Below are 115,343 nucleotides of genomic sequence, written 5' to 3'. Positions count from 1 at the left end.
CCGCCGATGATCGCATCTTCCGGATTGAAATTGATGTTTTCAACTCCGTTAGGTCCCCCACAGGCTGCCAACAACAAAACGATAAAAGAGCTTACGTACAACTTCGTTTTCATAGTTCCCCAGGCATGATTGGGAATGAAATAACAAAAGGGCCGCTATTTTGGTAGCAGCCCTTCGTGTTTTAAATTTTTTTTACTCTGAAATTTGTGAGTCTATTTGGAAATTTCTGGATTCGCTAAAGAGACAGAAAGCTTGTTCGCCATTCTGTTCAGCCATACTTTGTGAGCCAAAGCGCTGGTGTATGCAGAATACTTCGAACAGTCGTTTTCGGCATCTTCAACTCCGCGGCTTGTAACACCCCAAAGGTAGTACTTGCCTTTCACTTCGATGTAAGCCGGTCCGCCAGAGTCCCCGTGACAAGCGCCCGTACCGCCAGTTTGGTCCAATTTTACTTCGGTGAGGCTGAATTTTGGATCCGCGATTTTTACAGAAGTTACACGCAAAGTTCCTGCGCCGTCACCCGTAACACCGTCAGTGATTCCGTATCCGGCAAGCACGACTTTTGCGCCTTTTTTCAGAAGTTTTTTATTAGTTTCGCTTAAGAATGTCGCTGGTTTGTAACCGGCTGGAACTTCTCCTTGGAAGTGCATCAAAGCGATGTCACCCGTATCGAAGTCTTCGTATTGGCGAGTTTCCCACAATGAAGAAATAGCGACTTTGTCTACCTGACGACGAACAGCGAATTTATTTACCTCTGTGCCGAAGAAAACATACATCGCTTCTGGCTCCGTGCCGATGCAGTGAGCGGCTGTCAGCACCAAGTTATTCGGAAGAAGGGACCCTGTGCAAAGCTGTCCTTCCACCGCATCGTAAACAGCGACGATGCTTTCTTGAATCTTATCACCGGCTTCAACGACTTTGCCGCCAATGATTCCCTCGCCTGTCGTTTGAATTTCACCTTGATTAGAAGCTTGAGGTGAGCAAGCTGTTAAAGCCAAACTTGAAACTAGCCCCGCCAAAACAAGTTTATTCAACTTCACGTATCCCCCCGGATAGTTGCACCGTAAACCCCTACAGTGCGTGAAAGCTAATAAACCCAATTTGGAACCACTTTACAACATCATAATACTTATACGTTCTATAAGGGGCGCTAGGCCCCCTCGTTAGCTGAAATTCTTACAGGTGCCTGAAGCTGTCTGTGGCTTCAATAAGAGCTGAGCGAGTTCCGGGCTCTGCAGCTGCATGACCAGAGTCAGGAATGATTGTAAATTTTGCCTCTGGCCAAGCCTTATGAAGGTCCCACGCCGAGCGAGCCGGGCAGACCACATCATAGCGACCTTGAACAATCACTGCGGGAATTTTGCGAATGGCTTCGATGTTTTCCAAGATCCAATTGTTCGTCGAGAAGAAGGCGTTGTTCGTGAAGTAATGACACTCAATGCGCGCAAAGCTCAACGCATATTCAGGATCGTCGAATTCATCAATCGCGTTTTGATCTACGATGAGACGTGACGTCGCCGCCTCCCACTTACTCCACGCTTTCGCCGCTTGCAGGCGCACTTCTGAGCTTTCGTGAGTCAGGCGTTTGTAATAAGCCGTCACCATGTCACCACGTTCAGCGACAGGAATTGGTTTTAAGTATTCATCCCACACGTCTGGGAAAATTTCGGAAGCGCCTTCTTGATAAAACCATTTGATTTCAGAAGGGCGGCACAAGAAGATTCCGCGCAAGACCAAGGCCTTCACTCTTTCTGGATGAGAGATCGCATAAGTCAGCGCCAAAGTAGATCCCCAACTGCCACCAAAGACCACCCATTTATCAATCTTAAGCAGGGTGCGAATGGTTTCAATGTCTTTGATTAGTTCCCACGTGTTGTTTTCGCGAAGCTCGGCGCAAGGTGTGGATTTTCCTGAGCCACGTTGATCAAAAAGAATGATGCGATAAGCTTTCGGATCAAAAAAGCGACGGTGATCGGGAGCCACACCACCACCTGGTCCGCCATGCAGAAATACCACGGGTTTTCCCTGGGGATTTCCACACTCTTCCCAGTATAAAGTGTGAATATCAGATACTTTCAACATTCCGGAATTATTGGGTTCAATCGAAGGATAAAAATCACGCATAAAAAACCTCGCGGTGGTTGGAGATTGAAATTTCTCTTAGCCGCGGGTTTTTGTCAAAGTCGAAGCCTCTTCGTCATCGACTTTATGAATCTCATTGGCGATTTCTGCTCCAATGAAAATGATGATCGAGGAGTAATAGACCCACATAAGAAGAACAATCAAGGATCCTGCGGCGCCGTACAAGGAACCCACGGCGCTTTGTCCCAAGTAAAGACCGATCAGGGTTTTGCCTATTGAAAAAAGAATGGCGGTGATCAAGCCGCCAGTCAAAGTCTCGGCCGCACGCATTTTTTTTTGAGGCAGAAAGAAATAGATTGCGGCAAAAAGCAGAGTGAAAATTAAGAGCGAAATAAGGAAATTTGCGATCTGACCAATAATGGCGGCAGCCCCACTAAGTACGAGTGAAATCACCGACGAAATCACCAAGGACACCATCGAAATAAATACGAAAGCGAGCACCATTCCCATGCTGAATATTTTTTTCTTAATAAAAGCCCATGAAGTTTTTAAGAGACCTTCATCCTGCTCTTCAGGTGTTGGGTCTTTGACTTCGAAGATCACATTTAATGATTCGCGCAGCTGACCAAAAATAGCCCCTGCAGAAAAAAGCAGAGTGATGACACCGACTAAGCCGGCCCAGTCTCTGATTGTGGGAGTTTTGTCGGCGTTCATCGCAATCGCTTTGATAGCCTGACTGGCTTGCGAGCCCACAAGATTTTCGATTTCACTGATCATCTCGGTTTTAAACTCCATACCCAGAAAGGATACGAAGGTGATCATGAGTATCAGAAGAGGAGCTAAAGAAAGAGCGGTGTAATAAGAAAGAGCCGCCGCAAGATCCAGGATCTTATCGTTTCCAAGTTTGTCTAAAAAACGATCGCTGTGCAGCCGATGAATGAAAGGCATCATCTTCATTTTCATAGGAACCAGGCTATCATGGTGAGGAAATCACTCCTTCAAGAAAGCTTTGCTTCTGGATTTATACAAAGTGTTTGGCTGATAAATCCTGTTTAAATTGTAAAATAGTAACGGTGTCGTTTCACAAGGACCGCGAAGTGTGTCCCCCATCCTTCGCGGTCGAAGATTGGATTATTTCGAATACAGAACGAATCTTAACTGTATCATAAAATTTCTACCGATCTTTTTACTGGAACTTGTTCGGAGCGAGCACACTCTATGTTGTTTGCTTTGGATATTCTAAATAGGTTGTGTTAAGTCCTTTACCAAGATTCGATATTAAAAGAATGAGATCAAATTCAATAGCACGTCCGCGGGATCACCATTCATCGAATCAGGGGAAAAGTTGCATGGAGAAAACCAAGCTACTCATCGTGGACGATCATCATGAGAACATTTTATTTCTGTCTCACCTGATTTCAGGAGAAGACATTCAAGTTCTTTCAGCAAAAAGTGCTGAGGAAGCTCTGTCGCTATTGATGAATCATGACTTTGCACTGGCTTTGATGGATGTGCAAATGCCGGGAATGAACGGCTTTGAGCTGGCACGACTGGTTCGTGCTTTAAAAAAGACCCGCCATCTTCCAATGATTCTGATGACCTCGCGTCAGCAAGATCGCTCCGTTCTTTTTGAAGGATACGATACGGGCGCTGTGGATTTTTTATTTAAGCCTTTAGATCCTCACGCTGTTCGCAGCAAGGTTCGCACGTTTGTACTTCTAGATCAGCAACGTCGTCTTTTGAATAAGCAAGTTGAAGAGATGGAGTTCTTAAAGAAAAAGGCTGAAGAGGCCAACATCGCCAAAAGCCACTTCCTAGCAAATATCTCTCACGAAATTCGTACACCATTGGGTGCGGTCTTGGGATTTGCCGATATTTTGTCTCAAGATAAATTAAGTGACTCGGAAAGAAATGAGTTCTTAGCGGTCATTCGTCGCAATGGAGAGCTTTTGCTTCGTCTTATTGACGATATCTTGGATCTTACAAAGATCGAAGCGCAGCGTTTGGAATTTGAAAAGAAAGAATTTTCTTTGCAGGATCTTTTGAAGGATGTTGAAGCAAGTTTGGGATTTCGTGCGACCGAAAAAGGCATTTCTTTACATGTTCAATCCTGTGATAAAAATCTGACTTTCGTGTCAGATCCACTGCGTATTAAGCAAATTCTTTTCAACGTCATCGGCAATGCCATTAAGTTTACCTCAAAGGGGCAAGTCGATGTTCAGGTGCGCGTTCAAGATGCGGTCTCTGAACGTGAATCCTGTGAAGCTCGTCGCGTGACTTTCACCGTGCGTGACACTGGTGCAGGGCTAACCGTGGATGAAGTTCAAAAACTGTTTAAGCCTTTTGCTCAGGCGGATGTCTCAACGGCAAGAAGGTTTGGCGGAACGGGTTTGGGTTTGGTGATCTCTCAACAATTAGCGCAGAAGTTGGGCGGGGATCTGAAGCTGATTTCTTCTGAGGTTCAGGTCGGTTCTGTTTTTGAAATCACTCTTGTCTTGGATACAGTCGATGGAGCGCCTCGAGGGCGCATACCCGTGGCGTCGCGCGGGGATCTCATCCCTCACTCTTTAGAAGATAAAGTGATTTTGATTGTGGATGATGTCAGCGATAACAGACTTTTGATTGATCGCTATCTTCGTCCCCACAAAGTCCGTTTGCTTCAAGCCGGAAGCGGTGTGGAAGCTTTAGAAGTTGTTTGTGAATCTCACGTGGACTTAATTCTCATGGACATACAAATGCCGTTAATGGATGGCTATGAAGCCGTCGAACGCATTCGTAAGCTGGGTTACGAAGGGCCTATTGTCGCTCTCACAGCTCACGCAATGAGAGAAGAAACCATGAGATGTATCAAAGCCGGCTTCGACGCTGTCTTAACAAAACCGACTCGTCGCCAAGAACTGGTGGCGGTGATTCAATCTTGGCTAGCGGAAGAACCCGTGGGCCATCAATCTCGTCAACCCGAGCTTTTGCAGTAAACTCCCGGAAATACGCAGGCCTACTAATTGCTTTTAGGACTGCCGTTACGGCTTAATTCACTGGGGCTCTTTTCGTTTATGAAAGCGTGCCTTGGCGTTGCCGTTTTTTGGCTGCTGTAAACGGAGTAAACATGTCTCGCAAAGAACCTAGCTTCCGTCATTTTCTGCGATTAGCTCTCAGTCTTATTCTAACCATTCAGATCTTATTTCCCTATAAGGCCTTTTCTTATGACGAAGACCATGAAAGTGGAGATGACAGGGATCTTCCCGGTGTTCTTTGTATCGGGCGCTGCGAAGGCGAAGGTGGCTATGAAGACGGCAGGGATCGCGACGACGGTGGCAATCAAGGTGGCGGAGGCCAAGCAGATTACGATGATCAGAGCCCGGATGATCATCAGGACCACGGCGACAGTGGTGATTGGGATCGGGATGATCGAGACCGACATGACGACCGCCATACTCAAAACGGTGATCGAAACGATAGAAATAATGCAAAATACGGTGAACGCGTTTTACAACACGGAGATAGAGACCGTGGCGACGGAGTTATTTTCGTAAGAGATCATCGAGGGAACGTTTATTATCGCGGGGAACCGGCTTGGGTGGAAGAAACTGATCAAGGAGATTTTTACCATCCGGATCATCGTGATTTGTATTTTGATACAAAAAATAATGTCTTCGTAAAATCCGTTGATCAATCCCGATTGCTTCCTTTGGAAGGACTTAAAGCCTGTGTGGCGAACGATTCGTGTTCATCCCGGGGCTATAGAGCTGATTGGTGGAATTACTCACAAAGTCCTGATTTCGAAAACGGAGAGCAAGCGGGAGACTGGCTGGAAGTTTCAGCTTTCTACGAAAAACAATTCGAAATAAAAAAGCAACTTAATAAGGCGTACTCAAATCCAGCCGTTCGTTCTAGTTCTGCGAAATACGCCGTGCTTCGCGAGGCCGACTTTCTTCATGGTCAGGCACGACAAGCCTATATCCAATCACGTCGCGAGGAAGCGGAAGCTTTGCAAAGAGGTGCAAAGGAACTGGCTTTTTTTCTTACGGACGTCGGGATCAGTGTTTCCCCGTTAGGTTGGGCTAAAGATGCTTATGAACTTATAACAGGAACGCGTTTGCTTGATGGAAAAAAACTTACCGATGGAGAAAGACTTGCTGCCGGAATTGGAGTGATGATGCCGGGAGTAGCCGGATTGGCCTTTGCGGGAATGAAGATTATTGCGCGCAATCCTCTGACACGCCAGGGAATCAGTAAAGCCATCGTTGAAGTAGAAAAAATCGGGGAATTGTTGGGAGACTTGAAGCCGGTTCGGTTCAAAGAAGGCAGAAATACCGCCGAAGTCGCCATCATAGGCAGAGATATGAACTATGTTAAGGAAGCCGAGGGGCGACTGCAATCTGCCGGTTTGAAAACAAGGACGTTCACTCCTTCAACGGCGGCAAAAGATGACTTGGCTGCCGACTTTGCTAGAAACGGAAATAAATTAGTGGGATATGATGACGTCCCGGCCACACAAGTTTATAAAGAAGATATGGCGTGGACTGATAAAGTCCTGCAGGATGATATTTCCGTTGTGGATATCGGAAATCCTTCTCACAAAAAAGAAGCAAGCCGATTTTATGATGATGAGGTTAGAAAAATCTTTGGGGTTAAAAAATGAAATCCTCATATGAATTCCCAGACAAATCCGTCAGTCAATTTGTTGAGCGAATGGCTCAGCGATTCGGAATGACGGTTGTTGATTATAAAGGAAATCTGGAAGCGAAAGCGGGCGACACGAAGTGGTTGTGGACGTTGCAGGTACCGGGCTCGCCCGCTCATATGAATATCATGTTTTTATATCCCTCATATATTTCTGTGGTCAGCTTTAGTAACGAAGATAAGAGTTTTAACTTCAATCAATTCCTAACGTGGTTTCCAGGAGACCTATACAACTACAATCGCGTGGCAGAGGAAAAAAGCTGGTCAAAAAACTGGGTGATCCAGATGACGATGTTGCAAGATCATCTTGAACGAGAGTTGGGTGACGTTGTCAGAGGAACCACTTGGTATGACTTCGAGTTTCGTCTAGAGGACTATCTTTCAAGTGAGGCTATCGAAAGAATGCATAATGATGCTTTGGATAGGATCAAAAAAAGTGATGCCGAAAAAGACAGAGGATCTTGGGTTCACGTTTTAAATTTTTTAAAAGGCAAAAGAAAATAGCTGGAGGGCCACGACAGTGTCTCAAAAAATCAATCCGTTGGAAAACTCGTTCCATCCATGCAAATCCAAGTAGCTCCGTTTGCTATCCAGGGTCTGAAGCCTCCGTCGGTGTAGATCCAAGCATAGACGGCTACAGCTGTTCCCGCTGTACCGGAATAAGCTGTCAGGTTTAATGTCATATGCGTGCTGGGTCTGTATCCAACGGGAAAGGTGAAGGCAGGATTTCCCCAAGTTCCAGGAGCCATGCACCCACGCAGATAGACTCTTCCATCTTTGCCTTTCCGGTAACCTGGAGCCGCAACACCTGCGATCGGAGAATAGGCTGTCCAGGAGTTCGTAAAGGCCGCGACATCGATCCACGCATTATTCACAATTTGACCCGAGATTTTAACATCGCCGGTAACTTCTAATGAAGCCGTTGGTGACGCCGTTTTAACACCGACATTGCCGGTGCTATCGACACGAATTCCATTGGAAGTGCCGTCTCCAGAAATCCAGTGTGTACCTAAATTAATATTCTGTGTGGCTGCGTGGTTTCCAAGATTGTCGCTGCCCCCACCGCCGGGGCCCGATGGCACAAGTTCGGTTGCCATGAAATAAGTATTGTAGTTCGGAGTGACTTGGCCGGCTCCGATGTTGTCGTCACTGATGCGAACATAAACTGTTTGATCTGTTGAAGGAGTGTAAATTTCCAGCAGACTTGATTTAAATCCATAGGCACCCACAGAGTCAGGTTCGTCCGTGTAGGCCGGGGAACCAAAGGTGGTCGTGCCATTGAAGAACACGTAACCTAAATATCCATTGCCATCACTTTGATAAGTGTTCAGCGAGGCCTCAAGACGATAAGTGACGCCGGCTTTAAGATTGATCCCGTTGCTTGTTGTGGTCATGCCGTTATTCGCCAATGTAGAAGTAAATGCGACTATAGAATTCTGATCGACAGTTTGATAGCCAGACATTCCGCGTTTCATAAATTTTGGAGACCCATTCAACGAAAACCAATTTGCGCCATTATAGTAATCAACCGTATTGTCATCGGTGTTATAGATGACCAATCCTTGAGGTGCTCCTGTGATTGCATTTCGTTGTGCACGAGTCATCCGCGGTGGCAAGAAACCTTTCGCTGCGGATGAAAGATCTAGCAAAGCGGTGGTGTGTGGAGTCGCCGTTCCGATACCGACATTTCCATCGGAAGTCAGAGTCATTCTGGCTTGATTGTTGGTTTCAAGATTTAAAGCAAAGGCATCGTTTGTTCCGATTGTTGCGTTTGCTGCGAAAGAGTTTCCATCTTGAATAAAAACAGATCCCGTCGTAAATGAGGAGCACGTCATCATTCCGGTGGAATCAAAAGAAACCAGTTGCCCCACAGCGCAATTGAAAGTGGAAAGTGTCGAGCCCGTTCCATCCGATGCGATCAATCTGTTTGCCGTGAAAGTCGTCGAGCCCGTTCCACCTTTGGTCACCGGCACCGTGGAAGGAAAATTAGCAGGGTCTGCGCTGATCGTGCCTGAAGACACGGCGATACCGGCACCAACTCGCACCGCACCTTTAGCTGCGGTTGTGGCATCGCTGATTGAAATGACCGGAGCCGTTGTGCCCGAGGCGACAGAAATAGGCGCCGTTCCAGTCACGTTAGTTACGGTTCCGTATGAAGGTGTGATCCATTCAAGGCCGGAGGCGGTTGCAGAATTCGCAGAAAGTATCTGTCCATTTGCACCGACCGGAAGGCGAGCATTGTTAGTATCGTTGCGAATAAGAAGATCACCTTTCGTGGTAAGAGGAGAAAGGGCGTTGAAGGCAGAAAGTGCGGAAGTCTGTCCTGTTCCCCCATTCGCAATGGGTAATGTGCCCGTAACTTCAGTGCCAAGATTGAGAGCGGAACCACTGCTTGCTGCTGTTAAGCGACCTTGAGCATCGACCGTGATATTGGCTCGTGTGTAAGATCCCGCAGTCACAGCGGTGTCAGCTAGGGATATCGTCCCTGTTCCGGTGATGGGTCCTCCCGATAAGCCAGTCCCCGTCGCAATATTAGTGACGGTGCCTCCGCCGTTACTATCGCTCGCGGGCGCCCATTTTGTGCCATCGTATTTCAGAATTTGTCCTGAAGTTAAACCGGTCGTGTCGACATCAACGCCTTTGATTCTATTCACAGACACAGAACCAATTGTGCCACTGACGTCTCCGGCAACAGAGACGTTGATGGATTGACACTGAAATCCCAGCACGGCACTCCAGTACATAGTTTGATGAGGCAAACATCCTGCAGAGCTGACATATCCATCAAAACTTGATTTCAAAAGATAGTTGTTCAAGGTCGAGTTTAAATTTGTCACGTCACTCATGCCAATACTGGCGCCAGACCATTGAGTTCCATCAAATTTGAAAAACTGGTTGGATGTAGGCGCCGTACTTGAAATCGATATGTTTTGAATTTTTGCAACAGAAGGATTCGGATAGGTGCCGCTTAAATCTCCGCCGGCGGTTCCTTTGGGCGTGCGCGCATCACTGAAGCGGGCGTCGTCTCCGGCAGCGACTGTTCCAGTCGTTGATCCCACATTCAACGTCACAAGAGGAGTCGAAGTGTTATTTACTATCGTCACGTAGGAATTTGCCGACGTGACAGTAGTTACAGTTCCGCTACTAGCACCACTGACGGGTGCACAGACTAAAGCAGATCCATTCCATTTTAAGAATTCATTGGCCGCACAAGTGGGAACACCGGTTTTTACAACGAAATCATTTTCAGTTTTTGTTCCCAGCTTTTCGGCCGAATGGGCATAGGCCGCATAAGGCACGGTGCGAATTTCGTTGGAAGGTGAAATCACTCTCCAGCCGGAGCCGTCGTGAAACTGAACTTTTAAAAGACGAATGTCGCCGGAACTAGGAACATAAGGAGCACCACCACCATAACAGTTTTGAGGCGAAGAATTATTGAAAGAGTCTAAAAGAGTGAAAAGAGGATCCGCGGGAAAGAGCTTATTCCCTGAACCAATGGGAACGTCAAACACACCGCGAGAGTTCAGCATACTGACGCCATCTTTTTGTTCACGATAGATAACGCAGTTCCCATTAGGACTTGTGATTTCAAATAAAAAGCTGACGTTGTTGTGTTCTAAAGGTTGGCCGTTCACATTCAGGATGCGACCCTGATATGTCAACGCATTCGGCGAAGCCTGTGCGTATAAAGCAAGGGTTAGCACAAAGCCAACTATGAAAGACAAGCACGTACCGGATTTCATAAGATATGAAACTTATCGGCTACTTAAGACATATTATTGAGTTTTTTTGGTTATTACGTGTCTTAGAATGAGACACTTAGATGAGAGGAATGTATTTGGGATCTCTCAGAGGACACGAGTCTTTCCGGGCTGTAAGCTGAAGGCGACATCAGAGTGTCTACTCTGGATGTCGCCTAAAAGACTATTTGAAATTCTTTTTAAAGCTCTGCCAGCAGTCTTGGTAGTCTTCTTGGATAAAACCTTTACCCATTGCGAAGTCCGTCACCATGTAAGGAACGCGAGATTCAAACATAAAGGCCATTGTATCGACAATTTTATGTGGCTTTAAGTCCGCCTTGCTCGCTTTTTCAAACGCATCGACATCAGGTCCGTGAGCAGAATAGAAGTTGTGCAAACTTCCACCGCCAGGAACAAAACCTCCCGCCGTTTTTGCGTCGTACTCACCATAGATGAGTCCCATGTATTCACTCATGCAGTTTCTATGGAAGTAAGGGGGACGGAATGTATGTTCTGCCACCATCCAGCGTGGTGGGAAGATGGCAAAATCCACGTTCGCTGTTCCCGGTGTATCACTTGTAGAGGTAAGAACCGTGAAGATCGAAGGATCTGGATGATCGTAGCTGACTGTGTTCACAGTGTTGAATTTACGAAGGTCATATTTGAAAGGAACATAGTTCCCGTGCCATGCAACGACATCCAATGGAGAATGACCCATCTCGGCCACCCACAAGTCGTTGTTGAATTTACCGATCAATTCAAAAGAACCTTCTTTATCTTCAAAAGCTGCCACCGGAGTTAAGAAGTGACGACGATGAGCTAAGCCATTGGCACCAATCGGACCCAGCTCAGGAAGACGGAAAGGCGCGCCGAAGTTTTCGCCGATATAGCCTTTGCAGTTTCCACCTTTCAGTGGATTCACTTGAAATTTCATTCCTCGAGGGACTAAAACGATTTCACCTGGTTCTGCTTCGATGATTCCCAATTCGGTTTTGATTTGCACAGAACCTGCTTGCGGAACAAAAAGGAAATCGCCATCGGCATTCATGAAATACTTATTCCCCATGTCTTGATTGAAGGAATAAAGATGAACGTGCAGGCCGCGCTGTTCGTAAGCAGAGCCATTACCGCACACCGTGCGGATTCCTTCGACGAAGTTTCCAGCAGTGTCGCTTGTGGCATTCCAGCGCATTTGATTCGGGTTGATATGCTGAGGCTTAAAGAATGTTTTCTGTGTCAGCTCTTTTAACGGCTTAAAGGCTTTGTGCATCACCGAAGGGCGAATGCGATAAAGCCAGGTATACATATTGTGATGACGGGGAGCCGTGAATGCGGAACCACTCAGTTGCTCTGGATAAAGTCCCAAGGGAGCTACTTGCGGAGAATTTTGTTCTAAAGGAAGCGCACCGGAGCGAGCTTCTGACGAAAAGTGATTACCAAAGCCTGATAAGTATTGTGTTTCCATAGATAGAGATAATCAGGCCCAAGCTTTGTTAGTCAACTTGGAAGTAGGATGACAGCGGGCTCCTCCTCCTAGGTTAGAGACCGCCAGCCTGTTTTGCGCGTCCATTCAAGAAACTCTTGATGGCGCTTAGCAGGGTCGGGAGGATGGTATTCTCCGTCCTGAGGTGTCACGACCAAACTTTCTAAAGGTGTCAGTCCCATTTGATGTCGGCGTTGGTTTAATTGTTCTGGATCTTCCACTTCGGTGATTCGTAGAATTCCGTTTTCGTCCCAGTCGGCATTAGTCGCATAAATCTGCTTACGACCTTCGTAAAAACGAATGCGATCCACAAGAATAGCGACGTAAGATTTTGGGACTTTATTTTGTTTGGCAAGATCCACCAGCACTTGCTCTTGGGCCCGCATAAAATCAGGCAAGCTGATGGCATGAAGAACAATTCTTAAAGCAGCCACGCAAGCATCTTCACCAACTTGGTCTATGGTCGGAAAGCCCTTATTGTCTTCAATCAGTTTTTTTAGCTTATCGGCATTTCGAAGATGCACTTTCTCCATTGCGGGATGGTAGCCGTGAAAAAGTTCTCCCGTGCTTGCCAGAACTTCTCGTGTCGCTTCGTCTTCACGAATCAGATGCAAAAGCTCTTCTTTTAGTTTTTCGTTCATCCAAAAAACTCCGACATAAAACGATTCTTTTCGGCTTCAGGAAAGAAGCTCGCATCAAAGGAAACTTGATTGCAGCGTTTGAAGTCTTCTTTGCTGAAACCATGCACGCGATGAAGAACTTCATAGTCATCACTTAATTGCGTCGCAAAAACACCTGGGTCATCCGAGTTGATGGTCACAAGAATTCCTTGCTCCATCAATTTACGAATCGGATGTTCTTCGTAGGTTTTAAAACTTTGTGTCAGATAATTGCTGATCGGGCAAACTTCCAAGGGAATTTTTCGGTCACGCACGAAGTTTAACACGTCGGGATTGTTGATAATCTGAATGCCGTGCCCGATGCGTTCGGCCCCTAAGATTTCAATGCTGTCGCGAACCCAGGTCGCCGAATTCGGTGCTTCGCCCGAATGGACCGTGATATGCAGGCCGGCTTTTTTGGCTTTTTGAAAAAGTGGTGCAAAGATTTTGGGGTCAAAGCCTTCCTCGTTATCAGCGAGATCCAAAGCCAAGAAGCTGTCTTTGTGATCAATTGCAAAATCCACGACTTCCTCAGCCACTTCATAAGGTTTGATTCTTTGAATGATGCAAATAAGTCCGATAGCCATGGGATATGTTTTGCGAGCCATCTCAATGCCTTTGTGCAAAGACTTGTGAATCTTTTCATAAGTTAATGATTTGTGGCCATCGGCGATGAAGGTCGGAGCATAACGAAGTTCCAAAAGGCGAACTCCATCGTTATAGGCGTCTTCGCAGGCCTCAAAAGCAATGCGAGTCAGGATTTCCTCGCTGGCTAAAACTTTTTGTGCATTCAGGAATTTGTTTAGCACGGTGCCGAGGTCTTTCATGGGACCCGTGATCAGAAATTGGTCTTTTTGACCTTGAGTCGTCTTAGCCAGGGGAATTCCGACCTGCGGGGCCAGTTCGATGAGTGTACTCCAACGCACTGAGCAGTCTAAATGGCGGTGCAATTCCACCTTCAGGATGTCGCGAATATTATGGGAATAAAGTTTTTCCATTTAACGCTCCCGGTAAGCAGCCCCTGCGCTTTACGCCGCTAGGCCCTTAGAGTAAAACTAGATCTTATGACAGAACCCATCCAAATCAAAACAAAACTCGCGGGCAACCCTTCACAGGAGCCTCAATTTAAAACCTATGTTAAAAGCAAAGACGGACGCCAAATTCCTGTGGCGGATCCTCGCGCCACACGTGTGCTTGTGTCTTTGATGGACATGAATGCCGTCCTCGGCGGAGCGGCTTCGCATTACGGTGGACCTGCCGCTTTAGCAGAGCTGATGTCTGCGCTTCATGGACATGTCTTCGACGTTTCTTCTCGCGTAAAAAAGCAATGGTACGAGATGTTCCATTTGATCAACGATGCGGGTCACTGCGAAAACGGTTTGTATGCTTTGAAAGCCAACTACGGCATGGCCGGTTTGACTTTAGACAGTCTTAAAAAATTCCGTTCGATTGAAAGCGGTTTAACAGGTCACGGTGAGGTTCATTGCTTCCCTGAAGGTGTTTTTATCTCTAACGGACCTTTGGGTTCGGCCTTCCCGCAATCCCAAGGTGTGGCGATGGGTGAAGCCATTGCGGGCACAAACCGTGTGACGGTGACGACGATTTCGGATGGAGCTTGTATGGAAGGAGAGGCGAAAGAATCTTTCGCTGCTATTCCGGGTCTGGCGCAAAAGGGAAAGATGGGTCCTTTTGTTTTGATCATCAGTGATAATAACACGAAACTTTCTGGTCGTATTGATGCCGAGTCATTCTCTATGACTCCGACATTTGAATCTTTGAAAGCTTTGGGCTGGAATGTGATCACTTTGCAAGAAGGCAACGACTTGCAGAAATGTTACGACACGATCGTGAATGCGATTGAAACAGCTCAAGCAAATCCAAAAATGCCCGTTGTGATTCACGCGAAAACTGTCAAAGGCATCGGAACAAAGAAAACGATTGAGTCTGCGTCGGGCGGTCACGGTTTCCCTTTAAAGAGCCCCACTGAACTCGCGGCGTTCTTAGGCGAAATCTATGGCGGGGAAGCGCTTCTTCCGATTTACAATATGTGGATTGATGAACTTCACAAATGGGAAGCGGAAATCAAAGCCAGCGGCGTCAAAGATTCCGGCGAAAAAATTCAGACAGGCGTTTCTGCGGCGATGATTCGTGCGCGCAAAGCCGGTCTTCCTGTTTTGAGTGTCACATCGGATCTTCCGGGTTCCACGGGTGTTGCAGGATTCCGCAAAGAATTCCCTCACGACTCTTTTGACGTGGGTATTGCGGAAAGCAACATGGTTTCAACAGCGGCCGGTCTTTCTAAGCTTGGCTATATTCCAGTGGTTGATACTTTTGCTCAGTTTGGGGTGACCAAAGGTGCTTTGCCTTTAACGATGGGAGCTCTTTCTGAAGCTCCGATCATTGCGATCTTCTCGCACACAGGTTTTCAAGATGCGGCTGACGGAGCTTCTCACCAAGCGCTCAGCTATATGGCGATGGTGTCTTCGATTCCTCATGTGGATGTTTATTCTTTGTCTTGCAGTGAAGAAGCGGATGCTTTGGTTTCTGCAGCTATCGAGAATTTCGCGAAGGCTCGTAAGAACGGCGAGGTGCCAAATTCTTCTATCTTCTTCCTGGGTCGTGAAAACTTCCCTAAATCTTACGTGACGCCAAGTTCTTATGACTTAAGAAAAGCGCAAATTCTTGTCGACACAACATCGGGTAAGAATGGAAAGTGCGTGACGATCGCAACGACGGGCTCATTGGTTCCGCAGGCTTTGAAAGCAGCGCAAGACCTTGAAGCCAAAGGTGTAGGTGCGATTGTTGTGAATTCAGCTTGTGTGAACCACATTGACGTTGCGACGTTCAAAGCTTCTTTGGAAAAAACGCAAGGTCAGCTAATCACGGTCGAAGATCATCAGTTGATCGGTGGCTTTGGACAAATGCTGACTCATGCTTTATTGCAAGCAGATGTGGCGACGTTGAAAGTGAAAAGCCTAGGCGTGCATGGAGAGTTTGGTCAAAGTGCTTACACGGCGATGGACCTCTACCGTAAACACAAAGTGGATGCAGGTGCGATCGTTGAAGCCGCCGGCAGTTTCTTTCAAAAAAGCCAGGCTTGGTAGACCTACGAGCCCCTTCATTTCGAAATAAAAAACCCGCAGTTTCCTGCGGGTTTTTCTTTTAAATCTACTTTTAAAATATCTATTAAGCAGCTTCTGAGTGAGAGAACTGAGCCATAGTGCCCATTTGCTCTGAAGAGAAGGCAGAAACGATATCCACAAGGATAACAACTTTGTTATCAACTTTACCCATACCACGAACGAAAGACATCGCGTTTTCGTTACCTAGAACTGGTGAAGGTTCGATTTGGTTTTCCTGAAGATCTACAACCTCTTTTACAGAGTCTACGATCATGCCCACTTGTCCGATTTCAGTATCGATCACGATGATGCAAGTGTCGCGTGTAGTGTCTTGTGCAGACATACCAAATTTCACACGAAGGTTTACTACAGGAATGATTTTACCACGAAGGTTCATCACACCTTTTACATAGTCTGGAGTACGAGGAACAGGAGTGATTTCACCAAACTGATTGATCTCACGCACTGTTTCGATGGCCACGCCATATTGTTCAGCCATCAACTGGAAAGTTAGATACTGGCCTGGTTTTGCTTTCATAGATACATCGCTCATTGTAATTGCCTTTCAAGTAGTAGAAATAAAATCACATCAGACAACTCTTCGAGAAAAACGGCGACGAACTTTAAGGGAATTTGTTGCTAGACCTAATTAAGTTAAAAAGTTAACAAAGTCACATTTCAGACCTCTCGATCTGAGACAATAGTCTTGCTAAAGAGAGAAACTTCGACCCCCATTTTATTTCGTCTCATTCTGGACTAACGACGGAAATAGAAGAACTGCCTATCGTCCGATAATTCCTTGTGATTTTTATATGATAATGGAGCGCACATGAGCGGTGATAATTCCTTTTTTGAAGAACTGCAGATGGATTTTTTGAACGAATCTGCGTTCATGCTTGAGCAATACGAAGAATACATGATGAGGCTGGAAAACAGTCAAGATCCTGCAAAAGACCTTACGGATATCTTCCGCGTGGCGCACTCAGTGAAGGGTGGAGCTGCTGCAGTAGGATTGACGGATCTTTCTAAATTCGCCCATGTCATGGAAGATCTTTTGGATCTTTTGCGTTCGCGTCCTGAGCTTGTGAACTCCAATGTTATTTCTTTGCTTTTAACTTCTGGTGATGAATTGAAAAACCGCATTGCCTTTTTACAGCAAGGTAAAACGGGTGCGTGGGATCCCGCTGAATTAAAAACACAGTTGATTCAAATCACCGAAGAACTTTCTGGCAAACAATCTTCACACAGTAAAGCAGTCGCTCCGGCTCACGATGAAGTGAAAGAAGCTGCGCCAGATGATTTCTTTGCAACGTCCGCTCCAGCTGCTGAGGCAGCTCCTGAAGATGATTGTACAAATCACGAATTGTTAGCAGAACTTCTTGGACAGCTTTCACCGGAAGATCGCGCCGAATTTGAAGCTAAAGAAGCCGAACAGAAAAAAGCGGCGCCGGCTCCCGTAGCTGCGGCACCGACTCCAACACCTGTGGCAGAAAAACCGGCATTGAAAGTTGTCGCGTCTCAACCTGTGGCGGCGAAAGAGGCCAAGCCTGCAGCGAGTTCTGCTCCAGCGGCGTCTGATTCTAATGGTGGTAACAAAGGTAAATTAAACGGAACTATCAAAGTCGACACGGGTCGTGTGGACTCGGTTCTGGATGCTGTCGGCGAGCTTGTGGTTCTTAAGAATCAGCTTGTGCACGACGAGACGGTTCGCAGTGGTGTGAACTTGCGTCTTGAGGGCATTGTGGATCAATTGGATAAAGCTGTGCGCGAGTTGTACGAAAAAACTTTGAGCATTCGCATGACGCCACTGAAATCCATGTTCATTAAAATTCAACGTATCGTTCGTGACGTGTCTTTGACTTTGGATAAACCAGTTGATTTGCAATTGATTGGTGAAGAAACGGAAGTTGAAAGAACCGTCTTTGAACTTCTTGGTGATCCTCTCGTTCACTTGGTTCGTAACTCAATGGACCACGGAGTTGAAAAGAAGGAAGTGCGCCTAGAGCGTGGTAAACCGGCAACGGCGAAAGTGACAGTGTCTGCGAAACAATCGGGCGGTAACGTGACGATTGATATCACGGATGACGGTGGCGGTATCAACCGCGAAAAAGTATTAGGCAAGGCGATTGAAAAAGGTTTCGTTCCGCAAGGAGTGGATCCTGCGACGATTCCTGATGAACAAGTTTATCAATATATCTTCTATCCGGGTTTTTCGACGGCCGATAAGATCTCAGACCTTTCAGGTCGTGGTGTGGGCTTGGACGTTGTTAAATCGAACCTTGATAAGATCAATGGTAAGATCAATATCTATTCTAAAGCGGGTCAGGGAACAACATTCCGCCTGACGATTCCACTGAGCACGGCGATCACTGACGGTATCATCGTGGCTTTGGATGGGGCTCGTTACATCCTTCCGATTCATTCAATCCGTGAAATCGTGCGTGTTCTTCCAAAGGACTACACAAATATTTCTGGCGCGGGAAAAGTGGCCAGCATTCGCGGTCATTTGTTACCGGTGATTGATGTTTCAAAAACTTTGGGTTCGATCAACTGGAGTTTGAATAAAAAAGATCAGCAATTGGAAAAGCGTCGTGAGAACTCTTTGAGCGCGCGCCGTGAAGAAACAATGTTGGTGATTATTGAGTCTATGACCGGCCAAATGGCGTTCCCTGTGGACGATGTTTTAGGACAGGCTCAAGTGGTCGTGAAACCAATCACGACAGGTCAAGACATCCCAGAAGTTGCAGGGGCTGCGATTCTAGGGGACGGCCGCACGGTTCTAATTTTGGAACCAGGGGCTTTGGTGAATAACGTAGCTAAGGGTCGGGAGATGGCAGCATGACGGCTGTAAAAAAGAATGAATTAGTAGGATCTCTTTACGATTTCGAAGAGATCAAGCTTTCAGATAAAATGTTTACGAAGTTTGCTGAGCACATGTATGAGTTGGCGGGTGTGGATCTTCCACTGACGCCCAAAAATCATGCGCTGATCCGCAATCGTATTGTGAAACTTCTAAGAAGACACTCTTTGAAAAGTTATGAAGAGTATTGGGCTCTAATAGAAAAAGGCGGGCCGGATTTAACGTCAGAGTTTATTTCGGCACTAACAACGAATATGACGTCTTTTTATCGAGAATCGAATCACTTCGATTTCCTTCAGAACATTATTCCTGAGCTCGGTAAAAAGTTTGGCTCGGACATCCGCATGTGGTGTGCCGCGGCCAGTACTGGTCAAGAGCCCTATACAATCGCAATGACAGCGTGTGAAGCATTGGGTGAAAATTCATCGACGAAAGTGCGTCTTCTTGCAACGGACATTGATTTGCAAGTTTTAAAAAAAGCCTCTGTCGGCACTTACGAAGAGCGCGAAATGCAAGGTCTTCCACCAGCTCAAAGAGTGAAATACTTTGAGAAGGTGAAAGCCAACGGAGATGAATTCTTCAGAGCTAAAGACACAATTCACAAGATGATTCGTTTTGCGCCTTTCAACTTGATGAATCCCAAGTATGAATTTCAGCATAAGTTCCATGTGATCTTTTGCCGTAACGTTTTGATTTATTTTGATGAGCAGACCACGAAAAAGGTCATCGACAATTTGGTATCTTGCTTGGCACCGGGTGGCTATTTGATTTTGGGCCATTCCGAGTCTGGAAATGTTAAGCATGCTGGTTTGAAACCCCTTTCCAGAGCTGTTTACCAAAAGCTTTAACCAATAAAGGCCCCATTTATGGCGCAAAAAATTCGTGTTTTAATTGTGGATGACTCTGCGGTGATTCGTAAGCTCTTAGAAAAGATCTTCAGTTCATCGCCTGACATTGAAGTTGTAGGCACCGCTTCAGATCCCTATATTGCTCGTGACAAACTAGTGGCTTTGAAACCAGATGTGATGACTTTAGACGTCGAGATGCCTCGTATGGATGGCATCAGCTTCTTAGAAAAAGTCATGCAGCATTTTCCGACTCGTACGATTATCTTTTCAAGTTTGGCTAAAACGGGCTCCGAAACCTATCTGCGTGCTTTGGAGGCCGGTGCGATTGAGATCATGGAAAAGCCTTCCATCGACGTCAGTCAAAGCTTAGAAACGCTTTCAAACTCGATCATCGAAAAAGTAAAAGCCGTTGCGAAAGCTCGTATCAATCCCGTGAAAAAAGTGGTGACGCCGGGTGTGCCAGTTCAAAAAGTGGCGACATCTTTGGCGCGTACAACGCATCAGTTGATCGCCGTGGCTTCTTCCACAGGTGGTACAGAGGCTTTGAAAGTTTTCTTATCCGGTATGCCAGCAGATATTCCTGGGACTTTGATTGTGCAACACATGCCGCCGGGATTTACGAAATCTTTCGCAGATAATTTGAACAACATGTTTCCTTTTGAAGTCAAAGAGGCGCAAGAGGGGGATCAAGTTGTTCCCGGTCGAGTGCTGATTGCTCCGGGAAACTATCATATGGAAATTCACCGTAGTGGTGCCTTCTATCACGTGAAACTTCATCAAGGACCGGCATTGCACAGCGTGCGTCCTGCCGCAGACTATATGATGAAGTCCGTCGCCAAGTACGTAGGTAAGAATGCCTTGGGTGTAGTTTTGACGGGAATGGGTAAAGACGGAGCGGAAGGCCTTCTTGAAATGAAGAATGCCGGTGCTTACACCGTTGCTCAGAACGAAGAAACTTGCGTCGTTTATGGTATGCCAGCTGCCGCTGTCGCTTTAGGGGCTGCTGACAAAATACTTCCCTTAGATAAGATTGCCGGCGATCTCTTGAAACAAGTTCAAGTCAGAAACGCTGCTTAATGAAAAGAGCCCGCAAGGGCTCTTTTACTTTTCTTTTCTTACACCTTTAAATTTTCCACCATCTTCTTTTTGATCGGTGAACTCTCCCGTATCAGGATCGCGTTTGGTATAGCGATGTGTTTTTGGATTTGGCACTTGAGATCTTTTTTTGACGGCTCCGTAGCGGCGAGAATCGCCTGGAGGGGGATTTTTAGCCATAGGCACCTCTTTGTAAGTTGATGATTCTATGCTACCTCTTTAAACCCGCGATTTCGACGGTCGGCATGGTGTAAGGTCGCACTCGACTTTGCAAATGTTTCATCTTTTAGGGCTATTAACGGGCGATTTCCGACAGATTTCCCACAAAAGTGTCAATCAATAGCGTGGTTTCTATTCTTCAGTTCGGCTAAAAAGGCTTCATCAAAACGAATGAGGTTTTTTTATGAACAAAGCATTTCTTATTTCTCTTTCATTCTTGGCGCTCGCTGCATGTGCTCCACAGAATGATATTTCAACGATCCAATCTCCTGACACAGCTATTGTAGGTGGCGATAAGGTTGAAGCAAACACGGCTATCGGTCGCAGCACGGTAGGAATTTACGAAGCGAAATTAGGATATATTTGCTCGGGGACTCTGGTTGCTAAGAATTTAGTATTAACAGCCGCGCACTGTGTGGATCCAAAAGCCAAAGATCTTGTTGTGTTCTTCGCGCAAGAAATGAAAAAGGCTTCTCAAGATCAACTTCGCCGCGTAACTGCTGCGATTGTTCATCCTGACTATACAGAAGAGATGAAAGAAGCAGATATGGCGGATCTTGCATTAATTCGCTTCGAAGGTGAAGCGGCGCCTGGATTTGTTCCAGCCCCGATCTTATTTGAAGGCGGGCACCTTTATAACGGCACAAAAACTATTGTTGCTGGTTATGGTCTAAGCTGGACAATTGCGTTGAAGCGCGGTGCCGGAACTTTAAGAACAACCGAATTAAAAATTGATAAGGCCCAATACTCTCGCACGGAAGCGATGTTGGGTCAGTCTGTGCGTAAAGGCATTTGCAGTGGCGACTCTGGCGGGCCTGCTTACCTTGAGATCAACGGACGTTTGCATGTGTGGGGAGTTGCCAGCCGTGGAGACTCATTGCCTGGCTTCTTAACTCCGAAGTGCATGCTCTTTTCTGTATTCACTCGTGTGGATGCATATCAAACATGGATCACTGATTCTATGGCAGAGCTAAGCCGATAGTTGTAGACCGACGGACCGCTTCCTTTTAGTATCAAGACTCTCGGAAACAAGGGAGTCTTGATATGACATTTTCGAAATCCATTCTGCTATTGCCCTTTCTGCTAGTGGCTTGTAAAACCAATACCATGCAAAAAGAAATGGCGAAGCCTTACGAAGCGGAAGACAAATATCTTTGGTTAGAAGAAGTCGAAAGCCCGAAAGCTTTGCAGTTCGCCAAAGATGAAAATAAAAAAACTCTCGAGCACTTCAAAAAGAATCCTCTGTTCAAATCTTTGGAAGCCGATATTCGCAAAATTCTATTGGCGAAGGATCGTGTTCCGGGCGTCAGCCTCAAAAATGGAGATCTGTATAATTTCTGGCAAGACGAAAAACACGTGCGTGGACTTTGGAGAAAAACAGCTCTTGAAAGTTATAAAACCGCACAGCCCCAGTGGGACGTGATTATCGACGTCGATGCTCTAGCCAAGAAAGACGGGGAAAACTGGGTTTGGAAGGGCGCTTCCACTTTACCGCCACATCATGAAAGAGCTTTGGTGTATTTATCTCGCGGAGGTAAAGACGCCGTTGTTGTTCGTGAGTTCGATATGAAGACGAAGCAATTCATCAAAGGGGGCTTCGAGCTTCCTGAAGAAAAAAGCAACGTTTCGTGGAAAGATGAAAACACCGTTTTAGTCGGAACTAATTTTGGTCCCGACTCCATGACGGATTCTGGGTATCCTCGTATTGTCAAAGAATGGAAGCGCGGCACGCCACTTAGCGAAGCTAAAACTAAGATCGAAGGCGTGAAGGAAGACATGTCGGTCTATGGTTATACACAGTTCACTCCTGAAGGAACTTACACTTTCTTTACGAAACGTGTTGGTTTTTACGAAGGTGTGGATTGGTACGAACTTCCGGATGGAAGCCGTGTTGAAATCCCTATGCCTCACGATGCGGAATTCAATGGCGTCTTTAAAAATCAGTTCTTATATCTTTTGCGTTCCGACCTAGGTGGCTTTAAGCAAGGAAGTCTTGTGGCTTTACCTGTGGATAAAGTCTCTTTAGGAAAAAATGCGCACAAGTTCTTGCAGCTGATATTTGCGCCGACAGACACACGATTCCTTCAAGGCGTGTCTTCTTCGAAGAATTATCTTTTCCTTTACACGATTGATAATGTTCTTTCTAAAATCGTGAAGGCTTCTTATGAAGGCGAGAAGTGGAAGCTTGAAAATGTCGAATTGGGCGGAAATGGTATGGCTTATGTCACTTCGACCGAGGATGAAAGTGACACCTACCTTGCTCAATACGTGGATTTCTTAACACCGTTTTCTACTTTCGTTGGAGATGCTGCCGATCCACAAAATAAATTAGAGCTTATTAAAAAATCTCCAGAAAGATTTAATCCGCAAGGATTGAAAATCACCCGTCACTTGGCGACAAGCAAAGACGGAACGAAAATCCCTTACTTCATGGTCGCAAAAGAAAATATCAAGTTGGATGGAAAAAATCCGACGCTTCAGTACGGCTATGGAGGTTTTGAAGCCGCGATGCAGCCGAGCTACTTGGGTTCGATAGGAAAAGTCTGGTTAGAACGAGGCGGAGTTTATGTTTTGACAAATCTTCGCGGCGGCGGAGAGTTTGGTCCGGCTTGGCATAAGGCGGTCTTAAAAGAAAATCGCTATAAAGTATACGAAGACAATATTGCGATTTCCGAAGATCTTATTGCTCGTGGCGTGACTTCGCCTGAGCACTTAGGAATTTCCGGGCGCTCTAACGGAGGGCTTCTTACCGGGGCGACCTTCACACAACGCCCCGACCTTTACAATGCGGTTATTGTGGGCGTCCCGCTTTTGGATATGCTTCGCTACCATAAACTCTTAGCGGGGGCGAGCTGGATGGATGAATATGGAAATCCTGACGATCCAAAAATGCGTGAAGCGATTTTAAAATATTCTCCTTATCAAAAAGTGAATGCGCAAACGAAGTATCCCGAAGTCTTTTTTATGACCAGCACAAAAGATGATCGCGTTCATCCCGGTCACGCTAGAAAAATGGTGGCTAAGATGCGCGAACAAGGTCATCCGCTTTTCTATTATGAAAACATGGAAGGCGGGCACGCCGGCAATGCCAACATCGAACAAAGTATTCTGTGGAATACCTTAGAATATACTTATCTTTGGGAAAAACTGAAGTAAGCAAAGGCACCGCAAGGTGCCTTTTTTATTAGAAGACGTGACTGCAGTTAACGATCTGGTTTTTTCCACCTAGAAGATTTCTGAAATACGAAAGCACGTTGGTTTTCACCATCGCTAATGCGGGAAGCGTCGCCTTCAAACCTTCACTGCGGAAAAGATAAAAACGTGTCGCTTCATTCTGGAAAACTAAGATTGCACCGATGCCCGGAGGAAAAGACATTCCGGTTGAAGCCGCCCAACCAAACTGGTTTGGACCTTGGCGAAAAACACCAGTCACGCCACCATAAGTGACGCTGTTTTTCTGAGTAGCAAATTTATCAGGGCGTTGTTCGAAGACCAGTCCGTAAGTCCCCGCCGCGGAAACTTCGGCCACTCCCGTGAGTGTTGATTTCAATCTTTCAACGTCCATGAAAAGTTCAAAGACGAATTTACCTTTTCCCGTGCTATCAACTTTTCTTCCGAAGGAAGCACCAAAACCCAAAAGATAGACGAAGCCACCTGATTTGGGAACATAGCCGCCCAGGCCACGATTGTTCATAGCTTCCACCATCTTTTTAGGTAAAGCCAATCCACCAGAAAGGGAGAACATAACAGTCCCCATTTTCGTGTTACTGCGGGAAACCGTGTGAGAGCTTTCATAAAAGCGATTGTTCAGCTCTAACAAAGCTTTGTTGATCTTGCCGGGTGAAAGACGGAAGAAAGCTAAAGACTTCGCAAATTTATTCAAGAACGCATTTTTCTTAGCTAAGAACGAAGCGATCTCAGAGTCATTCAACTGCAATACTTTGACGAGGTCATTTTCGTTACGAGGACCATTCCAGATTTCAATCTGTTCTTTGGAAGGCTCTCGATTCATATTGTCGCGGGCTTCGCGAATGAAAGCTTCACGGTCAAAATCCTTCACGGATTCTTTCACCTCAGAGGGATCAAGTTTGATTTCCAGATTTTCGGTTTCAACGACGGCTTCACGAGCGGGTTTATCTTCAAAAACCAAAAGATTCGTGTCTTCGTCCATAGCTTCGGCCGAAGAAATAAACGACAAAAGTAAAACGAAGGTCACATAAAAAATTTTGTGGTCCCGGAAAGCCATAATCCACCTCAATAAAGAATCTTAAAGCAAACCATGGACCTGCTCACCTGGCGTATAAGCGGTCGCAAGTGTCTAGACATTGCGAAAACACTTTGAAAGCAACAGAAATTGGCACACACGCGAAGCTTGAACAGGCGAAGCATAAGTAAAACTCCGAAGCGAATGCGCGCGGAATTTGCATCATTAAATGTATATCTATGGGAGTATCGTTTTGAGACACTTGCGCTCGTCATTCATGATCTTTGTCTTCGCCATCATCGCGGCACCTGCGTGGGGCAATGTCACGTGCTCATCCGTCTTTGAAGAGGCCACCTGGGTCATCACCACACGAGTTGAAAAGAATAAATTTGCTACCAGTCGTGACCTTTGGGAATACAAGTACATGCTTCATAAAGACTTCTCAGAGAGTCTTAGTCGTCTGACACCCAGTCAGCATTGGGTGGATTTAGGTGCGGGAAAAGCCAACGCGCAAATTGATTATATCAAATCATTTTCTAATTCTTCGTCCGCCGCTTCGGCGACAGCCGTGGCCTTTAAACTCGATCGCTGGTTTTCTCCGCCAAAGTTTGATGGAAAGCTTCAGATCCGTGAGGGGGCTTTTGAATCTCAGAACACTTCTCAATGGAAAAAAGCGGATTTAGTAACCGATGTTTTTGGCGTCGTTTCTTACACGCATGACCTTCACACGTCCCTGCAAAAAACTTTCGATCTGATGAATGTGGGCGGGGAGTTTTATATTCACGCCACAAACTTCGCGACCAGCATTCGTACGCCAGAAAAAAATTTAACCATAACAGACTTTTTAGAAAGTATTGAAGGTCTGAAAGTCGAAGGGCGTTTTGGTACTATCAAAGTAACAAAACTAAAAGAAAATGTGCAGATTCCGCGGCTGCGCTTAATTAAATTCAAAGACGATGCTCCGCCGTCGCGAAGTTTTGAATTGATCCCGTGATTAACCTGTTAAAGCTTTATTGGCTTTCTTAAGACGCTGAGAAAGTGTTTTTACCAACGCCTTAGCCCATGAAGGCCGCGTGAATATCACATTTTCAATGGCGCTATTTGGAATAGCAATAAGCTCTACTTCAGTGATGGCTTCGACTGTGGCAGAGCGTGGATCTTGATTGAAGTGACCCATTTCTCCGACAAATTCTCCGGCCATGATTTCACCTAGCATGATGCGATCGCCTTCGTTATCCAGGCAATAAGCGCGCAAGCTACCTTTTTTCACGATGTAAGCCAGTTCGGTGCGATCGCCTTCTTTGAAAAGCACCTCGCCCGGTTGCAACTGCTTCAATTCATATTGCTGTTGCGGATCTTCTTGTTTTTTCGGAGACACTATTTTTGAAATGCAATCAATAACGGCTTGTTCACGATCCGGTTCCGTTAAGAACTGAATACGGCCCGAGGTCACTTCTTGATGAAAGATATCGTGATCGGCAACATAAGACATAATGACGATAGAAATGTCGTCATTATTTTTTTCTTTCAGAATTTTACTGACGATATCAAAGCCGGAACCCTTCGGCAGATATTCATCTACCAGAATGGCTTTCGGGTGAACGTTGTCCAGTTTGTACTTGGTCTCAAACCACTCAGATCCGTGAAAGACTGTGCAGTTTGGAAAATTGCGGGTGAGAATATCGGTGCAACGCTGGATGCGTGTTTTATCTCCGCTGACGATCAAGAACGTGTTCTTTTTTTCCTGCCCCATCGCTAAAACCTTCCCTAATTAAACTAAAGTCTCTGTTTGAGACTCAGTCAATGGCGAGACACTTCCATTATCATATGGGAGTTTACGCTCAGCAAGTTTCAGAGCTAAAAACCAAACAATACGTTTTACTTTGAGAAATTAATGATGGGATTCCTCGGAAGAAGCCTTCACCGGCATTCCTCCACGGTACTTTTCCACTTGCTGCAACCAATAGTGCATTTGCGAAGCAGACAAAGAGTAATCCATAAACGCCAGCTTCATCGCCAGACCGAAACCTTCATTGTGAACGAAAGCCATCTGTCTTCTTTCACCTTTGCGCGAATAGTTTTCGATGCGGTGAAGACCTTGCATGATGTGTAAAGCTTTAAAGAAAATGGCGCCCTCTTGTTTGAAGATGCCCATTTCCTCTCGCATGAAGTAAGCAAGTTTTGGATCATTCAAGATTTCATCGTGGTTCCAAGGCTCTTCACCGTACTTCGCTTTCATAAATGCCATCATGAAAGCCGCGAACAATTCGGTGGAATCATCTTTGTTAATGCCCGCTGAATTCATGCGCGCTAAATGGATCTCAAAGATTTCCATTTGGTGCGGATCCATGAAGACGGAATTCAGGCCTGGAAGAATTTGCTCTAGGATGTGCAAATCAAAAAGTTCCATGAAGGCCAAGTGCGGCTCTTTAAGGCGCAAGAACTTCAACCACTCTTCACGACGGCGAGGCAGAACGGATTTTTTTAATTCCGGACTGCATTCGGCGATCGCAGCACGCATCGAAGACTCAATAGAAAAATGCAATTTATGAGAAAGACGGATCGCGCGCAAAATACGAATCGGATCTTCAATCAAGCGACCTTTCGGATCGCCGATCATGCGCAGAACGCGATCTTGGATATCTTGAAGCCCGCCGCAATGATCGATCAGTTTGTGTTGAACGGGATCATAAAAAACGGCGTTGCAGGTAAAGTCGCGGCGTTGCGCATCTTCTTCGGAAGTTCCGAAGTAGTTATCGCCTTCAACCGAGTCATCTCCAGTGGAAATTTCCTCGGCCGTGACATTGCGACGGAAAGTAGCGACTTCGAATTGATGATCTCCACGTTTTACCAGAACAAGTTTGAAGCGGCGGCCAATGACATAAGCATTAGGAACTTTTTTACGAACTTGATTGGGAAGAGCGCTGGTTGCGATATCGAAGTCTTTTGGATGAATGCCCACAAGCAAATCACGCACGCAGCCGCCGACCAGGTAAGTCTCAAAGCCAGCATCCTGCAGGTTGCGCACAATTCTTAAAGCATACGAATCAATCCAGTCCTCATGGAGCTGGGGTCTATTTTGGGACATCATTGACGCTGAATCTATACCCCTTCGCATCAAAATTCAAATTGGAATAACAAAAACTCGCAACAAAGGCTGTAGAACTTAAGTCCTTGAAATAATTAAGGGAGGCTTGAATGCCCAAGGGGCTCGGGGTATAGGAAAAGGATGTCTTATCTCAACAATTTTTATCATCACATTTACGGCCCTGAAAACGGAAGACGCTGGGTTTTCGTGCACGGCCTGATGGGCTACGGGCAAAACTGGCGCAAGATCATTTCCGGCATCGAGGGCACTGAGCGTTGCTTAGCCTACGATCAGCGAGGCCACGGCCGCTCTTTTCAGCCTGAATCTGGTTATGCGCCCGAAGACTATGCGGACGACTTGAAAATGATTGTCGACGAGCTAGGGTGGGAAAAGTTCATCCTGGTCGGGCACTCCATGGGTGGTCGCAATGTTTTAAACTTTGCAACCCGCTTTCCAGATTACGTGGAACGTCTGGTGATTGAAGATATCGGACCTGAAGGGAACCCGAAGGCCCACGAGTATTACGAATATTTATTGAATTTAGTCCCAGCTCCTTTCGCGAACCGCGAACAAGCCAAAGAGTATTTCTTTGGAGAGTTCATTAAAACCGCAAAGACCCGCGAAAACGTGCAGGTCATGGCCAACTATTTTTACGCCAACATGGAAGAAAAGCCGAATGGTCTTGTCGACTGGCGCTTCTCGAAACAAGGGATCATCGATTCGGTCCGCTTGGGGCGAGGTGAGGGCCGTTGGAACGAGATTGAGGCCTTGGAGGTCCCCACTCTTTTGGTTCGCGGGGCCCAATCCCAAGAGCTCAGCCATGAAAACTATCAGAAGATGTTGGCTAGCAACCGCTTGATTAAGGGCGTCGAAATCCCGAATGCGGGCCACTGGGTCCACTCAGATCAACCTCAGGCTTTTAGCGAGGCTTTGCGCCTGTTTGTGGGCGGCTTTTAAGCCGCCTCTTTGACTTTTCCCTTTGCTGTCAGTACTTTGGGGTTTCAGATCGGAGTAGTAAAATTTGAAATTCTCAGAATTGAATTTAGATTCTCAATTGTATTCGGCAATCCATAGTATGAACTATGAGGATTGCACTCCCGTCCAGTCGCAAGCTATCCCCGTGATCTTAGAAGGCAAAGACGTTGCTGGTCTTGCTCAAACAGGTACAGGTAAAACGGCCGCTTTTGTTATTCCTCTTATGGAGCGCATTTTAAGAGCGCGCCCTGCTGCAGGTGATGTCACAGAAGAACAAAAAGCTGTGATCGAAAAGCGCGCTTTCAAAGACTGGAAACCTCAGAACTTTATTTTAGTTTTGGTACCGACGCGCGAGTTGGCTGAACAGGTTCAGGATAACATCCTAAAACTGGGCGAGCACTCCGGCCTTAAGGGCTTTGCGATTTACGGTGGGACAGGTTACGACAAACAAAAAGATGCTTTGAAAAACGGCGTAGAATTTATCGTCGCAACGCCAGGTCGTTTGATCGATCTTTACAAAGAACACTTGGTGGACTTGAAACAAGTTCGCGCGATCGTGTTCGATGAAGCTGATCGTATGTTCGACATGGGTTTTAAAGACGACATGAAGTACATCTTGCAACGTGTACCTCGTGAGCGTCAGTTCCTAGTCTTCAGTGCGACTTTGAACTTTGATGTTTTAAATACGGCTTACCAGTTCGGTTCAGAGCCTGTTGAAATCAACATCAGCCGTGATCAAGCCAAAGCTGAAAACGTGAAAGATCAGATCTTCCATGTGGGCAGTGATGAAAAGCCCCAGCATCTTTTATCTTTGTTAAAAGTGAACAATCCAAAACAAGCGATCATCTTCACGAACTTTAAGTTGAGTGTTGAAAAGATTGCGAAGTTCTTGGTGGATAATGGTGTTCCTGCGATGGCGATTTCAAGCCTTCTGACTCAAGCGCAGCGCAACCGCGTGATTGAGCAGTTTAAAGCAGAAAACAACATGAACATCCTAGTGGCTACGGATGTGGCGGCTCGTGGTTTGGATATCAAAGGTGTCGACCTTGTGATCAACTACGAACTTCCCATGGACAGTGAATCTTACGTTCACCGTATCGGTCGTACAGGCCGTGCGGGAACAACAGGTCACGCGTATTCCTTGGTTGGCGATAAAGACATCGAGTCTTTGGCGCGTATCGAAGAATATTTGAAACATAAAATTGAAGTTGGTTATCTTGAAAACGATCAATTGATTCAAGATTTCAAACCAATGCCAAGACATCACGAAGGTCACTATCCAAAATCATTGGATCGTGCTCGTGCGCCTCGCGGAGAGCGTGGTGATCGACAAGGCGGCGGCGAACGTCGCAGTGGTGGCGGACCAAATCGTCCACGCCGTGATGGTGAACAACGCCGTCATGACAAAGGACCTCGTCCAGAGCGCGGTGAACGTGATCAACACAAGTCAGCTCAAGGCGGTCAAAACCGCGGACCTCGTCCTGAACATAAAAAACACGACGGACCACGCAAGCCACAACACGGTAAGCGTCCAGAGCACAAAAAGCATGAGCACCGCAAAGGTCCTCATCAACACCACCAAGGCAAGAAAACGCCGGCCGTGGTCGCTCAAAAATCCTTGGGACAAAAGATCTCAGGATTCTTCAAACGACTTTTCTCATAAAGAAAACAAGGGGCTTCACGGCCCCTTTTCTTTTAGTGGCGCCCGTGTTTGCGGATCAGATCTTCGTGACGATCGACGTGCAGGCGGTTTGAAATGTCCTTCACTCCGAATACTTTTTCTACGGAATCTTCGGCAAGATACTTCATGTGACGGTCAGGGACGGTGCCGCGAAGGATGACTTCGCCATCCACGACATCGACATCAATATTGTAAGCATCGACATATTGATCGCGTGTCAGCATTTCGCAGACTTCTTCGCGAATGCGTTCGTCACTGCGTTTGTAGTTTTTAGGACCTCGGCCCGTGTAAGAACGACGGGGAGTTTGTGAACTCTCATAGATCGCGCTGAACGTGGATTTCGGATTGAAGTCCCCTGGTTGACTTTCTTGTTCTTCAACACGAGGAGAATCTTTGGCTTCATCTTCAGCCAATTGATCGGGCTGACGGCGACGAGATTTTTGCCCTAGGCGACTCATAAGCTTCTCCTTTCCAGCGTTCACTTTTAAAGTTTATCAATTCAAAGCGAAGCCTCAAAGTCACGTCCTTCAAATTTTTAAGAATCATGCTTTCACTAGAGAATTTGTTAATTAGCGCGCGACCTTTTCTCACACCATTGTCCGTGTTCCAATATTTGAATCGAATCAAGGAGGTCGTTTGTGAGAAGCATGATCTTTTTTCTCTTCATACTTGGACTAACAGGTGGAGTAAAAGCGCAGGAATCCAAAGGTCCTGCAGGAAAACCTGCACATGACAAACCTATGCCTCCAGTTTCAGTCATCTTGAAAGATGCTCAAGGAAAACAAGTGGGCGACGTGAACTTCACTCAAGAAGCCGAAGGTGTAAAAACGGTCGTGAATCTAACCGGTATGCCAGATGGCACCTATGCGTTTCACATTCATGAAAAAGGAAGCTGTCTGCCGCCGGAGTTCAAATCTGCGGGTGATCACTTCAACCCCGATAAGAAAAAACACGGCCAAGTAAAGGGGGGACCGCACGCTGGGGACTTTAAGAATGTCGAAGTGAAAAGCGGTCGCGGTCACTTGGAAGAAATTAATAAAAACATCTCTCTATTATCGGGCCCGAACTCACTGCTAAGAGCTGAAGGCACTTCGGTCGTCGTGCATGAAAAAGGCGACGACTACAAAAGCCAACCTGCAGGAGCTTCAGGAAAGCGAATCGCTTGCGGAGTCGTAAAAACTCCGGACCGCGCAAATTAATTTAGATTGCACGGGCGCTCAGGGACGAGCGCCTATTTTGTCTCCGGGCGGGGCTTTGGGAAGGTAAGGATTTTTGGTATTCTTACCTTTCGGAGGCACGCCATCCGGGCTCAGTTGCCGCCGCACTTCGTGCGGTTCGCGCCATCGTGGCGCCGGCAAAGGCCTCCTTCAGATAAGAATACCAAAAATCCTTACCTTCCCAAAGTTGCCAGGCGCAAAAAAGAAGCGACATCCTTTCGGATATCGTCTTCTTATTCAATTATGTTTTGTGATTTATTTTTTTGCGGAAAGTAGAGTGACGGCTTTTTGGTTTTGCGCTTTTGTTGCGATATCTAAAGCTGTTTTTCCAGATGAATTTTTGGCTTTTTTATCAGCGCCGGCGTCTAACAAAATCTTGATCGTTTCAGCGTTTCCGTGGCGGGCAGCTTCCATCAAAGGAGTTTTGCCTTCGGAGTTTCCTTTATTCACTAAAGAGGCATCTTTAGCTAAAAGCACTTTCATTGTGGCGTGGTCGTTCAATGACGAAGCGAGAGTCAGGGCGTTGTCGCCTAGCTCATTCAAATCATTCAAAGGAGCATTGGCTTCAATCAAGGCTTTTGAAACTTCAGGCTGCTCGTTGGTGAGCGCATAGTACAAAGCGGTCTTTTGATCTTTGTCTTTGATAGTGACGTCGGCTTTTTTAGAAAGCAGGAATTTTACGACGTCGATCTGGCCGCTAGACGCTGCGGTCATAAGAAGAGTTTCGCCTTTTTCGTTGGGCTTATTGATGTTGATTCCCGCATCTACGGATTTCTGAAGCTCTTTGGTTTTTCCGGCGTAAGCCAATTCAAAAGCTTTGTCGTCGACAAGTTTCTTGCTGCCTGCAGCGGGACTCACGGAGCCCGCGAAAACCATACATGCGATTAAGGCCAATCTAAAAAGGTTCATAACAAATCACCTTATTTCATCTTCAAGGAAAGATTGTTTGATTCCGCCACCAGTGTTGATGCTGAATCGATAGGATTCATCAAGCCCACTTGAGTGTAGTCAAACTTCTTCAATCTTACACGCTCTGCCAAGATAGAGACAAGATCACGGATATAAGTGCGTGGCTTGTTAAGGTTTCTTTGATCATAGATATCTGGTTCTGTTAAGACCGCGAAGTACAAGTTCCCGTCGGTCGTTGAAAGAGCTCCACCGAAAGTGATGGCTTTATCTGCGGAACCTGTCTTGCCTGTCAGTGTGTTTTCGAAAGTATCTGAACCGTACAAGGACTTAAATGTAGAGTAGTGTTCGCCGTCTCCACCGACAGCCATGACGTCTGCCAATTGGAATGCTTTAGAGCCTTTATAAGCCTTCAGCATATGATCCAAGTCTTGGATGATGCGTACGATAGATTCGCATGTTACTTCGTTATAAATTTTTTCATCGTTGATCATGACTGGATAACCAGAACCATTCTTCATTACGACGGTGCTTTCATCCATACCCAAACGATTTTTGATGAAGGCTTTATAACCGTTCACACCGCCCAAACGCTCAAACAAAATATTCGGTGGAACGTTGGAAGAGTAAGCATTGAATTCACGCATCATCATATAAAGAGGACGAGATTGGAAAGAATAGCCCGTGACTTTTACCTCTTCAGTGTACTTTTTAAACTCAGAAGAGATTGAAGGTTTGATAGTTTTCACACGGATTTGACTGTAGTTTCTTACGAAATGAGTCAGCGCTTTTTGTGTCGTCAATGGACCATAGAACAAATCCGGATCGGCGCCACGGAAAGTGCTATCGTCGCGATGTTGAACGATATAAGCACTGCCCGGTCCCATTGGCACTACGAATTTTTCATCATAAGAAAGCTGGCTGATGGAAGTACAACCACGGCTCGTAAGAATAGGTTTCAACTGCTTAAACACCGTCGACAACATCTCTTTACCCATGAAGATATCGCCGTCACCAGCTAGGTGAACATAACAAGTTTTATCTGGATTTGTCGGAGTAATATAAAGACGGGTTTTAAAGCGGTATTCAGGGCCCAAGGTGGCCGTCGCCCAATGTGTAACTAGGATTTTTGAAAGAGAAGCGACACGGAATTTCGTTTTAATATCTGTTTCCGTCACGTTTGTGGGAGTCGACCGCACGTAACTGCTGCCACTGTCTTTGATTTCTTGTGCGGTGGGGTTGAAAGCTTCGGCTTTATTCGTCGAATCCTTCATAAAGCACATGGCATTCATTTTATAAGAGAACGCAGATGCGGTACTTGCAACGGCGGTAGAAACGATAATGCTAGCAGCAATATTTTTTAGTAGAGAAGCCTGAGCCATCTAACGTACTCCTTTAACAACGTGTAACCCAGATACAAGATCTGTGCGCTTCGTGAACTGCCTGTATTGGATCTGAAGTGTCTCAATTTTTGACATTGACGCATTTTGAGACCGGTTTGGAAAAAGGTACCTGGTTGGTCCCTCTTCTAAGCCGGTTTATTGATATAGGGCGGTTTTGGGTCTCTATAAAGTGAAATGGCCCCGCTATGTGAAAGGACAAGAAACCTTCGGGAAGCTCGTTGCCTCCAACCCCGGGGCCCGTTACAGTCTTTAACCATGATATTGGCACTTTTGATTCTGCTGACATTCCAGTTCTTAGGAGAGGGCACGGTGGCTCTCTTGAATCTCTTTATTCCGGGACCGGTTTTGGGGATGGTGTACTTTTTTATTGCGCTGGTGTTATGGCCGCCCTTGAAAGAAAAAGTGGAAGCACTCAGCCGTTTTATGAATGCGCACTTGGCTTTGTTCTTTGTGCCTGCGGGTGTAGGCATCATCGATTACTTTGATTTATTTGGTCGTTATGGCTGGGCTATGGCCATCACGCTTATCATCAGTACACTGATTACCTTGGCTGTGACCGCATGGTTCTTTAACTTCCTTTTAAAAATGAATCCTGAGGAGCCAAAGTCATGATCGAGCTTTTCTCTTTAATCATGACTCTGGGATTTTATCTGATCGCGCGACGTTTAAGTACCTGGGGGAAAGAACATCCTTTCTTAAGTCCGCCGGTCATCACGATGTTTGCGATTGTTTTCGTGCTTATGGCTTTCAATATTCCTTACAAAGAGTACTTTGCAGGAGTCCGTCCCATTCACTTTATGTTGGGACCCGCGACGGTGGGCTTTGCTTTGCCATTGTTCAATCAAATGTCGCGACTGAAACGAGTTTTAAAACCGTTGATCTTAGCTTTGGCGGTGGGATCTTTTGTAGGAATCTTCAGTGCGGTTTTGATTGGGGCCGCACTGGGTTTGCCTCACGATATTTTACTATCGCTCTCTCCTAAATCCGTCACGACTCCGATAGCGATGGGAATTGCTGAAAAAATCGGTGGGGCGCCGGCTTTATCGACGGTCTTTGTGATGATCACCGGAATTGTCGGGGCGATTGCCGCAGGCACGGTGATGAAGCTCATGAGGATACATGATCCTTTGGTTAAAGGATTTTCGATGGGACTTTCGGCGCATGGGTTAGGGACATTCAGAGCGTTTCAAGTAAATGAAATGGCCGGAGCTTTTGCGGGCTTAGCGATGGCGCTCAATGGACTAATGACCGCCATCTTAATTCCACTTCTCTTATTTTTGATTCCTTAAGAGGCTAGCAAAACCTTCGATCCATTCACGGTCGTCGTTCACACAAGGGACCAATTGATAGTCTGTGCCGCCGTTGTGTTCAAAGATTTCTTGTCCACCGATGCCGATCTCTTCCAAAGTTTCGATGCAATCTGCAACGAAAGAAGGGCAGACGACAGCGACAGATTTTTTACCCTTTTGCGCAAGCACTTCTAATGTGTGATCCGTGGCGGGCTTAATCCACTCGGCTCGACCGAGTCTTGATTGAAAAGAGACACTCCAATGACTGTCGGGAAGATTCAAGCTTTCGGCCATCTTCGTGGCCGTGGCATAGCATTGGGCGCGGTAACAATTTTTTGCGCACGCCTCCTGATCAAAACAGCAGTCTTCCGTACGAAGGCAGCCATGTACTTTGCGCACTTGGCTTTCAGGCAATCCGTGGAAAGAAAACAGATAGTGATCAAAGTTTTTTCCTGCCGTGGATTCTTTAACTAATCTTACGGAAGGCTTGATGAAAGAATCATCCGCATAAAATGGCGGCAGAACGTTCGTCGGAATATCCAGACCCAGCTTTTTTAACCAGCGGTTTACTTCTTTGACGGAAGAACCCGTCGTCGCCTCGGCATATTGAGGATACAGAGGCACAATCAGAAGAGATGAAACTCCCTCGTTAGCAAATTCTTCCAGGGCTTTGCCAATAAGTGGATCAGAATAGCGCATTCCGACTTTCACGCTATAGCTAGAGCCTAAGGACTCTTGCAAAGCCTTTGCGAAACGATTTGTATAGACCGTGAGCGGAGAACCTTCGTTTTCCATCCAGATCTTCTTATAGTTTTCTGCCGAAAAAGGAGCTCGCCGAGGAACGATGATTCCGTGAACCAAAGGCCAACGCACGAAGAAGGGGATATTGATGATATCTTCATCCATCAAGAAGGTTTTAAGATAGGCCTTCACGTCTTCAACCTGATAAGTGCGCGGACTGCCGATATTTAAAAGCAAAACACCTTTTTTAGACATAACGACTCGCGATTTCTTCGGCAAGTTTATCACCGCGTTCTAAGATTTTGCTTAAACCAATTCCGCCTAGATAGTTCCCGTGTAAGAAAAGACCCTCAGGAAGTTTCTGAGCACTTAAATCTTTCAAAGTCTTTTCAAGTTCAATGTTGTAAAAGGGAAGAGCATTGCGCCAGCGGAAGATACGGTAATCAAGAAGAGCTTCTTTATTTCCTAAAATACGGAATCGCTCTGTGGCAATCGTCTTCAGAACTTCGGCATCAGACATATCCAAAATAGAAGTGTCGTGAGCACCACCAAAAATCCATGTCTCTGAATAAGTTTTGTCTCTTCCGGCAAAGATGTAAGAGTTCATCAAAATACCAAGAGCTTTCAAACCATAGTATCTAGGTATTAAACATCCGAATCCAGGATACGTGTTCTGCGATTTGCTAAAGTAAACCGTCACACTCATCAAAGAAGTCATCTGAATACGAGAAAGCCGGGCCGCGATTTCGGCATGCGATGACTTCAAAATTTCACTTGCCGACTGCGCGGAAGTGGCAACAACAACCGGTCCCTTTAATTCACTGACTTTAATATTCGAATTCAAGTGAATGCGAACGCCCAGGTCTTTCAGTTTGGCTTCAAGACGATCAATCACATCCTGCATGCCTTCAGGTCCGGTCATAATGCCTTTGTACTGAGGCTGTGATTTGTCTTTTTTCTTACGATTAATAAGAGGTCCCAGAATAAGGCTTGCGCTGAGTTCGTCGGTGGCATTTCCATAAATGCCTTGCATTCCGGGGCTTAAAATAAACTGCGTCGCCGGCGCGCCGATAATACGGTAACCCCAGCTTTGCAAAGTTTCGTTTTCACGCGGGGACAAGTTTTTCTTTCCACGCAGAAGATTAAAAACAAGCTTTCCGATAAATTGAACAGTTTCCGAAAAATACAACGGCCAAGGGCGCGGTTTTTCACGGAAGATAAATCTTTTTTTAGAGGACTCTAAAGCGCTCAGTGGAGTGAGCCCAATATCTTTGAAGAGTGCTTCGGCGTTAGCCGTGCGAATCATTGAATTCGCCGCTTGCTCAGCCAGGCCGTACTGATTTTTGTCGGTCCCGATAAGGCCGCCCACGCGGGCGCCTTTTTCGTAGATATCAACTTCAAAGCCTTTTTGAGCCAGTCGCAGGGAGAGGCTTAAGCCTGCAAACCCCGCACCGATCACGCTGATTTTTTTCATATAGATTGAGAGAAAATCTTCGTCTGTGGTTGTTTTGATTTTAAGCGTTCATCGAAGAACACGCAGGCGTTGCGCAGGAAAGGGCGACCCTCTTCTTTGACAAGCAGCTTATGATCTTTGATTTCAACTAAGTGATCTTTCAGCATTTCGCTTAAGAACTCTTTGGACTTTGCTTCTTGATCTGCATCTGTGAATTCCACCTCGAACTCCGTCATCAGCTTTAAGATTTGCTGACGGCGAACACGGTCTTCCTCGGTCAGGACGTGACCGCGTAAAGTGGGAATACGGCCCTCATTTAAAGCCGCTTCATACAAAGGCAGAACTTTTTCGTTTTGATGGAAGCTATAAGGAGTTTCAGAGATCGAAGAAACTCCCAATCCCAAAAGCACGTCTGTGCGCTGATCCGTGTAACCCATGAAGTTGCGATGCAAGCGTTTTTCATTCATGGCTAAAGACAGGTTGTCTGTCTTAAGTGCAAAGTGATCCATGCCCACTTCGACGTAGTCATTTGCTAAAAGAATATCGCGGGCGATTTCATAAAGCTCACGCTTTTCTGCCGACTTCGGAAGATCCTCATCTTTGAAAAGTCTTTGGGCCGGCTTAATCCATGGAACTAAGGCAAAGCTGTAAAGAGCGATGCGGTCCGGACGAAGTTGAACCGTCGCCTTTGCGGTTTCACGAATCGTTTCTGGAGTCTGCTTTGCTAAGCCATAGATCAAATCGAAATTCACGGAAGTATAACCCAGGTCTCGCGCTGCTTGAGTCAGATTTTGCGTGATCTCTAAAGGCTGAATACGATTCACCAGACGTTGCACTTCTGGATGGAAATCTTGAACGCCCATGCTGACACGGTTAAAGCCTAAGTCACGCAGGGCTTTGAGTTGCTCAACGTTTGTACGACGAGGATCCACTTCAATAGAGCCTTCGAAATCGTTTTTATCCACTTTCACGCGATTCATAATCGGACGAAGTAGTTTCAACAACGATTCGGCAGACAGAAATGTCGGTGTGCCGCCGCCGATATGAATGTGCTTCAAAGGTTTTTCTAAAAGTTCAGGAACTTGCTGAATATAAAGTTCCCATTCTTTAACAACCATATCCACGTAAGGCTGTTCGCGTTTATGATCTTTTGTGATGATGTTATTGCAACCACAGAAAGTACAAAGCGACTCGCAGTAGGGGACGTGCAGGTAAAGTGACCATGCACCATCTTGCTCATTTAATGTCGCACGCAAATGCTGAATCCATTGGTCCTTCGTGGGGTTTGTTTCCCAGTAAGGTACGGTTGGATAAGACGTGTAGCGAGGAGCGGGAACGTCGTATTTGGCTAATAGATCTTTAATCATGAGAGCTCCTTACGGACAGTGTCCACGAAGAGTTTCACATTCTTTTCCGGAGTTTTTGGCAAAACCCCGTGGCCCAAACCGCAAACCCATCCCGCACGTTCTACAGGGCTCATGGCTTTCATTGGAGCTAAGAAGTGAGTTAATGCTTTTTTGAAATCAGCGTCTTCCATGAAAAGAAGACTTTGATCAAAGTTTCCTTGAACGAAACCTTTGTTTTGAATTTTAAATGAATCAGGCAAATAGCAACGGTGATCAAAGCCTTGACCGGCCCAAGGCAAATCAGTGAAGGCTTTATTAAAGAACACGGGTTGAGTTCCTTTAGAGTAATAGCCGATCTTGCCTGGATAATCTTGAGATAAACGCGTCAATACCGGTTGAATCCATTCTTGGAAGAACAGAGGTGACACTTCACCCGCTGCCGTATCAAAGACCATCACTATCTCCGCGCCACCTTCAAACTGCAGGCGGATGTTTTCTTTAAGAAGTGGATACATCTTTTCTAGGAATTGCGGGAACATATTGATCAATGTTTTAGATTGAATCAAAGAACCCGCGTGAGATCCTTCCACCGCATACACGAACAAAGTCCAAGGACCACCGACAAAACCGATCAAGCTTTTACTTGAAGGTAACACTTCGCGAGTCGCTTTCACGGCGGCTTTTTGGAACTTCATAAATTCGATAGCTTCATCCACCGGACCTAGCTTTGCCATCGTCTGCGGATTTAATTTAAATCCCAATTGGGGACCGTGATCCGTGTAATCAAGGCCCATACCCAAAGCTTCTAGCGGGAATAAGATATCGCTAAAAAGAATGGAAACGTCGAAATCAAATTCGGCAACGGGACCCAAGGCCACTTGCGCCGCCAATTCCGGCTGTTTACAAAGCTCCATGAAAGAATGTTTCGCACGCAAGCCTTGATAGTGCTGATGATAACGACCTGCTTGACGCATAAACCAGATCGGAGGAACAGCCTGTGGAGTTCTTTGAAGAGAGTTTTTAAAAAGTGTATTCATGCATTTTCCTCCACGGACCATTGGTAACCCACACCACGCACAGAGCGGATGTGCTTTTCACCGTCGTCGCCCAAAAGCTGGCGAAGGCGGACAATAATATTATCGATCGTGCGATGACTTGGATTTTTATCCACGCCCCAGATTTCGTTCATAATTTCATCGCGGCTTAGAACGCGGGGGGATTTTTCGATTAATAGCTGCAAAATTTTAAGGTCCGTGACCGGTGGATACTCAATCTGACCTGATTTCTTTTGAACCGTCATATTCGTGAAGTTCACGGTGCAAGTTTCTAATTCCACTTCGCGTGCCGGAGCATGCGCATCTAAAACGTGTTTCACCCGGATCAAAAGCTCTTTAAGGTGGAAAGGCTTGGGAATGTATTCTTGTGCTCCCAATTCAAAACCTTTCAGACGAGATTCGGCGTCGGCCTGCGCTGTTAAGAACAAGAATAATACATTTGAGATTTGACGAATTTTCGCCGCCAACTCAAATCCAGTTCCATCCGGTAAACCCACGTCTAAAAGAATCAGATCAAAATCTTTATTCTGGTTAAACGTCGTCCAACCTTCAGATAAAGATTTAGCCCAACTGACATCATATTCTTTTTTTAGACGGTCAGTCAGCGTTTCACCTAAGCTTGTGTCATCTTCAACTAAAAGGATCTTTCTCATTTTAGTTGTCCTTCCAGTTCAATGTAGGATTTAAAGCCTTCATTTTCACGAGAGTCATAGCGAATATGACCATTCATACGCTTTAAGAGACGGCTGGTGATCAAAAGCCCCAGGCCGTTGCTTCGGGAGTCTTGAGATTTCAATATTTCCGAACCTAATTTATGAACCGGCCCTTTAAAACCCAATCCATCATCTTGCATTTGCAGCTCAATACGATTGTCAGAAACAGATTTGATTTTAATTCGAACCGTCGTGGCTTTTCCGTGCAAGACCGAGTTTTGCAAAAGATTTTTAAAGACACTCAATAAAGCACGGTGATCACCGCGAATGGTCGCTTCGCGCTCTAGTTCAATAGAAAGCTCGGGAAATTCATTGCGCAGGCTTGAAAAGATAGATCTTAAAGAGACGTCTTCATGCAAAAGTTCCCCGTCTTCTAGGTTCGCTAGAAGCAAAGAGTTTTCTAACTGCAAATCCAAACGCTGGATATCGGCAATCAAACGTTTCAGGATAGGGCTGCTAGCGCTTGTAATATCCTCTTCCAAGACTTCGGCCTGCAGACGCAAACGCGCAATGGAAGTTTTAATATCGTGACTGAACGTCGAAAAGAAAAAGCGCAGACGTTGATGGCGCTTTTGATCGCGATAAGTGAAAACCACTAACGAGATACCGCCCAAAAGAATGGCAGCAAGCAATATAGAACCTTCCCACACAAACATACGGTGAGACATCTTCATTTGTTCTAAGGTTGTCGTGTTCGGATTAAGACGCAATAAGAAGAAGACCCACCACCAAGCCACAAGCGAAAACGTGAACACAAACCACACAATGGCCAATGCTGTTTTCACTTGAGGTTTGAGGAGCTTCTGCAACATCACGATTCCTATTCTGCAGCGTCGATAATGGCTTGTGCGGCCTGCTCTAGAATCTCATCCGTATGAGCCATAGAAACAAAACCCACTTCGTAAGCGTTCGGCGCTAGATAAATACCTTTTTCCAAAGATTTTAAGAAAAGACCTTTGAAGGTAGCTCCTTGGTTTCCAGGAATTTGTTCAATCGTACGAATTGGAGTTTTTGAAGGACCATGAATCCAGAACAAAGAAGCCGAGTGGCTGACTTCCAAAGGCACGCCTTTTTTCGCAAATCCAGCGCGGATGGCATCTGTGAACTTTTGAGTTCTTTTTTCTAGAACATTCCATCCATCCAAGCGCTGCATTTTCTTAAGCGTTGTAAGACCGGCGCGCATGCCGATAGGATTCGCGCTTAAAGTACCCGCTTGGTAAACGTCTCCGCTTGGAGCGACCATGTTCATCAGTTCTTTTTTTCCACCGTAGCAACCGACTGGGAAACCACCACCGATGATCTTACCGTAAGTGACCAAGTCAGGACGGATGCCGGTTTTTTCAACCATGCCTTGCAGGCCCACGCGGAAACCAGAGATCACTTCGTCGAAGATCAAAAGGCTTCCGTTCTTTTCGCAAAGCTCAGCCACTTTCTTTAAGAACTCTTGTGTTTGAATCAAAAGACCATAGTTTGCGGGAAGTGGTTCGATGATAACAGCCGCAATGTCTTTACCGAAATTGTGGAAGACCTCTTGAAGTTTTTGTTCGTCGTCAAGAGGAGTCACTACTGTTTGCGCTGCTACTTCCGCAGGGATACCGGCACTCGAAGAAGCCGCAGCTCCCGCAAGTCCGCTTCCGGCTTTTACCAGAAGATTGTCAACGTGACCGTGATAGCAGCCTTCGAATTTTAAAATTTTATTACGACCTGTTGCCGCGCGAGCGACGCGCAAAGCACTCATCACCGCTTCTGTTCCAGAAGAAACGAAACGTAATTTTTCCATGAAAGGAAGTGTGCTAGTGATCCACTCTGCAAGTTCTAAAGAGTAGATTTCTGTCGCCCCGAAAGTCCAAGCGGTGTCGACCATGCGATGAACTTCTTCTTTCACTTCGGGATCTAAGTGACCCAAGATCAATGGACCAAAGCTTTGACAGAAGTCGATGTACTTTTTGTCTTCAACCGAAGTTAAATAAGCACCTTCCGCTTTTTTGAAGAAAACAGGCGCGCGATCCAAGCCTTTAAAAGAACGAACAGGAGAGTGAACTCCACCCGGAGCCACATTCAAGGCGCGTTGGAATAATTCTTCAGAGGTTACTTTGTGCATTGTTTTCTCCAGTCATCTTGATCCAAAAAGATTCTTAAGCGGGAAGGATCAAAAGCATTTTTATTTTCCATGTAAGCACGGATCACTTTGTAAGTGTTGCCCGGGCCACAGGCGTGGTTTTTATTCAAAATTTCAGGCGCCTCTTGCACAGCTTGCAAGAATTGGCTGCCGCTACTCCAGAAAAAGCTTTCTTTATCAGCGAGGCCTTCTAAGCTGCCTGTTGGTTTCAACGTGTAAGTCGCTACCAAAGGAAGTTCCGCGGAGTTCGCGGCAAAGCCTTCGTCGTGCGAAAGTTTCGCCCACTGCAAAGACGTTCCCGCAAGAATATCAATGCGTGCGTTTTCTTGCTCGCCCAGGCTTTCCGAAGAGCCGTGAACCCATATACCTTTTTGGGCCAAGTTTTTCCATGTTTTAAGCCCTGCAGTCCAAACAAATCCTGGGAATTGAAGTTCGGAAGGCCAAGCTTCGCTGCGAGCCACGAAAACCGCGTTCGTATTTGCCGGTAAGCCGGAAAAGTGCAAATTGTTGCGGTCGGCTTTCACTTCACTTGACCACATTTGGTTTTCATTAAATTGAGGAGCTTTCTCCTTCAATTGAAGCTCGCGGGCATCCAAAACTTGCCCCTGATCCGTCAGACCTTTGAGCAATGTAATATCGCCGTAGGGACGAGTCATCACCGCAACACCGATCTTCTGATGACAGCCGCCACCGAAACTTGAAAGAATCTCGCGCTCTTTTTGAGCGCAGCGGTACGTGTCTTCATCATGAATGGATTTAAGAAGGTCATTGAGGTCGCGACGAGTTGTCAGAATCTCAACGGCCAAGGCCCCTTGAGCGGCGGCATTGGGATTAATACTTAAAGGCAATACGGCCCACGTCAGCTGTTGCATATAACCACGCAACAATTCTTGAACTTCTTTAAATTCAGCTTGGGGTGCCGTGAGCAAACGATCCAACGCCGCTTTCGCCACGATCAGACCATCTGTTTCCGAACTTTCTAAAAGTTTACGAACACGCGTGGGAATATTTCCGCGCACGCTTTCAAACTTCACCGAGTTCAAATTAAAAGGCAGGTGCGATTTAAAAAAGTCCGTCAGATTGTATTCACGACGAGGAGAAGAGCTGAATACTTTCAGTGCGCCACTCGCTTTGATTTTTTCAAAGTGCGAAGTTTTTAAAAGCAAAAGATCTCGTTGATCCGCTCGTGGCAAGGTCGCAGCGATCAGAGTATCGACTTTGCCTTCTGTCGGAAGATCCTTCCAAGAGTGCACGACCATATCTGTTTCGTCGCGCAAAAGCTCGCCATAGAAATCTTCAGTGAAGACACCTTTTTCTGGAATTTTCCATAAAGGATCCGTCAGATTGATATCACCCAAAGATTCTTTGAAACGATATTCTACTTCTAAAGCAGGGTGTTTTTTTTGAAGTGCTTCGCCGACGGTATAAGCCTGAAGGCGAGCCAAGTCGCTCTTGCGAGCGGAAATTTTTATGCGCATAGATCGTCCCAACCAAGTGGGCGAAGCTCCGTTCTTTGCATAAAGGCTACGGCTTTTTCAAGAAGATGTGCTTTCAAAGCCTGAATCTTGTTGTGAGTATCCTTTTTTGTTTCTTCAATCTCTGCAAAGAATTGATGAAGCCCCATGAAAACCACGTGGGGGAACTTTTCTGCGATCAAAGAAGCCAATTCGTTTTCTTCTCCGCGCAAATCAAAAACAGCTGTCGGACGGGTGTCCTGTTTGCTCATCAGTTCCAAGATACGTGCGTCGCTCAACGGAGCCGCAATCACCATCGCCTCGCCATGAATGTATGATTCATTGTAAGTCGTGATAGTCAGATTGTTGTATTTCTCTGAAAAATTTTGCAATTTTGCAGGATCACGGCAGATCGCTTGAAGAGCTTTCTTGTGAGCCAGCCAAGGAAGAATTTCTTGCGCCAATTGACCCGAACCGCACATTGTGACGGTCTCAAGATCTTTTGTGTATCTGCGCAAAAGGCTTCCGTAGCTTTGCGAGCCAATACCGACAAGATGTTCTGCGCGCGTTTTCTTTACTTCTGCCATGATGAAGTTCAACCATTTTTGGTGATCTCCAAAAAGCGTGTCACCCAATTGTTTACGTGACTCAACAAAGTTTTTAAATTGTCCGAAGACTTCGGTCTCACCAACAATCGGTGAGTGCAGGCCGCAAAGAATTTCTAACAACAAGCTCAGGGCTTGTTCGCCGCGAAGGATGTGATCTTCTTTTTCCAGAACATCCGCGTAACCAGCCAACTCGCCTTCCGTGCAAAAAAGAATTTTGCGAAGGCAGGTTTTCCAGATCGCTGCATCTTGGAGAGACTCCGAGAAGTTTCTATTGGATTTTCTGTGAACGAGAAGTATATCTTCCATGTACAGAAAGGTTTATCACTAAACTTTCAATTAAGTGTCATCCAATTGTCATCCGACGAATGAAAATTGCTGTAATGCCTGGGAAATAGGCAGGGGATGGAGATTATATGAAGCTCACTCAAAGACCACGTCGTAATCGCAAAACTGAAGCCCTGCGCCAAATGGTGGCAGAGACCGATTTGAGACCTTCTCAGCTCGTATTACCTCTTTTTGTTGTCGACGGTAAGGGTGAAAAGCAAGCCATTCAATCTATGCCGGGTATTTACCGCATGAGCCCGGATATGTTGCTACAGGAAGTGCAAAAAGCGGTCGAATTGGGCGTGAAGTCCTTCGATCTTTTTCCGGCTATTTCCGAGACACTCAAGGATTCTTACGGAAAAGAATCTTTAAACCCAAACGGCCTTTTACCGACCACTTTGAGAATGATTCGCGATAAGTTCCCCGATGTGACATTGATTTCGGATGTGGCCCTGGACCCCTATTCTTCTGATGGTCACGATGGCGTCGTAAAAAACGGCAAAATTCTGAATGACGAAACCGTCGAAATTCTAGCGAAGATGTCCATCGTCCACGCTCAAAATGGTGCGGACATCGTGTCGCCATCGGATATGATGGACGGTCGCGTGGGGGCTATTCGTGAGGCCTTGGATGACGAGGGGTTCACAGATGTCGGCATCCTTTCTTATTCGGCAAAATACGCCTCCAGTTTTTATGGGCCTTTCCGTGAAGCCTTGGATTCGGCACCTAAATTCGGTGATAAAAAAACTTATCAGATGGATTTCCGTAACGCCCGCGAGGCTTTGCGCGAGATCGAACTCGATGAGCTTGAAGGTGCCGACATGGTGATGGTAAAGCCCGCGTTAAGTTACTTGGACATCATCAGCCTGGTGAAGTCGCACACGCATTTGCCAGTTGCAGCTTACAACGTGAGTGGTGAATACGGGATCATCAAGGCGGGCGCAAAAGCCGGTTTCCTTGACGAGACTCGCGCGATGGTTGAGACCTTGTATTCCATCCGCCGTGCCGGGGCTGACGTGATCTTTACATATTTCGCACTGCCAATGGCGGAGTGGCTGCGCAAGAACGTCAACTAGTCTTATCCTGAACCTTTTTGACAGCACCTGCTTCCGTTATTACAATTTTCCTTTAACAAGGACGTTGTTATGAAGTTAGGTGTTGAGGTTCTTTTATCCAGTGCTCCGCTATTAAAATCTCTGAAAGGCAAGCGCGTTGGTCTTGTTTGCCATCCCGCCAGTGTCGATGAAAATCTTCAACACAGTCTGGATTTGCTTTCTAAAAAAATAAAACTGTCTTGTGCTTTTGGTCCTCAGCACGGTGTGCGTGGTGACAAGCAAGACAACATGATTGAAAGCCCGGACTTTATTGATCCCATTCATAAAATTCCTGTCTTCAGTCTTTATGGCGAAGTTCGTCGTCCTACGGCGAAGATGATGGACAGCTTTGATGTCGTCCTTTTTGATCTTCAGGATTTGGGTTGCCGTATTTATACTTTCATCACGACCTTGCTTTACGTGATGGAAGAGTGCGCGAAACTAGGTAAAGGAGTGATCGTTTTAGATCGTCCGAATCCTGCGGGCCGACCCATTGAGGGTTTTAAAATGCTTCCGGGTTGGGAATCTTTTGTTGGTGCGGCTCCGATTCCGATGCGTCACGGCCTGACTGTCGGTGAACTCGCGCTTTATTTCAAAGACTTTTACAAAATGAACTTGGATTTAAAAGTCGTGAAGATGAAAGGCTATGCGCCCGATAAGAAGCCGGGTTTCGGGTGGGATCTTTCTCGTCCGTGGGTGAATCCTTCGCCGAATGCGGCGTCACTCAATATGGCACGCGCTTATTCTGGAACAGTTTTAATTGAAGGAACGACTTTGTCTGAAGCACGTGGCACGACACGAGCTTTAGAAATCATTGGAGCTTCGGATATTGATTTCAGCGAAGTCTTAAAACGCATGAAGAAAAAAGCGCCGCAATGGTTTAAAGGTGTGGTGCTTCGCGAATGCTATTTTGAACCGACTTTCCACAAGCACGTCGGAAAACTTTGTCACGGATTCCAGTTCCATACAGATAGCAAAGCTTACAAACACGATCAGTTTAAGCCTTTCCGCCTGACGGCTTTGATGTTGAAAGTGATTCGTGAAATGCATCCCGATTATCCGATCTACCGTGATTTCGCCTATGAGTATGTGAAAGATCGTTTGGCCTTTGATGTGATCAATGGCGGTCCGGCTTTGAGAGAGTGGATCGAAGATAGCAAAGCCACTCCGAAAGATCTGGATAAAGCCTTGGCGGTGGATGAAAAATCCTGGGCTAAGGAAAGAAAAAAATATCTTTTGTACTAAAGAAAAAGAGATCTGGAAACCCAGATCTCTTTTTTATTTTTGCATTAGTGTTGCAGCGGTTGAGTCACTGTCTCTGGTGGAGGCGGTGGTTGATTTGAAGAACCTTGATGGAATTGTTCTTCGGTAGAGCCCTTCAACGCACCTGTAGAACCTTGGCCCTCGGTGATCACTTGAAGAACTTCGTCGAAGTATCCTGTTCCCACTTCGGCTTGGTGTTTCACTGCGGTATAACCTTTTTCCGCCGCTTCGAATTCTTGCTCTTGCAATTCCACGTAAGCTGTCATGCCGTCGGTCGAGTAGCGATGAGCCAGATCGAAAGTGTGATAGTTCACTAAATGCCAGCCTGCCAATGTGATGAACTGAAACTTATAACCAAGTTTGCCAAGATGATCTTGGAATTCCGCAATCTCTCCATCACTAAGGTGCATTTTCCAATTGAAAGAAGGCGAGCAGTTGTAAGCCAGAATTTTTTCTGGGTACTTCTTATGAACTTCTTTAGCAAAAGTTTCAGCTTCTTTCATATCGGGTTTGGATGTTTCAAACCAAAGCACATCCGCCCAAGGAGCGTAAGCGATCGCGCGTGCGATGGCGTACTCTAGACCCCCGCGAATTACATGATAACCTTCGGGAGTTCTTTCGCCCGTCAGGAATGGGTGATCGGCAGGATCAATATCCGAAGTCATCAACGTCGCGCTTAGGGCATCGGTTCTTGCGATGATCACTGTTGGAACACCTAGAACATCCGTTGCCAAGCGAGCCGCTTGCAAAGTACGAATGAAATTACTTGTCGGAATAAGGACTTTCCCCGCCATGTGTCCGCATTTTTTTTCAGCGGCTAACTGATCTTCAAAGTGCACGCCGGCCGCTCCGGCCTCGATCATTGATTTCATCAATTCAAAGGCATGCAACGGCCCCCCGAAGCCGGCTTCAGCATCGGCGACGATGGGTGCATACCAGTCTTCGCCGCGCATGTCTTTCCCAGTTTGATTCGCGATCTGGTCCGCGCGCATGAAAGAGTTGTTAATGCGTCTGACAAGATTCGGAACGCTGTTAGAAGGATAAAGGCTTTGATCGGGATAAGTTTGACCAGAAAGATTTGCGTCCGCTGCCACCTGCCAACCACTGACGTAAATCGCTTGCAGTCCGGCTTTCACCATTTGCGCCGCTTGACCGCCTGTCATTGCGCCAAAAGTATTTACATAAGGGGAGTTCTTTAAAAGGCCCCACAGTTTTTTTGCGCCCATTTCAGCGAGCGTGTATTGAACAGGAATGGACGTGCGAAGTTTTGCCACTTCGGCTGAACCGTAGTTGCGCTTCACGCCCTTCCATCTTTCATCTGTGGCCCATTGAGCATCCACTGACTTTTTATGAGCTTCCATGCCGTTGACCATTTCAATCTCCTTTGATTCCGCTTTAGTTAGTTGTTCATAAGCCATCGTGGTTAGGAAATTTGGGAAGTCCTCAGTAAGAACCATGTAATTTAAAAGCGAAACTGCCTTTTTCAAATGCGGTACGTCCTGAGATTCCAAATTAAAAATTTCTTCCTGCAAAAGCAGTTTGTATCGACCGTAAGTTAATGGGGAGCCATCCGTTAAAACAACGTGATGATGCAGCCACTGCCATAATTGACTGCGCGAAATCTCGGCGGTGGCGGCGTCTTCCATCAGGTTGTCTAAAGCGGCAGCGCCAATACCGGAAAGCCACTTATCCAGATAACGAAGGGTGATAGAGATATTTGTGCGCACGCCTTCTTCAGAGACATGAATATCTTTAGGCACTTTTAAAAGATCTTCCGCAAAAACGGGTCCGCGAGGTGAAACATGTTTTTGGTGAGGACGATCGGCCAACACACGAGTGAATTCCGCAAAGGCCACCGGAACTAAATCAGGATGAGCCACCCATGTACCATCAAATCCCAGACGCACTTCGCGGGATTTGTCTTCCGCGACTTTGTGAATGGCATTTTTTGTAAGATCGGGGTCTTGACGGTTCGGAATAAAGGCAGCCATTCCGCCCATAGCGTGAGCGCCACGCTTGTGACAAGTTTGCACTAAGAGCTTGCAGTAAGCTTCCATAAAGGGCGTTGTCATCGTCACACGAGCGCGTTCAGAAAGAACGAACTCAGGACAAGCATGAAACTTTTTAATAAGACTGAAGATATAATCCCAGCGACCGGCATTAAGGCCCGCCGCATAGTCTTTAAGGGCAAACAGAATTTCATCCATTTCAAAAGCGGCCGTGATGGTTTCAATTAAAACCGTCGCGCGAATGGTCCCGCTGGGAATTTCTAATTTTTCTTCCGTAAATTTGAAAACATCAGCCCACCAGGTTGCTTCTTCATGATTTTCTAATTTAGCCAGATAGAAATAAGGCCCGGTGCCGCGCTTAATCAGTTCTTTGGCGTTATGAAACATGTAAAGGCCGAAATCGAAAAGGGCCCCTGAGATAGGCTCTCCGCGAATCATAAAGTGCTGCTCGTCTAAGTGAAGACCACGAGGGCGTACGACAAGGGTCGCGATATTTTTATTCAGCTTGTATTCTTTGCCATTTTCGTTGCGATGAGTGAGTGTGCGACGAACGGCTTTTTGCAAAGCCTCTTGTCCGTTAAGAAGATTGAACCATGTTGGACTGAGGGAGTCTTCAAAGTCCGCCATGAAAACTTGGGCGCCGGAGTTCAGCGCATTGATAATCATCTTAGGTTCCGCGGGGCCTGTGATCTCGACCCTACGATCCTGCAGATCTTTGGGAGCTTCTGCAATCTTCCAGTCGGATTCACGAATGCTGCGAGTTTTTTCCAGGAACTGAGGGCGAGCCCCTTCACAGAATTCATTCACCAAAGTTTTTCTTTTCATCAGCATGTGACGACGAAGGCCATCGAATTTTTCGTGAAGAGAAATTAAAAAATTGGCGGCGTCGGGGGTGATTAACTCGGCTTGAAGATCATTAACGTTCATTGGAAGACTCCTCTCCTGATCTAAAAATCCTGAGGCCTCGTGAAGATCTAAACAAGTGAATAAGAATCCATTCATATTTGTATTTTTCCGGATGAAGAACTGACTCACATTCCCCTGAACTTAGCTCCAGAAGTGCCTTTCAAAGGGTGGATTAAAACTTCGTAAGGCGTGTAGCCTAGCAACTCATTACGAAGAATTAACCCGAGCAAGGAGAATGGATGAAGTTTAAAATGACGACGCTATCGTTGATGTTTGCATTAGGTCTAGGCCAAATTGGATGTCAACCAGCGAGCTCAGGAGATGCTCTTAACGAAGAAACCTCTGCTGCTATTGAAGACGGCGCTTCCGAAGACATCGCAGACCACATTCATAATGACAGCGAAGAAGCCATCGATCCCGAAATTGAATCTTTGGGTTGTGTCAGAGCTTCTTCAAGCCAGAAAGCACAAGTAAATTTAGGAAACACGAAAGAAGAAGAATTCCTTCAACGTTGTTCTAAAGAGACAAACAATTCATCTTGGTGCAGCCAGCTTGTTAGACCTAACAAGAATTCGGCTTCGACATTCCGTTGTACTTACGGATCAAGCCAAGAACATCAGTTGATTCATCCCGATGAAAAGACCTGGCAGTATCCGATCGCGGGCGTAAAAATCCTTCAGGATCTTTCCGCAAAAGGAATCAAAATCAGCCATATCTATAACTGGTGGAGACCCGAGCCTTACAATAAAAACGTAGGCGGAGCAAAAGGTCGTCATCCTTACGGAACTTCTATTGACGTGCGCTTTGCAAGTAATAGCGAGGCGGACCGTGCTTTCCGTGAGCTTTGTAAAATGAGAGCAAAGAAAAGATTGCGCGCGATCGGTCACTACGGAAGTGCTTCTTTACACATTGGTGTAGGTGATAAAACGGCCAACACGTGGGGTAAAAGCTGTAACTAGTTTCCGCTATAAATTGTTATTTCCTTTAAAGAGCCAAGTTGTCTTGGCTCTTTTTTTTGTCAGTGGAAGCACATAAAGCTACCGCTTCGCGGGCATCGTCTCAGGGGGCGTCCACGCAAAAGTTTTCATGATTTGATTGCAGCTTTGCAGAGCTTTTGTGAAGCGAGCCTTATCATCAAGACAAGTCATGATCGCGACGCGGTCTTCGTTCTTTAAAACGACTTGGCGAATTTGTTTATTCTTAGATCTTGAAAGCATATCCACAACCAAAGCAGGACTGCCATTCAAAGTGAAGTTCTTCGCTGAAATCACCTCAAAGCCATAGTTCGGGTAATCACGCATCCATTTGCGTGTATAAAGCTCTAGCGAGGCATTTTTTGCGACTTTATCAGTACGAATACTAAGACTGCCTTCTGTCTGATTGTCGCGCGGAGCAAAACGAACGGTGTCTAAAAGACTTTCCTCACTGTTTGCTACCGGAACCCAGTTCGTTCCTTCCGTTTTTAAAGTGAAACCTTTGTGCAGAAAATAGAGGCCTTTTTCGGGGGCGGTGAACGCAGACGAACTCGTCGCCGGATGCGGCGCTGCCAACGTTACTGAGGAACAGAATGTAATAAAGGCGACTAAGGATTTCACTTCTTAAGAGTAGCTTGGGCGGCCGGTTCAAGGCAAGGGCCTAAATCAACTGGAAGATTCACAATGTAAATTTGTTTCTTATCCTGGAATAGGCGCGAGAAGGCGACGCGTTCAGTTTCTTCATTCGAAATAGCCGGTGAAGACAACGAGTCATTGCCTTTAAAAACCACCTGCGTGCACTGCTTGTCGATGTCATAGACCTCGATTTGGTAACGCTTTTCGCCTTTACGTAAAATGCTATAAAAAAGACGTTGGGGATTGCGAGGCGAGAAGAACAGATCGCGGTAATTTCCTTCGTTGGATTTCAACATAAAAGGAATTTTTGTTTTCAGATTATAAAGGACCAAGCTTTCTTCGCCCGTTTTCAAATTCTTTTCCGCCCACGCCACTTGCGAACGGTCGGGAGTGATTGCGGGGAACCGCTTTTCCTTTTCTTTTTCTGCAGAGATCAAACTGACCGGAACTTTCTTTAAGTCCAAGCGATAAATCCCTGAGAGCTCTCCACGTCGCGAAGTAAAAAATATAGAGGGTCTTGTCGCGTGAGAAACAAAAAATGGCTGAGCATCGAAGCCCGGCTGTTGAGTCACGCGCAGAATGTTTGTCCCATACAGATCACTCATGTAAAGGTCTGAAGGGGGAAACTCTTTGTCGAAGTTTTTATTTAGCAACGGACTTTCTTTAATTTCATCTGTTGTCGACGCATAAAGAATTTCAGATTTAGAGATATAGATGGCATCGAAGGCATCGCCATCAGAGAAGGTCACCCGACGTTCCTTGTTGTTTTCAAGGTCCATCTCGTACACTTGCCAACCTTTGTGAGATGCGCGGGAACGACTGCTATAGATCAAACGCTTTCCATCTTCGGAAAAGCGGGGATGATCGTTATCACCCAGGAAGGTGATTTGTTTTGTGTTTTTAGTAAGTAAAAAGTCAGAAGTTAATACGTCCTTGGTGACGCTCAAGTGTGTGCAGGCCGAAAGAAGAAAAAATACACCTGCAACTTTCCACTGGATCCACTTCATATATCAACCTTATGCAGCACTTTCTGTAACAGAGAAGAAGGATTGACCTTCTTCAATTCTTTAAGCTCTACCCATTCGACGTTCTTACCACTAACGGATTTTTTCGAATGAATCTGAATAAAGATATCATGATGTGTGATGTTGTGTTTGACATCATAGTCCTTGGGCTTGTTTTTTTCCATGGCGATTTCTCCAGGAAAAATCATCTGACCTTTCAAGAACGGAGCATAATCATTTTTCACCAAGGCGACCTTCCGGTCTTTGATCGCGACAAACGGCTTCCAGACCCAGACTTCGCTTTCTTTGCGTGGTTTTTTTAGAGGTAATTTCTCAACCAGATTTTTTTCACGCGACACACACGTATTCACCCACGGACATAACATGCAAGTTACTTTTTGCGGTGTACAGACGGTCGCACCGAGTTCCATAAGACCTTGGTTTACCACATCGGCATTTCCCAACAACGAGAGCTCGTCTGAGATCTTCTGTAAAATCTCGCGGCCTTTGTTATTCCACCATTCTAACTTCAATCCATAACGACGTGAAAGGACGCGGATGACGTTTCCATCCAGGACACCGACTTTTTCTCCAAAGGCGATGCTAGCCACGGCGCGGGAGGTATAGGAACCAAAACCGGGAAGTTCTAAAAGCTCTGCGGCTGTTTTGGGAAAACCTTTTTCGGCCAAAGCTTTAGCGGCTTTGTGGAGATTGCGGGCACGAGAGTAATAACCTAAACCGGCCCAAGCTTCTAGCACTTCATTTTCCGGAGCATTCGCCAAGTCCTGCACGGTGGGAAATTTTTTAAGAAATTTTTCGAAATAAGGAATGACCGCAACAACGGTTGTTTGTTGCAACATAACTTCTGAAAGCCAAATACGATAAGGGTCTTTGTTCTCTCTCCAGGGAAGGGCGCGCAGGTTCTTTTTGTACCATTGCGTAAGTTGCTTGTGGTCGAGTTTATAGTCGTAATTTGAGCTCATCCGCGGTAATGTAGTCGTACGGTATTTGAGGAGTCAATATGGAATACAAACCGTTAAGCGGACGTGAGTTTCCCCGTTTTTCTGCGATCAAGACCTTCTTCCGGTTGCCCTACGTTTCATTAGACGCCGACTATGAAGTCGGAATCTTTGGCATACCTTACGACGGTGGCGTTTCTTATCGACCGGGAGCACGCTTTGCGCCAACAAAATTGCGCGAAGTTTCAGCCCTGGGACGTGGTTTCCATATGACCCGTGCGGAAAACTTTTTTGAGAATTTAAAAGTTGCTGATATTGGCGATTGCCCGACAGTGCCTATTGACCAAGGTCAGACATATGAGCGCATCGAAAAATTTGTGACTGAAATTTTAAATCACGGTAAGCGCTTTTTAGCTGTCGGTGGTGACCACTCAACCACGCTTCCGGTCTTACGGGCCCTGCGAAAAAAATATGGCAAGCCTTTGGCTTTCGTTCACTTCGATGCTCATTTGGATACTTATCCTGCGGCTTGGGGTTGTGAATACCATCATGGGGCTTTTGCTCGCCATGCTGTCGAAGAAGGACTGGTAGATCCTAAGAAAATGGTGCAAATCGGAATTCGCGGACCCTTGGCCGGCGGAGATGATTTGAATTTTGTGCGCGCCCACGGCATTCGCGTGGTCACGGTTGACGATGTTCGCAATCAACCTTTAAACGAATTCCTGCGCACGCTTCCGGTATTTGATGATACACCGACTTATATCAGCTATGACATCGACAACTTGGATCCTAGCTGCGCCCCAGGAACTGGAACTCCAGTCCCTGGTGGTTTGACGACTTATGAAGTACAACGCATTTTCCGCGCCTTAAAGATTCCGAACCTTGTGGGCGGGGATGTTGTTGAGATTTCTCCTCCGTTTGATCACAGTGATATTACGGCTTTGGCAGGAATGGATGCCTTGTTTGAGATGCTGCATCTTTTCCCGAAGAAGAAATAATTAACTAGTTTCTTTCGCCGTGAGAAATCACGGCGATCACGTGCCGGCGGGGATCCACCGCAATAAAACTCATCGCATTCACGCTGGGATACCAGTAAGTATGTGGATCCCACATAAAACTTTCTAAATCTTTTTTGACCTTCAAAAGCTCCCAGTGATTTTTTGTTTTTAAGCGGCGCAAAGTTTCTCGGTGTTCGATTCTTTGATAGCGATAAATTTGCGCATCCATGGAACTCATTAAAGTAGCTAGCATTTTCGATGAACTTGTTCTTTGCAGGTTGTATTCATTAGTTTCAATCAATTCCTGAAGATCCAGTTGAAGACGTTCGGGACTGCTTTGGAAGAACTCGAATTTCAAACAGGCAAAATCAGGAAAGTCTTCCTCGGTTCGGGCGCATTCCATTTTCAAGTTTTGCAGCGAGAGCGGAAGTTCTAACGGAACCGATGCAAAAGAATTTCCCACATTAAAAAAGAACAGAACAAAAATGAGTTTTTTCATAAAGATCTCCTCGTGCTAAAGCCTTCTGCAAAGGCCCAGGTCTTTTGAAAACAATCACAATAGAACATGAGAATTGGCGCTGTCCGAATCGGGGCCAGATCCTTTTTCTTTTCCACGCTGAAATGATTCGCTCTTTCGCCAAGTGGCAGCCCACAAGTTTTGCTGATTTTTTGTGTAATGCGCGACAGGGGTTTACAATGAAGTTGTTAAAAGAAGAACAACGAGGAGGATCTAATGAAAACGCAACTTGTGACATTATTAGCTCTGACTGTTTTAGGTGGCACTTCGTTCGCGGACACTTCCGATGATAAGGCGAAACATTCTTATGACCGTGATTCAATGTATGAATCGGCGCCAACAGGAGTTGATAGTGAAGCAACAAGCACTGCGACATCCATGCCTGCTGGTGACACGGCGATGAACGCACCTGCCAAATCAGATTCTGAAATTCAAGCGATGGCTCGTCGTAGCTTGCAACGCGATACTTCATTATCATCCGAAGCTCGCAATGTGAACATTCGTGTTCAAAATGGACGGGCGACGTTGCAGGGGCAGGCGGCTTCACCTGAAGAAAAAGAATCTATTCGTCAAAAAGTGATGGCTGTCGAAGGAATTAACTCTGTGAATAATAAAGTTTTAATTAAAGAATAAAGTTTCAATCGTAGTGAGGGACGCAGTTCAGCCCAAACAAGAAAGCCCGCTGTTGGCGGGCTTTCTTCTTAAATTATGTCGGTGTGATTTCGTTGGGAGGAATAAGACCTTTCTTTTTGATCTTCTCCACCAAAGTCGTTCGATTCAGTCTTAAAAGAGCGGCCGCCTGGTTTCGGTTCCAGCCTGTCTTTTCCAAAGCTTTTAGGATCAAAGCATTTTCGTAAGCATCCACCGCAGAGTTGAAATCCATTCCTGCGTCAGGGATTTCCAAACCGCCGACTTCCGCAGAAGCGGTTTTGCCGGACTTATACTTGATCGGAAGATCTGAAATATCGACCTGCCCTTGGCCTTTTAGAATCGTCATGCGCTCGACAAGATTCTCAAGTTCACGAATGTTTCCAGGCCAAGCATAGTTCACAAGGCAATCTAAAGCATCGGGAGTGATTCCCGAAAGACCACGGCCTTTGCTTTTATTAAAAATTTCCATGAAATGATTCAGTAACAAGGGAATGTCGGTTTTGCGTTCACGCAAAGCCGGAACCGGCAAAGGAATGACATTCAGACGATAGAAAAGATCTTCACGGAAGCGGCCATTGTCGACAGCCTCTTCAAGATTGATATTCGTCGCCGCGATCACGCGCACATTCACGGTCACAGTTTTAGTTGAGCCTACCGGTTCAAAACTACGCTCTTGTAGCGCGCGAAGAAGTTTCACCTGCAAAGAAGGTTCAAGATCTCCGATTTCGTCTAAGAAGATCGTTCCGCCGTCAGCCATTTCAAAGCGACCTACGCGGTTGGCAATAGCGCCCGTAAAAGCTCCCTTAATATGTCCGAAAAGTTCACTTTCCAGAAGCTCCGCAGGGATCGCGCCACAGTTAATTGGAATAAATGGGCCTTGCGCGCGAGGAGAGTTGTAGTGAATAGCGCGGGCAATAAGTTCTTTTCCTGTTCCTGATTCACCAGTAACCAGAACTGTCGAATCGGAATCGGCCACTCTTTCAATCAAGCGCAAAACATTTTGGATTTGATCTGAGTTACCGACGATCTGATCGAATTTATACTTCTTATTAAGTTCCGAACGAAGTTGCTGATTTTCCTGTTGAAGCTTTTTGTGAGTCAGAGCTTTTTCAATCAAGCTCATCAGCTCTTCAAGATTGAAAGGCTTAGTTACAAAGTGGAAGGCGCCTTTTTGTGTCGCACGGATAGCAGACTCAATCGTTGCGTGACCTGTTAGAATGATAACTTCGGTCGCTGGACTTAGAGATTTAAGATGAGTCATGAATTCAATGCCATCGCCATCGGGAAGATTCAAATCAACGATAGCTAAATCGACAGGAGTGTCACCCTGACATAAAACTTTGGCTTCTTCGATTTTGTTGGCAGTGATGACGTTCAGGCCTTTGCGATCAAGCACTCTAAAAAGTGCGGTTCTTAAGGAGGACTCGTCATCTAATATTAGGACTCTTTGGCTTCGCATGAACCTTCCTTCCATGGTGGGTTCTTGTACTGTTTCAGTACTTTTTTAAGCTTAGGGTATTTTTGACGGGACTGTCAAAAAATCCGCGCCAGGTAAGGCTTTCAGGACCATAAAACTGGACGGGGAATGGAAAAAAATGCCGCCTTTTAACGAACTAGACCCGATAAAAATTCGAGAAAATCCTCACCATGATTAAAAAGAAGGCAGATTTAAGAAATCTGCCTTTTTGATTAACCGAAATTCAAAGTTCGTTTTTAGAAAGTGACGTTGTGACTTTCTGTAAGGGCGGTGGGAAATACTGTCCTTTAACGACGGGTAGTTCCGGGCCGTAAAAACGAAATGTCAGATGATAGTTGGATTTGTCAGGCGTCGGAAGCCAGTTGGCTTGCGGATAATTCTTGGGTTGCTTGTTCGCAAAGACGATTGTCAAAGAGCCGTCTTTATTTTTCTGCAACTTGGATTGATTGTTTATTAGGTATCTCTTCAAAGAGTTCGGAACGACCATGAACTTTTCACCGTCGACGACGATGACGGACCAAAAGAACTTCGCCAAAGTCTCTGGCAGTTGATCCGCAGGAAAGGTCATAGTGTAAGTTTCGCTGCCATTCAAAGGAGTATTGGTTCCGTCGGTGTTTGTACGATAATAAACAACCTCATCTGAAGTATTGGCCCAGATCCCCCCGTAGTTAACGAGAGAGCGCCAAAGATAATTACTTCCATATTTTCCCGCAGGCGGTGTGGCGCCCCAGCCATTTTTGCGTGTTCCTTCCGTCAAAAGAGCGCGCAAAAAAGAAGGAATGGCTTCTTTACGAATAACTTCTTCGGTTCTTGCGCGAAAGGCTTCATCTCCCAGATTGCGGCTGATCAGCAGGGTCTTTTCCTGTAAAGGAACCATGCTGTCGTTAATATCTGGTTCGCTTTGTAGAATCGCATCTGCTTTTTCAAATGCCGTAGCCCCCGGAAGCTCTTTGTTTGAAAAGAGCGGGATCTGTACTGGCGTTTCAACCTGTGCCGTTGCAGTCGGCCGAATTTTTATTTGCTTTTGAAGTCTCACGGCTTCTTTTTGGTTTTTTCCGATCTCCACTCTGGCCAGAACACGAAATTTATTTCCGACCACATTGATGCGCTCGGTGCCTGTAGGGATTTTCACCGCCGCATTTTCCTGACAATAAGCAAACTTTCCGTAAGGATGCCGAGGGAAAGCCCTTTCGTTGATGTTGGAAAGTGTTTCGCCCCAGCTGTTTAAAACCTGGAAGGTGTAATACCTTTTTTCGATTTTTGGAATATCCACGAGAACGCAGGTTTTGGGATCTAGTGCTAGCCACGCTTCGCTGTAAACGACGTCTAAGTTGGGATTGGCCCAGGCCACACCGCCGGGTTCGCGATGATAGATTTCATTCCATTTAAATCCACCGTCTTTAAAGTCGATATGCTCTTGACGAAGCACCAACAGACGGCCCAGAAAATAATGATAGGCATCGACAATATCTTTATCACTGATGGTGTTTTGATTATTTTGTGCGGGCGAGCTGAAAGGCGAGAGCAACAGTAGACAGAACGCTGCCAGGGACTTTTTGAGCTTCATAACAACTCCTTGTTTTCATAATTTTAGAAAACGTCGGAGCCTCTAGGAATGGAATTTCACAGGTGGTGGCAACAGTCAGGGAACTGCCTTAAAGCTTCATCGCAAGAAGCTTGGACTTCAATGTATCTAGCGAAAGAGGCTTAATAATATAAGAATCTAAGCCTTGATTTAATGCTTCCTTGACTGACTTTTCGTCGGCAACATTTGTGGTCATAACGATCTTGATATTTTTATGACGTTGAGATCGGCGCAGATCTGTCAAAAGACTCAGGCCATTGCGTTTTGGCATCTGCCAATCCAAAAAAAGAAGATCAATACTGGCACCCATATCGTGAGCGCGTTCGATTTTAGCTAGCGCCACAGCGCCGTCTTCGGCCTGAATAATATTTTGAAAACCAAGTTCGCTGAGGGCGGCGGCCAGAATCATTCGATCGGTGGTATTATCATCACTAATCAACACACGCACTTTACTGAATACCTTTTTATCCACGAGCCACCTCTAAGAAGTCATACCTTGATTTCTATTTTCTCTTCCTAAATGCAAACACGCAAGTTTATATTCAGAACGCAGCTGTAAAAACAAATACATCACTTCATCAAACTTGTTTTGAGCAATGTCTTCTTCAATTTTGGAACAGAACTGAGTCATTCGACGTAAGCCCGCGTTTGCGCAAGTCGACTTTAAATGATGAGCAATTTTGCTCGCCTCGGACCATTCAGATTGTTCGATCACCGTCTTCATTTTCTGTAAAGACTCTGGAGCTTCTTTGAACCACTCCTCGCGGATTTGCGACATCAAGAGGGGTGCTTGAGTTTCACTGATCTGGCGAAGTCGTTCCATCGCACGGGGATCCACAATTTGGGTGTCGACGGCATCAAGCTTTGGTGACCACATCGCCAGTTTATCATCGAGCTCTCCCATCGTCAGAGGTTTCGACAGATAGTCACACATTCCTGCGCGCATGCAGTCCTCTTTATCGCCTCGAACAGCATTGGCGGTGACGGCGATAATAGGGACACCTCGACACCAAACCGCGCCTTGACCGTCAGTAATATGTTTTGCCGCTTCATAGCCATCCATTTCCGGCATGTGGCAGTCCATCAGGATCACGTCAGGTTTTTCTTTTTCATAAGCGGCAATGGCTTCGCGGCCGTTTTCTACTATCGTGAAGGTGTGACCCAGGCGTTTCAACATAACCTTGATCACTTCCTGGTTTGTGGCGTTGTCTTCAGCCACCAGCACTTTCAACGGAGCCAAAGATGACAGGAATGCCGGATTCGATAGCGACGCAGAGCTATTTGTTGCCGGCATGGAATTCACTGCCTCTAAAGGAATGTTCACCCAGAATGAAGTTCCTTCTCCGGGTTTGCTTTCGACTTCAATCGTTCCGTTCATCAGATCTACAAGTTTTTTCGTGATAGAAAGGCCCAAGCCCGTTCCACCGTATTTTCTTGTCGTGCTTTTGTCGCCTTGTTCAAACGGAGTGAAGAGTTTCTTGACGGTCTCTTCCGTCATACCCGGGCCGTTATCGGAAACTTGCACTTGAAGCATCGTTTTGGAACTTTGCGCGCGGTAAGAGTTGATCTGTAACGCAACTTTACCTGAAGAGCTGAACTTGATGGCATTCCCCAAAAGATTGATAAGAATTTGGCGGATGCGAAGAGCGTCTCCGGAAAACGCGCGAGGTGTGTTGTCAGAAATAGAAATCGCGAAGTCCAAGCCCTTGGACTTCGCGGAATATTCTAAGGTGTTGTAAACTTCTTGCACAAGTTTCGGCAGCTCGAAATAGTTTTCTTCAAGTTCCAGTTTTCCGGATTCAATCTTTGAAAGATCCAAAATGCCGTTGATGAGGGTCAAAAGAGCCATTCCAGCATCGCGGATCTTTTCAAGTTTGGCACGTTGGCTGCCCTCGGGCATTTCCGCAAGCATCACTTCCGACATTCCTAGAATGCCGTTCATGGGAGTGCGAATTTCGTGGCTCATGTTCGCTAAAAATTCAGACTTGTGTTTAGAAGCCTCAACAGCGGCATCCTTCGCCAGTGCTAATTCTTCTTCAACTTTGGTGCGTCGGCGGTTTTCCATGTCGGTCAGAAGATAGGCCAGAACAATAACCGCAAAACAAAGTCCGCTACCTAAGATTGTCCAGTCGCGATTGATACGGCCTTTGGATTCAGCGATGAGACGATGCTCTTCCACTTTAGCGCGCTCAACACCTTTCACGATTTCAACGTTGTTGCGAAGCTGATCCATGACTTCTTTACCCGTTCCAGAGCGTACTTTGTCTTGAGCTTTTTTCACTTCGCCCGCATTCACGAGCGCAATAAGTTCACGCGAGATTCCAATTTTTTTATTAATAAGTCCGCGGATCGCTTTGTATTCGGCCATGTTTTTAATTTCCGCGGGAGCGCCTTTATCCAAAGTGTCGAGGTGGCGCGGAATGTGGATGCGGGCTTTGTCGTAGGGTTCAAGAAAATCACCGTTAGATGTAAGGATGTAACCCCGTTGGCCCGTCTCGAGGTCAACCATCGTCTTCACAAGTTCTTCCATGACGGTCACCAGAGCTTCGCTTTTTTCCTGTTCACGAATAGAACGGCGATAGTCACGTAACGATAAAAAGTTTAAGACAAGAATAGAAAGAGTGACGACCGTGCCAAGGGCAAAGATACCCTGAATCAAGCGATTGGTGATTTTGATTTCCACAAAAACCCTTTAAAGTGAAAAAGCTATGCGCGCTATATTCTCTTGGTCTTGGCTCAGTGAAAACTCCAGTGTGCCTTCAAAGTCTCGCAAAATCTGCGAAGCCACTGAAAGACCTAAGCCGATAGGAAGGCTGGGGTTTTTTTCTGGCGTACCGTTATCCTTGACTAAAATATATGTCAGTTCGGTGCCGGAAGAAATTTCGATATCCAGAATTGGACGAAAGCCCTTTTCGTTGCGTGAACGATCTGTGACGTGATCAATCGCACTTTGTAAAACATTTTTCAAAGCTTGAGCCAGAAGATTAAGGTGGCCACGTACCAAAATGTCGTCGCCCGGGAAGTGCAGCTTCACTTCAATGCCCTGAGATTTTGTTTGCAGCTCTACGATCTTAAGAGCACGCAAGCAGGCTTCCTTCAGACTGATATCTCCAATCTGATCGGCATTGGGGTTTCGCGTGAAACCTAATAGGTTTTGCACGATTTCTTTACAGCGTTGCACGCCGGCTTCCATTTCCACAATGTCGGGGTAAAGCGGATTGTCTGGACTCATGTCCATCTTAATGAGCTGAGTGAAGGATAGTATGCCACCTAAGGGATTGTTCAGTTCGTGAGCGATACTTGATCCGATAGTTCCCAGCTCTGCCATTTTTGCCGACTCTAAGATCTGCTTTTCCATTTTCAGTTGTTGAGTCACGTCATGATAAAGATTGACGAATACCGGTGGCTTTTCAGAATCCAACGGAAGACTTTGGCTGAAAACTTCAAAGGTGCGCGGAGAAGAGCTCTGACTTTGCACGCGGAAGTTCGTTCCACGCTGACAGCCCGGACAAGGTTCTTCGCGATTGTATAAAACTTGGTAACACTTGCGCGAGGTGTGTTCACGGCCCTGCTCACGAAGCCTGTCGTCCAAAGCCTTGTTGGATTGAATGATGTCATAATTCGTATCGATAAGAACAACGGGGTCAGACATGGAGTTGAAAGTGGCTTCCCATTGTTCTTTCAAAGACTCTGATTCTTTCAGTTTCTGAATACGATCCAAGGCCAAAGCCACGGCTTCGGCCACGCGAGTGAGGAAGTCACTTTCTTCCTTCGTAAAAGGATGATCCGGGCCGCGCAAGAAAAAGATGGACCCGACTTTTTCGTGATGACGGAAAAGGGGAACCTGCAGTTGCGTGAAGTTCAACTGGGCTTGCACCTGTCTTGAAAACAGTTCGTCTTGCGGGTGATAGAACAAACGAATCCAAGAGGTGTGAACCGTCGCCGCCATAGATTCATTAAGAAGTTGTTCAATTTCCCCGACAGAGCTTGCCTGATGCACGGCCATGAGGGCGCGCTTAAATCCTTCGATACGAGAGTTTGTTAAAAACAATTTGCGGCGTGCTTCGGTAAGAAACTTTGTTCTTTTTTGCACGCGTTCTTCCAGTTCAATTTGCAAGCGTTTTAACTGTGCTGTTTGTTCGCGAATTAAGAGCGCTAAGTTTTCATCCTGTTTACGCTGATTGGCTTCTTCTAAGGCCGAAAACAAGTGGGTTTCTAAATCGGCATCTTGATAGCTCGACATCACTCGGAAGAAAGAAAACTCTTCATGCAAAAAAGAAAGCTGATGGGCGGAAAAATCTTCTGGCACGACGGCAATAAATTGCGTCGCCGGCGAACTTTCTTTGATGGCCTGATAAAACTCAGGAAACTTTTTTCCTAAAACCAAAGTGATCGATACGGCGACAACATCGTAGGTGGAATCTTGAATCCAATGCCAGGCCTGCTGCAAGTCGGTGGCAATATGCGCCCCCAACTCTTGCAAACGGGCGTCCCAAGGACCAATTAAAAGAAAACTGGCTTTTAAAGTCCGCATGTCGGGATAAGGTCCTGGTGTTGAGTGATAGTAAAGTCAGGATGATCTTCAGGATATTGCGGAATTTCACCGACGTGCTCGCCATAAGCGAAGTAACAGGTGTCAGCACCAATGCGCTTTCCATCACGAATTTCACTGGAAAGACGATTCCCGATACTTAAAAGCTCTTGCGGTTTATGACCTTCACTTTGAACAATGTCCAGGAAGGCCGATTCTTTTTTCTCTCCGATAAACCCATTCAGAATATAGATTTTTTTAAACAGCGGCGCGATTCCTAAAGAGCGGATTTTTTGCGCCTGGGCCTCGGGAGACCCCATCGTCACTAAAAATAAATTGTGAGACTCGCGAAGTTTTTGGATGTTTTCCAAAGAGCCCGGCATCATCGGAAGTTTTTCAGGGATCTCGGGATTATAGAAACGCTCAAGCGCGTCGTGAATGGCTTTCCCTTTTTGGTTTGTTCCAAATCTATCGACAATCTTCGTAAAGATTTCGGTATGGGAATATTGCGAGGCCAACTCATGGCGCATTTGCAAGCAAGTTTCTAAATCACATCGCAATCCCGCCGCCAGCATGGCTTCGCAAGAACGGCGGGCCGCTGCGGGAACCAGAATGCCTGAGGTGTCCAGCAAGGTGTCGTCTAAGTCGAAGGCGATGGATTTATACTTACTCATGAAATTGATTTTCCTGTCAGTAGAAGTTCCAGTCCCTTTTTAAAGTGAGGCCACACTAAATTCAGATCAATGTGTTCTTGTTCTTCAATACAGATCACCGGGATCTGGTGTTCCATCCAACCGTATTGCCCTAGGCTTCCCGGTGTCGGATAGCCAATGTCTTCACGCGCCTCGTAACCTGTGTCAGTCGCCAGTATCTCTGCGGCTTTCTTTCCAGGCTGGCCCGTGTAGACAACGCAAGGCTCCCACGAGTGAAAGTGTACTATGAGCTGTGGCTTTTCGTCCTCAATGAGTTTTACCAAGGCCTGCACTTCCTTCTCACTTCCAGGCGAAGGGCCAGGATAATATCGGGGTGCCTTGGCTTCTGAGGACCAGTCTCGCGAAGGAAAGTTGCGGTTCAGGTCGACTCCACCGGCGTTCACTCTTTGGTTTTTCGCATAACCGTCGGGGTTGATACAGGGAATCAGCAGCCAAGGGCGGATAGACTCAGATTGAGTGGCCTCCACCTGCTTAAGCCATTGGATAAGTTCCTGCGCCAGGCGAACGCCTTCGGGTTCGTCGCCATGAACTCCTCCAATAAACAAAATGGGCCGTTCGGAAAAGCCACTCAAACTGTGTGATTTTTTATACAATTCGATAGAAGTTCCAAGAGAGGTTTGAGCCCAAGAAGTTTGGTGAAAAATTTTTCCTTGCATGAGACAATTAAGCCTGTTTTTTTCAGAGAAGAAAAGCTTTTAAAAGGATGTTTCTAAATGTCAGTCAATTCATCTGAGAAGTTAACTGTGATCGCTCTTGCTGCCGGTAAGGGCACACGTATGAAATCGCCACTTCCAAAAGTTCTTCATCCCGTGGCGGGCCGCCCGATGATTGAAAAAGTCATTCAAGCTTCCAAAGGTGCCGGTGCCGCTGAAGTTCGTGTGATCGTGGGTCACGGACAAAATCTCGTCCGCCAGGTCGTCGAACCTATGGGTGTTGCTTGTTACGTCCAAGACGAGCAATTGGGGACGGCACACGCCGTTCGTTGCGCCAAACCAGAAACCATCGAAGGTGACGTTGTTATCATGAACGGTGATCATCCGTTGATTGAAGCTTCGGATATCAAAGACTTCGTTCGTCACTTCCGTGATGAAAAATGTGATTTGGCCGTGGTGACTGCTGTCATTAAAACGCCGGGCGAGTTCGGCCGTATCGTGCGTCATCGTGGTGAACTTGCCGCGATCGTTGAAGCGAAAGATGCTTCGGTTGAAACTTTGAAAATCAAAGAAATCAATACAGGTATCTACGTGGTGAAGGGCTCGGTCCTTGCCGAATACCTTCCGAAGATTTCAAACAACAATTCAAAAAAAGAATTCTACATCACCGATCTTATTTCTTTGTGCATCTCGGACAAGCTGCGTGTGCAAGCCATTCAGTCGACTCCAAAAGTCGCTGTCGGTGTGAACAACCAAGTCGAGTTAGCTAAAGCCACTCGTCTTTTATTCAAACGCAAAGCTATGCGCTTGATGGAAGAAGGCGTGTTGATGATCGACCCTCGCACTGTCTATGTGGAAGAAAGTGTGGAGATCGGCGCTGGCACAGTGCTTTACCCGAATGTCTTTATTCGTGGTCGCTCCAAAGTCGGCTCTTTCACCGTGATCGAATCGAATAGTTTTATATCTGATTCAGAAATCGGCGATAGCGTGCAAGTGCGCGGCGGCAGCTATTTAGAACAAACGAAACTTCACAATAAAGTTTCTGTGGGCCCTTACGCGCGCCTTCGCCCAGAGACAGAAATCTTCGAAGAAGCTCATGTTGGAAACTTCGTGGAAATGAAGAAAGTGAAGTTCGGTAAAAAATCGAAAGCCGGTCACTTGACGTATCTTGGCGATGCCGAGATCGGAGAAGAAGTGAACGTAGGTTGCGGAACTATAACTTGTAATTACGCAGCTGACAGAAAGAAATATAAAACGAAGATCGGGAACCGCGTCTTCGTAGGCAGTGACACTCAGTTCGTGGCTCCTATCGAAGTTGGCGACGACGCCATCATCGGTTCTGGATCGACGATTACTAAAAATGTCCCAGCGAAAGCTTTGGCTGTCGCTCGTGGCAAACAATTCGTTAAAGAAAACTACGCTGTCAAAGCCACCGAACAAGAAGTGGCCGAGACTGAAAGCAAATAGGTGAAGTTATGTGTGGTATCGTTGGCTATTTAGGCCCTCAAAATCCCAAAGATGTGATTATCAGCGGTCTTAAAAAATTAGAATACCGTGGATACGACAGTGCGGGTGTAGCTATTCTTGATGGTGGCAAAACAAAACGCGTGCGTGCCCAAGGTAAACTTAAAAACTTGGAAGAAAAACTGACGTCAGAAAAGTTCGATGGTCGTATCGGCATCGGTCACACTCGTTGGGCGACTCACGGTAAACCTTCTGAAAGAAATGCCCATCCTCACCAAGTTCGCGGCATCAATCTTGTTCACAATGGCATTATCGAAAACTATCTTGAAATTCGCGAAGAGCTTTTGGCTCAAGGGGCGGAGATCACTTCAGACACAGACTCTGAACTTGTCGCGCATTTGATCGCGAACGAAGTCGAACTGACGAAAGATCTTTTCAAAGCCGTTGAAGGCGTTTTGCAAAAAATCCGCGGCGCGTTCTCTATCCTTGTGATGTGGGAGCAAGATCCAGATCGTCTAGTGGCTTTCAAAGACGGTCCACCGCTTGTTGTGGGTATCGGCGAAAAAGAAATGTTCGTGGCCAGCGACGTTCAAGCTTTGATTCAGTACACAAAAAAATTCGTTTACTTGGACGACCGTGAAATCGTGTCGATCAAAGGGGCGGATGTTCAGTTCTTCTCTGCCAACGGCTTTCCGATTCAAAAGAAAGTGGTTGAGCTGAACTGGAATCCAGAGATGGTTGAAAAGCAAGGTTATGCTCACTACATGCTTAAAGAAATCTATGAGCAACCTCGCGCGGTCGCAGCAGCAATTGAGCCGCATGTGAATCCAGAGAACTTCTCTGTCGCTCTTAAGAATGTCGGCTTTGGCGGACAACCTGTTCAAAAGCTGGAAGAGTTGGACACGAAAGCAGACTGGGCGAAAACTCAAGAGGTCTTTAAAAACATCGACCGCGTTTTCATCATCGCCTGCGGGACAAGTAACTATGCCGGCATGGTGGGTAAATACCTGATCGAACAATTGGCGAAGGTTCCGGTTGAATGTGATATCGCAAGTGAATTCCGCTATCGCAACCCGGTGATTCCTCCGCGCAGCTTGGTAATGACGATTTCGCAAAGTGGAGAGACGGCTGATACTTTGGCAGCAATCCGCATGGCTAAAGAATTGGGTGCGACAACTTTGAGTATCTGTAACGTGCGCAATTCAACAATTGATCGTGAAGCTCACGGTCACTTGTACATGAACTCGGGTCCGGAGATCGGCGTGGCTTCGACAAAAGCTTTCACCAGCACGATGGCGGTCCTTAACTGCTTTGCCATTTCATTGGCTCGCGCTCGCGGTGCGATGAATGAGGCGACAGAAAAAGAACTTGTGAAGTCTTTACTAGCGGTTCCAAGTCAAATGGAAGGTGTTTTGGCTTATGACAAGTACTTCGAAGAAGCGGCTTCAGGTTTGAAGTTGTTCCGTGGTTTCTTGTACATGGGTCGTGGTACCAGCTTCCCGATCGCAATGGAAGGTGCTTTGAAATTAAAAGAACTCGCTTACATGCACGCGGAAGGTTATGCGGCCGGCGAAATGAAGCACGGTCCTTTGGCATTGATCGACGAGCGTATGGCGATTGTGATGGTGGCTCCGACAGATCACCTTTACGAAAAAACCATCAGCAATCTGGAAGAAGCTCGTGCCCGTGGCGGTAAAGTGATTTCTATCGGAACTGGCGAAAACGAAAAGCTTCGCGCTATCAGTGAATACTATTTGGCAATTCCGAAAGCTCACTGGACTGTCGAGTCTATTTTGACTGTCATTCCATTACAGCTAATGTCTTACCATTTAGCATGCAACTTAGGTTACGACGTGGATCAACCACGCAACCTCGCAAAATCCGTGACAGTTGAATAAACTAAAAAGCCCTCTGAAAAGAGGGCTTTTTAATTCCTAAAATTTCAAACAAATTAAACGCCAGAGTTCATCAAGTTATAGAAAGATTTCACACGCTCGACGAAATCCACCGTTTCATAACCGCGTGCGGGGCCGTATTCTAGTTCCGCTGCGTAATCGGGGTTAGCCAGAAGAGGAAGAACCTCGCGCAAGTGTCTCCATGAATTAGGATTGCGACCCATTTTTTCAGCGAGCTTCTGCGCATCTTTCAAGTGAGCGACACCGACGTTGTAAGCCGCCAAAGTCAAAGCCAGACGGTCTTTCGGATTTAAGTCTTTCGGAGTGCGATTCCATAAGTAACGAAGATACTTCGATCCGCCCCAAATACTTTGCATTGGATCTGTGCGATCTTCGATACCCACGTGATCTGCCGTCTCTGTCGTTAATTGCATAAGACCGCGCACACCGGTAAAGCTGCGAGCATCAGGATTCCAATGCGATTCTTGATACGCCACCGAAGCAATCAATTGCCACGGAAGACCGTGCTCTTCACCAGCATCTTTGAAAGCCTGGCGGTAAAGAGGAAGTGTCGAACGGATCTTTTTAAAGAACTGAGCAATGTCGCGTTTATCCAGCTGGGCGAGATAAGTTTTGTAACGATCCAAAGTGCGCATGATTTCATCGTCCCGAGACGCCTGCTGATACCAAGCATTCATCAACTGGACGAGGTCATAATTATCCGGAGTCAAAAGCCAGCTTAAAGAATAAGACTCTGTGAGTGCAGTCACTTTTTCTACGGAAGTGTGATAGCGCGTATAGAAATCTCCGCTGAAGTTTTCTGCGATCACGCAATCGGTTTTACGCTGTGGCAGAGCCGTGAACAAATCCTGAGTTTTTGTATTTTCTAAGATTTCAAGTTGGACGGACGGGGAAAGCTGAAGCAGGCGTTGCGAAAGACCGAAGTAGTTATCTTTATTAAGAAGCTGGATGCGTTTGCCGTTAAGATCCTGGATATTTTGAACTTGGGATTTCTTATGGCAGTAAAGACTTAAAAAAGTCTCTTCATAGGCGGGGCTTTTTAAAAAGCCCATATTATTACGAGGAGTCCTCAAACGAGCCGCGGCGATATCGCCTTCACCCTTCATCAGGGCTCTTACCACCGAGTCTTCATCAGGAAGAACAATGTAACGGATCTTCAGGTTATAGCGGTGAGCGAAGTTTTCTAAAAGATCGTGATCGATTCCAAACGCAACGCCCTTTTTCGGCTTACTATATATAAGAGGACTTTGCGTGGTAAGGACAACAACTTCGCCTTTGGCTTGAACACGGGATAAGGTTTCTTGCTCGTCCCAATAAATGGCGTCGCAGCCATTCATCGCGATCGTCGTAAAACCCAAAGCGCTGACAAGAGCGACCTTGGTTAATTTCTGTCGAAATCTTAAAAACATACCCATGTGTTCGCCTTGAGTATCTGACGACGCGGCGCAGCCGCAAGCTCTAAGGGTGTGTTGGACCCTTAAAATTGTGAAAAACTGACGGTTTTTGGAAGAACTCCGGGGTGAATTAGAAAAAACTTCAGTCTCGGTCTTGAGTTACTGGGTTGTGTTACGAATGGGGGAGAAGCTCGCGATTGTAACGCGGGTCCTTCGATTCCGCGGCTTGTCGGAGCCTTTGGGCTGTCGAATGACTACGGGACACGGGCATCCAGCCCTCTGCCGGCCAGGGTACCGCATCCTGCGGGGCCGGAGGTCCCTTCGTCATCCGCCAGCCCAAAGGCTTCGCCAATCCACGGAATCGAAACCAGGTTTCAGGGATTTTTCCAATTCAACTCAGTCTAAGAGCAGATTGCATGATGAAGGTTTGCTATAACCGTTGAGCTTAAATCGTGGGCAGTTTTGTTTCTTGGGTCTTCTCTATATATAGACATGCTTTCTTGGGATTTTTTTTGGTGGGGACGGTTTGCGTTAGTTGGTGACTCGGGGTGGGGATTCTTGGATCGTCTTTGGCTGAAGACAGTGAGGGGTCAAGTGTCTGAGTTTTCTTATGTTCAAAGCAGAGGGTGGATTGAAATCGTTGTTGGGTCGATGTTCAGTGGGAAGACTGAAGAATTGATTCGTCGATTGCGTCGGGCGGAGTTTGCTCGGCTGCAGATTCAGGTTTTTAAGCCTATTATTGATAAACGTTATAATGAGATGGCTGTGACTTCTCATAATATGACGACCATGGATTCTTTGCCGATTCATGATGCGGAAGAGATTTGGAATCATTTGAAGCCGGGGACGAAAGTCATCGGTATTGATGAGGGGCAGTTCTTTTCTGCTAATTTGGTGCAAGTGGCGCAGGATCTTGCGGATCGTGGACTTCGTGTGATTATCGCGGGGTTGGATACGGATTGGCAGGGGAAGCCTTTTGAGCCGATGCCGACTTTGATGGCGATTGCTGAAAGTGTGACGAAGCAACACGCGGTGTGCGTGGTTTGTGGAGCTCAAGCTAGCCGTACGCAAAGAACTTCCGGTGGAGACAATCAGGTTCTTGTTGGGGCTCATGATTCTTATGAAGCTCGTTGCCGTGACCACTTCAAGCCTGAAGTGGATCAGCCGACATTAGATTGGAAATTAAAACGTGAAATGGAAATCTCCTAAAGGCTTTGGCCCTTAGGGATTCCAGCTTTGCAAAGCTTCTCGAGCTAAAGTGATTTGCTTTTTCTTGCGAAGTTCTTTGTCGCGCTCTTTTTCTGCCAAAGGGGGAAGAAGGGCGAAGTTGATGTTCGTAGGTTGGAAGTGCTCTGCTCTTGTAGGATCCGTGATCGCTTCTAACAAAGAACCAAACGCGCTGGCTCTTGGTGGTGGAGTGAAAGGGCGATCTTGAAGTTTTTGATTCAAGAAATGCGCAACCATCAGTCCCGTGCATGTTGATTCGAAGTATCCTTCGACACCCGTGATTTGCCCGGCAAAGAACAACCAAGGATCATTCTTGGAAGACAAATCCTGATTCAGTCTTTTGGGTGAGTTGATGAAGAGATTTCTGTGAATGCTCCCAAGCTTCAAGAACTCTGCATTTTCTAATCCCGGAATCATGCGGAAGACGCGCACTTGTTCTCCGTACGCCATGCGAGTTTGAAAGCCCACCATGTTGTAAGCCGTGCCTTCTTTGTTGTCTTGTCTTAATTGGACGACGGCCCAAGGGTAACGACCTGTGCGAGGATCATCCAAGCCGATCGGTTTCATGGGGCCGAAACGCAAAGTTTGAGGACCACGGTCAACCATCACTTCAATTGGCATGCAGCCTTCAAAGAAGTTTGTCGTCTCGAAATGTTTTGGTTCGATTTTACGTGCGTTTTTAATTTCTTCGATGAAGCGATTGTATTCTTCTTTGTTCATCGGACAGTTGTAGTAATCGCCCGTACCCTTGTCGTAACGATCTGCTTTCCATGCGATTTCCGTGTTGATGGTGTCGGCATCGATGATCGGCGCAATGGCGTCGAAGAAATAAAGGAATTCATCACCAAAGTGTTTGCGCATGTCTTCGGCGAGTTCATCATGAGTCAACGGGCCTGTAGCAATCACCGTTGGACGAGGCAACGAACTTAGCGACGTCACGACATCATTGCGGACTTCAATGCGCGGATGATTTTTAATTTTCTCGGTGACGATTTCAGAAAAGACCTCGCGGTCCATCCCTAAAGCCTGACCGGCTGGCACTTGCGCCTTAAATGCGGCATCTAAGATGTGGGAATTCATTTTTTGCGCTTCCCACTTTAGTTGTCCCGGAGCGGAGTGCTCACCCAAGCTACCAAAAGAATTCGAACAAACAAGTTCTGCGAATTTATGAGTTTTATGAGCAGGCGTCATGGTTTTATCGCGCATTTCGTAAAGAACGACTTGATATCCCATGTCAGCCAATTGTAATGCGCATTCTGAGCCTGCGAGCCCTGCACCAACCACTGTAATTTTTTGATTTTGAGTGAAATTTGTCATCTTTGTGGTAGACCTTTTCTGAGATGGATTACACAAACAAACCCAAGCGTAAATTTTCTATCGGCTCGGAAGTACTACAGAGTCTTTTTGAAAATGGCAAGTCGCCATTGTCAGAGCAATTTATGCGTTGGAAATTGTGGGCGAAATGGGAAGAAGTCGTGGGGCCCACCATTGCGAAAAATGCCGAGCCTGTAGGTTTTCAGCGCGGTGTTTTGTATGTTTGGGTGCGAAACTCAACCTGGATGCAGCAGATGAGTTTTATGGGGAATCACATTCGTGACACCATCAACCAAAAATTTGAGAAGAATTTTGTAAAATATATCAAGTTCACTCTGGACCGTCGTGAAGTTCCTTCGGCGGATCAACAGGGTTTCCGAGAGATGATTCAAAAGATCGCTCCCGAAGACGACAACGACTAAATCACTTCAAAGACTGTAAAGAGCGAATCCACGGCAGTTGGATTTTATCCAATTGCTGACGACTTTCTTTGTTCAGATGCGGACGAACTGTTTCTAACGCTAGGATTACGTTCACCTTCTGCGGGAAATCCAATTTTGTTCCATCGCCGTGAACATAGAAGCCTTCTTTGTCGTTATAAAGATGCTTGTTCATACCGTAATAAATTTCCAAAGCCGACCACTTGTAGGTTTCAAGCTCAGTCACTTCAGCCGCTTTAAGAAGAGCACGCAGGCTTAACGCTTGTTCTTCAGCGTTCACTTCAGGATTATTCGATGGTTGCAACTTATTGAGATAATAGTAAGACGGAAGCAAAGACTTTTCATTCATCAGCTGATTTGAAAGAAAGTTAGCTAAAGCGACGGTTAAAAGTTTAAGATCGCGTCGACCTTCCACCAAGGTTTCTAGAGCATTCAGTCCTTCGGCATCTTTTTCTAAAAGGATCGAAGATTTTGTATTCTCAACGCCTTCAGTGGCCTCTAAGAATTCAGCGATGGCTAAAATAAACTTCGCCATGTCCCGTGTCTTCACGGCGTTTGATTTTCTTCCGGCCTTGATGTCGACAATGCCGCCCATGACGGCAGTTTCAGTTGTCGTCGTGTATTGATCTGCCCACAAAAGTTTCTTATCCAGTGTGAGTAGAAAAACCGGCGTGGACTTCTTCGTGATATCTTGAAGCAATACGGCCACATCGCCAAGATTCAAAGTGAAAAGCATATCTTTGGGGAATAAAGATCTGTTTAAAGCTTCGGCTTGAATTTCCGATGTTAATTCCTGCGCTTTAATATTCCCTAGTGCTTTGTCAAAGTTCGTTTCTTTCCAATCGGCCATCACGCGCATCATGCGGCTTAAGCCGTGAATCTGTGAGGCGAAGGCTTCTGCTGAAAAGTTTTTCTCGTAAGCTATCTCTTCGTTGGCGTGAAATCCATCTTGCAATTGGATCTTGTCGGGGATGCGGTAAGAGTGCTCAGACTCATTAAGATTCATAATGTCTAAAGGCGCTTTGACCGCTTCCACGGGAGAAAGCAATGCGGGGATCAGGTTTCCGTTCACATCGCGATAACCACCGATGCTCACGAGCTTATTTACCTGCGATAAAGCCGCTTGAAAACTGAGAGCTGTCTCTGGTTGTGAGTACTCAAGAAGAAGACTGTTTGCCGCTAAAGAAGGGCCAATATTATCTGCCTGAATCTCGCTAATCGAACCTTGAGGCTGCACCGAGAAGGCCGCCTTGTTGGAAAGTTGGATTTTTACCTGCGAAGCCTCAAAACCCGCAACGTGGCCTTTTGTCTCTGGCAAAACTTTTTCGGACCACTTTGCAAAAAGATTTTTAATGTAGTCGCCATAATTGGACTGAACATTCGTCAGCTCTTTGCTTTTCTCAACCAAACCGGCATCGATTTTTTCTACAAAGATTGCCGGAAGCTCTTTTACAAAGTTCTGCGCGAACTTTTCGATTTCAGAATAAACATAGCCTTTCGTTTTTTCGTTCATTTCTTGGCGAAGTTGCTGCAGTCCGTACTTTTTAATTTTTGGAAGGATGAAGATCTTCTTGGCGATACCTTTGAACAAACCGCCAGAACAGCCATCTTTACGAAGACAATCTAGTTCCTTATCATCTTGATTCGTTAGAAAATCATAGAGGTCTTCGTTCACCGGTTTAAAATAGCTGGCTTTTTCTTCTGGAGTCAGAATACGCCAGATATCAACAAGAACTGTGAGTCCCGCTTGAGGCTCGTCTTGAATGGCATCTAAGCCTGTCGAGATAAGGCGACCTTGTTGAAGACTTTTTTGAAGTTCTGAAGGAACAGTAACTTCAAAATCCTTAATTACTTTTTCAACCAGATTCAGTGTCTGCGTCAGAGTTTTTGCGTTCTGCAAGTCTTGCATTAAACGCTGAATATCGGCGAACAAAGGTTTCGTTTGCAGTTGCAGTTCCGTTTTTACGCCCTCTTTGATCATCTCCGGCATATCTAAAGTATCAATCGAACCAAGAAGAGCTTCGGTGAATCTTTCGACGTGAAGTAAAAGACTTGATAAAGTCTCGGGCTGTTGCGGCCAGGGATAAGATCTTCCTAATTGAAGAATATTTCCGGAAAGAATCAGTCGTGATCTTTCAAGATCGACGGACACTTCGCTTAAAGTTTTTCTGACTTCTTCCTGAGTTTGGGCCGCGGCTAAAGATGCAAAAGGAGTTTGCGCCAAGGGCACCATCGTTGTGGCGCCGGGTTGCGCATAAAAACTTTGAATCCACTGCAAGCCTTTGTTTTTTAGAACTTCGTCGTCCCGTAAATTTCCAAGAGCAATTAAGTTTTCGGCTTGTTCAAAAAGGTCCGCGGTGGAAACCGTTCCTTGCCACACGAGGGGAGGGGTTTCTCTGTTAAACGAGCGAAGACGCGCATTCAGATCGGCGTCTTGGGATTTGGGGCCGAAAGCATTGCGAGGTGTTTCAAAGCGACGCTCTTCCGGTTTGGGTGCACAAGCACTCAAGGCAAGGACAGATGAAATTAGAATTTTAATGCTCGTCTTCATTTAAAATCCTTTAGAAAAACATCATCAAGTTCAGTTCTTGCACCAATTGGCGTTCTACGTTGACTCCCGCGATCACATCCGAAACTTCCAAGGACACGATCATGGGAAGTACGGCCGTCTTCTTAAAATAAGATTTCACAGAGCTGTAAGAGACTTCCGCTTTCACTCTTTGTGCCCGCATTTCGGTATTCAAAGCCAGAAGATCATAGCGAGAATTTTTAGCTCCAGAAAAACTGTCTTCGAACTTCGTGGAATATTCGTAGCCGCCACCGAAAGTCCAACTGTCATTGAGTTCATAGAATAAATTGCTGCCTAGTGATGTCGTGTCTCCTAACGAGCGATCGACCTCTTCTTTTGAAGCCTGATCAGGAAGAGTGTCATCCTCGTCCAAAGGTACACGCGCGGTGATTTTATCAGGGACGTTGTAGATATAAGAAAGATAAGGTACCAGAGTGAAGCTTTTCCCCATCTTGCGCGAATAAGCGATCGTATTATTGATATTCGTTCGGCCGAAGATATTTAATGCGGCAAGATTGTCAGGATCATAAGTCGGGCCTGTAGGTAAGCTGAGCTGTGCTTGATAGACAATAGCTTGTCTATTGTCTTCATAAAACTTATAGACGCTGGCTAACTGCACGTCTCCTAAAAAAGTCTCATCTTGATTGGTTAACGGGCGATAACCTTTTTGTTTCAAAGTTTGTTGAGTGGCGACAGCAAGATTCGTATTTAAGGCGCTATCAAGTTCGGCACTTAAACCGGAAAACTGCGCGCGGTAGTATTCAATATTAGAAAACTGCTGAGATATAGAAACGGTGTTTTTGTAAGTCACGACGGGTAAACCTAAACCCAGCGTCCATTTTTTCGTTAAGCCACGAGCAAACACAGGGGCGAAGTACTGCACCGTTGGTTTTGTATGAACGCGCAAGACTCCCAGATTAAAATCACTTCCCAGATTATGAGCACCAAAGCTGTTCAACGCATCAATCAGGCGTTTTGCATCGGAATTGAATTTCGCCAAAGTCGGAGCATCGAAGACCACAGATTTGTAGTCGCCCAGTTTCATCAAAGTGCCGTCTTCAATATACTTTTCATCAATGCCATCAATCTTCCCAAAACGAAATGAAGGACTGTTGATGCCTTCAGGAAGAACGTTTGTGGACGTCAAAGCCTGGGCGCTAAGAGCGCCGCAAAGTCCAAATAAGATTAAAAGGGCTTTGACTTGTTTCATCATCTTTTACTCTAAAGATAAGGCGTTTAAAGTTTTTTGAATCCAGTCCATGTGATACTGAACATTGATGTACTGACCGCGGTAATTGCACCAGTCCGGATCTGGATCCTCGGTTTGAGGAATTAATGATTTTGAAACAACACCGACAACCATCGTGTCTTCACCTGCAGTCAACATTGCGGGACCACCGGAATCGCCTTGGCAGACACCTTTGCCTTTGGTTTGATCCACTTCGAAAGTGGGAAGGTTCGGATCATAAGAGGTGATTTCAAGATTCGCCGTTCTTAAGATGCCCGCATTTCCAGGAAGAGATTTTTTGCCATTAGTTCTTCCGAAACCCGCGGCCGTTACGTTTTTTAATTCCAAACTCTTCTTAGCCTCAGGCAACGTCATGATCGTAACGTCTTCGGGGAGAGAGATTTCAAGAAGCATCATCGCTAGATCCGCCGTATCTTCTTTCGGATAATCGGGGTGACGAACGATTTTGATCACGTTGAAAAGGGCTTTCTTGTCTTCAATAGGAAGTTCGATACGAACGACATTGGCATTTTCCACAATACAGTGAGCCGCTGTCAGAATGATTCGTGGAGAAATAGCGGCGGCCGTACATTCCTGCACTTTGTATGATGTCGTAATTTTATTTCCATCGTCTTTAACTTGTTTGTTGTAAAGCGAGCGTAAGTGCAGAGCCTTGCGGGTCATGGCGTCTTCACGAGCCACTTCCGTCCCACCGACAATAGCCGGCGAATCCACCTGTGTAATCTCAGCCGGAGAGGTCTGAACATCGCTTTGACAGGCACTTAACAAAAAGGGAAGAACGAGCCATTTTCTCATGTCGACCAAGGCATGCAAAAAACTGGCTCGGCACAGCGAAAACAGGTTGTTTATTAGGTGTCTAAAACTTTGATAGGCGACCTAAAATGCACCTTAAAAAAGCCCTTGCATTTCTGCAAGGGCTTTCGTGCGGGGTCGAATTTAGTGAGAAGCGTGGTGAGTGGCACCGCCGCCGTGGCGTCTTGTTTGCCAGCCCTTCTTCGCTGCACGCACGCGGGATGCGTGGGATTGAGTCGATTTTGACGAAGAAGATTTTGAAGAGGATCTTGAAGACGCTGATTTTGAAGATGCGGATTTAGAGGAAGAAGATGATTTTGATTTTGCAGCGGCTTTTCCGCCTCGTTTACCGCCAAGTTTAGATGGCTCGGTGTTAGAAACTTTTTTACCGGCGCCGCCAGTTTCTTTATTCACCGTGGCCCAGCCGATTTGGGCAGCGCGCTTTGCTGAGTAGCCGCGTTTTTTCGCGCTTTCTTCGATATGTTCTGCTTGGCGTTTCTGTTTGCTCGTGTATTTTTCTTTTGAACCTCGTGGCATGATGGCCCTCCTTGTTTTCACCCTCATGCTAACGACGATTTAAAATTTTTCACACATTGAAAGCTTAGATTCTTAACACTGGAGCTTAGTCCTTCGTCTCTTTTTCGATAGAGGTGCGAAGCAATGACTTCACACGATTCTGCTGAGTCGATCCACCGAGCATCGCCTTCAATTGGTTGTGCACGCTAGGATCGTTGATCAAAGCTCCTAATGTGCCTTGGCCTTTATCAATTTTCGTCAAGATAGAGTCCAGCTTTTCCACGGAGCGAGTCAGCTTATCACCGGTGCCGCCTTCATTCATATTGGTGAGGACGCGATGAGCTTCTTTGCTCATCTGGCTCATGTTAGAGCTAGCCGTTTCTAGGTTTCCCATAATACGCACCAAACGATTGTCAGCATTCAGGCTGGCTGTCAGCTTGTAGAGCTCATTGATCGTATCAAAGATTCGATTTGTTTCGTTACCGCGTTCGGAAATAATGCCAATCAAATCAGTGGGTTTGGCAATGTCTAAAACATCTCCTTCCTTAACGACCGGACTTGAAGGATCGCCAGGAATAATAAAGACGAACTTATCACCCAATGCACCTTGAGTGCGCACTTCCACTTGAGAACCTTGACGAACGCGACCGATGTATTCTTCGTTAATGCGCATCTGCACATCAAGGGCGTTCTTCTCTGACAGGAAAGTAATTTTCTCGACGTTACCCACAGGAACACCGGATAAAGAAACCACGCTGCCTTCGGAAAGACCTTGGACCTGATCAAAGTGCGCATGCACGCGGATGTAGCTTGTGAAAAGAGCGCGGTCGGCACCAAGAAGAAAGATGGATCCCAAAATAAAGATGATCCCGATAGAAAGAAAGATTCCGACTTTCAATTGGGTGCTTGTTTGTGATTCCATTAGGCACTTTCTCCGTTAATGAACTGACTCATGGCTCCGCTGTCTGGAGCCTCTTTCAATTTTTCGATAGTATATTGTTCGCCGATTTTACCGTGCTGTAAAAGTGCGACCTTGTCACAAACGGCATACACGGTCGGCATATCGTGAGTGACGAGGATTGAAGTCACACCTTTGGCTTTCAAAGCCAAAATAGACTCTTGAATGCGTTTTGTATTATAGGGATCTAAGCCTGCTGTAGGTTCGTCGTACAAAACGACTTCAGGATGCATCATCATGGCACGAGCTAAACCTACGCGCTTCTGCATCCCGCCTGAAATATTGCCGGGCAACAAGTGTTCAGATCCCGCTAGGCCAAACTCCGCCAGCTGCTCGCGAATTTTTTCCGCGATCTCTTTTTCATTTAAATTAAAATGTTCACGCAGCGGATAGGCAAGATTTTCATATACCGACATCGAGTCAAAAAGAGCTCCGCCTTGAAACGCATATGCCACTTTTTTGCGAATCTCGTTGAGTTCGCGCTCTCTCATGCGGGCAATGTCGACGCCATCAATAAGGATTTGTCCTTGATCGGGCTTTTCCAGGCCCACCAAACTGCGCAGCAACACGCTCTTTCCTGTACCTGAACCACCAATGAGCCCTAGACACTCACCTTTGCGCACGTAAAAGCTCACACCACTGTGAATCTTTTTAGGACCGAACGACTTGTGAAAGTTAACGACTTCTATAAAGCCTTTTTTGGATTCGCTCATAGTTTCTCCACGATCCAGAAAAGTTTTGAAAGAAAGAAGTCACCGACCAAAATCAAAATTGAAGATACGACGACGGCTTTCGTTGTCGCGATGCCCACTTCTTTTGTACCTTCTTTGACGTTAAGCCCGAAGTAGCAAGAAGGAATGGCAATAAATAAAGCAAAAAAGAAGGTTTTTCCGAAACCGGAAAGATAATCCTGCATACTAGATGTCGTAATCACCTTAAGGAGATAGAAATTAGGATCAAGATTCAGTTCGGTGGCGCCGACTAAAAGACCGCCGGCATTCCCCACGATGTTGGCAATCGACACCAAGATAGGAAGTACGATCAAACACGCAAGCACTCGAGGAATCACGATTTTTTTAATCGGAGATGTTCCTAACGCACGAATCGCATCGATTTGCTGAGTGACGACCATACTTCCGATTTCACTGGCGATACCTGCACCAACACGAGCGGCGAGCATAAGACTTGTAAAAACCGGACCGATTTCTCGCAAGATAGTGACCGCTAAAAGTTTGGGAACGTAAAGCTTTCCACCGAATTTCTCTAGGCCCAAACCAAACTGCAGGGACATCACCATGCCGATACTGACAGCCGTCACCAGAATTAAAGGCATTGAACGAATACCAATTTGATAGATTTGCTCAATCAAGAGCTTCCAATAAAATCGGCCTTTGAAGATTTGCTTAAACACATCTGCAGACAATAAGCCGACACCACCGACGAAGCGGAGGATTTCAAGCATAAAGGCTGTCAGAGGTGTGTTAATTGAATTCATTAAGGAGCCTTGAAGTTCTGTTTGAAGTTTTCAAAAGTGTTGAGTTCGTTTTGAAAATTCTTTTCCACGCCTCCGTAAGTCAGCGTGTAGTTGCAACCATTCTTTTTAAACACCAAAAGAGAAAGCTGTACGGAAACGCCATCCACAAACCCTTGTGCTAAAGTTTGTCGGGCCGCGCGGCCGTTGAACGATGTGTCTTCAGATTTTAAAACTTTTAAAGAGTTCAGAGCGCTCAAAGAATCACTTTCCAGTTGCTGCAACGTAGGTTCATTTTTGCCACCACACTCAGAAAGATAAGAAATCGTATTCCCGGTTTTGCCGCTGATCCAAGCCTTGTCAGAGCTGTCAGACTTAATTTCATTAAAGGGAGCGGAAGGAGCCGAAAAGCTGACATCCTTTGCAGACGTGACTTTCCCGCCGGGTAATTGAACCGACACACAACTTCCAAGAAGCAAAAACATGATGCAGACAAAGACGTGGTTTCTCATAGCACCTATCTATCGGAATACTTAAGGTAAATATTCAGTCCTGACCTTGGCAAACAGGACCTAAGTCCACTGTCATCCATTTGTCAGGCCTGACAGAAAATCTATGAAACTTTTTGCCCATCTGGAACATATTTGCCAATAGACCAAAGAAATGCTGGCACCGTATGTGCAACAGCACAAGGAAGGGAAAAGGTGGGTTCAAGGAGTGAACACTTTGCGATTTTTCGTTGCGGCAGGATGCCTCATCTTAAGTCTAGCGTCAGCACAGGCTCAAACAGTCAGTGGCTTGATTAATTATCAGGGCGATACCGTTCATTTGGAACTCTCAGGTCAGCAAAACTGGGATTACGACGTGAAACGTTTGGAAGTAAAAAACCAAACTGTGGTCGAAATGACTGTTCCTGCGATGGATGACGCCACAATCAAAGCTCTTTCTTCATTTAAAAGTGATTTCGTAACGGGTGTCGCTGTCGATCGTAAAGGTCCAGATGGCAAACACGTGATCTCTTTTACATTGTCGGGCGATGACATTGATACCTTTGACTATTTAACAGATCAGCCTTCCAGATTGATCATGGATTTCTATGTAAATCCAAACAGCAAACCTAAAAAAGAAATCAAAGCCGTTGCTAAAAAAACGGAAACAGCACCCGCAGAAGAGAATGCTAAGCCTGCAAAATCGGTGGCAAAAACTAAAACTGATAAGAAAAGAAAACCCGCCACAGCAGACGTTTTGAATATTGCAAATCAAGGAACCGCTGTGGCGATGAACTCAGACCCAGTGAAATCAGGAATCTTTGATGGCGGCGATCCTAATTATGAGCGCTTTTCTATCAAAGACTACGAGATCAAAGAAGAAGCTTTGATCCGCGCTAAGGACAATTATTACATCCCGTTCCCTATGTTGGAAACTCCGGTGAGCTATTGGGAGAAGATGAAAGTCACTCCCACGATTTACGAAATCTCTGCAAAGTCTTCCGATGAAAACAAACAAGCGCGTTTGCTTCTGACTCTTTTTGAAAAGCAAAGATACGCGGTTTATTTGAAAACTCAGAATTGGTTTAAAGATAAATATCCAAAATCTGAGTACAACGAAATCATCGATTATATGACTGCCGATGTACACCTGGCTTTGTGGCAGGACTCTGGCAACAGTCAAAATTACGACGAAGCTGTTCAACGTTATAAGGAAGCGATTGAAAAATATCCGCGTTCTCCTTTGGCGGAAAGAACATCCTTAAAGATCGGCTACCTGGCATTGGAAAAGGGTGACTATCTTGGAGCTCTTCGTCTTTTCAACGAGCATATCGGTAATAAAAACTTCCCAGATAAAAATGCATTATCAAAAGACTTGGCTCGTTTGGGAACAGCTTTGGCTTACATGAAACTCAATCGTTACAACGAAGCTGTAGCGCAATTCGACGATATCGAAAAGAACTCGACGAATCGGGATCTGAAAGTGGAGGCGGCATTCCGTCGCGGTGACGTGTGGGTGCGCGGTAAAAACTACTCTAAAGCCGTTGAAGAATATCAACGCGCGCTTAAGAAGTACCCAGAAGGTCAAAACTCTTATCCTAATGCCTACTACAACCAGGCGGAATCTTTATTCTGGATGAATAAATACAATCAAAGCTTGGACACGTATCTTGAGTTTATTAAAAAGTTCCCAAGCAATGCCAACGCTCCTTACGCCATGACTCGCATGGGAGAGCTCTTGGATATCTTCGGTGCTGATAAATCCCGCGTGATGGGTGCTTATCTAGAAACGTATTTCCGTTACGGCGAAAGCCCAAGTGCAGTGATTTCTCGTCTGCGTTTGCTGAGCGGTCGTATGAAAGGCATGAAGCCAAAAGAAGTGAATAACGCTGTCGGCGAAATCATGTCATTGGCGAAAAAAGTGGATTTGCCAAACATGGAGCAGTTCGCAACCGTGATGGTGGCAGATGGTTACACTCAACGTGACGAATTCCAAAAATCTATTGATCTTCTTTCTAAGTATTACAAAGAGCATCCGACTTCTGTGGATGTTCCATTGATCACGAACAGAATTATTTCCAACATCAATGCGAAGTTGGAATCTGAAGTGAATCGTGGAAATTTCATCGAGGCTTTGAAAACTCACAGTCAATATGCCGACACGTGGTTGAAAAACTCGAAGCGTCTAGACACTCGTTACAATGTAGGACGTGCTTTTGAAATGGGTGGAGCACCGGTTGAAGCGGAAAAATATTATAAAGATGTTTTGAACCGTGTGTATGCCATTCGCGGAACTCCCGAGGCGAAAGAAGTTCAGGTCAAAGAAGAAATTCCGACGGAAGATGAATTGAATCTGCGTTTGGCAGCGGTTTTCACTCAAGAAGGTAAGTCCAACTTGGGTTATGAGTACCTAAAAAACATTAAAACTCCGGAAAAGCTTTCAGAAGCTGCACAAATCGAAAGAGTGAACATTGCTGTTCGTCTGCTTGAGAAGCGTGGCGATAATGAGTCGGCGATTCGCTATTTAGGTGAACTGCTTCGTACGTGGAAGGGCCAACCGGAACTAGTGGCTGAACCGTATTTGAAATTGGCAGAACTTCAGCAAAAACAAAACCGTCCTACTGAAGCATTGCAAGCTTTGGAAGTGGTGGATCAATTACAAAAAGATTCTGGCAAGGTTTCCACTGTCGTACATGCGAAAGCCTTAGAAAATATTGGCGATCTTTATCTGAACAAAGGTGATGAGGCGAAAGCCACAGAAGCTTACGGAAAGCTTCTGCAAAAGTACGAAGAAAGCCGTCCTCTTTCTTCGATTCGTTACAAGCTAGGACAGATTTATTTCAAACGTGGCGAAGTGCAAAAAGCTGCGGAAGTTTGGAATGAATTTAAAGGTGAAAAAAGTGGCTTTTGGAAAAACTTGGCGCAAGAGCAGCTGAAGAATTCCGAATGGCGCGACGGTTATAAGAAATATATCCAAAGAATTCCAGCTATGTCTGAGAACGAGCAAGGGCAATAGGGAGATTTGATGTCGTACTTTGATTTTGATGCGATACACATCGAAGACAGAAGAATGCACGAAGTAAAGCAACTAAGTTTGCAGTTGGCAGCAACGCAAGCAAGTCTGTTGATTCTTGGTGAAGCCGGTGTGGGAAAAACCAGTTTGGCTCGCTACATCTATGCAAAAAGCCGCTCGGCTCGTTTGTACACTTTGGATTGTAAGAATGCCGGCGGTTTTGATTTTTCAAAAGTCGATGGTGGCACTCTTCTGATTGAAGATTTAGATTGTGCAAATCTAGCATTGCAAAATGAATTGATGAAGTTGGTGGAAAGAGCGGGCACGTCTCGCCCACGTTTCATTTCGACTTCACGACGTGATCTTCGCTCATTGGTAAAACAAGAACAGTTCCGTCAGGATCTATTCTATAAGTTGGCTGTGGTTCATTTAGAAGTTCCTCGTCTTGAAGATCGTTTGGCTGATTTCCAGAATATTGTGACTTTTATTTTAGAAGTCGCGCAAATCATGCACGGGAAATCAGGCTTGCGTTTGACGGCCGAAGCTTATGAGCGTTTGGCGGCATGGAACTGGCCGGGAAACATCCGTGAACTTGAAAACGTTCTTGAAAGATCTGTAGTTCTTGCAAAATCTTCACTGATTGGCCCTGAATCTATTCAATTTGAGGCCATTGTTGAAGATATGGAACTGGATTTTGCCCCTGGAATGTCCCTTTCTGAGGTGGAAAAGCGTCTTATTATACAGACCTTGGAGTTGACGGCGCAGAACCGTACTCGAGCTGCTCAGATGTTGGGGATTAGTATTAGAACATTGAGAAATAAATTAAATGAATACAAGGAGGCCGGTGTTTTATGAGTAACGGAATTTTTGATAAAACAACCAATGCCCTCGCCACATCGTTGGCGATGAGACAACTCCGCCACAACGTCACGGCTTCGAATATCGCGAATGCCGAGACTCCGGGCTATCACGCTAAGAAAATGGATTTCGAAGGCGCGTTGCAAAGAGCCCTGGATTTAGATGGCGCAAACTCGCTAAGCACAAGTGATTCACAGCACTTCGGCATCGGTGGAGTTTCTGTTTCAAAAACTAGACCTGATATCTATGAAGACCCTGAAGGTGCCGTGAATAACGATGGCAACACAGTGGACGTAGAAAAAGAAATGTCGGCGTTATCAGAAAATGCGGTTCTGTACAAAGCAGCTCTGCAACTGATCAACAAAAAAATGGCCGCGCTTAAATACGCAGCCAACGACGGTAGGTAGCGACGAACATGGACCTCGTTGGGCTGAGAATTCCTAGTTACTTAGCCCTGAAGCGAGTTCCGCAGCAGTAGGTTCCAATGGAACCACGTCCGCGAGGACTGTTCGAGCGAAAGGGTAAGTAACTAGGAAGTCTCGGCCCAGCCGAGAGTTCTGAGAGGAGGCCAGAATGGCTGATTTTCTGACAGGGATGAGAGTAAGTAGCAGTGGTATGGCAGCGCAAAGAATGCGCATGAATACTATTGCGAGCAACATCGCGAATATCAATACGACTCAGACGCCTGAAGGTGGTCCGTATCGTCGTAAGGACGTGGTTTTTGAGTCGATGCCCGACGCCAAAAATTTTGGCGAGATCATCACCTCGACCGATCCTAAGGGGAATTTCCAAAGGGTCCAGGTTACTGATATTATCTCGGACCGCAAGGCTCCGCTGTTGAAATATGAACCAGATCATCCTGATGCAAATGCCGATGGATACGTCGCTTATCCCAATATCAACCTTATGGAAGAGATGACCAATATGATACAGGCCACTCGTTCTTATGAGGCGAATGTGACGGCTCTTCAAGCGTCAAAAGATATGGCGTTGAGTGCTTTAGAGATAGGTCGCTAAGACTGAAAGCCCAGGAGGAATTTTCCTAGACTGGGGCAAATTTTAAGGACTTTTTTAGTTTAGTTTTATACAATTTTTGTAAGAGGAAAGGTGAAGCCATGGAAGGTTTTACTGTATCAAATGCAAACAGATTTCTCGATACGGGTGTCATTCGTGACTCCAAGTCTTTAAGCATCGAGGGTCCTTCATCAACGAGTTCTACAGCAGATACTGGCAAGAGCTTCGCCGACACCCTGAAAGACGCCGTCAGCAGTGTGAACGAGATGCAAAAGTCTTCGGATAAGGCTATGCAAAACTTGGCCACTGGAAAAACAGACAACGTCGCAGAAGTCATGATCGCCGCTGAAAAAGCAGACATCGCCCTCAAAGTGATGGTGCAAGTACGTAACAAGATTATTGATGCGTACCAAGAAGTCATGAAGATGCAGGTTTGATTTTATTTATTTGGGATTTCGGTTTTAGGTCGGAGGGGTTACCTTGAACAAAATATTTGGCGGATTGGTTGTCCAGTTTAGAGAGTTCTTCAAGAATTTAGGGCCAACCAAAAGACTTTCAGTCATTGCGGTTACAGTCATAGCTGTTGTGGCTTTATTGACGATGCTTTTCATGGCATCCGGTAAAGACTATGTGCCGCTCTTCACCAATATTCCGACAGAACAAGTTTCTACAATCGTTGCGAAACTGAATGAAAAGAACATCCCTTTCCAACTTCGTGACGAAGGTAAAACTGTCGCTATTCCAAAAGAGCTTTTGCATTCAACGCAAATGACGTTGATGTCTGAAATCGGTTCTCCCAAAATGGGTTCCATCGGTCTTGAGATCTTTGATAAACAAGACTTCGGAATGAACTCTTACGCTCAGAAAATCAATTACCAAAGAGCCCTTCAAGGTGAATTGATGAGAGCGATCAACACTTTGACCGCTGTAAAGCAGTCTAAAGTGATCTTGGCATTGCCCAATAAAAAAACTTTCCTTGAAGAAGGCGGCCAGGCATCAGCTTCGGTTGTCGTTGAACTTCATCAGGGTAAAGAACTGGCTCCCGAACAAGTGCGTGGTATCCGTTACCTAGTTGCGAATGCAGTTGAAGGTATGGATGCAGATAAAGTCACGGTTCTAGATGAGCGTGGTAAAGTTCTGACTCGCCAGGAAAATGGCGCGACGACAGGTTCCAACGATCTTTTGGATTTAAAGGCAAAGATCGAAGGCGATCTTGAAAATCGTATCGAAGACATTCTTTCTAAAGTTGTCGGTCACGCTAAAGTCGTCGCAAAAGTCGATGCGACTTTGAATCACCGTGTGATTTCTTCGGTCGAAGAATTAGTAGATCCAGATAAAACGGCGATTCGTTCACAACAATCTGAAGAGGAATCTTTAGATGGTTCCCGTGTGAATCCTGCCGGCGTTCCGGGTTCTCGTTCCAATCTTCCAGGTGCGGAAGATCAAGGAACTGTGGGCTTTAAACAAGACGTTAAAAAAGAAATCAAAACAACAAACTACGAAGTTCCAAAAACTGTGCGCAACATCCGTGAAGCTGCGGGTAATTTAGAACGCGTCAGTGTGGCGGTTGTGGTTGATGGTATTGCCGTTACTAAAACAAAAGAAGACGGCACGACAGAAACAACTTACCAACCTCGCAGTGCGGAAGATCTTAAAAAGTACGAAGACTTAGTTAAAAACGCGATCGGTTTCAATACAGCTCGCGGTGACAGTGTCAGAATTGAAAGCATGCAGTTCCAGCCGGAAGACTTTTCTGAAGCAGAGAAGATCTTAACAACATTGGAACGCAAAAAGTTGATCCACGCTTTATTTAAATGGGCGCTGTTGGGATTCAGCTTGGCTCTCTTCTTCTTTATCGTGGTTCGTCCATTCATGCAGTGGATTACAGACAGTTTCCAAGACTCTGTGGAGGAAATGTTGCCTCGTACAATTGAAGAACTTGAAGAATTACAATCCGTGGATAACACGCTTCCTGGTATGTCGGCGGCTCTTCCTGTCCTGCAGGAATCTATCGATCCAGAAAAAGCGGAAAGCGAACTTCTCAAAGATCGTATCATGGCGACTATGTCACGAGACGAAGAGAAAGCAGCCAATGCCTTTGGTATGTGGCTTGTTAGGAAGGATGGCTAATGAAATTACATAAGGCCGATAATATCGAGTATGAACAGCTCAAAGGTTTTGATAAGGCCGCAATCCTTATCAACTATCTGGGTAAAGACGCTGTGAAAGTCCTTCTTCGCCGCATGGATGATGCTGACATTCGCAAACTTATCAATCAGATGAGTAAATTGCGCGTCGTTCCTGTTCACGTGACAAAGCGTGTGCTGGAAGAATTCTACGAAATGATCTCTGAAACAGAAGATTACATCTTCTCTGAAAGCATCTCTGCCAAAGACACGATCGTGGATGCCTTGGGAGAAGAAAGAGCCCGTGGTATCCTGGGTGGTTTGAATATCACTTCCGGTGGTTCTCGTTCTTTGGAATCTCTTGAAATGGTCGATGCGAAATCTTTAGCGACGTTCTTAGTGAACGAACATCCTCAGACGGTCGCCGTGATCTTGGCGCATCTAGAGCCGGAGAAAAAAGGTGAGGTTCTAAAACGTCTTCCAGAAGCTCTTCAAGCCGAAGTGGTTCTGCGTATGGCGAACTTGGAACACGTGGATCCAGAATTGATTTCTGAAATCGATAAAGTTTTGAAAAACCAATTGTCCAATACGGCAACAGTCGAACAAGCTGCTTTGGGTGGTGTTCAGCCGGTGGCCGAAATGCTCAACGTTATGGACAAGAATACCGAGACAGCGATCATGTCCCGCTTGGAAGAAAAAGATCCTCTTCTTGCCGAAGAGATCCGCAAGCTCATGTTCGTTTTCGACGATGTTGTCAAAATCGACGACCGTGGTATTCAAGCGCTTCTCAAAGAAGTGCCGAACGAAAAACTTCTTCTGGCACTCAAAACAGCCAGCGAAGAGATTCGTGGAAAAATCCTCAAGAATCTTTCTCAACGTGCGGCAGATATGTTGCGCGAAGATTTGTCGAACATGGGACCTTCTCGTTTGTCAGACGTCGAATCTGCCCAACAAGAGATCGTCAACGTGGCTCGCCGCTTAGAGGCGGAAGGAAAGATCTTGATCGCAAGAGGTGGTTCAGAAGATGCAATGGTCTAATTCGGGCTCAGGGAGCTCTAACGCCTCTCTTAATGCTAAGACGAAGTCAGTTCTTCCTAAGGAAGTGGCTGAAAAGACCGTGCTGGAGTTTGTACCCGTTCGCTTTGATCTGGGCACACCCGAGCAGGCTTTGAACTATCTTGCTGAAAAGAAAAAAGGTTCTGACTTCCGCATGAACGATGCTGTCCGTATGCAAACGGGCATTGATGATGTCGAGCAAGTCAGTGAAGAAGAAAAAGTCGAAGAAGCCGCTCTTGAAAAGTTAAAAGAAATTCAAGAGGGTGCTTACCAAGAAGCTTACCGCCTTGGTTTGGAAGAAGGCCGCAAAGAAGCTTTTGAAAAAGTCTCTGCGGAAATTGCTTCTCGCATGGAAACCATGGATGTCCTTTTGAACGGTATCAAAGAATTGAAAACGGAGATGGCTTCTTTCAATGAAGCTCATCTGGTCAAAGTGGCTTTCCATATGGCAGCACGATTGGCAAAGACCGAACTTCAAAATAATAATGAAGTGATGGTGCAGATTCTAAAAGATGCTGTCAGTCTTTCTCAAGACGAAGAAAATATCACGGTGCGTGTGTCTCCGGGGCAATTTGAATTCCTTGAAGAACTAAAAAAAGAATCAGGCCGTGAATTGGAATTCGTAAAGAGGATCCGTTTTGAGCCAAGTTCTGAGGTCGCTGATGGCGGTTGTATTGTTCAAACTAACTATGGTGAAGTCGATGCACGCATCGAACAGCGTATTGAACAATTGTGGACCGCTCTTTCTGAAAACATGCCGAAAGTTAAAGACAAGGTTGCTAGCTAATGAACGAACTTGAACTGAATCTGGAGAAGTACTCTGATGTCATCAGCTCCATCCACTTAACTCGCGATAGCGGGAAAGTGACGGAAGTAAATGGCATGCTCATCAAGGGTTATCTTCCAGGTGCCAGTGTCGGAAGTATCGTGCAAATCATCCCTTCAGGAATGGATAAGTCTTTCCTGGCAGAGGTCGTTGGTTTTAAAGACAAGCATGTTCTTATGATGGCCTTAAATGACATGCGTGGCGTGGCTTTGGGTTCTAAGATCATCTTAGCTCGCCAGATTGCCACCGTTCGCGCCGGCGATGAACTTTTAGGCCGTGTGGTGGATGGCTTGGGTCGTCCTTTGGATGACAAGGGCGAAGTTGAAAATTTCCGTGAAATTCCTCTTTACAGTGAAGTGCGAAATCCTTTGGATCGTCGCCCTATTCGCGAACCTATTGACTTGGGTATTCGTGCTATCAATGGCGCATTAACCGCGGGCCTGGGCCAGCGTGTCGCTATTATGGCAGGTTCTGGTGTGGGTAAGTCCGTCCTTTTGGGGATGATGGCTCGTAACACCAATGCCGACGTGAATGTGATCGCGATGATCGGTGAACGGGGCCGTGAGGTTCGTGAATTCATCGAACACGATTTGGGACCGCAGGGCATGGCTCGTTCGGTTGTTGTCTGTGTGACCAGTGACCAAAGCCCGCTGCTTCGTATGCGTGGTGCTTATGTCGCAACGGCCTTGGCAGAGTATTTCTGTTCTCAAGGTAAAAACGTTCTTCTGATGATGGATTCGGTGACGCGTTTTGCGATGGCACAACGTGAAATTGGTCTTAGCACGGGTGAACCACCTTCACAAAAAGGTTATACGCCCAGTGTGTTTGCGACCTTGCCAAAACTTTTAGAGCGCGCAGGTTCCTTTGAAGGAGAAGGCAGTATCACAGGTTTTTATACAACCCTTGTTGAAGGGGACGATATGAATGATCCTATCGGGGATTCTGTTCGTTCTATCGTCGACGGACATATTGTTCTAAGCCGTGCTTTGGCGCAAAAAGGCCACTTCCCGGCGATTGATATTATGCAAAGTGCAAGTCGGGTGATGCGTGCGGTTTCTTCGCCAGAACACGCGAAGCTCGCGCAAAAGCTCAGAGAAACTTTGGCGATCTATAAAGACGCCGAGGATTTGATTAACATCGGCGCTTATAAGCCAGGATCAAATCCAAAGATTGATAAAGCGGTGAAAGTGATCGATGCGGTGAATGACTTCTTAAAACAAAGAGTCGAAGACCCCACAAACTTCACCCAGACCGTCCGTCAAATGCAGCAAATCCTAATGAACGCTTAAGCGTGACGTATAAAGCCAGGGCCGGAGGCCCGAGCTGGAGTAAGCAAACATGAAGTTTAAATTTCCACTCCAAAAAGTCTTAGAGCATCGCAAGATTAAAGAAAACCTGGCCCAGAAGGACTTCCAGGAGGCCATGCTTCTTTTAAATAAAGAAAACGAGCTTCTTGAGCAGATGAGCGAGCAAGTCACAGGCGCCCATGCGCAAGCAGGAGCCTTAGCGCATCAGGGTGGGGCCCAAGGTCCAGCTCTTTCGCAGATTCATGAGTTCTTAAAAGGCCAGCAAATCCGCATCCAGCGCCAAAAGCAAAAAGTTCAAGAAATCGAAAAATTGGTCGAGGCCAAAAGAGAGATTTTGCGACAAGCCGCCCAGGAATATAAAATTATGGAGAAGATGCGTGAAAACAAGTTCGAAGAATATCGACTTGGCCGACTCGCACAAGACCAAAAAGACATGGATGAACAAAGCATCCTGCGCTTTAAAGCGGTGAAGGAATCCTAAAGAATGAAAAACGGATACGATCAATTTTTCCAAAATGCACGCAAAGTCGCCGATCAACAGCAAGGTGGAATGAAATTCAATAAAAAACCTGCAGCGACAAAATTGCATTTGGATCTTGCATCGGAAGACGTTGAACAACAACTTCGCCGTCGTATGAAAATGTCTCAACCTAAAAGAAAGAAAAAGGCCACGATTCCTTGGAAGATGGTGGGCGTTTCCTTTATGGGTTTGATGGTGGCGATCTGGGGATTCCAAAATCACGAAGAAGTTGAAAGAATCATTAAGCGCGTTGAATTTCAAATGACCGGTCAAGCTTATGCGGAAGAAGCGCCGAAAGTTTCTGCTCCCGCAGCACCTGCAGACAAGCCGGCAGAAGCGGCTCCCGCAGCGGCTTCGATGAGCAGTGTTGAAATTGATCATTTGCAAAAATTGAATGAAAGAAAAAAAGAACTCGATGCACGTGAAGAAGAACTCAACCGTATGGAAGGGGAGCTTCAAGTGCAGAAGGTGGAATTAGAAAAGCGTTTGAAAGATCTTGAGGAAATGCGCGCGAAGATCTCCGGCATCCTTGAAGAACGGGTCAAGGCTGACGACCAGAAGGTCGATACCTTGGTACAGATGTACACCAATATGAAAGCGCCACAAGCGGCCAAAGTCTTTGAGACAATGGACGAGGATTTGGCAATTGAAATACTTGGTCGTATGAAAAAGAAGAACGCTGCTGATATTATGAATTTGTTAAAACCAGAGAAGGCTCAGGTTCTGTCTGAGATGTTCGCTGGATATAAAAGACGTCCCGCAAGCGACGCAAAATAAATAAAACTTTTTCCAAGGAAGGAGGAAGGTTTGTTACAAAGTATCGTCGGACCCCCTATGGTGGGTGCGACCGATTTGAGGTCTCAACCGGAAAGAACGGTGGATAAAGACTTCAAAGGTTCCGGCTCCGAATCTTCATTCGGCAAGGCCCTCGAAGACAAGATGTCTGCAAAGAGCCCGAAAGAATCGAAGGAAGTGAAAGAGTCACCGCAGAAGGAAACGCGGCAGAAAGAGGAAAAAGAACCTCCGCAAGCCAAGGCCGAAGCGAAGAAGGAACAACCGGTCGACAAAACCGAAGGGAAGATAGCCAAGAAGGCAGTTCGACAGCAGGCAATTCAAGAGTTCATGGACTCATTCGAGAGTGAATTCCAAATCCCTCCCACACGACTTGTGGAGGCGATGGCCCAGCTGGACGACAAGCAACTTACACAATCTCCCGAGGTAACAGCGGATGCTGTGATTGATCAATTGGGTTTAAGTGAAGCAGACGCTGAAAAAGCGCAGGCGATGTATGCCGCTTTGCTTGTACAACTCAGTCAGATGCCAACACAGCAACAACAAAAGCCGACACCAGAAATGGTGACGGGTGGCGCTGGTATGACTCAACAGAATATGCAAATGCGTGTGGCGAATGCTCAAGGCAAGCAAGATGCTTTGACCGCTTCCGTAGATCGCATGAATAAAAAGTTTTGGACGACTCCAGAGCAGCAAACTCCGCCAACGGCAATGCCATCCTTGGATGCGGCTTTAGCGCAAAACCTGAACATAGATGAAGAGTCCATGTCAGCGGCGTTAGAGCAGGAAGTTCCAATGGAAGCGCCGCCGGCGATGGAAATGCCTGAAGCTCCGGCCAACGCAAAGCCATTGCCTGAATTGCCACCGCACTTAAAAGGCCAAATGAGCGAGACGATGTCTCCGGCCTTGTTGGCGGCACTCGCGGCAAAACAAGCAGCGGCGAAAGCTCAAGGCGCAGAGGGACAGTCTGCAGCGGAACAAGTTCCAGAGTTGACGAATGAGTTCCAACAAGTGGCGCAAGCTCCTAAACTTGAAAAGCCTCAAGCACTGCTTGCCGGACAAGTTCCGCAGGCAAATGCCAAGATGGCGAATCAGGAATTCTTCCAAAACCAATCTCAGGGACAAATGATGCAACAGAATTCTCAGAATCTGGCGCAACAGGGAATGTCCTCAGAGAAAGAAAGTGCATTGACGAAGCTGACGACGAAAAGTGCGGATTTCCAATCCAGCCTTTCCGGTCTTGAAGCGGTTCATGCTCAGCCGATCAAGGGTGAAGCATTGGGTCTGCCTCAAGCAACGCCAGTAGCTGCGGCCGCAACGCCAACGCCCGTCAATCAAGCCGAGAACGAAGCCGCGGTGAAGCAGCTCATGAATCAAGCCCAATATCTTATTAAAAAAGGTGGCGGCGAGATGAAAGTTCAAATGACCCCTGAGGGCATGGGAACGATTCATCTGAAAGTGATGCTTCAAGACGGTAAAGTGAACATGCAGATGTCAGCAGATACTCAAGAGGCTAAGAAGGCGATTGAGTCTAGTCTAGCTGAACTGAAAACCAGTCTTGCTGCTCACAAGCTCTCAATGGAAAATGTAAAGGTGGATGTTGTGAATTCAACGTCTGCGGATACAGCGATGCAAAACCAAACCAATAACAACGGCAACCAGCAGCGTGATCAAGCTCGCCAGTTCTGGAACCAGTTCAACGAAAACTTCGGTTCTCAAGGACGTCGTGAAGGTTACTCTGAAATGCCGAACTTAAAAGGTTACGGAATGCGCAATCGCGATCCACTTCAACCCATCGAAACTTCCAGCACTGCTCGAAGTTCCCGAAAAGTTGAAGGCAAAGGCAGTGGATTAAATCTTGTAGCGTAAGGGCGTGAGCCCGCAGAGCTGAAGCGCCGAGCAGGCGCGTAAGCTGAAGCAGCAAGAAACTTTTTAGAAGGAGACCTCAATGGCAGTCATGAGTACCAAACTAGGAGTCAACGCATTCGGCGCAACAACAACGAAAGCCGAAAACGTAGGTGCTTCTAACGTCAGTGCTCTCGATAAAGATAAACTTGGCGGCGAAAACGTCGGCGAAGTTTTAAATAAAATCGTTGATGCCAATTGGACGGATCCGGCGAAAAAAGCCCGCACGACGGGAAATCCCAACTTGGATAAAGATGCTTTCTTCAAGTTGATGCTGACGCAAATGAAAAACCAAGATCCGACGAATCCAATGAAGAGTCACGAGATGGCGGCACAGCTTGCGAACTTCTCGTCTCTCGAGCAAATGCAGAACATGAACAGAACATTGGAAGAATTGAAAAACGGACAGAAACCAACAGAAAGTTTCCAAGCGTTGAACTTGATCGGTAAAGCCGTGTCAGGTGATTCTTCAAAAGTTGTTCGTGGCGTGAATGATAAAGAGCACGATTTCAAATTCAATCTTCCAATGGAAGCGGCGGAAGTAAGTGTGAAAGTTCGTGATGCCGAAGGAAACATTGTTCGTTCATACAACCTCAAAGGTTTGAAGCCAGGCGAAAACAAACTGACTTGGAACGGTGAGGATGAAAAAGCAATGAAAGCTCCTCCGGGAGAATATCAATTCATCGCAGAAGCAAAAACAGGCGATGGTAAAAAAATGGGATTGAAAACAGACTTCGAAGGAATGATCACAGGCGTGAGTTATTCACCAGAAGGCCCTGTTCTTCACGTGGGAAATCAGGCGATTCGTTTCTCTGACGTGAAGAAGATCACAGACCCTCGTCTTATGAGCAACGACCAGAAAATAAATGATGTTACAAACCTAGACTTGAAGAAAGATGATGCCCTAGGACAAACTGAAAAAGAGGGGAATGTTGTTCAACAAACATCTTCCACTGCTAGCGCTCCTACGGCAAAATCGAATATCATGAAGAATGTGGGTTTGTCCCGCGACATGATGGAGAAGATCGCTAAGGAGACAGCGAAGTAATGGTAGATTTAAAGAAGATACAAACATTCGACCAACTTGTTCCGAGCCAGCCAGGGAAAATAAAACAACCTGACTTGGGTAAGGGACCTTCCTTCAAGGACACCTTGAACAACATCTCGGGCGTAACGCCTCAGAATGTTGGACAAGTAAATCCTCAAGGCCTTGCCAAGGCTGCTGAAGGAGTGAAGTTCTCGAATCACGCGATTGAGCGCATGAGAACTCGGGGGATTAGTTATTCACCTGAGGACATCACGAAGCTGCAAGACGCGATCTCGAGAGCGGCGGCGAAAGGTTCCAAGGATTCATTAGTGTTAATGAATGACTCGGCACTGATCGTCAGCGTGAAGAATAATACCGTTGTGACGGTGATGGATAAGAACGCATTGAAAGAAAATGTGTTCACGAACATCGACTCAACAGTAGTTATCTAGGACGCAAGAACACAGAAGCTCAGGAAGAGCGGATGTGGGAAGTTAACAGAGTGGACGGGCTTAGTTAGCTTTTGTTTGAAAAATTAAATAATTTTAGGGCTGGTCCTCGTAGAGGAGGCCCTCCAAACGGCGGATTCCGAATGAAGACGCCAACGACATGGAGGTCACATGGGTATTCTTTCATCTCTTTACACGGGTGTGTCTGGTATGACTGCGCAAGGCGAAGCTTTGGGCGTTATCGGGGACAACATCGCCAACGCGAACACTATCGGTTTCAAAGCAAGCCGTGCAGAATTCCAAGATATTATTTCTAAAAACTTAAAAGGTATTCTTGGTGGTAACCAAATCGGTCGCGGTGTGAAGATCGGTGCAGTAAACCCAATCTTGACTCAAGGTAATATCGACGCCACAGAAAAAGTCACTGACTTGGCAATTTCGGGTGACGGTTACTTCAAAGTAAAAGGTTCCGATGGCGAATCTTACACTCGTGATGGTTCTTTCCACTTTGACCGTGAAGGTTACTTGGTAACGAACGACAACCAAAAAGTTCAAGGTTTCTCGACAGACGAGAAGGGCAATATCGTTAACAAAATGACAGATATCAAGTTCCCTCGCGCGTTGATCCCAGCAAAAGCGACAAAAGAATTGAAATTGGATCTGAACTTAGACTCGCGCATGGAAGCGACTAAGAAATTTGATATCAAAGATCCATATTCCACTTCTCACTACTCTACGGGTGTAGAGATGTTTGACTCTCAAGGTAATAAACACTTGGTAAGTTTCTTCTTCAATAAAGTGGCTGACCGTGAGTGGGAATTCAAAGGCCTTGTTGACGGTAAAGAAGTCACTGGTGGCGAAGACGGACTGTTGTCTCAAGTATGTGCTGGTAAGTTGACGTTCACGGTAGACGGTAAACTTGACAGCCAAGAAACGACAGAGGCGAACTTCAACTTCAAAGGTGGTGCTCTTCAAGACCAACAAGTTAAGATCAATTTCGGTGACGCTATTAAAGATGGCGGTAAAGGTTTGGAAGGTACTAAGCAGTACGGTAAAAACTCTGACTTGATCTCTTGGCACCAAGATGGTGCAGCGGCCGGAACGATCACTGGTTTGTCATTCAATGACGAAGGTATCTTGACGGCAGTTTACTCGAATGGACAAGCTTCTGACCTTGCTCAGATCGCTCTTGCGAAATTCGAAAATCCAGAAGCTCTTTTCAAAGTTGGTAACAACCGTTTGAAAGAATCTAGAGACTCTGGTGCGGCTTCTTTGGGTGGCCCGGGTTCAGCTGGTCGCGGTAAGTTGTTTGCTAAATCTCTTGAGAGATCAACAGTAGACTTGGCGACAGAATTCGTAAACATGATCCAAAATCAACGTGGTTTCCAAGCCAACGCGAAGACAATCACGACGACAGATGAACTTTTGAACGAGGTTATCCAGCTTAAGAGATAATAATCTGATCTAAAACCTAATGACCATGTCGACGGGCTCTCTGACCAGGAGCCCGTTTTTTATTTTTCGCGCCTTGCCGTAAATGCGAAATCTCATTTATGCAATCATGATTACGGCACCGTTTGATTTTAAGTTTGCAATCCAAAATGAGACGTCCGTTAAATGTATGTAATAATGCTGTGTTTACGGGGTTTTATTACATTTCCGACTTTTGTTTAGAGACAAACCTGTTATATCCTTGGGCTCAGAAATAACATGAACGTAACAAAGGTGACTCTGTATGAGATGCTTAGTAGTTGAAGACGATAACGAAATCGCAACGATCGTGAAACAGGGCTTAGGGGAACTTGAAGGCGAAGTGGAAGTTGAAGCTAACGGCCGCCGCGCTTACGAGAGAGCTTTGACAAATCATTACGACATCATCGTACTTGATCTAATGCTTCCTGAGATGGACGGTTACACATTCGCAAAGTCTTTGCGCGAAAAAGAAGTGAACACGCCAATCTTAATCCTTAGCGCCTTGCGCGAATTAGATGACCGTTTAAAAGGTTTAAGCATGGGTGGTGATGACTACCTTACTAAACCTTTTGCAATGGCTGAGTTGCAAATCCGCGTTAAAAATCTTTTGAAGCGCGCGCAAAAAGCTTCTGAAGTGACTCAATTGGTTTTCCAAGATTTGAAGTTGAACCGATTGAATCGTGAAGTCGTACGTGCGGGTCGCAAGTTGGATCTTCAAGAAAGAGAATTCGTTCTTCTAGATCTATTCATGAGCAATCCAAATAAAATCATCGGAAAACAAACGATCCTTAAGGAAGTTTGGAACTATGATTTCGATCCACAAACAAACGTGGTAGACGTATTGGTATGCCGTTTAAGAAACAAGTTAGAGAAGGATTTCCCTACACGACTTATTTATACGGTCAGAGGTGTAGGATATGTTCTTAAGTCGTCTTAAGCCGACTCTTTTCCGAATCAGCACTAAATTGACCTTAGCGTACTCTTTAGTGCTGATCCTTAGTTCCACTGTCATATTTAGCTTCCTGTACTTTCAAATAAGTCACGCCCTGCAAAATCAGGAACGACTGGTATTGGAAGCTAAACTCGAAGAATACCGCAATCGTATCGAGATGCGCGGTCTCAAAGAGCTGACGGACTATTTTTCTTATGTCCCTGGTTATGATCAGAATGCCTCTTTACTGGTGAGTTTGGTGAACTCGCGAGGAGACGTCCTTTTTATTCACGAACCGGTTTCCGGTACGAATGTGGATTTTGAGGATGTGAAGTCCGAGGTTATCAATCAAAAGTCTCCGCATTTTGATTTCGTGATGCCCGAAGCAAAGGGGAATGACAGTCTTTTGGTGTTTGGTAAAACGCTGAAAGATGGCAATCGTCTTTTCGTTGCTAAAAGCACAGAAGGCATGGGCGTTCAATTACGCAATCTGCAGAAGATATTCTGGTGGCTGCTATTGCCGGTGGCTTTGGTGGGTTTCTTAGGGGGCTTGTTCCTTTCGAATAAAACTTTAAGTCCGGTGCGTGAGCTTCTGACTTCCATGAAAAAGATCGAAGGTGGCTCTTTATCGACGCGCGTGCCGATCGGCGGCAGCGATGATGAGTTGGAAGAGCTAAAAATTCTTTGCAATAAGATGCTCGATAAAATCGAAAATCTTGTTAACGGCTTGAAAGAAGCTTTTGATCACTTAGCCCACGATATTCGAACGCCGGTGACCCGTCTGCGCGGTCGAGCCGAACTGGCATTGCAAGCCGAAGGTGATATCGAAACTTATCGTGAAGCTTTGCAAAGCTGTTTTGAAAACTCAGACAAGATTCTTAATTTCTTGCAGGTTTTGACGGATATTACTGAGGCAGAAAACCGCAGTAAAAAACTGAAGCTAGAAAAGAAATTTATCAGCCAATTGGTTGAAGAGATCATGAGCCTGTACGAAATGGCTTTTGAAGAAAAAGATATTAAGATCAGTGTGAAGCTGGATGCTCATGACTGGGCTATGGTGGACGCGCGACTTATCAGTCGAGTGATCGCCAATCTTTTAGATAATGCTCACAAGTACACTCCATCGGGTGGCGAAGTGTTGATTGAAACAATCAATCAAACTGAAAACGTGATTCTGCGTGTGACTGACACCGGTCCGGGTATTGCTGCTGAAGAGCACGGTGCGATCTTTCAAAAGCTTTATCGCAGCGATAAGAGCCGTTCTGAATACGGAATGGGTTTGGGCCTTACATTCGTAAAAGCCGTAGTGGAAGCGCACGATGGAAAAGTGTCTGTCAAAAGTCCCGTTAAAGACGGAAAAGGCACTGAATTCGAAGTTCTTTTGCAAAAGATGTCCTAATAAAGCGCACTTCGGTGCGCTTTATCCTGTTGTCAGAATTCGCTTTGTAGTAAGCTTATTTTAAATTCGAATACACCAAGGGTTTCGCGAAGGAATTTCGCGAAAGTTTTTTGATGGTAGGGTCGCCATCCTTTACAGAAAGGATGCCCTATGGAACTTGGTGAAAAGTTCTTGAATCTTCTATTTATATTTATTCCCCTGATTTTCTTTGTATCACTTTTCTTCTATATGGAATCTCGTCGAAAATCCAAAGAGGCCGAGATCTCAAGTGGCGACGACTCGGCAAAAAATCAGAAACGTCCCTAGTAAGAAATTTCGATGACTTGAACGTCTATTTCTCGAGTTGAAGAACGTCCTTGAGCATCCGTTGTTGGGATTTGCTGGCGATAGGTTTTTTTACTCATTTGGGGGGTGATCGAATGGTCACCTTGCTTGTAGTAGGTCTGTAAAACATGGACGGTTTTACCATTGGACTTAAATGCGAAATTGATGCTTTCAGCATCTTGCAGGTCGACATTGAAATGGATAACGCCGTTTTGCGAAGGGACAGACGCGATCTTTTGTCCGTTCAATAAAACGTCAATCATGGCGCCATTCGCAGCATCGGTCAGAACACTTAAGGACTTCACACTGTGAAGATCCGAAGGGCTTGTGGGCGCGCTAGAAGAGGTCTTTCCCGCATCAACGATCGTCAGTGAAACCCCGATGCTTCCAGATGTTGTCGCTGCATGCACGGTCATGGCTGCTAAAAGTGTTGTGATCAACGCCGGAATATAGATTTTCATGGAACAGCTCCTTCAGCTAAGTGGTGAATATGAGGAAGCAATCCTTGTACCTATAAAGAAGAAAGGCTGCGTTCAACTTGAACCTTTTGGGCTGTAAAATTCTTTGTCACAAGGCTTTTTTGGGCATTGTTTTGCAATCCAAATTATCGGAAATGCTGTCGGTCTCCCTCTGAAAAGAGGGCGCGGAAGATCTGCAAAAAACAAGAAGGTTACAAGTTACGCTTGCGTAATTGACCCTCTGTAGCCCATTAAATTAAATCCACGTAAGACTTTGTGTTTTGTCTACATGTTTAAATTTGCATAATGTTTATTCGAAGATGTCTCGAACTAAGGAGAGATCTTGTGGCGAAGCTTGATACGCACGTAGAAGCAAAAAGTCGTTCCGGAAAAAAGAATTCTAAATCACCCGCGAAACCCATGAAGATGAAAGAATTTTCGTCAGTCGACAAAAAAAATGTCGCACCGTCAACCTTTCTGAATTTTGAATTGCCAACAGACACAAACCCGAAAGAGCAACTGCGCCAACTCTTGTTCACAGTAAAAGCTGTGCGCCGCGGTGACTTTGCGGTGCGTATGCCTGTTGGGCAAGAAGGCATCATCGCCGAAATCGGTGAAGTATTAAATGACATCATTGAACTCAACGAAAACATGGCCAACGAATTCGTCAGAGTGCGAAGCACCGTCGGCCTTGAAGGTAAGATGAATGAACGTGTGTCGATGGGTTCGGTGCGTGGAGCTTGGGCGACAAGCGTAGATTCCGTGAATCTTCTTATCGGGGATCTTGTGCAACCAACACAAGAGGTTGCGCGTGTTATCACCTCCGTGGCAAAAGGCGACTTGTCACAAAAGATGTCCTTAGAAATTGAATCTCGTGCGGTAAAAGGAGAATTCTTGCGTATTGGTACCACGGTGAATGCCATGGTGGATCAGCTGAATTCATTTGCCTCAGAGGTAACGCGTGTTGCGAAAGAGGTGGGTACCGAAGGAAAGCTGGGCGGACAAGCAGATGTTCGCGGTGCTTCTGGTATTTGGAGAGACTTAACAGACAATGTAAACAGCCTTGCGGGCAACTTGACCGACCAGGTACGTAACATCGCAAAAGTAACTACGGCCGTGGCAAAGGGTGACTTGTCACAAAAAATCACGGTTGACGCCAAGGGCGAGATCTTCGAGCTGAAAAATACAATCAACGTCATGGTGGATCAGCTTTCATCATTCGCGGCCGAGGTAACGCGCGTTGCGAAGGAAGTAGGTACGGAAGGTCGTCTAGGTGGTCAGGCGGACGTAAAAGGTGTTTCTGGTACATGGAAAGATTTAACAGACAACGTAAATGGTCTTGCGAATAACTTAACGGCGCAAGTACGTAACATCGCGAAGGTAACAACAGCCGTTGCCAACGGTGACTTGTCACAAAAAATCACAGTCGATGCTCGCGGTGAAATCTTAGAACTAAAAAATACAATCAACGTGATGGTGGATCAGTTGAACTCATTCGCGGCCGAGGTGACGCGTGTTGCGAAGGAAGTAGGTACGGAAGGTCGTTTGGGTGGTCAGGCTGATGTAAAAGGTGTGTCTGGTACTTGGAAAGATCTAACGGACAACGTAAATGGTCTTGCGAACAACTTAACAGCGCAAGTACGTAATATCGCAAAAGTAACAACGGCCGTTGCCAACGGTGACTTATCACAAAAGATCACGGTTGACGCCAAAGGCGAAATCTTAGAACTGAAAGACACCATCAATACGATGGTGGATACACTGCGTTCGTTCGCCGCCGAGGTGACTCGTGTCGCGAAAGAGGTGGGTACTGAAGGTAAACTAGGTGGTCAGGCCGACGTAAAAGGTGTGTCTGGTACTTGGAAAGACTTAACAGACAACGTAAACGGTCTTGCTGGAAACTTAACGGCGCAAGTACGTAACATCGCGAAAGTAACAACAGCGGTTGCGACAGGCGACTTATCTCAAAAGATCACAGTTGATGCTAAAGGTGAAATCCTTGAACTGAAAAATACAATCAATACGATGGTGGACCAGTTGAACTCGTTTGCTGCCGAGGTGACTCGCGTCGCGAAAGAGGTGGGTACTGAAGGTAAACTGGGTGGACAAGCAGAAGTTCGCGGAGTTTCCGGTACGTGGAAAGACTTAACAGACAACGTAAATAGCTTAGCGGGCAACTTAACAGATCAAGTACGTAATATCGCAAAGGTAACAACTGCGGTTGCAAAAGGTGACTTGTCACAAAAAATCACCGTTGATGCCAAAGGCGAAATCTTTGAATTAAAAAATACGATCAACGTCATGGTGGACCAGTTAAACTCCTTCGCTGCCGAGGTGACTCGTGTTGCGAAAGAGGTGGGTACTGAAGGTAAGTTGGGCGGACAAGCCGAAGTAAAAGGGGTTTCCGGTACATGGAAAGACCTTACTGATAATGTGAACGGTCTAGCTGGAAACTTAACAGCGCAAGTACGTAACATCGCGAAAGTAACAACGGCCGTAGCTAAAGGTGACTTGTCACAAAAAATCACCGTTGATGCCAAAGGCGAGATCTTCGAATTAAAAAATACAATCAATACGATGGTGGATCAGTTGAACTCCTTCGCAGCCGAAGTGACTCGTGTTGCGAAAGAGGTAGGTACTGAGGGTAAACTGGGCGGACAAGCAGAGGTTCGTGGAGTTTCGGGTACGTGGAAAGACTTAACTGATAACGTAAATAGTCTTGCTGGAAATCTGACGGCGCAAGTACGTAACATCGCAAAAGTAACGACAGCCGTTGCAAAAGGTGACTTGTCACAAAAAATCACCGTTGATGCAAAAGGTGAAATCCTGGAGCTTAAAAATACGATCAACGTGATGGTGGATCAGTTGAACTCGTTTGCTGCCGAGGTGACTCGTGTGGCGAAAGAAGTAGGTACGGAAGGTAAACTGGGCGGACAAGCCGAAGTAAAAGGTGTTTCCGGTACATGGAAAGACTTAACGGATAACGTAAATGGTCTTGCGGGAAATCTGACAGCCCAAGTTCGTAATATCGCCAAAGTAACAACGGCCGTAGCAAAGGGTGACTTGTCACAAAAAATCACCGTTGATGCGAAAGGCGAAATCCTAGAGCTTAAAAATACGATCAACGTGATGGTGGATCAGTTGAACTCGTTCGCTGCCGAGGTGACTCGTGTGGCAAAAGAGGTAGGTACTGAAGGTAAACTGGGTGGACAGGCGGACGTAAAAGGTGTGTCTGGTACTTGGAAAGATTTAACAGACAACGTGAACTTCATGGCGTCGAACTTAACAATGCAAGTTCGTGGTATCGTGAAAGTCGTTACTGCCGTTGCCAATGGTGACTTGAATCAAAAATTCGTTCTTGAAGCCAAAGGGGAAGTGGCCGCTCTTGCGGAAACGATCAACTCGATGACAGACACGCTTCGTACATTCGCAGATCAAGTATCTACGGTGGCACGTGAAGTGGGTGTCGAAGGTAAACTAGGAGCTCAAGCGCACGTACCAGGGGTTGCCGGCACGTGGAAAGACTTAACAGACAACGTAAACTTCATGGCGTCGAACTTAACAAAACAAGTTCGCGGTATCGTGAAGGTCGTTACCGCAGTTGCGGAAGGTGACCTGAATCAAAAATTCGTTCTTGAAGCCAAAGGGGAAGTGGCCGCTCTTGCGGAAACGATCAACTCGATGACAGACACACTTCGTACATTCTCTGACCAGGTCACAACGGTGGCTCGTGAGGTGGGTATTGAAGGTAAACTGGGCGGACAAGCGAAAGTTCCGGGTGCTTCAGGTACGTGGAAAGACTTGACCGACAACGTGAATCAGCTTGCCGGAAACTTAACGACACAAGTTCGTGCCATCGCCGAAGTATCGACGGCGGTAACGAAAGGGGATTTAACTCGTTCTATCACAGTTGAAGCTCAAGGTGAGGTTGCGGCCCTTTCAGAGAACATCAATCAGATGATCTCGAATCTGAAAGACACGACTCAAAAGAACCAAGAGCAAGACTGGTTGAAAACGAACCTCGCGAAATTCTCGGGAATGATGCAAGGTCAACGTTCTGTGACCTCAGTGGCTCAATTAATCATGTCTGAACTGACTCCGCTGGTGGATGCACGTCACGGTACGTTCTTCATGGCGGAAACAGAAGGCAATGAAACAGTCTTGAATCTGATTGCGAGCTACGCATTCACGGAAAGAAGAAATGTTTCTAATAAATACAAACTTAAAGAAGGTCTGGTAGGTCAATGTGCGTTTGAGAAAAAACGTATTCTTTTGATTTCTCCTCCAGATGACTATGTAAAAATCAGTTCGAGCATTGTTGAGGAAAAACCGCGCAATGTGATCGTGCTTCCGGTTCTGTTCGAGGGTGAATTAAAAGCCGTTATTGAGTTGGCTTCAGTTATTCCTTTCACTCAGAACTACATCAACTTCTTGGATCAGTTGATGGATTCCGTCGGTGTTATCCTAAATATGATCTCGTCAAGTATGAGAACAGAAGAACTTCTGCAAGAGTTGAAACGTTCCAACGCGGAATTGGAGGCTCAAGCAAAAGAACTGGAAGAAAAAGCGAAACTTTTGGAAGTCAAAAACCAAGAGGTGGAGCTGGCATCCCGCTCACTCGAAGAAAAAGCGGAACAGTTGTCACTTATTTCGAAGTACAAATCCGAGTTCCTGGCGAACATGTCCCACGAGCTTCGCACGCCGCTTAATAGCTTGTTGATCCTGTCAAAAACATTGGCGGACAATAAAGATAAAAACCTCAGTGCCGAACAAGTGAAGTTTGCAAGTACGGTGCATTCTGCGGGACAAGATTTATTGGCATTGATCAATGAGATCCTTGATCTTTCAAAAGTGGAAGCAGGAAAAATGCCTGTTACGCCAAAGGCGGTACCACTCAAAGAAGTTCAAGAATACATCGAGCAAACATTCCGTCCGGTGGCAGAGCACAAAGGTTTGGATTTCGTGATCGAAACCAGCACAGATCTTCCAAAGAACATGTATACGGATGAAAACCGTCTGCAACAGATTTTGAAGAATCTTTTATCTAATGCCTTCAAGTTCACTGAAAAAGGACAAGTGAAGTTGGAAGTGCTTTGGGACAAGACTCGTCGTGAGTTTGGTGGCGAAGGTGGTAAGTCCAAAGGCGCCATTGTGTTCCGAGTGACAGACACCGGTATCGGTATTCCACTAGAAAAACAAAAACTGATCTTTGAAGCCTTCCAACAAGCCGATGGTACAACAAGCCGTAAATACGGTGGAACTGGTTTAGGGTTGACGATCAGCCGAGAGATCGCTCGTCTCTTAGGCGGTGTGATCGAAGTCCAAAGCCAACCGGGCGTGGGCAGTAGCTTCACTTTGGTTCTGCCTTTAAAATACACGGGCGCGGAATCTCAAAGTGTTGGTATAGAGGCGGACGAAAGCACTCAAGCGCAGCCATTGCCGGTTAACGCCGATTTCACGGGAAGAAAAGTTCTGATTGTCGATGACGATGTTCGTAACGTTTTCGCTCTTTCCAGTGTGTTGAAAATGCGTGGCATGAATGTGGTCTTCGCCGAAAATGGCAAACAAGGGATCAAAGTACTTACCGAAAACCCAGATACGGATCTGGTTTTGATGGACACAATGATGCCAGAGATGGATGGATTGGAAGCGACTCGCGAAATCCGCACACTTCCTCAGTTTGCGAATTTGCCAATCATTTCATTGACCGCAAAAGCGATGAAGGGTGACAGAGAGAAATGTATCGAAGCCGGAGCTTCGGACTATGTCACGAAGCCGGTTGACGAAGCACATTTGCTATCAGTCATGTACTCTTGGTTGCCGAATAAAGAAAAAATGAACTAGTTATGCGTAAAGATCAGAGCCTCGTAGACATTTTAATAGTCGATGACCGTATCGACGGGCTTATCACCTTGGAAGCCGTGCTGGATATGCCCGGCGTGAACTTGGTGAAGGCTCAGTCAGGTCGCGAGGCATTGGATCTTTTGAATCTTTATGACTTCGGTGTGATTCTATTAGACGTGCAAATGCCAGAGCTTGATGGTTTCGAAACCGCCGCTTTGATTCGTAAGCACGAAAAATACAAACTCACGCCGATTATTTTTGTAACGGCGATTAATAAAGACGAACGCTATATTTATCGCGGATACGAAGCCGGAGCGGTGGACTATATCTTCAAACCTTTTGAGCCGCAGATTTTGCGTTCAAAAGTCAGCGTGTTCATTGAGCTCTTCAAAAAAAATCGCCAACTACAGGCGCAAGCTGAAACGATTCGCGAAAGTGAACGCCGCGAGCGCTATTTACGTCTGACAGAATTAGAAAACGAAAGTCTGAAGCGTTACCGAAATCTTGCAGACGCGATTCCTCATATGGTGTGGCGTGCGCGCGGGGACGGAACTTTGGATTACTTCAACAAAGGTTGGAGTGATTACACCGGACTTTCTTTAGAAAAAAGTTTCGGCAGCGGATGGCAAGCAGCCTTTGTCAGTGAAGACCTACCTCATTTTTTAAAGACTTGGATGCAAGCTATGGCAGACGGCAGTTCGTTTGAATGCGAATGTCGTATCACCAAGCACGATGGTGAACAGCGTTGGTTCTGGGTGAAGGCTGTTTCCGAACTTAATCAATTCGGACAAGCACAAAGCTGGTTGGGAACTTGTACTGATATCCATGATCGAAAGATGGCGGAAATTCGACTTATTCAGGCGGAAAAAGAGGCTAAAGCCGCGAATCTTTCAAAAACCAGTTTCCTGGCGAACATGAGCCATGAGATTCGCACGCCAATGAATGCCATTCTGGGTTTCACCGAACTGATGTTAGAACCAAATCAAACCTCAGAAGATCGTATTGACTGCATTCATACGGTACAAAGAAATGCCAGCCAGCTTTTAAAGATCATTGATGAAATTTTAGATATTTCCAAAGTTGAGTCAGGACACATGACTATTGAACATGTGGAAGTCAATATGTCGGCATTGCTTGATGACCTGAAAAATCTCTTAAATCTTCAGGCTGCCGACAAGGGCTTGGACTTTGAAATCAAACTGATAAATTCAATTCCGCGTTCGATCTATTCGGATCCTACACGCCTAAGACAAATTCTTTTAAATCTGGTCGGAAACTCTTTGAAGTTCACGAGTCACGGATTTGTTCACTTAGACGTTGAATGGCAGAATGATGAAATGCGGTTTCTTATTTCTGATTCCGGCGTAGGTATCGCACCGGAACACGCCTCCAAGCTTTTCCAACCGTTTGTTCAGGAAGACGGTTCAACCACGCGTAAGTTTGGTGGAACTGGATTAGGACTGGCACTTTCTCGTCAATTGGCTCGCGCTATGGGTGGCGACGTTAAATTGGAAGAAAGTGAACGGGGAAAAGGCAGTAAGTTCTTGGTGGTCATCCATGCAGAGCCGGTCATCAAAGGGAACTTCATCTCGAATTTGGAATTTGGAATTCAACGTAAAAGAAAAGGCATTTCTGAAATCAGCGATGGCCGTTTAAAAGGCATGAAAGTGCTTTTGGTAGAGGATGTTCTAGATAACCAGGCTTTGATGGTTCACTTTCTAAATATTGCAGGAGCGCACGTCGATGTGGCTAACAACGGTCAAGAAGGAATCACCAAAGCTTTGAAGAACAGCTACGACGCCGTTTTAATGGACATTCAAATGCCATTGATGGATGGCTATGAGGCGACACGTCTTCTAAGAGCTCAAAGTTTTAAAGCTCCCATCATAGCTCTGTCCGCGCACGCTTTGCGAGAAGAGCGAGAAAAAAGTATTAACGCCGGTTGCACAGAACACCTTGCTAAGCCGGTGGAGTTCAACGTTCTGATTGAGCATCTTTCGAAGTTCAATCCTAATCAAACTAAGGAAGGGGATGCTCATGTCCGGTGAGATACCTGATGATATCCGCGAGTTTATTCGAAGGTATATCAGCTCGGTTTCTCTGTTAGAAGTTTTACTGTTGATGAAGCGGGATTCGACGAAAGCGTGGCGCGCAGAAGACATTAGTTCTGAAATGCGAACGAACGTATCTTACGCCTCATCACAGCTTGCAGAGTTGGCGGCAGCAAAATTAATCGTAAATAATGGCGGGGGCTACGAATTCCCTGCAGATTCCAAACAAATGGAGATCCTCAATCGATTGGAAGAGCTCTACGCCAATCGTCGATCTTCTGTTATTGGATTTATTTATTCTCAACCTATTGATAGCATCCGCGACTTCGCGAATGCCTTTAAGATTAAGAAGGACTAGTTATGGCATTCGTGGTCTATCTTCTTTGTTCGGTTATGAGCACCTTCTGTGCATTTATGTTAATGCGGGCCTATCTTAGCAATCGCACAAGACTTCTTTTTTGGAGCAGCGCCTGCTTTGTCGGAATCGCTATAAACAACATCTTACTTTCGGTCGATTTTCAATTGGGACCCAGTTATGACCTGTCTACGATCCGCGCGGTGATTATTTTCGTGGCGATGGCTTCGTTTATTTACGGTTTGATTTGGGATACGGTGTAATATGGACAATCAAGAATTTAATCAGTTTCTGTATGGCGCCGTGATGATGGCGTCGATAGCCGCCGGCACTTTCTTCCTCAAATTTTGGAGAAAGACCGCCGATCACTTTTTTCTTTTATTTTCTTTAGCCTTTTTTTTGTTGGCTATTGAACGGTTTATCTTTGTGTTTATTCAAAGTGAAAACGAAGTTCATACTTATGTCTTCGTCTTCCGTTTGTTGGCATTTATGATGATTACGGGCGCAGTGGTCGAAAAAAACCGAGCTTAAACGCCCAAGTAAGACTTACGGACCTCGTCGTTGTTCAGAAGATTCTGAGCTGAATCCTGCATAACGACGCGGCCGGTTTCCAAAACATAAGCGCGCTGAGAGATCTTTAAAGCCATGCGCGCGTTCTGTTCCACTAAAAGAATCGTCATTCCTTCTTTATTCAGTTTTTTCACAATTTCAAAAATCTGCGCGACAATTAAAGGGGCCAAACCTAACGAAGGCTCATCCAAAAGCAGTAGCTTCGGTTTGCACATTAAAGCACGGCTGATGGCGAGCATCTGTTGTTCACCACCAGAAAGAGTGCCGGCCATTTGCGCTATACGCTCTTTGAGACGAGGAAAAAGCTCAAAGCACATCTCGAGATCTGTTTTTACCTGTGCTTTATCAGAGCGGGCATAAGCCCCCATTTCAAGATTTTCGTAAACACTCATTTGCGGAAAGACTCCGCGACCTTCGGGAGATTGTGCAATGCCCAGATTCACGCGTTTGTGCGTCGGAACTTTAACCAGATTCTGATTCGCGAATGAGATTTGTCCCTGAACAGGGACAAGGCCTGAAATAGCTCTTAAGGTCGTTGTTTTACCTGCACCATTGGCGCCGATTAAAGAAACGACTTCCCCTTCGTTGACGTAAAAACTAACCCCTTTTAAGGCCTGAATAGAGCCATAGAAGACTTCCAGATTTTCGACAGTTAAAAGAGGAGAACTCATTCTTTTTCCTCCACACCAAGATAAGCTTCGATCACTTTTTGGGAGCCTTGCACTTTTTGGGGATCGCCTTCCTCGATTTTCACACCGTGGTCTAAGACGATGATATTTTCGCAGATGCCCATCACCAGTTTCATATCATGCTCGATCAAAAGGACAGTCAGCTTAAACTCTTCACGAATTTTTGCGATAGTCTCCATCAAATGATGAGTTTCAGAATGATTCATACCGGCGGCGGGTTCATCTAAAAGAATAATTTTAGGGTCCGTTGCAAGCGCGCGAACAATCTCAAGCTTTCGTTGTTCTCCGTAGGGGAGCGAGTTTGCCGGCTTGTGCGCTTTTTCATCCAAATGAAAAATTTTAAGCAGGCTCATCGCCTTTTCCTGCAAGTCTTTTTCTGCTTTGCGGAAGCGGGATGTTTGCAAAAGAGTATCGAAAAGCCCGTAATGCATGTGTTGATGGCCCGCAATCAGAACATTGTCTAAAACCGTAAGGCCTTTAAAAAGACGGATGTTCTGAAAAGTACGAGTGACTCCATGATGAGAGATCTCATAAGGTCTCAGACCTTTTAAAGATTTACCTTCAAGAGCGACGTCGCCATGAGTGGGCTGATAAACGCCGGTTAACATATTAAAGACCGTCGTTTTACCCGCTCCATTAGGACCGATCAATCCAGCAAGCTGACCTTTGCGGATTTTAAACTCTAATGAGTCGACAGCCTTCAAACCGCCGAACTGCATGGTGATCTTACGCGCCTCAAGCAGAACGTCGGACATATTTTCTCCAAACATCGGTGATTTCTTTTTCGCCGAAAAGTCCTTTCGGGCGAAGAATCATAACCAGGATCAAAAGCAAAGAGTAAATGACCATGCGCAGGTCTACGCCGGTAAATTCCTGCAAGGGACGCAAAGCTTCTGGCAGTATTGTTAAAACGATAGCGGCAACAATCGAGCCGGTCATAGATCCCATGCCGCCCAAAACCACCATGATCACGGCATTAACACTCAAAAGGAAAGTAAATGAGGAAGGATTAATAAAGTTCGTGAAATGTGCGAACAAAGAGCCCGCAACACCCGCAAAGAAACTGGAAAGTACGAAGGAGCGAACTTTCATGCGAGTTGTGTTGATGCCCATGGCTTCAGCGGCGATTTCATCTTCACGCACACTTAAAAAACCGCGGCCGTAAGTGGAGTGCATCACACGCCAGATCGTGAAAAAGCAAATCACTAACCACACGGACGCAAAGATAAACGAAAACAAAAAGGAACCAAAACCGGGAATCCCTGAGTAACCACGAGGGCCGCCTAAGAAATCCATATTAAGCAGGGCCACGCGAATGATTTCTCCGAAGCCCAAAGTCACGATTGCAAGATAGTCCCCTTTAAGTCTTAAGGAAGGAAGCCCCACTAAGAACCCAGCCACCGCTGCTAATAAACCGCCGCCTAAAGCATAAATAAAATATTCCACGGCTTGAAATGACGGAGGAATTAAATCCCAATGAGTGTTGGCGTAAGCAGAAAAATAAGCGCCAATCGCCATGAATCCCGCATGTCCCAAGGAAAACTGTCCTGTGTAACCATTAACCAGATTCAAGCTCATAGAAAGCAGACAGTTCACTAAAGCAAAAAGCAAGATGAGTTGGAAGTAAGCATTTATTCCAAAATCAAGAATGAAACCTAAACCACAAAGAACCAAAAAAGCGAGCAGGGGAGATTTTAGTGACTTAATCATTAAACTTTCTCCACCGAGTATTTACCTAAAAGCCCTGCAGGCTTAAAGATCAAGATCACGATCAAAATACCGAAAGCCAGGGCGTCACGATATGTACTGGAAAGATAAGCTACGACCATTTCTTCTGAAAGGCCCATAATCAAAGCGCCTAAAACGGCGCCACCTAAATTACCAATTCCACCCAATACGGCGGCGACAAAAGCCTTCATCCCAATCATCATTCCCATCAAAGGATCGATTTTAGGATATTTCATTCCCACAAGAACGCTGCCGACGCCGGCCAACGAAGAGCCCACCACGAAAGTAAACGCAATGATGCGATCCGGATTTACACCAAGAAGGCTGGCGACAGAAGCATTGCTGCTTACGGCGCGCATCGCACGACCGATTTTAGTTTTAAAGATAAGAAAATTTAAAGCGAGCATCGCAATGATGCTGACAACAAGAACAGTCACATCAAAAGATTTGAGTTCGACGTTACCGATGTTGAATAAGACAAAGTCATTTATCACGGAAGGGAAGACTTTAGGATCCGCACCAAATACAACTTGTCCCGAATATTCCAGGAACAAACTCACACCGATAGCCGTAATCAGAATATTTAATTTTGGTGAATTTCGAAGAGGGCGGTAAGCCAGACGTTCAATGACCAGACCTAGAATACTGCAACAGATCATCGAAACGATTAAAAGAGTGATCAGAGAAGAAATGCCCGGGTTGTTTTCAATGCCGATCCAGCGGGCGAAATAATAAGCGGCAAAGGCACCCACCATGTAAACATCGGAGTGGGCGAAGTTGATCATTTTCAGGATTCCATACACCATCGTGTAACCAAGGGCGATCAGTGCGTAAATAGAGCCAAGACTGATACCATTGATAATGTGTTGTATGAAATCCTGCATGCACCGTCCTTATGGCGTGATCGTCGTAATAAATTTGCGGTTGTTACCGTCTACTTGAATGATCACCGCACTTTTCACAGCGTCGCGATTTTCATTCAAAGTGATTTTGCCTGTCACACCTGCAAAATCTTTCGTCTTAGCTAGTTCATCACGAATAGACTTACCTGACAAGTCGGGAGCACGCTCAATGGCCGCCGCCAAGATTTTTCCCGCGTCGTAACCCAAAGCTGCCAAGGCATCTGGAGTCTCGTTGTATTTCGCTTTGAATTTTTTGATGAACTCAGTCACCGCAGGATCTGTGGACTCTGTCGTGTAGTGATTTGAATAGTAGTTTCCGTTCACAGCTTCTTTGCCGATTTCAGAAAGCTTGTCACTGTCCCAGCCGTCGCCGCCCATCAGTGGCACTTTGATACCTAATTGGCGTGCTTGTTGAGAGATCAAGCCGACTTCTGTGTAGTAACCCGGAACGTAGATGCCATCTGGATTTTTAGAGCGGATCTGAGTCAGTTGGGCTTTGAAATCGATGTCACCAGCTTGATAGCTCAGATCGTTCGTGATTTCACCACCACGTTTTTTAAACTCTTCCGAAAACACGTCCGCCAGGCCTACACTGTAGTCATTTTTTACGTCACGAAGGATCGCCACTTTTTTAAGCTTCAAATTCTCGTTTGCGAATTTTGCCATCACGAAACCTTGAAAAGGATCAATGAAGCAAATACGGAAAACGTAGTCACCGATTTTAGTCACATCAGGATTTGTCGATGCAGGAGAAAGAAAGGGAACTTTGGCATTTTGAGCAATGGGAGCAGACGCTTTAGAGCGACCACTGGCAACACCACCGATGATGGCAACCACTTTATTTTGATTAATAAGGCGAGTGACGGCTGCGGCAGCCTCTTCGTTTTTTCCCTGGTCATCTAAAGTGACCAAAGAAATTTTCTTTCCTTTGATCCCACCAGCCGCATTCACCTCATCCAGGGCCAAACGAACGCCTTTGTTTGAACTCAATCCGAAAGTAGCATCGCTTCCTGTCAGGGAGTCATACTCACCAATCACGATTTCATTTTCTTTTTTTGTACAACCCGCCAAAAGCGGAAGCACCAATACCAAAGTTAAAAGCAGGCGTCTCATCGGGACCTCATTTCTAAGAGTGCAAATAGATACACACTAGAATTCAAGTTCCCAAAACTCTGGTCAAGATAAAAAGGCAGAAGAAAGGACTTCGAATGAAGTCCTATGTAGCAAGAATGTTCGCCAAAGAAAGAAGATCCAATTGGGTCTTCTTTTCATTCTTAGTCACAAGGTCTAAAGGCACTTGCACTAAGCGTTCGCCTTCCGTGCCGATCATGATATCGCAATAGCCTTTAAGCAGAGAATCAACGGCGGCTGCGCCCATACGGCTAGCTAGAATGCGATCTGCCGCGGTTGGTGATCCACCACGCTGTTGATGACCCAAAATGCAGACCTTCGCATCCATTCCGGATTTTTTACGAATGGCATCCGCAAGATCATAAGCGCGACCCGGCTTTTGACCTTCGGCAGTGATAAGAATACTGCTAGTTTTGCCACGACCGATGGCTTCTTTAATACGGTCCAAAGCCTTTTCGACCGTAGTATTTCCTTCAGGCGTGAAGATTTCCTCAGCACCACCCGCAAGACCGACGTGAGATGCAATAAAGCCAGAGTTTCGACCCATCACTTCCACGATAAAAAGACGATCATGAGAAGCCGCCGTATCACGAATTCTATCGATAGCTTCAAGAGCCGTATTCACCGCCGTATCAAAGCCAATCGTTTTATCACTTCCAAAAATATCGTTATCAATCGTGCCGGGAACACCGACAATAGGAAATTGATGCTCTTCCCAAAGAGCATGAGCACCGCGAAAAGATCCATCACCACCAATACAAACCATGGCATCAATACCCGCAGCACGTAAGTGTTGAGCGGCTTTAGCACGGCCTTCGGGTTTCATGAACTCAGTAGAACGGCCGGTTTTTAAGACAGTGCCTCCACGTTGAATGATATTTGCCATATCACGCAAATGAAGCTGCGAAATTTTATTTTCCATCATTCCGACGTATCCGTTTTGAATACCGTAGACCTCAAGATTTTGCGCAATCCCCACCCGAACCACAGCACGAATCGCCGCATTCATTCCGGGAGCATCGCCACCGCTAGTATAAACACCAATCTTCTGAATCTTCTTACTGAACTGAGCCATAGAAACAGGCTACCGATCCCCCATAAAAAAGCCAAGCCGATTCAAAAGTCTTCCATGCCGACAAGCGCCGAAGGCGCAATTTTGGTCCGAGCCTAGGGTTCCTGCTCTTGGGCCTTTTCGCTCGGACAGTCCTCGCGCTTGGGATTCTGGGGTGGCTTCTTTGTTTTGGGTCTTTAGTTTTCAGCGTTGTGTTGCAGAAGTTTTTGGCGCTGCGGAACTCGCTACAAGGCCCAAGAGCAGGAACCCTAGGCTCAGACCAAAATTAGATCTCGATGTTTTTTCAGAAGGCCAAACGTCAGCGCAGCTGACCAGAAAATCACAGAGGAACGATCCGATGTCTTTTTTTATTTCCCCAAAAACTGGTTCGGAGAGAGGAAGGGTTTAA

Annotated in this window: 101 protein-coding genes (1 of these 101 only partly in view); 47 read left to right on the top strand and 54 right to left on the bottom strand. The window is 45.9% G+C overall.

The genetic code is table 11. From position 1 onward, the window contains the following. The 4 genes from AZI85_RS00680 to AZI85_RS00665 form a co-directional block, all read right to left on the bottom strand. Nucleotides 1-113, bottom strand: the start of a protein-coding gene (locus AZI85_RS00680; RefSeq protein ID WP_063242280.1) for a S1 family peptidase. 736 nt of this gene lie to the left of the window's left edge; the window shows 113 of its 849 coding nt (coding positions 1-113); it begins with the start codon at nt 111-113; the stop codon falls past the left edge of the window. 99 nt (nt 114-212) lie between these two features. Further along, nucleotides 213-1,040 carry a S1 family peptidase gene (locus tag AZI85_RS00675; protein ID WP_253720747.1) on the bottom strand — a complete coding sequence of 276 codons (828 nt, stop codon included), beginning with the start codon at nt 1,038-1,040 and terminating at the stop codon, nt 213-215. Nucleotides 1,041-1,176: 136 nt separating this feature from the next. After that, complete coding sequence (pip, locus tag AZI85_RS00670) at nt 1,177-2,124, bottom strand: prolyl aminopeptidase (protein ID WP_063242278.1); 948 nt, start codon at nt 2,122-2,124, stop codon at nt 1,177-1,179. A gap of 36 nt (nt 2,125-2,160) precedes the next feature. After that, nucleotides 2,161-3,045 carry a YihY/virulence factor BrkB family protein gene (locus tag AZI85_RS00665; protein WP_063242277.1) on the bottom strand — a complete coding sequence of 295 codons (885 nt, stop codon included), beginning with the start codon at nt 3,043-3,045 and terminating at the stop codon, nt 2,161-2,163. A gap of 386 nt (nt 3,046-3,431) precedes the next feature. Here AZI85_RS00665 and AZI85_RS00660 point away from each other — a divergent pair, with 386 nt between their 5' ends. The 3 genes from AZI85_RS00660 (at nt 3,432) to AZI85_RS00645 (ending at nt 7,269) form a co-directional block, all read left to right on the top strand. Beyond that, nucleotides 3,432-5,057 carry a response regulator gene (locus tag AZI85_RS00660; protein WP_063242276.1) on the top strand — a complete coding sequence of 542 codons (1,626 nt, stop codon included), beginning with the start codon at nt 3,432-3,434 and terminating at the stop codon, nt 5,055-5,057. Between the two features lie 131 nt (nt 5,058-5,188). Beyond that, nucleotides 5,189-6,724 carry a pre-toxin TG domain-containing protein gene (locus AZI85_RS00650; protein WP_081110859.1) on the top strand — a complete coding sequence of 512 codons (1,536 nt, stop codon included), beginning with the start codon at nt 5,189-5,191 and terminating at the stop codon, nt 6,722-6,724. Next, entirely contained in the window at nt 6,721-7,269 is a 549-nt protein-coding gene (locus AZI85_RS00645; protein WP_063242273.1) for a hypothetical protein, read from the top strand. Before AZI85_RS00650 ends, AZI85_RS00645 begins: the two co-directional genes overlap by 4 nt. Before the next feature lie 29 nt (nt 7,270-7,298). On the opposite strand, the gene AZI85_RS00640 is transcribed toward AZI85_RS00645, so the two are convergent. The 4 genes from AZI85_RS00640 to add form a co-directional block, all read right to left on the bottom strand. Then, the gene (locus AZI85_RS00640) at nt 7,299-10,508 is read right to left on the bottom strand and encodes a beta strand repeat-containing protein (protein ID WP_063242272.1); all 3,210 of its coding nucleotides are present in this window, start codon (nt 10,506-10,508) and stop codon (nt 7,299-7,301) included. Nucleotides 10,509-10,689: 181 nt separating this feature from the next. Beyond that, complete coding sequence (hmgA, locus tag AZI85_RS00635; RefSeq protein ID WP_063242271.1) at nt 10,690-11,970, bottom strand: homogentisate 1,2-dioxygenase; 1,281 nt, start codon at nt 11,968-11,970, stop codon at nt 10,690-10,692. A 68-nt stretch (nt 11,971-12,038) separates the two neighbouring features. Continuing rightward, nucleotides 12,039-12,629: a DUF6624 domain-containing protein gene (locus AZI85_RS00630; protein WP_063242270.1), complete on the bottom strand. Its 591-nt coding sequence runs from the start codon at nt 12,627-12,629 to the stop codon at nt 12,039-12,041. Further along, the gene (gene add / locus AZI85_RS00625) at nt 12,626-13,645 is read right to left on the bottom strand and encodes an adenosine deaminase (RefSeq protein ID WP_081110858.1); all 1,020 of its coding nucleotides are present in this window, start codon (nt 13,643-13,645) and stop codon (nt 12,626-12,628) included. Before add ends, AZI85_RS00630 begins: the two co-directional genes overlap by 4 nt. Before the next feature lie 66 nt (nt 13,646-13,711). On the opposite strand from add, the gene AZI85_RS00620 reads away from it, so the two are divergent. After that, the gene (locus tag AZI85_RS00620; protein ID WP_063242269.1) at nt 13,712-15,751 is read left to right on the top strand and encodes a transketolase C-terminal domain-containing protein; all 2,040 of its coding nucleotides are present in this window, start codon (nt 13,712-13,714) and stop codon (nt 15,749-15,751) included. Nucleotides 15,752-15,833: 82 nt separating this feature from the next. Here AZI85_RS00620 and AZI85_RS00615 read toward each other — a convergent pair whose 3' ends face one another. Next, nucleotides 15,834-16,322 (bottom strand): chemotaxis protein CheW, encoded by a 489-nt coding sequence (locus AZI85_RS00615; RefSeq protein WP_063242268.1) that lies wholly within the window; start codon nt 16,320-16,322, stop codon nt 15,834-15,836. A gap of 276 nt (nt 16,323-16,598) precedes the next feature. On the opposite strand from AZI85_RS00615, the gene AZI85_RS00610 reads away from it, so the two are divergent. From AZI85_RS00610 to AZI85_RS00600, 3 genes are read left to right on the top strand one after another with little or no spacing between them, the layout of a single operon-like run. Then, complete coding sequence (locus tag AZI85_RS00610) at nt 16,599-18,611, top strand: chemotaxis protein CheA (RefSeq protein ID WP_063242267.1); 2,013 nt, start codon at nt 16,599-16,601, stop codon at nt 18,609-18,611. After that, on the top strand, nt 18,608-19,477 hold the full coding sequence (locus AZI85_RS00605; RefSeq protein ID WP_063242266.1) for a CheR family methyltransferase: 870 nt from the start codon (nt 18,608-18,610) through the stop codon (nt 19,475-19,477). Before AZI85_RS00610 ends, AZI85_RS00605 begins: the two co-directional genes overlap by 4 nt. An 18-nt stretch (nt 19,478-19,495) precedes the next feature. Further along, nucleotides 19,496-20,554: a protein-glutamate methylesterase/protein-glutamine glutaminase gene (locus AZI85_RS00600; protein WP_063242265.1), complete on the top strand. Its 1,059-nt coding sequence runs from the start codon at nt 19,496-19,498 to the stop codon at nt 20,552-20,554. Between the two features lie 24 nt (nt 20,555-20,578). On the opposite strand, the gene AZI85_RS17720 is transcribed toward AZI85_RS00600, so the two are convergent. Continuing rightward, complete coding sequence (locus tag AZI85_RS17720) at nt 20,579-20,752, bottom strand: hypothetical protein (protein WP_172795280.1); 174 nt, start codon at nt 20,750-20,752, stop codon at nt 20,579-20,581. 223 nt (nt 20,753-20,975) lie between these two features. Here AZI85_RS17720 and AZI85_RS00595 point away from each other — a divergent pair, with 223 nt between their 5' ends. Continuing rightward, nucleotides 20,976-21,773, top strand: coding sequence for a S1 family peptidase (locus tag AZI85_RS00595; protein WP_063242264.1), 798 nt, complete (start codon nt 20,976-20,978; stop codon nt 21,771-21,773). A gap of 62 nt (nt 21,774-21,835) precedes the next feature. Further along, entirely contained in the window at nt 21,836-23,947 is a 2,112-nt protein-coding gene (locus tag AZI85_RS00590; protein WP_063242263.1) for a prolyl oligopeptidase family serine peptidase, read from the top strand. A gap of 28 nt (nt 23,948-23,975) precedes the next feature. Here the strand turns inward: AZI85_RS00590 and AZI85_RS00585 are convergent, their stop codons facing one another. After that, nucleotides 23,976-25,037, bottom strand: a complete 1,062-nt coding sequence (locus tag AZI85_RS00585; protein WP_063242262.1) for a hypothetical protein — start codon at nt 25,035-25,037, stop codon at nt 23,976-23,978. Between the two features lie 211 nt (nt 25,038-25,248). Here AZI85_RS00585 and AZI85_RS00580 point away from each other — a divergent pair, with 211 nt between their 5' ends. Next, complete coding sequence (locus tag AZI85_RS00580) at nt 25,249-25,989, top strand: hypothetical protein (protein WP_155723867.1); 741 nt, start codon at nt 25,249-25,251, stop codon at nt 25,987-25,989. Here AZI85_RS00580 and AZI85_RS00575 read toward each other — a convergent pair whose 3' ends face one another. Both AZI85_RS00575 and AZI85_RS00570 read right to left on the bottom strand, forming a co-directional pair. Beyond that, nucleotides 25,990-26,748 (bottom strand): cyclic nucleotide-binding domain-containing protein, encoded by a 759-nt coding sequence (locus tag AZI85_RS00575; RefSeq protein ID WP_063242260.1) that lies wholly within the window; start codon nt 26,746-26,748, stop codon nt 25,990-25,992. Nucleotides 26,749-26,886: 138 nt separating this feature from the next. Beyond that, nucleotides 26,887-28,086 carry a poly(A) polymerase gene (locus AZI85_RS00570; RefSeq protein ID WP_253720745.1) on the bottom strand — a complete coding sequence of 400 codons (1,200 nt, stop codon included), beginning with the start codon at nt 28,084-28,086 and terminating at the stop codon, nt 26,887-26,889. Nucleotides 28,087-28,224: 138 nt separating this feature from the next. On the opposite strand from AZI85_RS00570, the gene AZI85_RS00565 reads away from it, so the two are divergent. Next, nucleotides 28,225-29,040: an alpha/beta fold hydrolase gene (locus AZI85_RS00565; RefSeq protein ID WP_063242258.1), complete on the top strand. Its 816-nt coding sequence runs from the start codon at nt 28,225-28,227 to the stop codon at nt 29,038-29,040. A 64-nt stretch (nt 29,041-29,104) separates the two neighbouring features. Then, nucleotides 29,105-30,721 carry a DEAD/DEAH box helicase gene (locus tag AZI85_RS00560; protein ID WP_253720743.1) on the top strand — a complete coding sequence of 539 codons (1,617 nt, stop codon included), beginning with the start codon at nt 29,105-29,107 and terminating at the stop codon, nt 30,719-30,721. Between the two features lie 32 nt (nt 30,722-30,753). On the opposite strand, the gene AZI85_RS00555 is transcribed toward AZI85_RS00560, so the two are convergent. Then, nucleotides 30,754-31,197, bottom strand: coding sequence for a BON domain-containing protein (locus AZI85_RS00555; protein WP_063242257.1), 444 nt, complete (start codon nt 31,195-31,197; stop codon nt 30,754-30,756). Between the two features lie 189 nt (nt 31,198-31,386). Between AZI85_RS00555 and AZI85_RS00550 the strand changes: the two genes are divergently transcribed. Continuing rightward, the gene (locus AZI85_RS00550; protein ID WP_081110857.1) at nt 31,387-31,938 is read left to right on the top strand and encodes a superoxide dismutase family protein; all 552 of its coding nucleotides are present in this window, start codon (nt 31,387-31,389) and stop codon (nt 31,936-31,938) included. Between the two features lie 273 nt (nt 31,939-32,211). Here AZI85_RS00550 and AZI85_RS00545 read toward each other — a convergent pair whose 3' ends face one another. Further along, entirely contained in the window at nt 32,212-32,865 is a 654-nt protein-coding gene (locus AZI85_RS00545) for an ankyrin repeat domain-containing protein (RefSeq protein ID WP_063242256.1), read from the bottom strand. A gap of 11 nt (nt 32,866-32,876) precedes the next feature. After that, nucleotides 32,877-34,244, bottom strand: a complete 1,368-nt coding sequence (locus AZI85_RS00540) for a D-alanyl-D-alanine carboxypeptidase (protein WP_063242255.1) — start codon at nt 34,242-34,244, stop codon at nt 32,877-32,879. 195 nt (nt 34,245-34,439) lie between these two features. On the opposite strand from AZI85_RS00540, the gene AZI85_RS00535 reads away from it, so the two are divergent. Beyond that, nucleotides 34,440-34,877 (top strand): CidA/LrgA family protein, encoded by a 438-nt coding sequence (locus AZI85_RS00535; protein ID WP_367613627.1) that lies wholly within the window; start codon nt 34,440-34,442, stop codon nt 34,875-34,877. Continuing rightward, complete coding sequence (locus tag AZI85_RS00530; RefSeq protein WP_063242254.1) at nt 34,874-35,554, top strand: LrgB family protein; 681 nt, start codon at nt 34,874-34,876, stop codon at nt 35,552-35,554. Before AZI85_RS00535 ends, AZI85_RS00530 begins: the two co-directional genes overlap by 4 nt. On the opposite strand, the gene hemH is transcribed toward AZI85_RS00530, so the two are convergent. Genes hemH through AZI85_RS00485 form a run of 9 tightly spaced genes read right to left on the bottom strand, consistent with a single transcriptional unit; the run spans nt 35,537 to nt 45,349 of the window. Then, entirely contained in the window at nt 35,537-36,550 is a 1,014-nt protein-coding gene (gene hemH / locus AZI85_RS00525; protein ID WP_063242253.1) for a ferrochelatase, read from the bottom strand. The two genes, AZI85_RS00530 and hemH, sit on opposite strands and share 18 nt — an antisense overlap. Then, nucleotides 36,543-37,769 carry a protoporphyrinogen/coproporphyrinogen oxidase gene (locus AZI85_RS00520; protein WP_063242252.1) on the bottom strand — a complete coding sequence of 409 codons (1,227 nt, stop codon included), beginning with the start codon at nt 37,767-37,769 and terminating at the stop codon, nt 36,543-36,545. Before AZI85_RS00520 ends, hemH begins: the two co-directional genes overlap by 8 nt. Beyond that, nucleotides 37,766-39,115: an oxygen-independent coproporphyrinogen III oxidase gene (hemN, locus tag AZI85_RS00515; RefSeq protein WP_063242251.1), complete on the bottom strand. Its 1,350-nt coding sequence runs from the start codon at nt 39,113-39,115 to the stop codon at nt 37,766-37,768. Before hemN ends, AZI85_RS00520 begins: the two co-directional genes overlap by 4 nt. Continuing rightward, nucleotides 39,112-40,131: a uroporphyrinogen decarboxylase family protein gene (locus AZI85_RS00510; protein ID WP_063242250.1), complete on the bottom strand. Its 1,020-nt coding sequence runs from the start codon at nt 40,129-40,131 to the stop codon at nt 39,112-39,114. Before AZI85_RS00510 ends, hemN begins: the two co-directional genes overlap by 4 nt. Further along, nucleotides 40,128-40,802 (bottom strand): response regulator transcription factor, encoded by a 675-nt coding sequence (locus AZI85_RS00505; protein ID WP_063242249.1) that lies wholly within the window; start codon nt 40,800-40,802, stop codon nt 40,128-40,130. Before AZI85_RS00505 ends, AZI85_RS00510 begins: the two co-directional genes overlap by 4 nt. Continuing rightward, nucleotides 40,799-41,674: a sensor histidine kinase gene (locus tag AZI85_RS00500; protein ID WP_063242248.1), complete on the bottom strand. Its 876-nt coding sequence runs from the start codon at nt 41,672-41,674 to the stop codon at nt 40,799-40,801. The genes AZI85_RS00505 and AZI85_RS00500 overlap by 4 nt, the downstream gene beginning before the upstream one ends. 8 nt (nt 41,675-41,682) lie before the next feature. Then, nucleotides 41,683-42,963 (bottom strand): glutamate-1-semialdehyde 2,1-aminomutase, encoded by a 1,281-nt coding sequence (locus tag AZI85_RS00495; protein WP_063242247.1) that lies wholly within the window; start codon nt 42,961-42,963, stop codon nt 41,683-41,685. Then, entirely contained in the window at nt 42,951-44,459 is a 1,509-nt protein-coding gene (hemC, locus tag AZI85_RS00490) for a hydroxymethylbilane synthase (RefSeq protein WP_063242246.1), read from the bottom strand. The genes AZI85_RS00495 and hemC overlap by 13 nt, the downstream gene beginning before the upstream one ends. After that, nucleotides 44,450-45,349 carry a hypothetical protein gene (locus AZI85_RS00485; protein WP_063242245.1) on the bottom strand — a complete coding sequence of 300 codons (900 nt, stop codon included), beginning with the start codon at nt 45,347-45,349 and terminating at the stop codon, nt 44,450-44,452. Before AZI85_RS00485 ends, hemC begins: the two co-directional genes overlap by 10 nt. Nucleotides 45,350-45,456: 107 nt before the next feature. Between AZI85_RS00485 and hemB the strand changes: the two genes are divergently transcribed. Next, a complete protein-coding gene (gene hemB / locus AZI85_RS00480) occupies nt 45,457-46,443 on the top strand; it encodes a porphobilinogen synthase (RefSeq protein WP_063242244.1) in 987 nt (328 codons plus the stop codon). 69 nt (nt 46,444-46,512) lie between these two features. After that, a complete protein-coding gene (locus AZI85_RS00475; RefSeq protein ID WP_063242243.1) occupies nt 46,513-47,706 on the top strand; it encodes an exo-beta-N-acetylmuramidase NamZ family protein in 1,194 nt (397 codons plus the stop codon). 44 nt (nt 47,707-47,750) lie between these two features. On the opposite strand, the gene aceA is transcribed toward AZI85_RS00475, so the two are convergent. After that, complete coding sequence (gene aceA, locus AZI85_RS17770; RefSeq protein WP_216635841.1) at nt 47,751-50,660, bottom strand: isocitrate lyase; 2,910 nt, start codon at nt 50,658-50,660, stop codon at nt 47,751-47,753. 218 nt (nt 50,661-50,878) lie between these two features. On the opposite strand from aceA, the gene AZI85_RS00460 reads away from it, so the two are divergent. Next, nucleotides 50,879-51,598: a hypothetical protein gene (locus AZI85_RS00460; RefSeq protein ID WP_063242242.1), complete on the top strand. Its 720-nt coding sequence runs from the start codon at nt 50,879-50,881 to the stop codon at nt 51,596-51,598. Between the two features lie 78 nt (nt 51,599-51,676). On the opposite strand, the gene AZI85_RS00455 is transcribed toward AZI85_RS00460, so the two are convergent. From AZI85_RS00455 to AZI85_RS00445, 3 genes are read right to left on the bottom strand one after another with little or no spacing between them, the layout of a single operon-like run. Continuing rightward, nucleotides 51,677-52,234 carry a hypothetical protein gene (locus tag AZI85_RS00455; protein WP_063242241.1) on the bottom strand — a complete coding sequence of 186 codons (558 nt, stop codon included), beginning with the start codon at nt 52,232-52,234 and terminating at the stop codon, nt 51,677-51,679. After that, nucleotides 52,231-53,256 carry a TolB family protein gene (locus AZI85_RS00450; protein ID WP_063242240.1) on the bottom strand — a complete coding sequence of 342 codons (1,026 nt, stop codon included), beginning with the start codon at nt 53,254-53,256 and terminating at the stop codon, nt 52,231-52,233. The genes AZI85_RS00455 and AZI85_RS00450 overlap by 4 nt, the downstream gene beginning before the upstream one ends. After that, nucleotides 53,253-54,113, bottom strand: a complete 861-nt coding sequence (locus AZI85_RS00445; RefSeq protein ID WP_253720741.1) for an A/G-specific adenine glycosylase — start codon at nt 54,111-54,113, stop codon at nt 53,253-53,255. Before AZI85_RS00445 ends, AZI85_RS00450 begins: the two co-directional genes overlap by 4 nt. A 161-nt stretch (nt 54,114-54,274) precedes the next feature. On the opposite strand from AZI85_RS00445, the gene speB reads away from it, so the two are divergent. Beyond that, entirely contained in the window at nt 54,275-55,210 is a 936-nt protein-coding gene (gene speB / locus AZI85_RS00440) for an agmatinase (protein ID WP_063242238.1), read from the top strand. A gap of 4 nt (nt 55,211-55,214) precedes the next feature. Here speB and AZI85_RS00435 read toward each other — a convergent pair whose 3' ends face one another. Further along, nucleotides 55,215-55,709 (bottom strand): hypothetical protein, encoded by a 495-nt coding sequence (locus AZI85_RS00435; protein WP_063242237.1) that lies wholly within the window; start codon nt 55,707-55,709, stop codon nt 55,215-55,217. A 234-nt stretch (nt 55,710-55,943) separates the two neighbouring features. Between AZI85_RS00435 and AZI85_RS00430 the strand changes: the two genes are divergently transcribed. Continuing rightward, nucleotides 55,944-56,360 (top strand): BON domain-containing protein, encoded by a 417-nt coding sequence (locus AZI85_RS00430; RefSeq protein WP_063242236.1) that lies wholly within the window; start codon nt 55,944-55,946, stop codon nt 56,358-56,360. A 73-nt stretch (nt 56,361-56,433) separates the two neighbouring features. On the opposite strand, the gene AZI85_RS00425 is transcribed toward AZI85_RS00430, so the two are convergent. The 7 genes from AZI85_RS00425 to AZI85_RS00395 form a co-directional block, all read right to left on the bottom strand. Beyond that, nucleotides 56,434-57,837, bottom strand: coding sequence for a sigma-54-dependent transcriptional regulator (locus tag AZI85_RS00425; protein ID WP_063242235.1), 1,404 nt, complete (start codon nt 57,835-57,837; stop codon nt 56,434-56,436). Nucleotides 57,838-58,078: 241 nt separating this feature from the next. Beyond that, nucleotides 58,079-59,422, bottom strand: a complete 1,344-nt coding sequence (locus tag AZI85_RS00420; protein ID WP_063242234.1) for a DUF1214 domain-containing protein — start codon at nt 59,420-59,422, stop codon at nt 58,079-58,081. Nucleotides 59,423-59,510: 88 nt separating this feature from the next. Beyond that, nucleotides 59,511-59,912 carry a response regulator gene (locus tag AZI85_RS00415; protein WP_253720739.1) on the bottom strand — a complete coding sequence of 134 codons (402 nt, stop codon included), beginning with the start codon at nt 59,910-59,912 and terminating at the stop codon, nt 59,511-59,513. 9 nt (nt 59,913-59,921) lie between these two features. Next, a complete protein-coding gene (locus AZI85_RS00410) occupies nt 59,922-62,123 on the bottom strand; it encodes an ATP-binding protein (RefSeq protein ID WP_063242233.1) in 2,202 nt (733 codons plus the stop codon). Nucleotides 62,124-62,132: 9 nt separating this feature from the next. Beyond that, entirely contained in the window at nt 62,133-63,974 is a 1,842-nt protein-coding gene (locus AZI85_RS00405; RefSeq protein ID WP_063242232.1) for a histidine kinase dimerization/phospho-acceptor domain-containing protein, read from the bottom strand. Continuing rightward, nucleotides 63,962-64,645, bottom strand: coding sequence for an HAD hydrolase-like protein (locus tag AZI85_RS00400; RefSeq protein WP_063242231.1), 684 nt, complete (start codon nt 64,643-64,645; stop codon nt 63,962-63,964). The genes AZI85_RS00405 and AZI85_RS00400 overlap by 13 nt, the downstream gene beginning before the upstream one ends. Beyond that, nucleotides 64,642-65,340, bottom strand: a complete 699-nt coding sequence (locus AZI85_RS00395) for a M14 family murein peptide amidase A (RefSeq protein WP_063242230.1) — start codon at nt 65,338-65,340, stop codon at nt 64,642-64,644. Before AZI85_RS00395 ends, AZI85_RS00400 begins: the two co-directional genes overlap by 4 nt. Before the next feature lie 57 nt (nt 65,341-65,397). Here AZI85_RS00395 and glmU point away from each other — a divergent pair, with 57 nt between their 5' ends. Beyond that, nucleotides 65,398-66,804, top strand: a complete 1,407-nt coding sequence (gene glmU / locus AZI85_RS00390; RefSeq protein WP_063242229.1) for a bifunctional UDP-N-acetylglucosamine diphosphorylase/glucosamine-1-phosphate N-acetyltransferase GlmU — start codon at nt 65,398-65,400, stop codon at nt 66,802-66,804. Between the two features lie 8 nt (nt 66,805-66,812). Beyond that, entirely contained in the window at nt 66,813-68,699 is a 1,887-nt protein-coding gene (gene glmS / locus AZI85_RS00385; RefSeq protein ID WP_063242228.1) for a glutamine--fructose-6-phosphate transaminase (isomerizing), read from the top strand. 53 nt (nt 68,700-68,752) lie between these two features. On the opposite strand, the gene mltF is transcribed toward glmS, so the two are convergent. Further along, the gene (gene mltF, locus AZI85_RS00380; RefSeq protein ID WP_253720736.1) at nt 68,753-70,132 is read right to left on the bottom strand and encodes a membrane-bound lytic murein transglycosylase MltF; all 1,380 of its coding nucleotides are present in this window, start codon (nt 70,130-70,132) and stop codon (nt 68,753-68,755) included. A 573-nt stretch (nt 70,133-70,705) separates the two neighbouring features. Here mltF and AZI85_RS00375 point away from each other — a divergent pair. After that, a complete protein-coding gene (locus AZI85_RS00375; protein WP_063242632.1) occupies nt 70,706-71,320 on the top strand; it encodes a thymidine kinase in 615 nt (204 codons plus the stop codon). Nucleotides 71,321-71,332: 12 nt separating this feature from the next. Here the strand turns inward: AZI85_RS00375 and trmFO are convergent, their stop codons facing one another. After that, complete coding sequence (gene trmFO / locus AZI85_RS00370; protein WP_063242227.1) at nt 71,333-72,655, bottom strand: methylenetetrahydrofolate--tRNA-(uracil(54)-C(5))-methyltransferase (FADH(2)-oxidizing) TrmFO; 1,323 nt, start codon at nt 72,653-72,655, stop codon at nt 71,333-71,335. A gap of 23 nt (nt 72,656-72,678) precedes the next feature. On the opposite strand from trmFO, the gene AZI85_RS00365 reads away from it, so the two are divergent. Then, nucleotides 72,679-73,074 carry a DUF721 domain-containing protein gene (locus tag AZI85_RS00365; protein ID WP_063205206.1) on the top strand — a complete coding sequence of 132 codons (396 nt, stop codon included), beginning with the start codon at nt 72,679-72,681 and terminating at the stop codon, nt 73,072-73,074. A gap of 1 nt (nt 73,075) precedes the next feature. Here the strand turns inward: AZI85_RS00365 and AZI85_RS00360 are convergent, their stop codons facing one another. The 8 genes from AZI85_RS00360 to AZI85_RS00325 form a co-directional block, all read right to left on the bottom strand. Further along, the gene (locus tag AZI85_RS00360; RefSeq protein WP_063242226.1) at nt 73,076-75,643 is read right to left on the bottom strand and encodes a hypothetical protein; all 2,568 of its coding nucleotides are present in this window, start codon (nt 75,641-75,643) and stop codon (nt 73,076-73,078) included. 10 nt (nt 75,644-75,653) lie between these two features. Further along, entirely contained in the window at nt 75,654-76,874 is a 1,221-nt protein-coding gene (locus AZI85_RS00355; RefSeq protein ID WP_253720731.1) for a hypothetical protein, read from the bottom strand. Nucleotides 76,875-76,877: 3 nt separating this feature from the next. Beyond that, entirely contained in the window at nt 76,878-77,705 is an 828-nt protein-coding gene (locus AZI85_RS00350; RefSeq protein WP_081110882.1) for a S1 family peptidase, read from the bottom strand. 141 nt (nt 77,706-77,846) lie between these two features. Next, nucleotides 77,847-78,239, bottom strand: coding sequence for a hypothetical protein (locus tag AZI85_RS00345; protein WP_063242224.1), 393 nt, complete (start codon nt 78,237-78,239; stop codon nt 77,847-77,849). 85 nt (nt 78,240-78,324) lie between these two features. Further along, complete coding sequence (locus tag AZI85_RS00340) at nt 78,325-79,140, bottom strand: MlaD family protein (RefSeq protein WP_063242223.1); 816 nt, start codon at nt 79,138-79,140, stop codon at nt 78,325-78,327. After that, a complete protein-coding gene (locus AZI85_RS00335) occupies nt 79,140-79,889 on the bottom strand; it encodes an ABC transporter ATP-binding protein (protein ID WP_063242222.1) in 750 nt (249 codons plus the stop codon). Before AZI85_RS00335 ends, AZI85_RS00340 begins: the two co-directional genes overlap by 1 nt. After that, complete coding sequence (locus tag AZI85_RS00330; RefSeq protein WP_063242221.1) at nt 79,886-80,671, bottom strand: MlaE family ABC transporter permease; 786 nt, start codon at nt 80,669-80,671, stop codon at nt 79,886-79,888. Before AZI85_RS00330 ends, AZI85_RS00335 begins: the two co-directional genes overlap by 4 nt. Beyond that, complete coding sequence (locus AZI85_RS00325) at nt 80,671-81,108, bottom strand: hypothetical protein (RefSeq protein ID WP_253720729.1); 438 nt, start codon at nt 81,106-81,108, stop codon at nt 80,671-80,673. The genes AZI85_RS00330 and AZI85_RS00325 overlap by 1 nt, the downstream gene beginning before the upstream one ends. Nucleotides 81,109-81,364: 256 nt before the next feature. Between AZI85_RS00325 and AZI85_RS00320 the strand changes: the two genes are divergently transcribed. The 18 genes from AZI85_RS00320 (at nt 81,365) to AZI85_RS17595 (ending at nt 100,137) form a co-directional block, all read left to right on the top strand. Further along, nucleotides 81,365-84,151, top strand: a complete 2,787-nt coding sequence (locus tag AZI85_RS00320; RefSeq protein WP_063242630.1) for a tetratricopeptide repeat protein — start codon at nt 81,365-81,367, stop codon at nt 84,149-84,151. Between the two features lie 9 nt (nt 84,152-84,160). Further along, nucleotides 84,161-85,003, top strand: coding sequence for a sigma 54-interacting transcriptional regulator (locus AZI85_RS00315; RefSeq protein WP_063242219.1), 843 nt, complete (start codon nt 84,161-84,163; stop codon nt 85,001-85,003). Continuing rightward, on the top strand, nt 85,000-85,413 hold the full coding sequence (flgB, locus tag AZI85_RS00310) for a flagellar basal body rod protein FlgB (RefSeq protein WP_063205192.1): 414 nt from the start codon (nt 85,000-85,002) through the stop codon (nt 85,411-85,413). Before AZI85_RS00315 ends, flgB begins: the two co-directional genes overlap by 4 nt. Before the next feature lie 166 nt (nt 85,414-85,579). Then, the gene (flgC, locus tag AZI85_RS00305) at nt 85,580-86,023 is read left to right on the top strand and encodes a flagellar basal body rod protein FlgC (RefSeq protein ID WP_063205191.1); all 444 of its coding nucleotides are present in this window, start codon (nt 85,580-85,582) and stop codon (nt 86,021-86,023) included. A 98-nt stretch (nt 86,024-86,121) separates the two neighbouring features. Next, entirely contained in the window at nt 86,122-86,457 is a 336-nt protein-coding gene (gene fliE / locus AZI85_RS00300; protein WP_063242218.1) for a flagellar hook-basal body complex protein FliE, read from the top strand. 43 nt (nt 86,458-86,500) lie between these two features. Continuing rightward, on the top strand, nt 86,501-88,150 hold the full coding sequence (gene fliF / locus AZI85_RS00295; protein WP_063242217.1) for a flagellar basal-body MS-ring/collar protein FliF: 1,650 nt from the start codon (nt 86,501-86,503) through the stop codon (nt 88,148-88,150). After that, nucleotides 88,150-89,184, top strand: a complete 1,035-nt coding sequence (gene fliG / locus AZI85_RS00290) for a flagellar motor switch protein FliG (RefSeq protein ID WP_063205188.1) — start codon at nt 88,150-88,152, stop codon at nt 89,182-89,184. The genes fliF and fliG overlap by 1 nt, the downstream gene beginning before the upstream one ends. Beyond that, nucleotides 89,171-89,989, top strand: a complete 819-nt coding sequence (locus AZI85_RS00285; protein ID WP_063242216.1) for a FliH/SctL family protein — start codon at nt 89,171-89,173, stop codon at nt 89,987-89,989. Before fliG ends, AZI85_RS00285 begins: the two co-directional genes overlap by 14 nt. Beyond that, the gene (locus tag AZI85_RS00280; RefSeq protein ID WP_063242215.1) at nt 89,989-91,317 is read left to right on the top strand and encodes a FliI/YscN family ATPase; all 1,329 of its coding nucleotides are present in this window, start codon (nt 89,989-89,991) and stop codon (nt 91,315-91,317) included. The genes AZI85_RS00285 and AZI85_RS00280 overlap by 1 nt, the downstream gene beginning before the upstream one ends. A 49-nt stretch (nt 91,318-91,366) precedes the next feature. Then, nucleotides 91,367-91,816: a flagellar export protein FliJ gene (gene fliJ / locus AZI85_RS00275; RefSeq protein ID WP_063242214.1), complete on the top strand. Its 450-nt coding sequence runs from the start codon at nt 91,367-91,369 to the stop codon at nt 91,814-91,816. Nucleotides 91,817-91,819: 3 nt separating this feature from the next. After that, the gene (locus tag AZI85_RS00270) at nt 91,820-92,632 is read left to right on the top strand and encodes a MotE family protein (protein ID WP_063242213.1); all 813 of its coding nucleotides are present in this window, start codon (nt 91,820-91,822) and stop codon (nt 92,630-92,632) included. Between the two features lie 30 nt (nt 92,633-92,662). After that, a complete protein-coding gene (locus AZI85_RS00265) occupies nt 92,663-94,516 on the top strand; it encodes a flagellar hook-length control protein FliK (protein WP_253720727.1) in 1,854 nt (617 codons plus the stop codon). A 79-nt stretch (nt 94,517-94,595) separates the two neighbouring features. Next, on the top strand, nt 94,596-95,600 hold the full coding sequence (locus AZI85_RS00260; protein WP_063242211.1) for a flagellar hook assembly protein FlgD: 1,005 nt from the start codon (nt 94,596-94,598) through the stop codon (nt 95,598-95,600). Further along, a complete protein-coding gene (locus AZI85_RS00255; RefSeq protein WP_063242210.1) occupies nt 95,600-96,031 on the top strand; it encodes a TIGR02530 family flagellar biosynthesis protein in 432 nt (143 codons plus the stop codon). The genes AZI85_RS00260 and AZI85_RS00255 overlap by 1 nt, the downstream gene beginning before the upstream one ends. 168 nt (nt 96,032-96,199) lie before the next feature. Beyond that, nucleotides 96,200-97,483, top strand: a complete 1,284-nt coding sequence (locus AZI85_RS00250; protein ID WP_063242209.1) for a flagellar hook protein FlgE — start codon at nt 96,200-96,202, stop codon at nt 97,481-97,483. Nucleotides 97,484-97,763: 280 nt separating this feature from the next. Beyond that, nucleotides 97,764-98,438 carry a response regulator transcription factor gene (locus AZI85_RS00245; protein WP_063205180.1) on the top strand — a complete coding sequence of 225 codons (675 nt, stop codon included), beginning with the start codon at nt 97,764-97,766 and terminating at the stop codon, nt 98,436-98,438. Between the two features lie 133 nt (nt 98,439-98,571). Further along, a complete protein-coding gene (locus AZI85_RS00240; RefSeq protein ID WP_253720725.1) occupies nt 98,572-99,831 on the top strand; it encodes a sensor histidine kinase in 1,260 nt (419 codons plus the stop codon). A 150-nt stretch (nt 99,832-99,981) separates the two neighbouring features. Beyond that, nucleotides 99,982-100,137 (top strand): hypothetical protein, encoded by a 156-nt coding sequence (locus tag AZI85_RS17595; protein ID WP_155723865.1) that lies wholly within the window; start codon nt 99,982-99,984, stop codon nt 100,135-100,137. On the opposite strand, the gene AZI85_RS00235 is transcribed toward AZI85_RS17595, so the two are convergent. After that, the gene (locus AZI85_RS00235) at nt 100,134-100,616 is read right to left on the bottom strand and encodes a hypothetical protein (protein WP_063242208.1); all 483 of its coding nucleotides are present in this window, start codon (nt 100,614-100,616) and stop codon (nt 100,134-100,136) included. The genes AZI85_RS17595 and AZI85_RS00235 overlap by 4 nt on opposite strands. A 417-nt stretch (nt 100,617-101,033) precedes the next feature. On the opposite strand from AZI85_RS00235, the gene AZI85_RS00230 reads away from it, so the two are divergent. From AZI85_RS00230 to AZI85_RS17990, 5 genes are read left to right on the top strand one after another with little or no spacing between them, the layout of a single operon-like run. Beyond that, entirely contained in the window at nt 101,034-106,457 is a 5,424-nt protein-coding gene (locus AZI85_RS00230; protein WP_081110881.1) for a HAMP domain-containing protein, read from the top strand. A 2-nt stretch (nt 106,458-106,459) separates the two neighbouring features. Then, nucleotides 106,460-108,505 carry a hybrid sensor histidine kinase/response regulator gene (locus AZI85_RS00225; RefSeq protein ID WP_063242207.1) on the top strand — a complete coding sequence of 682 codons (2,046 nt, stop codon included), beginning with the start codon at nt 106,460-106,462 and terminating at the stop codon, nt 108,503-108,505. Next, entirely contained in the window at nt 108,495-108,866 is a 372-nt protein-coding gene (locus AZI85_RS00220) for a hypothetical protein (protein WP_155723863.1), read from the top strand. The genes AZI85_RS00225 and AZI85_RS00220 overlap by 11 nt, the downstream gene beginning before the upstream one ends. 2 nt (nt 108,867-108,868) lie before the next feature. Next, nucleotides 108,869-109,126: a DUF5985 family protein gene (locus AZI85_RS00215; RefSeq protein WP_063242205.1), complete on the top strand. Its 258-nt coding sequence runs from the start codon at nt 108,869-108,871 to the stop codon at nt 109,124-109,126. 1 nt (nt 109,127) lies between these two features. Then, nucleotides 109,128-109,394: a DUF5985 family protein gene (locus tag AZI85_RS17990; RefSeq protein WP_063242204.1), complete on the top strand. Its 267-nt coding sequence runs from the start codon at nt 109,128-109,130 to the stop codon at nt 109,392-109,394. Here AZI85_RS17990 and AZI85_RS00205 read toward each other — a convergent pair. From AZI85_RS00205 to pfkA, 6 genes are all read right to left on the bottom strand, one after another. Further along, entirely contained in the window at nt 109,391-110,104 is a 714-nt protein-coding gene (locus tag AZI85_RS00205) for an ABC transporter ATP-binding protein (RefSeq protein ID WP_063242203.1), read from the bottom strand. The genes AZI85_RS17990 and AZI85_RS00205 overlap by 4 nt on opposite strands. Continuing rightward, on the bottom strand, nt 110,101-110,877 hold the full coding sequence (locus AZI85_RS00200; protein WP_063242626.1) for an ABC transporter ATP-binding protein: 777 nt from the start codon (nt 110,875-110,877) through the stop codon (nt 110,101-110,103). The genes AZI85_RS00205 and AZI85_RS00200 overlap by 4 nt, the downstream gene beginning before the upstream one ends. After that, on the bottom strand, nt 110,858-111,829 hold the full coding sequence (locus AZI85_RS00195; RefSeq protein ID WP_063242627.1) for a branched-chain amino acid ABC transporter permease: 972 nt from the start codon (nt 111,827-111,829) through the stop codon (nt 110,858-110,860). The genes AZI85_RS00200 and AZI85_RS00195 overlap by 20 nt, the downstream gene beginning before the upstream one ends. 2 nt (nt 111,830-111,831) lie before the next feature. After that, nucleotides 111,832-112,734, bottom strand: a complete 903-nt coding sequence (locus tag AZI85_RS00190; protein WP_063242202.1) for a branched-chain amino acid ABC transporter permease — start codon at nt 112,732-112,734, stop codon at nt 111,832-111,834. A gap of 9 nt (nt 112,735-112,743) precedes the next feature. Next, nucleotides 112,744-113,865: an ABC transporter substrate-binding protein gene (locus AZI85_RS00185; RefSeq protein WP_063242201.1), complete on the bottom strand. Its 1,122-nt coding sequence runs from the start codon at nt 113,863-113,865 to the stop codon at nt 112,744-112,746. Nucleotides 113,866-113,968: 103 nt separating this feature from the next. Further along, a complete protein-coding gene (gene pfkA / locus AZI85_RS00180; RefSeq protein ID WP_081110853.1) occupies nt 113,969-114,958 on the bottom strand; it encodes a 6-phosphofructokinase in 990 nt (329 codons plus the stop codon). Nucleotides 114,959-115,343 lie beyond the last annotated feature (385 nt).

This window comes from Bdellovibrio bacteriovorus (assembly GCF_001592755.1).
Classification (GTDB): Bacteria; Bdellovibrionota; Bdellovibrionia; order Bdellovibrionales; family Bdellovibrionaceae; genus Bdellovibrio; species Bdellovibrio bacteriovorus_E.
The sequence above is the reverse complement of the archived record's forward strand: the minus strand, read 5'-3'. Positions and strand labels throughout refer to the sequence as shown.

Excerpts from the sequence above, each read along its gene's own strand:
- pip (WP_063242278.1), bottom strand. The coding sequence starts at position 2,124 with ATGCGTGATTTTTATCCTTCGATTGAACCCAATAATTCCGGAATGTTG.
- AZI85_RS00665 (WP_063242277.1), bottom strand. The coding sequence starts at position 3,045 with ATGAAAATGAAGATGATGCCTTTCATTCATCGGCTGCACAGCGATCGT.
- AZI85_RS00660 (WP_063242276.1), top strand. The coding sequence starts at position 3,432 with ATGGAGAAAACCAAGCTACTCATCGTGGACGATCATCATGAGAACATT.
- AZI85_RS00650 (WP_081110859.1), top strand. The coding sequence starts at position 5,189 with ATGTCTCGCAAAGAACCTAGCTTCCGTCATTTTCTGCGATTAGCTCTC.
- AZI85_RS00645 (WP_063242273.1), top strand. The coding sequence starts at position 6,721 with ATGAAATCCTCATATGAATTCCCAGACAAATCCGTCAGTCAATTTGTT.
- AZI85_RS00640 (WP_063242272.1), bottom strand. The coding sequence starts at position 10,508 with ATGAAATCCGGTACGTGCTTGTCTTTCATAGTTGGCTTTGTGCTAACC.
- hmgA (WP_063242271.1), bottom strand. The coding sequence starts at position 11,970 with ATGGAAACACAATACTTATCAGGCTTTGGTAATCACTTTTCGTCAGAA.
- AZI85_RS00630 (WP_063242270.1), bottom strand. The coding sequence starts at position 12,629 with ATGAACGAAAAACTAAAAGAAGAGCTTTTGCATCTGATTCGTGAAGAC.
- add (WP_081110858.1), bottom strand. The coding sequence starts at position 13,645 with ATGGAAAAACTTTATTCCCATAATATTCGCGACATCCTGAAGGTGGAA.
- AZI85_RS00620 (WP_063242269.1), top strand. The coding sequence starts at position 13,712 with ATGACAGAACCCATCCAAATCAAAACAAAACTCGCGGGCAACCCTTCA.
- AZI85_RS00615 (WP_063242268.1), bottom strand. The coding sequence starts at position 16,322 with ATGAGCGATGTATCTATGAAAGCAAAACCAGGCCAGTATCTAACTTTC.
- AZI85_RS00610 (WP_063242267.1), top strand. The coding sequence starts at position 16,599 with ATGAGCGGTGATAATTCCTTTTTTGAAGAACTGCAGATGGATTTTTTG.
- AZI85_RS00605 (WP_063242266.1), top strand. The coding sequence starts at position 18,608 with ATGACGGCTGTAAAAAAGAATGAATTAGTAGGATCTCTTTACGATTTC.
- AZI85_RS00600 (WP_063242265.1), top strand. The coding sequence starts at position 19,496 with ATGGCGCAAAAAATTCGTGTTTTAATTGTGGATGACTCTGCGGTGATT.
- AZI85_RS17720 (WP_172795280.1), bottom strand. The coding sequence starts at position 20,752 with ATGGCTAAAAATCCCCCTCCAGGCGATTCTCGCCGCTACGGAGCCGTC.
- AZI85_RS00595 (WP_063242264.1), top strand. The coding sequence starts at position 20,976 with ATGAACAAAGCATTTCTTATTTCTCTTTCATTCTTGGCGCTCGCTGCA.
- AZI85_RS00590 (WP_063242263.1), top strand. The coding sequence starts at position 21,836 with ATGACATTTTCGAAATCCATTCTGCTATTGCCCTTTCTGCTAGTGGCT.
- AZI85_RS00585 (WP_063242262.1), bottom strand. The coding sequence starts at position 25,037 with ATGGCTTTCCGGGACCACAAAATTTTTTATGTGACCTTCGTTTTACTT.
- AZI85_RS00575 (WP_063242260.1), bottom strand. The coding sequence starts at position 26,748 with ATGGGGCAGGAAAAAAAGAACACGTTCTTGATCGTCAGCGGAGATAAA.
- AZI85_RS00570 (WP_253720745.1), bottom strand. The coding sequence starts at position 28,086 with ATGATGTCCCAAAATAGACCCCAGCTCCATGAGGACTGGATTGATTCG.
- AZI85_RS00565 (WP_063242258.1), top strand. The coding sequence starts at position 28,225 with ATGTCTTATCTCAACAATTTTTATCATCACATTTACGGCCCTGAAAAC.
- AZI85_RS00555 (WP_063242257.1), bottom strand. The coding sequence starts at position 31,197 with ATGAGTCGCCTAGGGCAAAAATCTCGTCGCCGTCAGCCCGATCAATTG.
- AZI85_RS00550 (WP_081110857.1), top strand. The coding sequence starts at position 31,387 with ATGATCTTTTTTCTCTTCATACTTGGACTAACAGGTGGAGTAAAAGCG.
- AZI85_RS00545 (WP_063242256.1), bottom strand. The coding sequence starts at position 32,865 with ATGAACCTTTTTAGATTGGCCTTAATCGCATGTATGGTTTTCGCGGGC.
- AZI85_RS00540 (WP_063242255.1), bottom strand. The coding sequence starts at position 34,244 with ATGGCTCAGGCTTCTCTACTAAAAAATATTGCTGCTAGCATTATCGTT.
- AZI85_RS00535 (WP_367613627.1), top strand. The coding sequence starts at position 34,440 with ATGGCCCCGCTATGTGAAAGGACAAGAAACCTTCGGGAAGCTCGTTGC.
- AZI85_RS00530 (WP_063242254.1), top strand. The coding sequence starts at position 34,874 with ATGATCGAGCTTTTCTCTTTAATCATGACTCTGGGATTTTATCTGATC.
- hemH (WP_063242253.1), bottom strand. The coding sequence starts at position 36,550 with ATGTCTAAAAAAGGTGTTTTGCTTTTAAATATCGGCAGTCCGCGCACT.
- AZI85_RS00520 (WP_063242252.1), bottom strand. The coding sequence starts at position 37,769 with ATGAAAAAAATCAGCGTGATCGGTGCGGGGTTTGCAGGCTTAAGCCTC.
- hemN (WP_063242251.1), bottom strand. The coding sequence starts at position 39,115 with ATGATTAAAGATCTATTAGCCAAATACGACGTTCCCGCTCCTCGCTAC.
- AZI85_RS00510 (WP_063242250.1), bottom strand. The coding sequence starts at position 40,131 with ATGAATACACTTTTTAAAAACTCTCTTCAAAGAACTCCACAGGCTGTT.
- AZI85_RS00505 (WP_063242249.1), bottom strand. The coding sequence starts at position 40,802 with ATGAGAAAGATCCTTTTAGTTGAAGATGACACAAGCTTAGGTGAAACG.
- AZI85_RS00500 (WP_063242248.1), bottom strand. The coding sequence starts at position 41,674 with ATGTTGCAGAAGCTCCTCAAACCTCAAGTGAAAACAGCATTGGCCATT.
- AZI85_RS00495 (WP_063242247.1), bottom strand. The coding sequence starts at position 42,963 with ATGCACAAAGTAACCTCTGAAGAATTATTCCAACGCGCCTTGAATGTG.
- hemC (WP_063242246.1), bottom strand. The coding sequence starts at position 44,459 with ATGCGCATAAAAATTTCCGCTCGCAAGAGCGACTTGGCTCGCCTTCAG.
- AZI85_RS00485 (WP_063242245.1), bottom strand. The coding sequence starts at position 45,349 with ATGGAAGATATACTTCTCGTTCACAGAAAATCCAATAGAAACTTCTCG.
- hemB (WP_063242244.1), top strand. The coding sequence starts at position 45,457 with ATGAAGCTCACTCAAAGACCACGTCGTAATCGCAAAACTGAAGCCCTG.
- AZI85_RS00475 (WP_063242243.1), top strand. The coding sequence starts at position 46,513 with ATGAAGTTAGGTGTTGAGGTTCTTTTATCCAGTGCTCCGCTATTAAAA.
- aceA (WP_216635841.1), bottom strand. The coding sequence starts at position 50,660 with ATGAACGTTAATGATCTTCAAGCCGAGTTAATCACCCCCGACGCCGCC.
- AZI85_RS00460 (WP_063242242.1), top strand. The coding sequence starts at position 50,879 with ATGAAGTTTAAAATGACGACGCTATCGTTGATGTTTGCATTAGGTCTA.
- AZI85_RS00450 (WP_063242240.1), bottom strand. The coding sequence starts at position 53,256 with ATGAAGTGGATCCAGTGGAAAGTTGCAGGTGTATTTTTTCTTCTTTCG.
- AZI85_RS00445 (WP_253720741.1), bottom strand. The coding sequence starts at position 54,113 with ATGTTGCAACAAACAACCGTTGTTGCGGTCATTCCTTATTTCGAAAAA.
- speB (WP_063242238.1), top strand. The coding sequence starts at position 54,275 with ATGGAATACAAACCGTTAAGCGGACGTGAGTTTCCCCGTTTTTCTGCG.
- AZI85_RS00435 (WP_063242237.1), bottom strand. The coding sequence starts at position 55,709 with ATGAAAAAACTCATTTTTGTTCTGTTCTTTTTTAATGTGGGAAATTCT.
- AZI85_RS00430 (WP_063242236.1), top strand. The coding sequence starts at position 55,944 with ATGAAAACGCAACTTGTGACATTATTAGCTCTGACTGTTTTAGGTGGC.
- AZI85_RS00425 (WP_063242235.1), bottom strand. The coding sequence starts at position 57,837 with ATGCGAAGCCAAAGAGTCCTAATATTAGATGACGAGTCCTCCTTAAGA.
- AZI85_RS00420 (WP_063242234.1), bottom strand. The coding sequence starts at position 59,422 with ATGAAGCTCAAAAAGTCCCTGGCAGCGTTCTGTCTACTGTTGCTCTCG.
- AZI85_RS00405 (WP_063242232.1), bottom strand. The coding sequence starts at position 63,974 with ATGCGGACTTTAAAAGCCAGTTTTCTTTTAATTGGTCCTTGGGACGCC.
- AZI85_RS00400 (WP_063242231.1), bottom strand. The coding sequence starts at position 64,645 with ATGAGTAAGTATAAATCCATCGCCTTCGACTTAGACGACACCTTGCTG.
- AZI85_RS00395 (WP_063242230.1), bottom strand. The coding sequence starts at position 65,340 with ATGCAAGGAAAAATTTTTCACCAAACTTCTTGGGCTCAAACCTCTCTT.
- glmU (WP_063242229.1), top strand. The coding sequence starts at position 65,398 with ATGTCAGTCAATTCATCTGAGAAGTTAACTGTGATCGCTCTTGCTGCC.
- glmS (WP_063242228.1), top strand. The coding sequence starts at position 66,813 with ATGTGTGGTATCGTTGGCTATTTAGGCCCTCAAAATCCCAAAGATGTG.
- mltF (WP_253720736.1), bottom strand. The coding sequence starts at position 70,132 with ATGGGTATGTTTTTAAGATTTCGACAGAAATTAACCAAGGTCGCTCTT.
- trmFO (WP_063242227.1), bottom strand. The coding sequence starts at position 72,655 with ATGACAAATTTCACTCAAAATCAAAAAATTACAGTGGTTGGTGCAGGG.
- AZI85_RS00365 (WP_063205206.1), top strand. The coding sequence starts at position 72,679 with ATGGATTACACAAACAAACCCAAGCGTAAATTTTCTATCGGCTCGGAA.
- AZI85_RS00360 (WP_063242226.1), bottom strand. The coding sequence starts at position 75,643 with ATGAAGACGAGCATTAAAATTCTAATTTCATCTGTCCTTGCCTTGAGT.
- AZI85_RS00355 (WP_253720731.1), bottom strand. The coding sequence starts at position 76,874 with ATGATGAAACAAGTCAAAGCCCTTTTAATCTTATTTGGACTTTGCGGC.
- AZI85_RS00350 (WP_081110882.1), bottom strand. The coding sequence starts at position 77,705 with ATGAGAAAATGGCTCGTTCTTCCCTTTTTGTTAAGTGCCTGTCAAAGC.
- AZI85_RS00345 (WP_063242224.1), bottom strand. The coding sequence starts at position 78,239 with ATGCCACGAGGTTCAAAAGAAAAATACACGAGCAAACAGAAACGCCAA.
- AZI85_RS00340 (WP_063242223.1), bottom strand. The coding sequence starts at position 79,140 with ATGGAATCACAAACAAGCACCCAATTGAAAGTCGGAATCTTTCTTTCT.
- AZI85_RS00335 (WP_063242222.1), bottom strand. The coding sequence starts at position 79,889 with ATGAGCGAATCCAAAAAAGGCTTTATAGAAGTCGTTAACTTTCACAAG.
- AZI85_RS00330 (WP_063242221.1), bottom strand. The coding sequence starts at position 80,671 with ATGAATTCAATTAACACACCTCTGACAGCCTTTATGCTTGAAATCCTC.
- AZI85_RS00315 (WP_063242219.1), top strand. The coding sequence starts at position 84,161 with ATGTCGTACTTTGATTTTGATGCGATACACATCGAAGACAGAAGAATG.
- flgB (WP_063205192.1), top strand. The coding sequence starts at position 85,000 with ATGAGTAACGGAATTTTTGATAAAACAACCAATGCCCTCGCCACATCG.
- flgC (WP_063205191.1), top strand. The coding sequence starts at position 85,580 with ATGGCTGATTTTCTGACAGGGATGAGAGTAAGTAGCAGTGGTATGGCA.
- fliE (WP_063242218.1), top strand. The coding sequence starts at position 86,122 with ATGGAAGGTTTTACTGTATCAAATGCAAACAGATTTCTCGATACGGGT.
- fliG (WP_063205188.1), top strand. The coding sequence starts at position 88,150 with ATGAAATTACATAAGGCCGATAATATCGAGTATGAACAGCTCAAAGGT.
- AZI85_RS00285 (WP_063242216.1), top strand. The coding sequence starts at position 89,171 with ATGCAATGGTCTAATTCGGGCTCAGGGAGCTCTAACGCCTCTCTTAAT.
- AZI85_RS00280 (WP_063242215.1), top strand. The coding sequence starts at position 89,989 with ATGAACGAACTTGAACTGAATCTGGAGAAGTACTCTGATGTCATCAGC.
- fliJ (WP_063242214.1), top strand. The coding sequence starts at position 91,367 with ATGAAGTTTAAATTTCCACTCCAAAAAGTCTTAGAGCATCGCAAGATT.
- AZI85_RS00270 (WP_063242213.1), top strand. The coding sequence starts at position 91,820 with ATGAAAAACGGATACGATCAATTTTTCCAAAATGCACGCAAAGTCGCC.
- AZI85_RS00260 (WP_063242211.1), top strand. The coding sequence starts at position 94,596 with ATGGCAGTCATGAGTACCAAACTAGGAGTCAACGCATTCGGCGCAACA.
- AZI85_RS00255 (WP_063242210.1), top strand. The coding sequence starts at position 95,600 with ATGGTAGATTTAAAGAAGATACAAACATTCGACCAACTTGTTCCGAGC.
- AZI85_RS00250 (WP_063242209.1), top strand. The coding sequence starts at position 96,200 with ATGGGTATTCTTTCATCTCTTTACACGGGTGTGTCTGGTATGACTGCG.
- AZI85_RS00245 (WP_063205180.1), top strand. The coding sequence starts at position 97,764 with ATGAGATGCTTAGTAGTTGAAGACGATAACGAAATCGCAACGATCGTG.
- AZI85_RS17595 (WP_155723865.1), top strand. The coding sequence starts at position 99,982 with ATGGAACTTGGTGAAAAGTTCTTGAATCTTCTATTTATATTTATTCCC.
- AZI85_RS00235 (WP_063242208.1), bottom strand. The coding sequence starts at position 100,616 with ATGAAAATCTATATTCCGGCGTTGATCACAACACTTTTAGCAGCCATG.
- AZI85_RS00230 (WP_081110881.1), top strand. The coding sequence starts at position 101,034 with ATGAAGATGAAAGAATTTTCGTCAGTCGACAAAAAAAATGTCGCACCG.
- AZI85_RS00225 (WP_063242207.1), top strand. The coding sequence starts at position 106,460 with ATGCGTAAAGATCAGAGCCTCGTAGACATTTTAATAGTCGATGACCGT.
- AZI85_RS00220 (WP_155723863.1), top strand. The coding sequence starts at position 108,495 with ATGTCCGGTGAGATACCTGATGATATCCGCGAGTTTATTCGAAGGTAT.
- AZI85_RS00215 (WP_063242205.1), top strand. The coding sequence starts at position 108,869 with ATGGCATTCGTGGTCTATCTTCTTTGTTCGGTTATGAGCACCTTCTGT.
- AZI85_RS17990 (WP_063242204.1), top strand. The coding sequence starts at position 109,128 with ATGGACAATCAAGAATTTAATCAGTTTCTGTATGGCGCCGTGATGATG.
- AZI85_RS00205 (WP_063242203.1), bottom strand. The coding sequence starts at position 110,104 with ATGAGTTCTCCTCTTTTAACTGTCGAAAATCTGGAAGTCTTCTATGGC.
- AZI85_RS00200 (WP_063242626.1), bottom strand. The coding sequence starts at position 110,877 with ATGTCCGACGTTCTGCTTGAGGCGCGTAAGATCACCATGCAGTTCGGC.
- AZI85_RS00190 (WP_063242202.1), bottom strand. The coding sequence starts at position 112,734 with ATGCAGGATTTCATACAACACATTATCAATGGTATCAGTCTTGGCTCT.
- AZI85_RS00185 (WP_063242201.1), bottom strand. The coding sequence starts at position 113,865 with ATGAGACGCCTGCTTTTAACTTTGGTATTGGTGCTTCCGCTTTTGGCG.
- pfkA (WP_081110853.1), bottom strand. The coding sequence starts at position 114,958 with ATGGCTCAGTTCAGTAAGAAGATTCAGAAGATTGGTGTTTATACTAGC.